The following is a 109,654-nucleotide window of genomic DNA, read 5'->3' as shown; positions in this document are numbered from 1 at the left end:
CTGCTGGCGGGCGGCGTCACGCGACTGCGCGAAACCGGCGCGGTAGACGACGTTGTCGAGACGGCTCTCCAGGATCTGGAGCAGCACCTCGCCCGACTTGCCCGTCCGGCCCGCGGCCTCCTCGTAGTAGTTGTGGAACTGCTTCTCGAGGACGCCGTAGATGCGGCGGGTCTTCTGCTTCTCGCGAAGCTGAAGCTGGTACTCGGACTCCTTGGGGCGTCCGCGGCCGTGCTCACCCGGCGGGTAAGGACGGATCTCGATGGGGCACTTGGCGGATTCGCACTTGCTGCCCTTGAGGAAGAGCTTGGTCTTCTCGCGACGGCAGAGCTTGCAGTCCGCGCCCGTGTAACGAGCCATTTCTCTCTATCTCCTGGGCTAAGTCAGACGCGGCGGCGCTTCGGCGGCCGGCAACCGTTGTGCGGGACCGGGGTGACGTCCTGGATCGAGCCCACCTCGAGGCCGGTGGCCTGCAGCGAGCGGATCGCGGTCTCACGGCCGGAGCCGGGGCCCTTGACGAAGACGTCGACCTTGCGCATGCCGTGCTCCATGGCGCGGCGGGCGGCGTTCTCGGCGGCCATCTGGGCGGCGAACGGGGTGGACTTGCGGGAGCCCTTGAAACCCACGTGGCCGGCGCTGGCCCAGGAGATCACGTTCCCGTTGGGGTCGGTGATCGAGACGATCGTGTTGTTGAACGTGCTCTTGATGTGGGCGTGCCCGTGAGCGACGTTCTTCTTCTCCTTGCGGCGCACCTTCTTAGGCGCACCCTGGCGGCTCTTAGGAGGCATTGCTTGCCTTCACTCCTGAGGTCTTCGGTCCGCGGCTGCGGGACTACTTCTTACCGGGCTTCTTCTTGCCGGCGACGGTCTTCTTCTTGCCCTTACGGGTGCGCGCGTTGGTCTGCGTGCGCTGACCGTGCACGGGCAGGCCCTTGCGGTGCCGGATGCCCTGGTAACAACCGATCTCGATCTTGCGACGAATGTCGGCCTGGACCTCGCGGCGCAGGTCACCCTCGATCTTGAAGTTCGCCTCGATGTAGTCACGCATCGGGACGAGCTCGGTGTCGGAGAGCTGGTGCACGCGGAGGTCACCGCTGACACCGGTCGCCTCGAGGATCTCCTTGGCGCGGGTGCGGCCGATTCCGTAAATGTAGGTGAGAGCGATCTCCAGCCGCTTTTCGCGGGGGAGGTCGACGCCAACCAGGCGAGCCATGGTCGGGCATTCTCCTTCTTTGTGGCGGAGGTCTTGCGCCGCACTACCCCTCCCCAATGCCCGGGGTGAGGGCCCCGGCCTCCGACCGGGGGTCTCCTGAACGGTTCAGCGTGCGCTGCCTGCTCAGGTGTGAGACGCGACTACGTGTGGGCGAGGCTCCTCATGGATCGAGCCCGCTCCCTGCTGGGGCGGACTCGGAGAAGCCTTGCGGCGACTAACCCTGGCGCTGCTTGTGGCGCAGGTTGTCGCAGATCACCATGACGCGACCGTGCCGGCGGATCACCTTGCACTTGTCGCAGATCTTCTTGACGCTCGGCTTTACCTTCATTGTCCTTCGTGTCCTCAGACGTCTTTACTTGTATCGGTAGACGATCCGCCCACGACTGAGGTCGTAGGGGCTCAGCTCAACAACCACCCGGTCGTCGGGCAGGATACGGATGTAGTGCATCCGCATGCGCCCGCTGATGTGGGCCAGGACTTTGTGGCCGTTGTCGAGCTGCACCCGGAACATGGCGTTCGGGAGCGATTCGACCACAGTGCCCTCGATCTCGATGGCGCCGTCTTTCTTGGCCAAAATTCCTCGCGTTTCACTGATCGGTCGTCTGAGGCTCCGGTTCACTAAGCAGCCGCGACCTTCACGCTTCGAAGAGAGCGGCGATCGGCAAAGATCGCCGACGCGTGAGAAGTCATAGTGAGCCGACTAAGGAGTGTACGACACCTGAGCCCAAAACGCGAAACGCGTGCCAGGTGTCCTGACACAACCATGTGAAGTCTACCCCACGCCCCGAACGCCCGGCACACATGGCGAAAGGCCCGCCGCGGGGAATCCCGGCGGGCCTCACCGTACCGGCTAGCCGTAGATGCGGTGGTGCGAGCCGCAGTACTTGTGCTTGCCGCCCCAGCAGGTCCAGGTGTCGATCTTCTTGATCCCCCTGCCCGACCAGGTCGCGTCGTACGAGCCGTTCCAGTGGCGGTAGAACTGGTGCCACTTGCCGCCGGAGTAGTACTTGAACCAGACGTAGCCGTGCTTCGGCGAGGACTCCTTGCCGTACCAGTGGGTGTAGACCTTGCCACCCGACTTGTACGTCTTGCCGTAGGTGTAGGCCTTGTTGTTGCTGGAGTAGTACTTGCCCCAGCCGCTCGAAGAAGCGGAGACGGTGGCGGTGGTCGCGGCCTGCGCGGCGGGGCTGACGGCCAGGGCGGCGACCGCCATCGAGCCGGCGAGAGCGGTGGCTGCAAGGACCTTGCGCATGTGGGTTCCTCCGTGAGTCGTGGTCGACACCGCTCACGTTAGGAAGCCGGCCGCCTGCGGACTGCGCACGAATGCACACAGTGCACTAGTGCACAAACCCCTAGCCCTGCTTCGGCTTGTTGTCCCCGAAGATCGTGCTGACCAGCAGGATCACGCCCCACGGGCCCATCACCCACAGCGGCCACGGATAGATGGTGTGGCCGGCGGTGATGCTCACGATTAACCAGATCACCCAGTTGATGCCGCTGGCCGCCGCCCAGGCGCTCCAGGCCGCCTTCATGCCGGTGTGCATGCCCTTGGGCTGCGGCTTGCCCGCGGGGGCCGCCTTGACCGGGAGGTGGCGCAGGTCGACGTCGGGCAGGTCGGCCGTCAGCTTGGCCAGCTCGCCGTAGGTCTTGCTCTTGTAGAGGCTCTCGAGCCGGTCGTTGAACTCGTCCATCGTGATCCGGCCCTGCGCGGTGTGCTCGCGGAGGATGGCGGCGACCCGGTCTCGGTCGGCGTCGGAGGCACGCATCTCGGGGCTGTTCGCCATCCCACCCACTCCCGGCTAGTTCTGCAGTTGGGCCAGGCGCGATTCGCCCCCGTCAAGAGCGGTCAGCACCCAAGGACCATTATGTGTCACGGCGACGCTGTGTTCGAAGTGCGCGGAGTGCTTCCCGTCGACGGTGACCACGGTCCAGTCGTCGGCCAGGACGCGGGTGCGCTCGGTGCCGAGGTTGACCATGGGCTCGATCGCCAGGCACATGCCCTCCTCCAGGGCGGGGCCCCGGCCGGGCTTGCCGTGGTTGGCGATCCACGGGTCCATGTGCATCTCGGTGCCGATGCCGTGGCCTCCGTACTCCGGAGGGATGCCGTAGCGGCCCTGAGAGCGCACGTAACGCTCGATCTCGTAGCCGATGTCGGACAGGTGCCGGCCGGGCTTCAGCGCGGCGATACCGCGCCACATGGCCTCTTCCGTGACCCGCATGAGCTCGGTCAGCTTCGGGTCCACCTCGCCGATCGGGACGGTGACGGCGGAGTCGCCGTGCCAGCCCTCCAGGATGGCGCCGCAGTCGATCGAGATGATGTCGCCCTCGCGCAGCTTGCGGGCGTTCGTCGGGATGCCGTGGACGACCTCGTCGTTCACCGACGCGCAGATCGTGGCGGGGAAGCCCTGGTAGCCCTTGAACGACGGGATGGCGCCGGCGTCCCTGATCGCCTTCTCGGCGATGACGTCGAGGTCGAGGGGCGTCATGCCGGGCTCGACCGAGCGCTTGAGCAGGTCGAGCGTCTGCCCCACCACCAGGCCCGCCGCCCGCATCTTCTCCAGCTGCTCAGGCGACTTGATCTGGATGCCGTGTCTGTTGCGTTTGAACATCTTCTGCCCCCCTGGGTCTCAACGGGCCGCAGTGGGGGCCCAATTCCCCCACAATAGCCGCGAGGTGGCACGGAAACCCGTGCCACCTCCGCAAATCGGTCGTAACTGGTTCAGCCCAGGAACGGCCGGATCGCGTCCATGGCCCGCTGAGTGACCTCCTCGACCGGCCCTGTCGCGTCGACGCCCACGAGGATGCCCTCGTCGGCGTAGTAGGAGACCAGCGGAGCCGTCTGCTCCTGGTAGACCTCCAGGCGGTGCCGGACGGTCTCTTCCTTGTCGTCGTCCCGCTGGAACAGCGCGCCCCCGCACGCGTCACACTTGTCGTCCTTCTTGTCGTCGAACTCGACGTGCCAGATGCGCCCGCACTGACTGCAGGTGCGCCGGCCGGCCAGCCGCCTGACCACCTCGTCGTCGTCCACCACAAGCTCGAGCACGAGATCGAGCGCCTGGCCCCAGTCCTTGAGCATGTCGCGCAGGATCTCCGCCTGCGCGACGTTCCTCGGGAAGCCGTCGAGCAGGAACCCGTCCTGCGCGTCGTCCTCGGACAGACGGTCACGGACCATGGCGATGGTGACCTCATCGGGCACCAGGTCACCACGGTCCATGTACGTCTTGGCCAGCTTGCCAAGATCCGTGCCGCCGGAGACGTTGGCACGGAAGATGTCACCTGTCGAAATCTTCGGGATGGACAGGTTCGATGCGATGTACTGGGCCTGTGTCCCCTTACCCGCTCCGGGGGGCCCCACCAGAACGAGACGCACTACCGCAGGAAACCTTCGTAGTTACGCTGCTGCAGCTGGCTCTCGATCTGCTTAACCGTGTCCAGGCCGACGCCTACCATGATCAGAATACTCGTCCCTCCGAACGGGAAGTTCTGGCTCGCACCGGACACCGCCAGCGCGACGATCGGGACCATGGAGATCAGACCCAGATAGAGCGAGCCCGGCGCGGTCAGACGAGTGAGCACGAAGTTCAGGTATTCAGCCGTCGGCCGGCCGGGGCGGATGCCCGGAATGAAACCACCGTACTTCTTCATGTTGTCGGCGACTTCAGTGGGGTTGAACGTAATCGACACGTAGAAGTACGTGAAGAAGATGATCAGCAGGAAGAACGTGGCCATGTAGATCGGGGTGTCGCCCGTGGCCAGGTTCTGGGAGATCCAGGTGACCACCACGTTGTCGCTCGTCTGGAACAGCGAGGTGATCAGCTGCGGCAGGTAGAGCAGGGACGACGCGAAGATCACCGGGATGATGCCGGCCTGGTTGACCTTCAGCGGGATGTAGGTGGAGGTGCCGCCGTACATCCGGCGCCCGACCATCCGCTTGGCGTACTGCACCGGGATGCGCCGCTGCGCCTGCTCGACGAAGACCACCGCGGCGATCATGAAGACGCCGACCACCATGACGACCGCGAAGGTGAACTTGTTGGCCGAGAAGATGTTGGACAGCTCGGAGGGGAAGACCGCGACGACCTGCGTGAAGATCAGGATGGACATGCCGTTGCCGACACCGCGGTCGGTGATGAGCTCACCGAGCCACATGATCACCGACGTACCGGCGGTCATGATGACCACCATCGTCACGATCTGGAAGATGTTGTCGGGGTCGAGCAGAACGTCCTGCTGGCAATTGGGGAAGAGCTGACCGGTACGGGCCAGCGCGATGAAAGCGGTGGACTGCAGAACCGCGAGCCCGATGGTCAGATAACGCGTATACTGCGTGATCTTGGTCTGCCCGGACTGGCCTTCCTTCTTCAACGCTTCGAGTCGCGGAATGACCACGACGAGCAGCTGAAGAATGATGCTCGCGGTGATGTACGGCATGATGCCCAGCGCGAACACGGAAAGCTTCAGCAGCGCACCGCCGCTGAACAGCTGGACCATCCCGTAGATGTTGCCGGTGTCGCCACTCCGTGCCTGGTCGAAACAGGCGCGGAGGTTCTGGACGTGGACTCCCGGGGTCGGAAGAACCGAGCCGAGACGGAAAAGCGCGATGATGCCCAGGGTGAAGAGCAACTTCTTGCGCAGGTCCGGTGTCCGGAACGCCCGGGTAAACGCGGTCAGCACGGTCCCTCCTGCGCGCCTTTACGGCGGTGTGAGTAAGCGATGGTGCGGGGATCTGCCATCTGAAGTCTCATTGTCAAACGAGCCGGACAGAAGCCTGCCGTCTCGCGAACTCTAACGCACTACGGGCGTGGGGGCCCATTGTCAGAGCCCCCACGCCTCGTCATAGCGTTACTACAGCTCGGTAACGGAACCACCGGCGGCGGCGATCTTCTCCTTCGCGGAGGACGAGAAGGCGTGCGCCGTCACGTTCACCGCGACCGAGATCTCGCCGGTGCCGAGCACCTTCACGAGCTGGTTCTTGCGAACAGCACCCTTGGCGACCAGGCCCTCGACGGTGACCTCGCCACCCTCGGGGAACAGCTCGCCGATCCTGTCGAGGTTGACGACCTGGTAGGTCGTCTTGAACAGGGCGTTGGAGAAGCCCTTGAGCTTCGGCAGACGCCTCTGCAGCGGCACCTGGCCACCCTCGAAACCGAGGGGCACCGTGGTACGGGCGTGCGAGCCCTTGGTGCCGCGACCGGCCGTCTTGCCCTTCGACGCCTCGCCGCGACCCTTGCGGATCTTCGGCTTGTTGGCGCCGGGGGCCGGACGCAGGTCGTGAATCTTGAGCGGAGCCTTGTCAGTCATGACTAGTCGACCTCTTCCACCTCGACGAGGTGCGTCACCACGGAGACCATCCCGCGAATCTCGGGGCGGTCCTCCTTGACGACGACGTCGCCGATTCGCTTCAGGCCAAGCGAACGCAGCGAGTCACGCTGGTTCTGCTTGCCACCGATCTTCGAGCGAACCTGAGTGATCTTCAGGCGTGCCATGACTAGCTCACCGCCTTCGCGGCCGCCGCCTCCGCCAGGCCCTCACGCTGGGCCTTGAGCATGGCAGGCGGGGCCACGTCCTCGATCGGCAGGCCACGGCGGGCGGCGATCTCTTCGGGGCGCGAAAGGCCCTTCAGCGCCGCCACGGTGGCGTGCACGATGTTGATCGGGTTGTCGGAGCCGAGCGACTTGGACAGCACGTCGTGGATGCCCGCGCACTCCAGCACCGCGCGCACCGGGCCACCGGCGATGACGCCGGTACCGGCCGAGGCCGGACGCAGGAAGACGACGCCGGCCGCCTCCTCGCCCTGCACGGTGTGCGGGATGGTGCCCTGGATCCTGGGCACCTTGAAGAAGTGCTTCTTCGCCTCTTCGACACCCTTGGCGATGGCCGCGGGGACTTCCTTGGCCTTGCCGTAGCCGACGCCGACCAGGCCGTTGCCGTCACCGACGACGACGAGGGCGGTGAAGCTGAAGCGACGACCACCCTTCACGACCTTGGCCACTCGGTTGATCTTCACTACGCGCTCGATGTACGAGACGCCCTTGTCGGCGGCGCCACCGCGGCGATCGTCACGACGGTCCCGCCGCTCGCCACCGGTGCCGCCACCGCGACGCGGAGCTGCAGCCATCAGTGGTTCCTCTTCTCAGCGTTGGTCATCAGAACTCGAGCCCACCTTCGCGGGCACTGTCCGCCAGGGCGGCGATCCGCCCGGCGTACCGGTTGCCACCGCGGTCGAAGACGACCTTGGTGATGCCGGCTTCCTTGGCCCGCTGAGCGAGGAGCTCGCCGACCTTCTTCGCCTTCTCGGTCTTGTCCGCCTCCACCGAGCGCAGCGAGGGGTCCATGGTGGACGCGCTCACCAGCGTGTGACCGACGGAGTCGTCCACGATCTGGACGAACATGTGACGGGTCGACCGGTTGACGACCAGGCGCGGACGCTCGGCCGTACCGACGACGAACTTGCGGACGCGGCGGTGACGGCGGGCCCGCGAGACGGTGCGGGCAGCCGTGTGCTTGCTGAACGCAACCTTCGGAGCCATGCCTACTTACCAGCCTTTCCGACCTTGCGGCGGATCTGTTCGCCCTGGTAGCGCACGCCCTTGCCCTTGTACGGGTCAGGCTTGCGCAACTTGCGGATGTTGGCCGCGACCTCGCCGACCTTCTGCTTGTCGATGCCGTCCACGTGGAACAGGGTCGGCTTCTCGACGCGGAAGCTGACGCCCTCGGGGGCGTCGACGATGACCGGGTGGCTGAAGCCCAGAGAGAACTCCAGCTGCGTCGGGCCCTTGGCCTGGACGCGGTAACCGACGCCGACGATCTCAAGGCTCTTGGAGTAGCCCTGAGTGACACCCTGCACCATGTTGGCGATCAGCGTCCTGGACAGGCCGTGCAGCGCACGGACCTTGTTCTCGTCGTTCGGCCGGGTGACGGCGATGGCGCCGTCGTCGTCGCGCGCCACCTTGATGGGCTCGGCGACCGTGTGAGTGAGCGTGCCCTTCGGGCCCTTGACCTGGACATCCTGGCCGTCGATCGTGATGTCGACGCCACTCGGCACAGGGATGGGCAGCCGTCCGATTCGCGACATGCTGTGTTCCTCCCCTCTACCAGACGTAGGCGAGGACTTCGCCGCCCACGCCACGCTTGCCGGCCTGCTTGTCGGTCATGAGGCCGTGGGACGTCGAGATGATCGCGACGCCCAGTCCGCCCAGGACTCGAGGCAGGTTGTCCTTCTTCGCATAAACCCGCAGACCGGGCTTGGAAACCCGGCGCAGGCCCGAGAGCGACCGCTCACGGGTGGGCCCGAACTTGAGCTCCACCACGAGGTTCTTCCCAACCTTGGCGTCCTCGACGGTCCAAGCCTGGATGTAACCCTCCTGCTGGAGGATCTCGGCGATGTGCGCCTTGATCTTCGAGTACGGCATCGACACGCTGTCGTGGTACGCCGAATTCGCGTTGCGCAGACGCGTGAGCATGTCTGCGATCGGGTCGGTCATCGTCATGGCCAGTGGCCTTCCTCACCACGGTTTCCAGTCGGCCAAGCAGCGCTCTGCCGGTGGACCTGTGGCGTGGTCATGGGCGCTCAGCGCCCTGTCTTCTACGAACATGAGGGGCGGCCCTGCGAGAGAGCCGCCCTTCAGGGTATCTACCAGCTCGACTTGGTGATGCCGGGCAGCTCGCCCCGGTGCGCCATCTCGCGGAAGCACACGCGGCACAGGCCGAACTTCCTGTACACGGCGCGCGGACGCCCGCAGCGCGAGCACCGCGTGTAGGCCCGGACCTCGAACTTCTGCTTGCGCCCCGCCTTGGCGATCAGCGACTTCTTCGCCATTGGATCAGGCCTCCTTGAACGGGAAGCCGAGGAGCTTCAGCAGCGCCCGGCCCTGGTCGTCGTTCTTCGCGGTGGTCACGATCGTGATGTCCATGCCCCGCGGCCGGTCCACCTTGTCCTGGTCGACCTCGTGGAACATGACCTGCTCGGTCAGGCCGAACGTGTAGTTGCCGTTGCCGTCGAACTGCTTCGGCGACAGGCCGCGGAAGTCCCTGATGCGGGGCAGGGCCAGCGACAGCAGCCGGTCGAGGAACTCCCACATGCGGTCGCCGCGCAGCGTGACGTGCGCGCCGATCGGCATGCCCTCGCGCAGCTTGAACTGGGCGATGGACTTGCGGGCCCGGACGACGGCCGGCTTCTGGCCGGTGATCGCGGTGAGGTCGCGGACGGCGCCTTCGATGAGCTTGGAGTCGCGAGCCGCCTCACCCACACCCATGTTGACCTTGATCTTGGTCAGGGCCGGGATCTGCATGACGTTCTCGATGCCGAACTGCTCACGAAGCTGGGCCGCGATCTCCTCGCGGTACTTCGTCTTGAGTCGCGGCGTCGGGCGCTCGGTCGCGGTCTCGTTCTCGGTGGTCGTGGCAGTCATCAGCTGTCCTCACCCGTCTCGTCGGCCTTCTTGTCGTCGGCCTTGTCGGCGGGCTTGTCGTCCTTGAGCTTCTTCACGTTGGACACGTGGATCGGAGCCTCCATGGTCTGCACGCCGCCGGTCTTGGCGCCGCGCGGGCCCTGGTGGGTCTCCTTGGTGTGCTTCTTGATCATGTTGACGCCCTCGACCACCACGCGGTCCTCGCGCGGGAGAGTGGCGATCACACGGCCCTTGGCACCCTTGTCCTTGCCGGCGATGACCTGGACCAGGTCACCCTTCCTGACATGCAGCGACTTCGGCATTACAACACCTCCGGGGCGAGCGAGATGATGCGCATGAACTTCTTGTCGCGCAGCTCGCGGCCGACCGGACCGAAGATACGAGTGCCACGAGGGTCACCGCTGTCCTTGATGATGACGGCGGCGTTCTCGTCGAAGCGGATGTAGGAGCCGTCGGGCCGGCGCCGCTCCTTGACCGTGCGGACGACGACGGCCTTGACCACGTCGCCCTTCTTGACGCCCGTGCTGCCCGGCAGCGCGTCCTTGACAGTGGCGACGATGACGTCGCCGATACCGGCGTAGCGTCGGCCCGAGCCGCCGAGAACGCGGATGCAAAGGATCTCCTTCGCGCCCGTGTTGTCGGCGACCTTGAGCCGCGACTCCTGCTGGATCACGTCTACTCCTGTTAGTCGCGCCGGTTCTCAGATGCTGAGCCTGGCGGAACCTGTCATTGTCTTGTTCCCACGGCCACAGCGCCCGTAGGGCGCCGCACCGCAGGCGACGCGGGGTGGTGAGGCCCCGGCGTCCTTGGACGCCGTCATGGGGGCTCTGAGAGCCCCCACGAGGCGCGGTCTATCCGAGAAGGACTACTTGGCCTTCTCGAGGATCTCCACGACCCTCCACCGCTTGGTGGCGGAGAGGGGGCGGGTCTCCATCAGCAGCACGCGGTCGCCGACGCCGCAGGCGTTGGCCTCGTCGTGCGCCTTGTACTTGGTCGTACGGCGGATGACCTTGCCGTACAGACGGTGCTTCACGCGGTCCTCGACGGCGACGACGACGGTCTTGTCCATCTTGTCGCTGACGACGAGGCCCTCGCGGACCTTGCGGAAGTTCCGGGACTCGCCGTTCTCGGCGGTCTCGGGGGTCTCGGTGGTCTCAGCCATCGCTCGTCTCCTTCTCGACCGTGACGATGCCCAGCTCGCGCTCGCGCATCACGGTGTAGATACGGGCGATCTCGCGGCGGACGGCGCGCAGCCGCCCGTGGCTCTCCAACTGACCGGTCGCCGCCTGGAAGCGGAGGTTGAACAGCTCCTCCTTGGCCTCCTTGAGCTTCTGCACCAGGGTGTCCTGGTCCTCCACTCGCAGCTCGCCGGCGGTCAGGCCCTTAGCCATCACGCCTCACCCACTTCACGCTTAACGATCTTGCACTTCATCGGCAGCTTGTGGATCGCGCGCTGAAGCGCCTCACGCGCGATCGGCTCCGCCACGCCGGACAGCTCGAACATCACGCGTCCGGGCTTGACGTTGGCGATCCACCACTCGGGCGAACCCTTACCGGAACCCATGCGGGTCTCGGCCGGCTTCTTGGTGAGCGGACGGTCGGGGTAGATGTTGATCCACACCTTGCCGCCACGGCGGATGTGACGGGTCATCGCGATACGAGCCGACTCGATCTGGCGGTTGGTCACGTAGGAGTGCTCAACAGCCTGGATGCCGAACTCGCCGAACACGACCCTGGTGCCGCCCTTGGCGGCTCCGCTGCGGTCAGGCCGGTGCTGCTTGCGGTGCTTGACCCTGCGCGGGATCAGCATGGTCAGCTCCCTTCAGCACCCGGCTGCGCAGCCGGGCCGGTCTCGGGGGCGGCCTGCGAAGCCGCCTCGTTACGGGGGGCGCGGTCGCCGCGGCCACCACCGCGACGGGGGCGGTCACCGCCACCACGACGCGGACGGTCGCCACCGCCACCACGACGGTCGTCACGCTCGCGACGCTGGCCGGCACGAGCGCCGGCGGCGGCCGCCTCACGCTCGGCGCGGCTCGTCGGAGCCTCGCCCTTGTAGATCCAGACCTTCACGCCGATGCGGCCGAAGGTCGTGCGGGCCTCGTAGAAGCCGTAGTCGATGTCCGCGCGGAGGGTGTGCAGCGGCACGCGGCCCTCGCGGTAGAACTCCGACCGGGACATCTCGGCGCCGCCCAGACGACCGGAGCACTGGACACGGATGCCCTTGGCGCCGGACTTCATGGCCGACTGCATCGCCTTGCGCATGGCGCGGCGGAACGAGACGCGGCTCGACAGCTGCTCGGCGACGCCCTGCGCGACGAGCTGGGCGTCGATCTCCGGGTTCTTGACCTCGAGGATGTTGAGCTGGACCTGCTTCTTGGTCAGCTTCTCCAGGTCACCGCGGATGCGGTCGGCCTCGGCGCCGCGGCGGCCGATCACGATGCCGGGACGCGCGGTGTGGATGTCCACCTGCACGCGGTCCGTGGTGCGCTCGATCTCGACCTTGGAGATGCCGGCCCGCTCCATGCCCTTCTGCAGCATGCGGCGGATCGCCACGTCCTCGGCGACGTACGACTTGTACAGCTTGTCGGCGTACCACCGGCTCTTGAAGTCGGTCGTGATGCCGAGGCGGAACCCGTGCGGGTTAACCTTCTGGCCCACTATCGGGTCCTTCCCTTCGGCTCGCGGGACTCCACGATCACGGTGATGTGGCTCGTCCGCTTGTTGATCCGATAGGCGCGACCCTGTGCACGCGGGCGGAACCGCTTCAGCGTCGGGCCCTCGTCGACCCACGCGCGGCTCACGACGAGCGTGCTGGGGTCGAGATTGAAGTTGTGCTCGGCGTTCGCCATGGCGGAGCTGAGCACCTTGTAGATCGGCTCGCTCGCCGACTGGGGAGCGAACTGCAGCACGGCCTGCGCCTCCGAAGCGGGCAGCCCGCGAATAAGGTCCACCACGCGGCGGGCCTTGAGGGGCGTGACACGGACGAACCGCGCCTGAGCCCTGGCTTCCATCGCTTTCTCCTACTTCTGGGACGCTTACCGCCGGCTGCGGCGGTCTTCCTTGACGTGGCTGCGGAACGTCCGCGTGGGAGCGAACTCTCCGAGCTTGTGACCGATCATCGACTCGGTGACGAACACCGGGACGTGCTTGCGGCCGTCGTGCACAGCGATCGTGTGACCGAGCATGTCGGGGACGATCATGGAACGCCGCGACCACGTCTTGATGACGTTCTTGGTGCCCTTCTCGTTCTGGGCGTCCACCTTCTTCTGAAGGTGCTCGTCCACGAAGGGACCCTTCTTAAGGCTACGTGGCATTTCGGCTGCTCCTACCGCTTCTTCCTCTTGGACCGACGGCGGATGATCAGCCTGTCGCTGGCCTTGTTCGCCTGACGGGTACGGCCCTCGGGCTTGCCCTTGGGGTTCACCGGGTGACGACCACCGGAGGTCTTGCCCTCACCACCACCGTGCGGGTGGTCGACGGGGTTCATCGCGACACCACGGACGGTCGGGCGCTTGCCCTTCCACCGCATACGGCCGGCCTTGCCCCAGTTGATGTTGGCCTGCTCGGCGTTGCCGACCTGGCCGACCGTGGCGCGGCAGCGCACGTCCACCATGCGCATCTCACCGGACGGCATACGCAGCGTGGCGTACTGGCCCTCCTTGGCGAGGAGCTGGATCTGAGCGCCCGCGGAGCGGCCGAGCTTGGCGCCCCCGCCCGGACGGAGCTCCACCGCGTGGATGAAGGTACCGGTCGGGATGTTGCGCAGCGGCAGGCAGTTGCCCGGCTTGATGTCGGCGGCGGGACCGTTCTCGATCCGGTCACCCTGCTTGAGGCCGGTCGGCGCGATGATGTAGCGCTTCTCGCCGTCGGCGTAGTGGAGCAGCGCGATGTTGGCGGTGCGGTTGGGGTCGTACTCGATGTGAGCGACCTTGGCCGGGATACCGTCCTTGTCGTGCCTGCGGAAGTCGATGATCCGGTAGGCGCGCTTGTGACCGCCGCCCTGGTGGCGCGCGGTGACCCGGCCGTGTACGTTGCGGCCGCCCTTGCTGTGAAGGGGCGCAAGCAGCGACTTCTCAGGGGTGCTGCGGGTGATCTCGGAGAAGTCCGAGACACTCGATCCGCGGCGACCCGGAGTCGTCGGCTTGTATTTACGGATGCCCATCTTTTTCGTTCATCCTTCGTCGGTTACATGGGTGAGCCCGCCGCACCGGAGTGCGACGGTCTCAGCCCCGCGGGCCCTAGGGGAGCCCGCTCACTATCTATGGCTGCTAGCCGATCTGACCGAAGATGTCGATCCGATCGCCCTCGACCAGGCTCACGATCGCGCGCTTGGTGTCGGGACGCTTGCCGTAACCGGTACGGGTGCGCTTGCGCTTGCCCTGCCGGTTGATCGTGTTCACGCTGGTGACCTTGACCCCGAAGATCTGCTCGACGGCGATCTTGACCTGGGTCTTGTTCGCGGTCTTCTTCACCAGGAACGTGTACTTGTTGTTCTCATCGATCAGGCCGTAGCTCTTCTCAGAGACGACCGGCTTGATGATGATGTCGCGCGGGTCGGCGATCTTCTCCATCAGGCGTCTTCCTTCCCGCCACTCAGCCGCGCCACGACCTGGTCGTACGCCTCCTGGGTGAAGACCACGTCGTCGTGCACGAGCACGTCGTAGGTGTTGAGCTGCCCGGCGTCCAGCAGGTGGACCTCGGGAGCGTTGCGCAGGCTCAGCCAGGTCAGCTCGTCGTCGGCGTCGACCACGACGAGGACGCGGGCGGACTGGGTGACCTTGCGCAGGGCCTCCAGCGCGGCCTTGGTCTTGGGCGTCTCGCCCGAGACCAGGGAGCTCACCACGTGCACGCGGCCGCCGCTCGCCCGGTCCGACAGGGCGCCGCGCAGGGCGGCGGCCTTCATCTTCTTGGGCGTGCGCTGCGAGTAGTCGCGCGGCACGGGGCCGTGGACGGTGCCACCGCCGGTGAACTGCGGCGCACGGGTCGAGCCCTGACGGGCGCGGCCGGTGCCCTTCTGGCGGTACGGCTTCTTGCCGCCGCCGGAGACCTCACCGCGGGTCTTGGCCTTGTGGGTGCCCTGCCGGCGAGCGGCGAGCTGGGCCACGACCACCTGGTGGATCAGCGGAACGTTGACCTTCGCGCCGAAGACGTCTTCGGGCAGGTCAACCGTGCCGGTCTTCGCGCCGCTGGCGTCGAGGACGTCAATAGTGGTGCTCACTTGGCAGCCCCCTTCTTGGCAGCGGAACGGACGAGGACCAGGCTGCCGTTGGCGCCGGGGATCGCACCCTTGATCAGGATGAGGCCCTTCTCGGCGTCCACGGCGTGAACCTTGAGGCTCTGCACAGTGGTGCGGACGTTACCCATCCGACCGGCCATGCGCAGACCCTTGAAAACGCGGCCCGGGGTGGCGCAGCCACCGATGGAACCCGGCGAGCGGTGCTTGCGCTGCGTACCGTGCGACGCGCCCAGACCACCGAAGCCGTGCCGCTTCATGACACCGGCGAAGCCCTTGCCCTTGCTCTTGCCCGTCACGTCGACGAACTGGCCCGCCTCGAAGGTGTCGGCCAGCAGCTCCTGGCCCAGGGTGTAGTCGCTCGCGTCGTCGGTGCGGATCTCCGCGAAGTAACGGCGCGGGGTGATGTCGTGCTTACGCAGGTAGTCGCCGAGCGGCTTGTTGACCTTCCGGGGGTCGACCTGCCCGAAGCCGAGCTGGATGGCGGAGTAGCCGTCCTTCTCTGCGGTGCGGACGCGGGTCACCACACACGGACCGGCCTCGACCACGGTCACCGGGACGAGCCGGTTGTCCGCGTCGAAGACCTGGGTCATGCCGAGCTTCTTGCCCAGGACGCCCTTGATCGTCTTAGCCATGTCAGTGCGTTCCCTCAGAGCTTGATCGAAATGTCGACACCCGCGGGGAGGTCGAGCCGCATGAGCGAGTCAACCGTCTTGGGGGTCGGGTCGATGATGTCAATCAGCCGCTTGTGCGTGCGCATCTCGAAGTGCTCGCGGCTGTCCTTGTACTTGTGCGGCGAGCGGATGACGCAGTACACGTTCTTCTCGGTCGGCAGCGGCACCGGGCCCGCGACCTTCGCGCCAGTCCGCGTCACCGTCTCGACGATCTTCTTGGCCGAGCTGTCGATGACCTCGTGGTCATAGGCCTTGAGCCGAATGCGGATCTTCTGTCCCGCCATAGTGGCCTCGGTGTCCTTCGCTGTCGTCTGAAAAAGTATCGTGCGGCCTGTGCCGCTGTGTGTTCACGCAGGTCGAACCTGCATTAACCCCACGAGGCAGACGCAATGGATCTGCCTTTTCTTCCGTGATCCGGCAGTGACTTCGGTCACTCGCCTTGGCTCGCCGGCCGAAGCTACTGCTGGATCACGGCGCCTTGCATGGGGTCCTTCACGCGGTGCGGCGGCCGGCCCGAAGGTTCGGGGCCGACCGCCGCCCCGACGGTCTAGCTACTTGATGATCTTCGTGACCCGACCGGCGCCGACGGTGCGGCCACCCTCACGGATCGCGAACTTGAGGCCTTCCTCCATGGCGATGGGCTGGATCAGCTCAACGCGCATCTCGGTGTTGTCGCCCGGCATGACCATCTCGGTGCCCTCGGGGAGGTTCACAACACCGGTCACGTCAGTCGTACGGAAGTAGAACTGAGGACGGTAGTTGTTGAAGAACGGCGTGTGGCGGCCGCCCTCGTCCTTGGACAGGATGTAGACCTGGCCGGTGAACTCGGTGTGCGGGGTCGTGGTGCCCGGCTTGATGATGCACTGGCCGCGCTCGACCTCGTCGCGCTTGATGCCGCGCAGCAGCAGAGCGGCGTTGTCACCGGCGTGACCCTCGTCGAGCATCTTGTTGAACATCTCGATGCTGGTGACGGTGGTCGTGGTCTTCTCCGGCTTGATGCCGATGATGTCGACCTGCTCGTTGACCTTGACGACACCGCGCTCGATACGGCCGGTGACGACCGTGCCGCGACCGGTGATCGAGAAGACGTCCTCGACCGGCATGAGGAACGGCTTGTCCGTCTCACGCGGCGGCTCGGGGACGTTCTCGTCCACGGCGTTCATGAGCTCGATGATGCTGTCGGCCCACTTCTCGTCACCCTCGAGAGCCTTGAGGGCGGAGACGCGGACGACGGGCAGGTCGTCGCCGGGGAACTCCTGCGCGGACAGGAGCTCACGGACCTCCAGCTCGACGAGCTCGAGGATCTCCTCGTCGTCGACCATGTCGGCCTTGTTGAGGGCCACGACGATGTAGGGGACGCCGACCTGGCGGGCCAGGAGGACGTGCTCCTTCGTCTGCGGCATCGGGCCGTCGGTGGCGGCGACCACGAGGATGGCGCCGTCCATCTGGGCGGCACCGGTGATCATGTTCTTGACGTAGTCGGCGTGACCCGGGCAGTCAACGTGCGCGTAGTGACGCTTCTCCGTCTGGTACTCGACGTGCGCGATGGAGATCGTGATACCACGAGCCTTCTCCTCCGGCGCCTTGTCGATCTTGTCGAACGGGGTCGCCTTGTTCAGCTCGGGGTAACGGTCGTGGAGCACCTTGGTGATCGCCGCGGTCAGCGTGGTCTTGCCGTGGTCGATGTGCCCAATGGTGCCGATGTTCATGTGCGGCTTGGTCCGCTCGAACTTGGCCTTAGCCACTGGTTCTCTCCTTGAGAATCTGACTGACTTTCGTCTACACACTCGGGCCCGGGAACTCCCGAACCCCTTGGCGGCGGGGTGGCTCTCACCACCCCACCAGGGACCAGGACAAGAGTCCCGGCCCGGCCCCTCGCGGGACCGGACTGGAAACTACTCGCCCCGGGCCTTCGCGACGATCTCCTTGGCGATGCCCGGGGGCACCTCCGCGTAGGAGTCGAAAAGCATGCTGTAGCTAGCGCGCCCCTGCGTCTTGCTGCGCAGGTCACCCACGTAGCCGAACATCTCGGACAGCGGGACGAGCGCCCGGATGACCTTGGCGCCGGCCCGGTCCTCCATCGCCTGGATCTGCCCGCGGCGACCGTTGAGGTCACCGATGACGTCACCCATGTAGTCCTCGGGCGTGGTCACCTCGACGGCCATCATCGGCTCGAGGAGCACGGCGTCCGCCTTGCGCGCGGCCTCCTTGAAGGCCATCGATCCGGCGATCTTGAACGCCATTTCCGAGGAGTCGACGTCGTGGGCCGCACCGTCGGTCAGCGTCACCTTCACGCCGACCATCGGGTAACCGGCCAGCACGCCGAACTCGGCGGCCTCCTGGGCGCCGGCGTCGACCGACGGGATGTACTCCCTCGGCACGCGGCCACCGGTGACCTTGTTCTCGAACTCGTAGCCGTCGTTGCCCTCGCCCAGCGGCTCGAGGTCGATGATGACCCGCGCGAACTGACCGGAACCACCGGTCTGCTTCTTGTGGGTGTAGTCGACCTTCTCCACCTTGCGGCGGATGGTCTCGCGGTAGGCGACCTGCGGGCGGCCGACGTTCGCCTCGACCTTGAACTCGCGACGCATGCGGTCGACGAGGATCTCGAGGTGAAGCTCGCCCATGCCCCAGATGACCGTCTGACCGGTCTCCTCGTCACGGCGGACCTGGAAGGACGGGTCCTCCTCGGCCAGCCGCTGGATGGCGGTGGACAGCTTCTCCTGGTCACCCTTGGTCTTGGGCTCGATGGCGACGTTGATGACCGGAGCCGGGAACGTCATCGACTCGAGCACGACCTGGTTGGCCGGGTCGGAGAGGGTGTCACCGGTGGTGGTGTCCTTCAGACCCATGACGGCCACGATCTGACCGGCGATCGCCGACGGGCGCTCCTCGCGCTTGTTGGCGTGCATCTGGTAGATCTTGCCGATCCGCTCCTTCTTGCCCTTCACAGAGTTGATGACCTGTGAACCGGCCTCGAGCGTGCCCGAGTAGATGCGGATGTAGGTGATCTTGCCCAGGTGCGGGTCGCTGGCGATCTTGAACGCCAGAGCGGAGAACGGCTCGCTCGGGTCCGCGTGGCGCTCGATGACCTTCTCCTCGTTGCCGACCGCGTGGCCCTTGAAGGCCGGGATGTCGGTCGGCGCGGGGAGGTAGGCGACGATCGCGTCGAGCAGGGGCTGCACACCCTTGTTCTTGAACGCGGTGCCGCACAGGACCGGGTTGATGGCGCTGGCCAGCGTCGCGCGGCGGATGGCCGCGATCAGCTGCTCCTCGGTGGGCTCGGTGCCCTCGAGGAAGAGCTCCATCAGCTCGTCGTCGTTCTCGGCGACGGTCTCGACCAGCTTGTCGCGCCACTCACGAGCGGCGTCGGCGTGGTCGGCCGGGATGTCGACGGTGTCGTACATCTCGCCCTTGGCCGCCTCGGCGCTCCAGATGAGGGCCTTCATCTTGATGAGGTCGATGACGCCCTTGAAGTCGGCCTCAACGCCCCACGGAAGCTGGATGACCGCCGGGGTCGCGCCCAGGCGGCTGACCATCATGTCGACGCAGCGGTGGAACTCCGCGCCGACCCGGTCCATCTTGTTCACGAAGCAGATGCGCGGGACGTTGTAGCGGTCAGCCTGGCGCCACACCGTCTCCGACTGCGGCTCGACACCCGCCACACCGTCGAACACGGCGACGGCGCCGTCGAGGACGCGAAGCGAACGCTCCACCTCGATGGTGAAGTCCACGTGCCCCGGAGTGTCGATGATGTTGATGGTGTGACCAAGCCACTCACAGGTCGTCGCGGCAGACGTGATCGTGATGCCGCGCTCCTGCTCCTGCTCCATCCAGTCCATCGTGGCAGCGCCCTCGTGGACCTCACCGATCTTGTAGTTGATACCGGTGTAGAACAGGATGCGCTCGGTCGTGGTGGTCTTGCCCGCGTCGATATGGGCCATGATCCCGATGTTTCGGACCTTGGCCAGGTCAAGAGCGGTCTGGGTGGCCACTTCTCTCGCGTCCTCGTCGTCTCGTCGAACTCACTACCAGCGGTAGTGAGCGAAGGCCTTGTTGGACTCGGCCATCTTGTGGGTGTCCTCGCGCTTCTTCACGCTCGCCCCGAGGCCGTTGCTGGCGTCGAGGAGCTCGTTCATGAGGCGCTCGGTCATGGTCTTCTCGCGGCGGGCGCGGGAGTACTGCACCAGCCAGCGCAGAGCCAGGGTGGTGCTGCGCGCGGCGCGCACCTCGACCGGCACCTGGTAGGTCGCGCCACCGACGCGGCGGCTGCGGACCTCGAGGGTCGGCTTCACGTTGTCGAGCGCGCGCTTCAGGGTGACGACCGGGTCGTTGCCCGTCTTCTCCCTGCAGCCCTCGAGGGCGCCGTACACGATCGACTGGGCGATCGAGCGCTTGCCGTCGAGAAGCACCTTGTTGATAAGGGCGGTGACCAGCGGCGAGCTGTAAACCGGGTCAGACATGAGCTGACGACGGCCAGGAGAACCCTTACGAGGCATTGTTAGCTCTTCTCCTTCTTCGCGCCGTAGCGGCTACGGGCCTGCTTGCGGTTGCGGACACCCTGGGTGTCGAGCGAACCGCGGATGATCTTGTAGCGAACACCAGGCAGGTCCTTCACACGACCGCCACGCACGAGCACGATGGAGTGCTCCTGGAGGTTGTGACCCACACCGGGAATGTAGGCCGTGACCTCGATGCCGTTCGTGAGCCGAACGCGGGCCACCTTACGCAGTGCCGAGTTGGGCTTCTTCGGAGTCGTGGTGTAAACGCGCTGGCACACGCCGCGCCGCTGCGGACTCCCCTTGAGGGCAGGAGTCTTGGTCTTGGAGACCTTGTCCTGCCGGCCCTTGCGGACCAACTGCTGAATAGTGGGCACTGCCACTCCGTTTCGTGCCTTGGCCGGTGTTACGTCATGAGGTCTTGCATTTCGCAGGTACTGCCGGTGTCATGACCTGCTGGTTTTTCTTGTCTCGGCGCCCCCGCGCTCGGGCGTGTCGCGCTATTCACACAGACACGTCCGCGAGGATTACGAGCCAGGAAGCCGTCCCGCGCCCGCAATGAGCGCACGGTCGAGAGCCCGCTAGAAGACGGGCACGATGCTCAAGACTACCCAGGCCCTGGCGACACGTCAAAACGGCGCGACAAGGCGGGCAAGCCTTGCCACTCCGGATCGCCTGGGCCTTCTCATCCAGCCCATCTACAGCTCCGGGGGTCATGATATCCGGCCCGGCGACCATCTCGCGAGCTGTTCGCCGAAGCTCCGGCATCGGTCCGGTTAAGACTGGGCGAGCATCCTAGGGTAATCCCTAGGTCACTCCCCGAAGCGAACCCCTCACCGCGCGGCTAGCGTCACCTGGCGAATCGTCGAGAGGGATGACACGCATGCACCAGCATCTCCCAGGGCGCCGCCCGGACGGAGGCCGCATTGTCTGAGGCGGCCGGCGGGCCGTGGCCCGGCTCCCACACCTCCCCCTTCGAGCTCGTCCTCGTGCGCCCCCGCGAGCTGCGCGGCGTGCGCCTGCCGGTCTCCGAGACCCCCGCCGAGATCGGCCGCACCGCCCCCTTACGCATCGCCTCCGAGGAGATCAGCCGCAGGCACGCCCGCGTCTGGCTGGCCGGCGGCTCCGCCTGGATCAGCGACTGCGGCTCCACCAACGGCACCTGGGTCGACGACGCCCGCATCCTGCAGCCCGTACGCCTGGCGCTCGGCCAGCGCGTCCGTATGGGCGGCGTGGAGGCGGTGCTGCAGATCCAGGGCGGCGGCGTGCCGGACGAGCACCACACCACCTCCGCGCCCCTCCAGCGCCCGACCAACACCACCCGCTACCTCTGCGCGGCCGGCTACATCAAGGCGTCCTTCGCCGACCAGGTCATCCGCGAGACCCTCGGCCACCCCTACCGCGCCACCGCCCCCTCCTACGGCGTGGACCTGCCGGCCGTCGCCAAGCACGCGCTGGCCGCCGAGCGCCACCGCTCGGTCCGCGACGTGCTGCTCCTGCTCATCGCCGCCGCCACGCTCGCCCTCCTCGCAGCGGGCGCCACCGGCGCCCTCCCCAGCGTGGACGCCCTGGACGACCTGCGCGACCTGGACGTCACCCGCCTGCCGCGGCTGGCCCTGCTCCTGCTGCTCCCGCTGGCCCTGGCCTGGCTGGTGGTGGCCGCCCACCTCTTCCACACCAGGGTCGTCGTCCTCGGCCGACGCCTGTCCAGCCGCCGCTTCACCGCCGGCGCCGCCCCCGCCCCGCTCGGCCCGCACGCCCGCCGCCAGGTCGGCCGCCTCGTGCAGGCCCAGCACGGCAACGTCATGGTCTTCTCCGGCTACCGGCCCTTCGTCGGCAGCGGCGTGGAGTACCACGGCTGGTCCTTCGCCCTCGACATCACCAAGGCCGCCCACAAGGACCGGCCGCCCCGCCCCTTCCACTCCGACGACGTGCACGCCCACCTGGCCCGCGAGGTGGCCGCCACGGGCCTGCCCAACCTCCGCCTGGCCGAGCGCCTGTTCATCAACGGCGTCGACATCAACCACGCCCCCGAGCTGCTGCCCGACCCCCTCGCCCCGCCGCTGGTCACCGCCGACGCCGAGCTGCTGCAGGCGGTCTCCCGCACGCCGGAGTCCTCGGCCCGCGTCTACCTGTGCGTGGAGGTGCTCGGCTGGGGCGGCCAGCTCATCGTGACCATCTTCTTCAGGGCCGTCCGGCTGCGCGGCTCCCTCTTCCTTGAAGGCGGCACGTTCATGCTCTACCCGCTCGCGCCGGAGTTCTCCGAGGTGGACCGGGTCTCCTCCGACCCGCTCACCGGCCTCGCCGTCGCCCTCGGCGCCGGCGCAGCCGCGACGATCCCGCTGCTGCTCAGCGCGCCCTACCGGATCGCCAGGCGCTGGGGCAGGAGCGCCGCCCTGCGCCGCCAGGAGCGCGACGACCGCACGGTCATCGAGCACCGCGGCCTGTACGACTACGGCGCGATCATCAGCGTACGGGAGCTCGCCATGGGCGACGACCTGCGCCGCTTCTTCATCGAGCGGGACGTCGAGATGTTCGACCAGGTCGTCCACGAGGCCGTGTTCAAGGCCGTCAGCCGCTTCCTCACCGAGCACGGCATCGACACCGGCGAGGCGGCCGCGCGCATCACCCAGATCACCAACAACAAGATCGACGCCCGCGGCTCCAACTTCGGCAACGCACCGGGCTCCAACTTCGGCAACGCGCCGGGCTCCAGCTTCCGCGGCAGCACCGGCCCGGCCCAGAAAGGCGACACCCCATGACCCAGTACGAAGGCGACTTCCGCGGCTCCAACTTCGGCAACGCGCCCGGCTCCAACTTCGGCCACGCCCCCGGCTCCACCTTCCACGGCGTCGTCAACACGGGCGGACCCCAGCAGGAGGAGCTTCGCCGGCTCCTCGACCAGCTGGTGGCCGTGGTCGCCCGCCACCAGAACGAGCTGGCCGACCCCCAGGGCACCAGCACGGCGGTGGAAATGCTGCGGGAGGAGGTGGCGGGCGAGCAACGCCCGAACCGCCTCACGAGCTTCCTGGCGATGCTGACGGCCTCGGCGGGCGGCGTGAGCGCGATCACGGAGGCGGCCGCGAAACTGAAGGACCTCGTCACGGGGATGCTCTGACGAGACGCCGTAACGGCGGCCCGCCACTGACGGGCTCAGCAGCCGTCTCCCTGGAAGGCCCTCAGCCCCGTGCGGCGTGTGGGTTGCCCACGGCTTGCCGTAAAGACCCGAAAAGCAACGCGCCCGGGCTCTCCTGACGGAGAGACCCGGGCGCGCTACCCAGAACAGTTACCGGTTGTACTGGCCGAAGTCGTACTCCTCCAGCGGGACGGCCTCGCCGCTGCCGGTGCCGAAGGTGTAGTCGGCCGCGGAGCCGTCGTAGCCGCCCACGGTGTACATGGCGGCCTTGGCCTCCTCGGTCGGCTCGACCCGGATGTTGCGGTACTGGGGCATGCCCGTACCGGCCGGGATGAGCTTACCGATGATGACGTTCTCCTTCAGGCCCAGCAGCGAGTCGGACTTGGCGTGGATCGCCGCGTCCGTCAGCACCCTGGTCGTCTCCTGGAAGGAGGCCGCCGACAGCCACGACTCGGTGGCCAGCGACGCCTTCGTGATGCCCATGAGCACCGGACGGCCGGCGGCGGGCGAGCCGCCCTCGGCCACGGTCTCGCGGTTCATCTGCTCGAAGCGCGGGCGCTCCACGAGCTCGCCGGGCAGCAGGTCGGTGTCACCGGACTCCAGCACGTTCACGCGCTTGAGCATCTGCCGCACGATGATCTCGATGTGCTTGTCGTGGATCGACACACCCTGCGAGCGGTAGACCTGCTGGACCTCCGCCACCAGGTGCAGCTGCACGGCCCGCGGGCCGAGGATGCGCAGCACCTCGTTGGGGTTGACGGCGCCGGCGACGAGCTGCTGACCGACCGAGACGCGCTGCCCCTCCTGCACGAGCAGGCGCGAGCGCATCGAGACCGGGTAGGCGATCTCCTCGGACCCGTCGTCCGGGGTGATGACGATCTTCCTGGTCTTGTCGGTCTCGTCGATCCGGACCCGGCCCTCGGCCTCGGAGATCGGGGCGACACCCTTGGGGATGCGCGCCTCGAACAGCTCCGTGACACGGGGCAGACCGTGGGTGATGTCGGCACCGGCCACACCACCGGTGTGGAAGGTACGCATCGTCAGCTGCGTGCCGGGCTCACCGATCGACTGGGCGGCGATGATGCCGACCGCCTCGCCGACGTCCACGAGCTTGCCGGTGGCCAGCGAGCGGCCGTAGCAGGTGGCGCAGACACCGATCTTGGCCTCGCAGACGAGCGCGCTGCGGGTGCGGACGGTCTCGACGCCGGCCTCGACCAGCTTCGTCACGTGGGTGTCGTTGATGTCGACGCCCGCCGGGACGATGATCTTGCCGTCGACCTCGACGTCCTCGGCCAGGATGCGGCCGTGCACGTTCGATTCGGCGTTCTCGGCCTTGACGAGGTTGCCCGACGCGTCGCGGTCGGCCACGTGCAGCGGGACCGCGCGGTCGGTGCCGCAGTCGATCTCGCGGACGATGACGTCCTGGGCGACGTCCACCAGACGACGGGTCAGGTAACCCGAGTCGGCGGTACGCAGGGCGGTGTCGGCCAGACCCTTCCGCTGACCGTGGGTGGAGATGAAGTACTCCAGCACCGACAGGCCCTCGCGGAACGAGGCCTTGATCGGCCGCGGGATCGTCTCACCCTTGGTGTTGGACACCAGGCCGCGGATACCGGCGATCTGCCGGACCTGCATCTTGTTACCACGGGCACCGGAGTTGACCATCATCCAGACCGGGTTGGTCGCCGGGAAGGCGTTGACCATGTCGGTCTCGACGTCGGCCGTCGCGTGCGTCCAGATCTCGATGAGCTCCTGACGGCGCTCCTCGTCGGTGATCAGACCGCGCTCGTACTCGCGCTGGACCTTGTCGGCCCGGCGCTCGTAGTTCTCCATGATGTCCTGCTTGTTCGGGGGCGCGACGACGTCCTCGATGGAGATCGTCACCCCGGAACGGGTCGCCCAGCGGAAGCCGGCGTCCTTGAGCGCGTCGAGCGAGTTCGCGACCTCGATCTTGGGGTAGGTCTCGGCCAGCTCGTTCACGATCGTCGACAGCTGCTTCTTGCCGACCTGGAAGTCGACGAAGGGGTAGCTGTCGGGCAGCGTCTGGTTGAACAGGCACCGCCCGAACGTGGTCTCCAGGCGGATCGGGTCGCCCGGCTCCCAGCCCTCGGGGGCCACCCAGTCGCGCGGCGGCAGGACGTCCTTGAGCCGGATCTGGATCTTCGCCTGGATCTCCAGCTCGCGGCGGTCGAAGGCCATCTGCGCCTCGGCGATGGAGCCGAACACGCGGCCCTCGCCCAGCGCGCCGTCCTTCTGGGTGGTCAGCCAGTAGAGGCCGATGACCATGTCCTGGGTGGGCATGGTGACGGGCTTGCCGTCGGCCGGCTTGAGGATGTTGTTGGTCGAGAGCATCAGGATGCGTGCCTCGGCCTGGGCCTCAGCCGACAGCGGCAGGTGCACGGCCATCTGGTCGCCGTCGAAGTCCGCGTTGAAGGCGGTGCAGACGAGCGGGTGGATCTGGATGGCCTTGCCCTCGACGAGCTGCGGCTCGAACGCCTGGATGCCCAGACGGTGGAGCGTGGGCGCGCGGTTGAGCAGCACCGGGTGCTCGGTGATGACCTCTTCGAGCACGTCCCACACCACGGGGCGGGCGCGCTCGACCATCCGCTTGGCCGACTTGATGTTCTGGGCGTGGTTGAGGTCGACCAGCCTCTTCATCACGAACGGCTTGAACAGCTCCAGCGCCATCTGCTTGGGCAGACCGCACTGGTGCAGCTTGAGCTGCGGGCCGACGACGATGACCGAACGGCCGGAGTAGTCGACTCGCTTGCCCAGCAGGTTCTGGCGGAAGCGGCCCTGCTTGCCCTTCAGCATGTCGCTGAGGGACTTCAGCGGCCGGTTGCCGGGGCCGGTGACCGGGCGACCGCGACGGCCGTTGTCGAACAGCGCGTCGACGGCCTCCTGCAGCATCCGCTTCTCGTTGTTCACGATGATCTCGGGCGCGCCGAGGTCGAGCAGACGCTTGAGGCGGTTGTTGCGGTTGATGACCCGGCGGTACAGGTCGTTGAGGTCGGACGTGGCGAACCGGCCACCGTCGAGCTGCACCATGGGGCGCAGGTCCGGCGGGATGACCGGGATGCAGTCGAGCACCATGCCGCGCGGCGAGTTGGTGGTGTTCAGGAACGCCGAGACGACCTTGAGCCGCTTGAGGGCGCGGGCCTTCTTCTGGCCCTTGCCGCTGCGGATCGTCTCGCGCAGGTTCTCGGCCTCGGCGTCGAGGTCGAAGCTGATCAGGCGGTCCTGGATCGCCTGCGCGCCCATGCCGCCCTTGAAGTAGCGGCCGAAGCGGTCGCGCATCTCGCGGTAGAGCAGCTCGTCGCCCTCGAGGTCCTGGACCTTGAGGTTCTTGAAGCGGCTCCACACCTCGTCGAGGCGGTCGAGCTCGCGCTGGGCGCGGTCGCGCAGCTGGCGCATCTCGCGCTCGGCGCCCTCACGCACCTTGCGGCGCTGGTCACCCTTGGCGCCGGCGGCCTCCAGCTCGGCCAGGTCGGCCTCGAGCTTCTTCTGCCGGGCCTCGACGTCGGCGTCGCGGCGCTGCTCGATGTGCTGCCGCTCGACGGAGATCTTCGCCTCCAGCGAGGGCAGGTCACGCTCACGCATCTCGGTGTCGACATGCGTGATCATGTACGCCGCGAAGTAGATGACCTTCTCCAGGTCCTTCGGGGCGAGGTCGAGCAGGTAGCCGAGGCGCGACGGGACGCCCTTGAAGTACCAGATGTGCGTGACCGGCGCGGCCAGCTCGATGTGGCCCATCCGCTCACGACGCACCTTGGCGCGGGTCACCTCGACGCCGCAGCGCTCACAGATGATGCCCTTGAACCGGACGCGCTTGTACTTGCCGCAGTAGCACTCCCAGTCGCGGGTCGGGCCGAAGATCTTCTCGCAGAAGAGCCCGTCCTTCTCCGGCTTGAGGGTGCGGTAGTTGATGGTCTCGGGCTTCTTGACCTCGCCGTGCGACCACTGACGAATGTCGTCGGCCGTCGCCAGCCCGATCCGAAGCTCGTCGAAGAAGTTGACGTCTAGCATTGTGTGCGATCTCCCCCTCAGACTTCTTCCACGCTGCTCGGCTCACGCCGGGACAGGTCGATACCGAGCTCCTCCGCGGCGCGGAAGACGTCCTCGTCGGTGTCACGCATCTCGATGGACATGCCGTCGCTGGAGAGCACCTCGACGTTGAGGCACAGCGACTGCATCTCCTTGATGAGGACCTTGAAGGACTCGGGGATGCCCGGCTCGGGGATGTTCTCGCCCTTGACGATGGCCTCGTAGACCTTCACGCGGCCGAGGACGTCGTCGGACTTGATGGTCAGCAGCTCCTGCAGCGCGTACGCGGCGCCGTACGCCTCCAGCGCCCACACCTCCATCTCACCGAAGCGCTGGCCACCGAACTGGGCCTTACCGCCGAGCGGCTGCTGGGTGATCATGGAGTAGGGGCCGGTCGACCGGGCGTGGATCTTGTCGTCGACCAGGTGCAGCAGCTTGAGGATGTAGATGTAGCCGACCGCGATCGGGTACGGGAACGGCTCGCCGGAGCGCCCGTCGAACAGCTTCGCCTTACCGGTGGGCTGGACCATGCGGTCGCCGTCGCGGTTGGGGATGGTGTTGCCGAGCAGGCCGACGATCTCCTCCTCGTGGGCGCCGTCGAAGACGGGGGTGGCCATGTTGGTGCGCGGGGCGACCTTCTCGAAGCCCTTGTCACGCAGCCGCTCGGCCCACGCCTCCTGGACGCCGGAGATGTCCCAGCCGCGGGCGGCGATCCACCCGAGGTGGGTCTCCAGCACCTGGCCGACGTTCATTCGACCGGGCACGCCGAGGGGGTTGAGGATGATGTCGACCGGGGTGCCGTCCTCCAGGAACGGCATGTCCTCGACCGGCAGGATCTTGGAGATGACGCCCTTGTTGCCGTGCCGGCCGGCCAGCTTGTCACCGTCGGTGATCTTACGCTTCTGGGCCACGTAGACGCGGACCAGCTCGTTGACGCCGGGAGGAAGCTCGTCGCCCTCCTCGCGGCTGAACACGCGGACGGCGATGACCTTGCCCTGCTCACCGTGCGGCACCTTCAGCGAGGTGTCGCGCACCTCGCGGGCCTTCTCACCGAAGATCGCGCGCAGCAGCCGCTCCTCCGGCGTCAGCTCGGTCTCACCCTTGGGCGTGACCTTGCCGACCAGGATGTCGCCGGGCACGACCTCGGCGCCGATCCGGATGATGCCGCGCTCGTCGAGGTCGGCCAGGACCTCCTCCGACACGTTGGGGATGTCGCGGGTGATCTCCTCCGGGCCCAGCTTGGTGTCGCGGGCGTCGACCTCGTGCTCCTCGATGTGGATCGAGGAGAGCACGTCGTCCTGCACCAGCCGCTGGGACAGGATGATCGCGTCCTCGTAGTTGTGGCCCTCCCACGGCATGAACGCCACCAGCAGGTTCTTGCCCAGCGCCATCTCACCGTTGTCGGTGCACGGGCCGTCGGCGATGACCTGGTTGACCTCGACGCGGTCGCCCTCGGCCACGATCGGCTTCTGGTTGAAGCTGGTGCCCTGGTTGGAGCGCTTGAACTTGGCGACCCGGTAGGTGGTGCGGGTGCCGTCGTCGTTCATGACCGTGATGTAGTCGGCGGAGACCTCCTCCACCACACCGGCCTTCTCGGCGCTGATGACGTCGCCGGCGTCGGTCGCGGCACGGTACTCCATGCCGGTGCCGACCAGCGGCGCCTCGCTCTTGAGCAGCGGCACCGACTGGCGCTGCATGTTGGAGCCCATGAGCGCGCGGTTGGCGTCGTCGTGCTCGAGGAAGGGGATCATCGCGGTGGCCACCGACACCATCTGGCGCGGCGACACGTCGATGTAGTCGACCTCCTCGGCACGGGCGAGCTCGGTCTCGCCGCCCTTGGTGCGGACCAGGACGCGGGCCTCGGCGAACGAGCCGTCGGGGTTGAGCGCCGTGTTGGCCTGCGCCTTGACGTACCTGTCCTCCTCGTCGGCGGTCAGGTAGTCGATCTGGTCGGTCACCTTGCCGTCGACGACCTTGCGGTAGGGCGTCTCGACGAAGCCGAAGGCGTTGATCCGGCCGTAGGAGGCCAGCGAGCCGATCAGACCGATGTTGGGACCTTCAGGGGTCTCGATCGGGCACATCCGGCCATAGTGGGACGGGTGCACGTCTCGCACCTCGAAGCCGGCCCGCTCACGGGACAGACCACCGGGGCCCAGCGCGGACAGACGCCGCTTGTGCGTCAGGCCGGCCAGCGGGTTGGTCTGGTCCATGAACTGGGAGAGCTGGGAGGTGCCGAAGAACTCCTTGATCGACGCCACGACCGGGCGGATGTTGATCAGGGTCTGCGGCGTGATCGCCTCGACGTCCTGCGTGGTCATGCGCTCGCGCACGACGCGCTCCATGCGGGCCAGGCCCAGGCGGACCTGGTTCTGGATGAGCTCGCCGACGCTGCGCAGGCGGCGGTTGCCGAAGTGGTCGATGTCGTCGACCTCGACGATGACCTCGCGGTCACCGGCGCCCGGCATCGACTCCTCGCCCGCGTGCAGGCGGACGATGTACTCGATGGTGGCGACGATGTCCTCTTCGGTGAGGGTGCCCTGGGTGATCTCCGCGTCGACGCCCAGCTTCTTGTTGATCTTGTAGCGACCCACCTTGGCGAGGTCGTACCGCTTGGGGTTGAAGTAGAGGTTCTCCAGGAGGGTCTGCGCCGACTCCTTGGTCGGCGGCTCACCCGGCCGCAGCTTGCGGTAGATGTCGAGCAGGGCGTCATCCTGGCCTGCGGTGTGGTCCTTCTCCAGCGTGGCCCGCATCGACTCGTACTGGCCGAAGCGCTCGAGGATCTGCTCGCTGGTCCACCCCAGTGCCTTGAGAAGCACGGTGACGGCCTGCTTGCGCTTGCGGTCGATGCGCACACCGACGCTGTCGCGCTTGTCGATCTCGAACTCCAGCCACGCACCCCGGGACGGGATGACCTTGCAGCCGTACAGGTCCTTGTCGGACGTCTTGTCGACGTTCCGCTCGAAGTAGACGCCCGGAGACCGGACGAGCTGGGAGACCACGACACGCTCGGTGCCGTTGATGATGAAGGTGCCCTTCGGGGTCATGAGCGGGAAGTCGCCCATGAACACCGTCTGGCTCTTGATCTCACCGGTGGTGTTATTGATGAACTCCGCCGTCACGAACATCGGGGCGGAGAAGGTCATGTCCTTCTCTTTGCACTCATCTACGGAGTACTTCGGCGGCTCGAACCGGTGGTCGCGGAACGACAAGGACATGGTCCCCGAGAAGTCCTCGATCGGACTGATCTCTTCGAAGATCTCTTCGAGGCCCGACTGGGTCGGGACGTCCCTGCGCCCGGCCTGGCGAGCCGCCTCGACCCGGGCCTTCCACTTCTCGTTTCCGAGCAGCCAGTCGAAAGACTCGGTCTGCAGAGCGAGAAGGTCAGGAACTTCCAGAGGCTCCTGGATACGCGCGAAAGAGACGCGACGGGGACCAGCGGGTACGGCGGAGGCGTTGCGCGAGGCTGCCAACAGATGTCCTTCCGAGGGCTCGCGGCGGACTGACTACACGCACGCCAGACAACCTCGCAACGTGAGCAAGCATCGCGGGTCGTCAAAGGGCAGCGCAAAGGGGCAGTGTAGCCGAACGGCACACGCCTGTCCACTTCGCCCTCGCTGCATGCTCCACGTTGGTCGCAGCATCGCCCGTTCAGGCGGAAACGTCAAGCCCGTGAGCCCGACTTTTAGCCGACTCAGGGCCCCGACGCTGGGTTTTCTCCCCTGTGTGACTGATCGCCTACCGCCAGGCCCAAGACGATACCCGCGAACGGGGGCGGTTAACGCTCTGTCACCCCGGGGGGCGAACCCATGCCGACAACCGGTGTTGCGATGACTGAGTTACCCCTATCAAAGGCTTCGCTAAACCTGATTTTTGGTAACAATTGAAGGTAGCGACGCGCCCGCGATCACCTGGGGCCTCAGGCCGTCCCCAGCAGGGTGGACAGCACCGCCACGAGCCAGCGAGAGCCTTGCCGCACCATGACGAACCTGGCGCGGTTCTGGGTGAACTCTTGCTGGACCCCTTCTTTGCCGGGGATCTCCTTGACCGTACCAGTGTTCACGAAGAGCAGAACCTCTACCCGGTCCGGCTCCGCGCGCTCCACCCCGGCGCCCGCCACGGCCACGTTCTGGACGATCTTCTGCTCCTTCGCCTTCGGCACCAGGGTCTTCGCCAGCTCCTTGTAGTGCCCGGCCAGCTCGCCCGTCGTGAACGTCCCGGCCCGGGCCAGATCCTCCTCCACCGTCCGATAGTCGTAGGACAGCAACTCGGGCGCGGCCTTCCTGGCCGCCGCCACGGCCGCCACGCCGGCCGCGTCGCTGTCGCGCAGCTCCCGCAGGTCGAACCACATCCGCGGCACCAGCACCCCGCCCGCGGCCACGAGGACGCCGAGCAGGACGATCACGAAGGTCCTCACTGGACCCGCACCACCTTGACGATCGCGATGCTCTTCACCGGACCTGCACCACCTTGACGATCGCGAAGGTCCTCACTGGACCTGCACCACCTTCGAGACCAGCCACGCGCCGCCGGCCTTGCTCAGATCCATCTGCCAGCGGTAGAAGCGCTCCTGCGGCGCGCTGCGGGAGCCGTCCCAGCGGATCTCCACGTCGGCCACCACCAGCACCCTGGCCGTCGTGGCGCTCATCGAGACCAGGCCGGTCGCGCGCAGCACGCCCTGCTGGACGACCTTGTTCTCGACCGTGGTGGCCCTCAGCTTGGCGGCGTTGGCCTCGTACTCGGCCCTGGCGGCGCCGGTGGAGGTGGTGAGGATGCGCCGCACGTCGGCGTCGGCGCTCTTGTAGTCCAGCGAGACGAGGTTCTTGGCGTGCGTGCCCGCCGCCTGGAGCACGGCCTGCCTGTCGTCCGCTCTGCCCTGCTCCTCGCGCGCCTGCGCCGCGATCCACCCGCCCGTGCCGACCAGCACCGCCAGCGCCCCGCTGAGCGCGGCGATCAGGAGGCGAGCGGGCCGGGCGGCGAGTCCTGCCACGTCTGCTCACCCCTTTCCGGCCGGTCGCTGCCGGATCATAACGCGACATCCGCTCGTGAAGCCCTCTTATCGACAGAGCCGGTCCGGAGCGAATCGGCCAGACGCGAAAGATCTCCGCAAATGCCCCCAGATGGCCCTCAGGGGCACGCTGAGCGCCCAGCGCGCCTTCCCCTTGCGATGGCAGCCCCTTCGACCTTGCGGGGCGCCACGGGGAGACTCAGGCGATCCCGTGCAGGTGGGCGTTGATCAGGCGAGGGTACTCCTCCAGCCAGTTGCGCCCGCGCTCGTCCACGAACGAGCCCTGCGGCGGGATCACCCCGTTGGCCGCCAGCCACGTGCCGGGCGGCCTCTGCGTGCGGCGGATCTTGTTCCCGGACGGCATGAGCTGCGGCGGGATCGGCGGCAGCGGTCCCGGATCGTGCCCCATCTGCGCCTCGGCCTCCAGCTCCGACAGGTCCTTCTCCTCGGACATGCCGATCGGGCCGTGCTTCCTGGCGTTCAGGAACTGCCGCACCACCGGCTCGTCGCTCGACAGCAGCATCTCCCGCGAGCCGAACATCACCAGCTCCCGCCGGAACATCAGCCCGATGTTGTCGGGCACCGTACGGGCGGTGTTGATGTCGTGCGTCACGATCAGGAACGTCGCCTCGATCTCGGCGTTGATGTCCACGATGAGCTGGTTGAGTATCGCGGTGCGGACCGGGTCGAGACCCGAGTCGGGCTCGTCGAACAGGATGATCTCCGGGTCCAGCACCAGCGCCCTGGCCAGCCCGGCCCGCTTGCGCATGCCGCCGGAGATCTCGCCGGGCAGCTTCGTCTCGGCGCCCAGGAGGCCGACCAGCTCCACCTTCTCCATGACGATCTGGCGGATCTGGGTCTCGCTCTTCTTCGTGTGCTCGCGCAGCGGGAAGGCGATGTTGTCGTAGAGGTTGAGCGAGCCGAACAGGGCGCCGTCCTGGAACAGCACGCCGAACAGGCGGCGCAGCTCGTACAGCTTGGCCTCGGCGCAGTGGGCCAGGTCGAAGCCGTCGATCCAGATGTGCCCGCGGTCCGGCCGCAGCAGGCCGACCATGGTCTTGAGGAAGACCGACTTGCCGGTGCCCGAGGGGCCGAGCAGCACCGAGATCTCGCCCGCGGGCAGCGTGAGCGAGACGTCCTCCCAGATGACCTGCCGGCCGAACGACTTCGTCAGCCCGTCGACCACGACTTCCACGCCCACGGTCACCTTCCCTGTCGCCGGGGGTCATCAGGGGACAACGCTCTCCTGCACCGTAACGGCGTCGCGCGGAATGGGGACCGGATCCCGGAGCCTTGTTACCGGGCAGTTATGAGACTTCTTGTCCAGTAAGCGCGCGCAGGCTCGGCCGCAGCAGCCGGGCCAGCTCCTCCTGGGGCACGCCGCGCAGCTCGTCGATCTCCAGCAACTGGTGGCCCACGGTGATGCCGAGCATGGTGAGCGTCATCAGCGCCGCCCGCAGCCGCGCGTCGTCGCCGGGCATCGCCTCGGCCAGGCGGTCGATCTGCCGGCTGAGCACCTGCCGCGCGGACGCGGCGGCCTCGGGATGGGTGAGCATGGAGCGCATCATGGCGAGGGAGCCCTGCGGCAGCTCGCCGAGCTTCATGGTCAGCGAGCCCAGCACGTGCTCGACCGCGCCCTCGGCGTCCAGCTCGCCGTCGGCGGGCGGCGTCATGCGTACGGCCTGCTGGAACAGCTCCTGCTTGCTGCCGAAGTACTGCATCACGAGGGCCGGGTCGACCTCGGCCCGCCTGGCGACGCCCCTGATCGTGGCCCGCTCGTAACCCAGCTCGGCGAAAAGCACCCGGGCCGCGTCGAGGATCCGCGCCTCGGTTCGCCGCCGCCTCTCCGCCCTCGGAACGCCCACGCCCCCGACTCTACACACGTTGACCGACCGCTCCGATTCGCTCTACGCTCGTTGAGTCAACGACTGTTGAGCGAAATCCGGGTGAGTCATGTCCATCGAAGAGATCGTCGCCGGCTTCCACGCGGCCATGCTGCACAAGTCCGCCGACGAGCTGGCCGACCTGTACGCCGAGGACGCCCTCCACGAGTTCCCCTTCGGCGGCCTGGCGCCGTACGAGGGCAGGGAGGCGGTGCGCGAGAACTACCGCGCCACGTGGGGTGCCACGCCGTTCGAGGTCGAGGAGGTGCGCCAGGTCGCCCTGCACCGCACGCAGGACCCGGAGGTCGTGGTGGTGGAGCAGACCGTGCACGGCACGGCGGGCGGCCACCGCCTCACCGTGCCCGGCCTGCTCGTGCTGCGGATCAGGGACGGCAAGATCGTGCACACCAGGGACTACATGGACACCAGTGCCATCGCCCAGGTACGAGCGGCCGGCTGACCGTCGTGTGAGGCGGGCGGCGCACCGCTGCGCGAGGCGGGCGGCTCACTGCTCGGCGAGGCGGGCGGCGCACCGCTGCGGGATGCTGCCGGCTGGTGCTCAGCTCTGCGTGAGGTCGAACACCGTCGTACCGCCGACCGTGGTCGCGGTGAACGTCTCCCGCACCCAGGCCGCGATCCGCGCCGCGTCGTCGCTGCCGCCGGTGCTGCGCCCTGCACCCCCCATGCCGGTGCCGACGAAGTAGTGGATCTTCCCCTCGGCGACGTACTGCTGGAATCGCTCCAGCGTCGGCGCCGGATCCGTGCCGTTGAACCCGCCCACCGCCATCACCGGCAGCTCCGTGGCGAGCTGATAGCCGGCCGCGTTGTTGGACCCGACCGTCGCCGCCACCCACGTGTAGCCGGCGGCGCCGGACTTCAGCAGCGCGGTCAGCTCGGCGCTCGGCGTGCCCGCGTTGAGCAGCCCGCCCATGCCGCCACGGCTCTGTGGCCCACCCGGTCTCCTCTGCGTGAACGCCTGGTTGTTGCCGCCCCGCCGGCCACCTCCAGGCCGCTGGAACCCGCCGTCGGACGATCTCGTGGCGGGCCCGGCGGTCGGGATGGCGCCCGTGTGCGGGGACGCCGCCGTGTCCACCGCGTACGCCGCCGGCCCCGCCAGGCACGCCACCACCGCGACCGCGACCACGGCGGCCACCCGCCGGGTGAACAGCATCACCAGCGCCGCCCCGAGCCCCGCCACCAGCACGACCACGCCCAGCCAAGGGTTCCAGCCGGAGCTGCGCGACAGCAGCACGTACGACCACACCGCCGTCCCCGCCGCGACCACGGCAAGCAGGCGGTGCGCGCCCCGCTCCCACGCCACGGCCGCCCCGATGCCGACGAGCGCGGCGATGGCCGGCGCGAGGGCCACGGTGTAGTAGGCGTGGAAGATGCCCTGCATCAGGCTGAAGATCAGCCCGGTGACGAGAAGCCAGCTTCCCCACACCCACAGCGCCGCCCGTACAGGATCGGCCCGGGACGCGCGGCGGGTCAGCCACGTGGCGGCGGCCAGCAGCACGAGCGCGGCCGGCAGCAGCCACGAGATCTGCCCGCCCGCCTCGGTGTCGAACAGCCGCAGCCAGCCCGCCTGCTGGTTGAGGTTGCCGAGCCCGCCGTAGTCGGCGCCGTTGAGCCGCCCGATGCCGTTGTAGCCGAGCGCCAGCTCCAGCACGCTGTTGGTCTGCGAGCCCCCGATGTACGGCCGCTCCGAGGCGGGCACGAGCGCCACGGCGAGCAGCCACCACCCGGCGGCGACCACCATGGCCGCGCCTGCCAGCAGCAGTTGCCGCACCCGGCGCCAGAACGCCACCGGCGCCGCCAGCAGGTACACCAGCGCGAACCCGGGCAGCACGAGGAACGCCTGCAACATCTTCGCCAGGAACGCGAACCCGATCGCCACCCCGGCCAGCACCAGCCACCGCGTGGCACCGTGCTCCTGCGCCCTGATCACGCAGTACGCCGCCACGGTCAGCAGCAGCACCAGCAACGCGTCGGGGTTGTTGAAGCGGAACATGAGCACGGCCACCGGCGTCAGCGCCATCGCCGCACCCGCCAGCAACGCGGCCCAGGCCGGGAACAGCCGGCGCACCGAGGCGTACACCATCGCCACCGTGCCGACGCCCATCAGCGCCTGCGGCACGAGGATCGCCCAGGAGCTCAGCCCGAACAGGCGCACGCTGAGCACCATCGGCCACAGCGACGCGGGCGTCTTGTCCACGGTGATCGCGCCCGCCGCGTCGGAGGCCCCGAAGAAGAACGCCTTCCAGCTCTGGCTGCCGGCCTGCACCGCCGCCGAGTAGAACGAGTTGGCCCACCCGGAGGCGCCGAGCCCCCAGAGGTAGAGCGCGGCGGTGCCGGCGAGCAGCGCGGCCAGCGCCCAACGAGACTTCGCTTCGGTAACCACGCCAAGGACGCTAGGCGGGCCGGTTGGCCGGGCGATGAGACGTCCATGAGAATCCTCTGAGGCACGCCCCGGAAACGCGAAAAGAGGCGGGCACACCCGGCACCAGGGTGTATCCGCCTCTTTCCGAACAGCTTGTCGTGAATTACTTCACGGTGACGGTGGCGCCGGCGCCCTCAAGGGCAGCCTTGGCCTTCTCCGCCTGCTCCTTGTTGACCTTGCCGTCGAAGACCGGCTTCGGAGCGCCGTCGACCAGGTCCTTGGCCTCCTTGAGGCCCAGGGACGTCAGGGCGCGGATCTCCTTGATGACCTGGATCTTCTTGTCGCCGGCGGCCTCGAGGATGACGTCGAACTCGTCCTGCTCCTCGACGGCGGCGGCCTCGCCACCACCGGAGGCGGCGGGGGCGGCGGCAACCGCGACGGGGGCGGCGGCCTTGACGTCGAAGGTCTCCTCGAAGACCTTCACGAACTCGGACAGCTCGAGGAGGGTCATCTCCTTGAACGCGTCGAGCAGCTCGTCGGTGCTGAGCTTCGCCATGATCGTTTCCTTACGTTAGGTCTTGCTGAAAACTAGGAACGGGACCGCGGTACGTGCGGCAACCCCCGTGTTACTCGCCAGCCTCATCGCGCTTGGCGCGCAAGGCGTCGGCCAGCTGAGCCATCTGCGTGGGCAGAGCGGCGAACATCGCGGCCGCGGCGCTCTGCTTGGCCTTCAGGGCACCGGCAAGCTTCGCGAGGAGAACCTCGCGGGACTCGAGGTCGGCGAGCTTGGTGATCTCGGAAGCGTCGAGCGTCTTACCGTCGAGGACGCCGCCCTTGATCACCAGAAGGGGATTGGCCTTGGCGAAGTCACGCAGACCCTTGGCCGCCTCGACAACGTCACCGTTGACGAAGGCGATCGCGGTCGGACCGGTGAGCAGGCCGTCGAGGCCCGTCAGACCGGCCTCGTTGGCCGCGATCTTGGTCAGGGTGTTCTTCGCCACGGCGAACTTCGCATTCCCACCGAGAGAGACACGCAGCTCCTTGAGCTGCGCGACGGTGAGACCGCGGTACTCGGTCAGAACGGCGGCCTGGCTGCCTTCGAACTCACTCTTGAGCTCGGCAACCGCTGTCGCCTTATCCGCCCTCGCCATGGGCCTCCTTCCAGATGTGCCGCCGGAGAAGGCCCAGAAAATGAGAACAGCCCCGGCGCAGGGCGCACGGGGCTCACGCACACGGAAACCACCATGTGGGAAACTCGTATCACACCTGCGCAGGTCGCCCACTCACGTGGATCCTTCGGTCGCCAGGCTCAGAGCACCCGACGACGACCGGCGGTCTTCGGCAACGACCAGAGTACGTGCTGGCCGCCGAGTTTCCAAATCGCTCTCAGTTGGTCGTGCCCTTGGGCAGCTCACCGACCTGGTCGGCGGGCGGGGCCTGGATGTTGACGGCCTCGTTGAACCCCTTGAAGAACAGGGTCGCGTCGAGGGTGGCGCCCTCCTTGGAGCCGTTCAGGGCGAGCTTGCGGGGCAGCTCGTCGGCCGCCACCCACATGTCGAACTTGACGTCCTTCAGCTCGGCCAGGTTCTGGCGGGCCTGCTCCTGCTTGTCGGCGGGAAGCTGTTGCACGGCCACGTCCACCGGGAACGTGCCGCTGTAGTGGGTGGTGTCCTCGCCGTTGACGCTCTCGGTGCCGACCGACTTCACGTCCTTGGACGCGGTGACGAGCTTGGTCACGTTGCCCAGGTCGAACTGCTGGATCTGGCCGAGATACTGGTTCACCTCACCGGCGTGACCGGTCTCGTTCAGCGAGACCTTGATCCACGGCTTGGTGTTGCCCAGGAAGTCGTTGAGAGCCTGGACCTTCACGTAGACGGTGTCGCCCTGGAGCACCGCGCGGACCCCACCGGGGACGTTGCGGCCCCCCATGTCCACGGTGTCCAGCGTCAGGTCGGCGGCGAGCTGCGGCTTGCTCTGGTAGAGCATGCGGCCCTGCACCTTGCCATTGCCCTGCTGCGGGTGCGAGACGTTCACCACCGCGTCGACCGTGTAGCTGGTGACCTCGGCGGTCTTCTGCGCGGCCTGCGCGAGCACCTCCGAAGCGGCCAGGTTGACCTGGATGGGCTGGGCGTTCGATCCACAACCGGCGACCGCGGCCACGACGAGCGCGGCGCCTGCCGCGGTCATACTTATCGTGCGCTTCAGCATGTCTTGACCCTACTTTTAAGTTTCCGGGTCATGGCGCCTTCCCCGCACAATTCGGGGAAAACCCAGGGTTCTCCCCCACAGGCTCTGCACAATCCCCACACAACTCGCTGATCGCCCGGCTGATCCGGTCCACGTCGAAGCGTTCCGCCGGGGCAGCGGAGCCTGCGCGCGCTCGCGCAGCTCGCCCGCCGCCCGCAACAGCTCCGCCGCCTCACGCACCGCCCCCTCCAGAAGCCGCGCGCCCGCCAATCCCTCCAGGGCGAGGGCCTCGGCACGGGCGTCGCCGTCCGCGCGGGCCACGTCGAGGCTGCGCGCGTGCAGGTCGGCCGCCGTTCCGGCGTCCCCGCGCCGCTCCGCGACGAAGCCCAGCTCCGCCAGCAGCAACGCCACGGGAGCGCCACCGCCGCCGATCCGGCGCAACCACTCCAGTCCGGTACGGAAGTAGCGCTCGGCCGCGTCCAGGTCACCCCGGCGCCGCGCGGCCAGACCGAGACCGATCCTCGCGAACTCCTCCATCGACTTGTCCGACTGCTCCACCGCCAGCCGCCGGGCCCGCTCGTGCAGCTCGTCGGCCCGTTCGAGGTCGCCGGCGAGCAGGGCGATCCGGCCCAGGCGCGAGGTCAGCAACGACTCCTCCGACCGCAGCCCCAGCCGCTCGGCGACCCGCAGCCCCGCCGCCAAGTGCTCGGCGGCCTCCTCATAGGCCCCGGCGATCTCGGCCAGCACCCCCAGCGGCTCGGCCGTCTGCAACAACCCCCACTGGTCCCCCAGCTCGCCGAACAGCTCCGCCGCCCGCTCGCCGTCCCGCCGGACCGTCTCGAAGTCGCCGCGCAGCGCGGCGTAGCGCGCCAGCCCGGCCAGCGCCGCCGCCGTCCCCCATCGATCACCCACCGCTTCGAACGTCCGCAACGCCCCCTCGATGTACCGGACCCCGTCCCCCTGCTCTCCCACCCCGCACAACGCAAACCCCACGAACCACCGCAACCGCGCCCGCGTCCCCGGCTCGACGACACCGTCCAGCACCGCCTCGAACCTGTCCCCCAGAGCCACCCCGGCACCCTCCGGGGCCCTGCCGCCGCCCTCCGCGGCCACGCCGTCGCCCTCACGCGCCGGGTCGGCGTCCCTCTCCTGTGCCGGCCAGGCAGGGCTTTCTCCGGCGCGCAGCCCGATGACGGCGGCCCAGACCCGCGCCTGCGCCCGCGCCGACGGCTCGCCGCCGCCCAGCGACAGCGCCCGGGTGAGCGCCTGCCGGGCCTCGCTCAGGCGGCCGGTCATGAACCAGTACCAGGACAGCGCGTCGACCAGCCGCAGAGCATGATCGGCCGCCCCCTGCCCGGCCGCGTGATCCAGCGCGGCCCGCAGGTTGGCGCCCTCGGCCCGCAACCGGGTCAGCCACATGTCCTGCTCGGCGCCGCGCAACCCGGCCTCGGCCCGCTCGGCGAGCGCGACGCAGTAGCGGAGGTGCCGCTCCCGCATCATCCCCAGCTCGCCCGCCGCGCCGAGCCGTTCCAGGCAGTACTCCGCGACCGGCTCCAGCAACCGGTACCGCCCGTCGCTCCGCACCACCATCGACCGCTCGACGAGCCGCCCGAGGACGCCCATGACCTCGGAGACCTCCACCTCGCCCCCGGCACAGGTCCGCTCGGCCGCCTCCAGCGTGCACCCGCCGGCGTGCACCGCGAGCCGGGCCAGCACCACCCGCTCCGGCGGGCTCAGCAGCTCCCAGCTCCAGTCGATCACGGCGGCGAGCGTCCGCTGGCGGGCCGGCGCGTCCCTGGGCCCGTCGTCCAGCAGCCGCAGGCTCAGCCGCTCGGCCAGCTCCCGCACGCCCAGCCCGCGCACCCGGGCGGCGGCCAGCTCCAGGGCCAGCGGGATCCCGCCGAGCCGACGGCAGATCTCCGCCACCGCCTCCCCGTCGTCCACCACCCCGCCGGCCGCGGCGACCCGCTCGCCGAACAGCCGCGCCGCCTCCTCTGCCTCCAGCGGCGGCACCGGGATCACCGTCTCCCCGGCCAGGCGCAACGGCTCCCGGCTGGTGGCCAGCACCCGCAGCCCCGGCACGCGGCGCAGCGCCGGCCCCACGACCTCGGCGACCTGGTCGAGCAGGTGCTCGCAGTTGTCGAGGACCAGCAGCAACCGCCTGCCGTGCAGCACCTCGTGCAGCGCACGCCCGTCGTCCCGCACGCCCAGCGCCTCCAGCACCACCTCCGCCCCGAACCGCCGCACCTCGCCCAGCTCCACGAGGTACACAGCGTCCTCGGCCCAGGTGGCGGCCACCTCCAGCGAGAGCCGCGTCTTTCCGACGCCGCCCGGCCCGGTCAGCGTGACCAGCCGCGCCCCCTCCAGGGCCGACCGGACCCGGCGCGTCTCCGAATCGCGCCCGACGAGCGGCGTGGCCGGCGCCGGCAGGACGGAACCCGCCAAGCCGCCGGGCACCAGGGCCCCGCCCTGGCCGGACGTCAGCGGCGCGCCCTCGCCGGACGTCAGCCGCGCGTCCTGGCGGGATGCCCGGCGCGCGTCCCGCCCGAGCGTCAACGGCGGGTCCTCGTGGGGCGTCAGGGACGCGTCCTGGCGGAGCATGGCCGTGTGCAGGGCCGTCAGCAGCGGCCCCGGGTCGGTGCCGAGTTCGTCGGCCAGCAGGCGGCGTACCCGCTCGTAAGCCTCCAGCGCCTCCGCCTGCCGCCCCGCCCCGTACAGAGCCCGCAGGTAGGCGGCCTGGAGGCGCTCGCGCAGCGGGTGGCGGGCGGCCAGGGCGCCCAGCTCTCCGGCGAGCCCGCGGTGCTCGCCCAGCTCCAGGCGGGCCTCGGCGCGTTCCTCCAGCGCGTCCAGCCGGGCCGCCTCCAGCCGGGCGATGGCGGGGGCGGCGAAGGCGGCGTCGGCGAAGTCCGCCAGCGCCGGCCCCCGCCACAGCGTGAGGGCGTCGGCGAGCAGGTCCGCCCGGGTACGGGGGTCCGTCGCGGCGCGCGCCCGGGAGACCAGGACGTCGAACCGCCCCTGGTCCACCGCGTCGGCCTCGACGGCGAGCCGGTACCCGGCCGGCCCGGAGGCGACGAGGCCGCGCGCGCCGGGCTCGGCGTCGTCCAGCACCCGGCGCAGCTGGGAGACCTTCTGCTGCAGCGCGTTGGCGGGATGCCGGGGCAGGTCCCCTTCCCAGAGGTCGTCGATGAGCCGGTCGGCGGAGACCGGCCGCCCTTCCTGGACGAGCAGGTCGGCCAGGAGGGCGCGGACCTTCGCCTCGGGGACGCGGACCGGCTCGCCGGCCTCCGTCAGGACCACGAGCGGCCCCAGCACCCCGAAACGCACCCGTCACACGTTAGGTGAACTCCTTCCCGAAATCGAACGTCCGCCACCGTTCTGGGCGGATCCGGAAGGTCACCCAGCCGCCCAGGTCGTCCTGGACGGCGGCGAAGAACCGTTCGCCCTGTTCCGGGCCGAGGTACCGGATCGACCATTCCCGGTACTCGGCGGGATCGACCGGCTCGTGGCCGGCGACGGGGCCGTCCACGGAGACGTACCGGTAGGGCATCGCCTCCTGCTGCACCGCGAACCCGACGGCGGGGGCCGTGCGGATCAGGTCGTACTTGCGGGTGCCGGACGACGTGCTGATCCGGACGTCGCCGCCGGGCGTGTAGGCGTACCAGATGGGGATCAGCAGCGGCGCGCGCCCGTCGGGGACGCTCAGCACGCCGATGTGCGTGCCGGCCAGGAACTCCTCGCGCTCGCGGACGCTCATGCGGGTGGACACGTTCCTGCCTCCCTCAGCCGAGCCGGACGAGCATCTTGCCGGTGTTGGCGCCGCGCAGCACCCCGAGGAACGCCTCCGGGGCCCGTTCGAGACCCTCCACGACCGTCTGCTCGTAACGCAGGGACCCGTCGGCGATCCAGGCGGCGCCGCGCTCGATCCATTCGGGGAACAGGTCGAGGTGCCCGGGGATGTAGATGCCGCCCAGCGTGGCGTTCTTGGAGGCGAGCCGGAACAGGTTGTCCGGGCCGGGCACCGGCTCGGTCGCGTTGTAGCCGGAGATCGCGCCGACCATCCCGATGCGGCCGCGCTCGCGCAGCGCCGCGATCGCGGCCCTGAGGTGGTCGCCGCCGACGTTGTCCACGTAGACGTCGATGCCGCCGGGCGCGGCCTCGGACAGTTGCTTGGCGATCGGCCCGGCCCGGTGGTCCAGCCCGGCGTCGAAGCCGAACGTGGTGACCAGCTTCTCCGCCTTCTCCGGCCCGCCGGCCGAGCCGATCACCCGCGCGGCGCCCAGCTTGCGGGCGACCTGCCCGGCGATGCTGCCGACCGCGCCCGCGGCGGCCGACACCCACACGACGTCGCCCTCCCGGACGGGGGCCACCCGGGTCAACGTCGCGTACGCGGTCAATCCGGTCGTGCCCAGCGGCCCCAGGTAGACCTCGGCGGGCGCCAGGCTCGTGTCCACGACGGTCGCCTCCGCCGCGTCCAGCAGCGCGTACTCGCGCCAGCCGAGGAAATGCGTCACGGTGCTGCCCACGGGGACGGCCGCGGACCGCGAGGCGACCACCTCGCCGACCGCGCTGCCCAGCAGCGGCGCGCCGAGCTCGTACGGCCGCGCGTACTCGACGTCCTCCCGCATCCACTCCCGCATGTACGGGTCCACCGACATCCACGTGTTGCGGACCACGATCTGCCCCTCGGCGGGCTCGGGGACGCGGGTCTCGGCCAGTTCGAAGATCTCGGCGGTCGGCTCGCCCACGGGGCGGGCGGCCAGCCGGATCTCACGGTTCATCAGTTCGTCGCTCATGCCCCCACAGTGCCGCCCGCCGCTTTGGGTTTCCTTTGGGTCAGCGAGCGGAAGGCAAAAGGCTCTTTGAGCGGAAAGCACATGGGTCTTCGGGCGGAAAGCAAAACGCCCCCGCCCGGACGAACCGGGCAGGGGCGAAGAGGCTTGCTGAGGGCTCAGGCGTCGAGCTCGGCCGTCAGCCCACGCGTCAGGTTGGGGTCGACCGGAACGCCCGGCCCCATCGTCGTGGAGAAGGTGACCTTCTTCAGGTAACGGCCCTTGGCCGCCGACGGCTTGAGACGCAGCACCTCGTCGAGGGCGGCGGCGTAGTTCTCGATGAGCTGGCGCTCGCCGAACGACGTCTTGCCGATGATGAAGTGCAGGTTGGCCTGCCGGTCGGTGCGGAACTCGATCTTGCCGCCCTTGATCTCCGTCACGGCCTTGGCGACGTCGGGCGTCACCGTGCCGGTCTTCGGGTTGGGCATGAGGCCACGCGGGCCGAGCACGCGGCCCAGGCGGCCGACCTTGCCCATCAGGTCGGGCGTGGCCACCACGGCGTCGAACTCGTTGAGCCGGTTCCCCTTGGCGATCTCGTCGATCAGCTCGTCGGCGCCGACGATGTCGGCGCCCGCCTCGCGGGCCGCCTCGGCACGGTCACCGGTCGCGAAGACCAGGACCCGGGCGGTCTTGCCGGTGCCGTGCGGGAGGTTGACCGTGCCGCGCACGATCTGGTCGGCCTTGCGAGGGTCGACGCCCAGCCGGAGGGCGACCTCGACGGTGGCGTCGAACTTGGTGGTCGACGTCTCCTTGGCCAGCCTCGCGGCCTCGACGGGCGAGTAGAGCTTGTCGCGGTCGACCTTGGCGGCCGCGTCTTTGTGCGCCTTGCTGCGCTGCATTCTTGACTCCTAGTGGTGTCCGGGCCGCATGCGGCGGCCCTCCCACGAACTGCTGGGAAAGGTCTTACTCGGCGATGGTGATGCCCATCGACCGGGCGGTGCCGGCGATGATCTTCTCGGCCGCCTCGATGTCGTTGGCGTTGAGGTCGGGCATCTTCGTCTCGGCGATGCTGCGCAGCTGCTCGCGGCTGAGCTTGCCCACCTTGTCGCGGTGCGGGACCGCGCTGCCCTTGTCGAGACCCAGGGCCTTCTTGATCAGCTCGGGCGCCGGGGGCGTCTTCGTGACGAAGGTGAAGCTGCGGTCTTCGAAAATGGTGATCTCAACGGGGATGATGTTGCCCCGCTGGGCCTCCGTCGCAGCGTTGTACTGCTTGACGAAGTCCATGATGTTGACGCCGTGGGGACCGAGGGCGGTACCCACCGGCGGAGCCGGCGTGGCCTGGCCGGCCGGCAGCTGCACCTTGACGAGTGCGGCGATCTTCTTCTTCGGAGGCATTAGTCCTTCTCCGGGTCCTGATTGCGATGCGCCCGGCCCGTGGGATTGCGGCCCGGACATGTCGGAGGCCGCCCCTCGCGATGAGGCGGCCAGCCGAACGTCTAAGTGTATGTGATCGTCTTAGATCTTCGAGACCTGGTTGAACGAGAGCTCCACCGGAGTCTCGCGGCCGAAGATCGACACGAGCACCTTGAGCTTCTGCGACTCGGGGCTGATCTCGCTCACCGAGGCGGGCAGCGTGGCGAACGGGCCGTCCATGACCGTGACCGACTCGCCGATCTCGAACTCGACGGTGGGGCCGCTGGCGGCCTTCGTCGTGGTCTTCTTGGCCTCTTCGGTCGGCTCGGGCGCCAGCAGCTTGGCGACCTCGTCGAGGCTGAGCGGGCTCGGCTTGTTGGACAGGCCGACGAAGCCGGTCACGCCGGGCGTGTTGCGCACGGCGGCCCACGACTCGTCGGTCAGCTCCATGCGCACCAGCACGTAGCCGGGCAGCACGCGCTCCTTGACCGGGACCTTCTTGCCGCTCTTGAACTCCTGGACGGTGTGCGTCGGCACCTCGACCTGGTAGATGTAGTCCTCCATGTTGAGCGACACGTTGCGGCTCTCGATGTTGGACTTCACGCGGTTCTCGTAGCCGGCGTAGGAGTGGATGACGTACCACTCACCGGGCAGACCCCGCAGCGAGCTCTTGAACTCCTCGACGGGATCGACGTCGGGAAGCACTTCACCGTCCTCGACGGTGGCCGCCTCTTCCTCGGCGGCCTCGTCGCTCTCCTCGACCTCGGCCTCCTCGAGAGCCGCCTCGGCGGACTCCTCAGTGGCCTCTTCCAGCTCGTCGCCCCACTCGTCGCGGGACTCGTCCGCCGGAATTGAAGACTCGGACACGGTGACTCTTCCTCTTTCGTGGTTTCGAATGGCGACTCCGTCAGGCGACCCACCCGGCGGCGTCTCGGTCAGGATCCGCCGAAGACGCGGAGGACCGCCCATCCCAGGGCGCTGTCGAGCCCGTACACGATCGCAACCATGATCAGAACGAATACCAGAACGACCGTGGTGTAGGTGATGAGATCCTTGCGTGTCGGCCAGATGACCTTGCGGAGCTCGTTGACGACCTGCCGGTAGAAGAGGGCAGGAGAAGTGCGGGTCTTCTTCTCGCCACTAGGCTTGTCTGCGGTCTCGCCGCGCGTGTCGATCGCCACAGTCCTCACCTGATCCGTCGTATCCAACGCAGTCTTGCGGCGCGCTTACACGCCAATTGTTGCGCGGACCGCACTCGCAGGGCACGAGGGACTCGAACCCCCAACCGCCGGTTTTGGAGACCGGTGCGCTACCAATTGCGCCAGTGCCCTATGTCGTAGACCAGACTACCCTGATCGACTCACTGCCTGGACCGAACCGCTCGCCGACATGCGGCGGAAGGACCAGGCGAAAGCATACGGGTGATTGCCCGCCACGTCGAACCAAAACCTGATCGCCCAGGTCACGCGCACGCGAAGGCCGCGTGGGAGCATGGAGTCATGTCCACCCGATCCCGCATCTCCGCGAGAATTTCCGCGATTTCCGAGTCCGCCACGCTCGCCGTGGACGCCAAGGCGAAGGCGATGAAGGCGGCCGGGCGCCCCGTCATCGGCTTCGGCGCGGGCGAGCCCGACTTCCCGACGCCCGGGTACATCGTCGAGGCGGCGATCGAGGCGGCCCGCGACCCGCGCTTCCACAAGTACACGCCGGCGGGCGGCCTGCCCGAGCTGAAGCAGGCGATCGCCGCCAAGACGCTGCGCGACTCCGGCTACGCGGCCGAGGCCGCGCAGGTGCTGGTCACCAACGGCGGCAAGCAGGCGGTGTACGAGGCGTTCGCGACGCTGCTCGACCCGGGTGACGAGGTGCTGGTCGTCGCCCCCTACTGGACGACCTACCCCGAGGCGATCAAGCTGGCCGGCGGCGTGCAGGTGGACGTCGTGACCGACGAGTCCACCGGCTACCTGGCGAGCGTCGACCAGCTGGAGGCGGCGCGCACCGAGCGGACGAAGGTGCTGCTGTTCGTCTCGCCGTCCAACCCGACGGGCGCCGTCTACTCGCGCGAGGAGACGGTCGCGATCGGCCGCTGGGCGGCCGAGCACGGCCTGTGGGTGGTCACCGACGAGATCTACGAGCACCTCGTGTACGGCGGGGCCGAGTTCACCAGCATCGCCACGGCCGTGCCGGAGCTGGGCGACCGCGTGGTGATCCTCAACGGCGTGGCCAAGACGTACGCGATGACGGGCTGGCGCGTGGGCTGGATGATCGGCCCGTCCGACGTGGTGAAGGCCGCCACGAACCTGCAGTCGCACGCCACCTCCAACGTCTCGAACGTGGCGCAGATGGCGGCACTGGCGGCGGTGTCGGGCGACCTGTCGGCGGTGGCCGAGATGCGCACGGCGTTCGACCGGCGCCGCCAGACGATGGTCAGGATGCTGAACGAGATCCCGGGCGTGTTCTGCCCGGAGCCGAAGGGGGCGTTCTACGCGTACCCGTCGGTGAAGGAGCTGATCGGCAAGGAGCTGCGCGGCCGGCGGCCCCAGTCGTCCGGCGAGCTGGCGGAGCTGATCCTGGAGGAGGCCGAGGTCGCCGTGGTGCCCGGTGAGGCTTTCGGCACCCCGGGCTACTTCAGGCTGTCCTACGCGCTGGGTGACAACGACCTGGCCGAGGGCGTCAGCCGGATGGGCAAGCTGCTCGCCGAGGCCCGCTAAGTGGTGATGTCGGCGGCGATGGGCCTGATGTCGTCGGCGAGGCCGGGGGTCGCGCCGACGTAGACGGCGGTGCCGGGCCGCTCCAGCCACATGAAGCTGCGCACGCCCGTGCGGGTGGTCCAGCGCAGCGCGGGCTTGCCCTTGTACGCCGTCAGCGTCGACCGGGCGACCAGCGTGGCGAACTGCTCGGCGGTGCGCACCCCGCAGACGACGCCGACGTACATGCGCTCGTCGTTGTCGCTCCAGATGCGGCCCTCCACCTTGAGCGGCCGGGTGAGCGAGTCGAGGCGGCCGAACGCGCCCGCCGGGGCGAGCCCGGCGGGCGAGGCCGGCACGCGCACGTCGGTGCCGTCGCAGGACAGCGAGATCGAGTCGCTGCCCGCCCCGGTGGGGTCGTGGGACCGCGAGGGAGAGGGGGACGGCGGGGTGGTCGAGCTGCCCTGCACCTCGCCGCCGTCACCGCCGTCACCGCCGGCGCCGCCGCATCCCGTGAGCGTGAGCATGAGGAGAACCGCCGCCAACCGCCGCATCGACCCCCCATGAGGTGTGTGGAACCAGGGAAAAGGCTCCTAGTCTCCTACAGGAGCCTTGACCGAGGCGGCAATTGCGGCGAGTTCGCGGCCGAACGAGTCGCTGACGCGGACCAGCGCGCCCGTTCCCGGCCGTTCGAGCCAGGCGAGCACGCGGCCGCCGCCGGGGTACCTGCCGGCCACGGCGGGCCTGCCGCGCACGGTGGTGGCCCGGGCGTCCAGCACGGTGAGCCGGTGGCGGTAGCCGTCCCAGTCGGCGGCTACCGTACCGTGCTCCACCTGCACCTCGGCGAATCCGCCCGCGGAGCCGAACCGGGCGCGGGCGCCGGTCGCGGTGACCTCGCCGCCGCTGCGCGCCAGCCCGTCCGGCAGGTACGACAGCCAGAAGTCGGCGGCGACGACGGCGAGAACGGGGGCGCGGGGCGGGGCGGGCTGCCCGACCCCCGCGCCCGCGGGCCGCTCAGGCTCGGGCTCGGGCCCAGATTCGGGCTCGGGTTCGGGTTCGGCCAGGACGGGCTCCGGCGTCGGTACGGCGGCCCGCGGCAGGCGCCCGAAGCCCGAGGAGAACAGGGCGTAGATGATGAAGGCCGTGGCTCCGAGCGCCAGCACGGCGAGCGCCGCGCGCCATCCCTGGCCGGTGTGGTGCCCCTCGGGGATCATGGTGACTTGATCCCCCATCGGGCCCCTTCCGTACCGTGGAGCCCAGCGGCCGCGTGAGGTCGGGTGGCAAGATATGCAGATGCTCCGGCCCCTGCACGCGCTTCCCAAGGCTCACCTGCACCTGCACTTCACCGGCTCGATGCGGCACTCGACCCTGATCGAGCTGGCCAGGGAGCAGGGGCTGACCCTGCCCGACGCGCTGGAGCAGGACTGGCCGCCCAAGCTGCGGGCGACGGACGAGCGGGGCTGGTTCCGCTTCCAGCGGCTGTACGACATCGCGAGGTCCGTGCTCACCCGCCCGGAACACGTCTACCGGCTGATGCGGGAGACCGCCGAGGACGAGGTGGCGGCCGGGTCGCGGTGGCTGGAGATCCAGGTGGACCCGTCGGGGTACGCGCAGCGCTTCGGCGGCCTGACGGCGACGCTGGAGCTGATGCTGGACGCGGTGGAGCAGGCGTCGCGGCACGCGGGCGTCGGGATGGCGGTGGTCGTCGCGGCCAACCGCACCCGCCACCCGCTCGACGCCAACACCCTGGCCAGGCTCGCCACCCAGTACGCCGGCAAGGGCGTGATCGGCTTCGGCCTGTCCAACGACGAGCGGCGCGCCCAGGCGAGAGACTTCGAGCGGGCGTTCCGGATCGCCAAGCGGGGCGGGCTGCTGGCGGTGCCGCACGGGGGCGAGCTGCTCGGGCCGCGCAGCGTCGCCCAGTGCGTGGACGACCTGGGCGCCGACCGGGTGGGGCACGGGGTGCGGGCGGCCGAGGACGAGTGGCTGATGCAGCGGCTGGCCGACCGGCAGATCTGCTGCGAGGTGTGCCCCACGTCGAACGTGGGCCTGGGCGTGGTGGAGGAGGCGGCGGACGTGCCGGTGCGGCGGCTGTTCGACGCGGGGGTGCCGATCGCGCTGGGCGCCGACGACCCGCTGCTGTTCGGCACGCGGCTGCTGCGCCAGTACGAGCTGGCCAGGGAGGTGTACGGGTTCGGTGATGCGGAGGTGGCGGAGCTGGCCCGGCAGTCCGTACGGTCGTCGGCGGCGCCGGAGTCGGTGCGCAAGGAGCTGCTGAAGGGCGTGGACGACTGGCTCACCGGGGCCCTCCACTGAGCCGGTCTACTTGATCGACGAGGCGATGCGGACGGCCTCCTTGAGGCTGCCCGCGCCCTCCAGGCGGAGGTTGACGCCGTCCTGCTGCCAGATGAGCGTGGCGGCGGCCTGCCGGAGCGGGACCTGCGTGCCGTCCTCGCGCGGGATGTAGCCGAGGGGGTGCTCGCCGGGGATCCACCAGGCCTCACGGCCGTTCACGCGGGTGTACTCGGGGGCGGGCGGGCCGAGCTTCTTGAAGAAGTACGGGGCCATGGTGCCGTCGAACTGGTCGAGCCTGATCCCTCCTGGCCAGAACATCGAGGCGACCCGGCCGTTCTCGGACACGGTGACGCGTTGCGGCTCGCCCAGCGCCGCCGGGGTCCGTACCGGGAACCTGACCTGGGCGGGGAGGTCCGCCCTTGCGACCTCGTGCTCGCCCGGCAGGCCAGCGGTGGTGGTGACGGGCGGCGGCGTGGTGTCGCCGACCTCGATCTCGATGCCGGCGAAGCGCAGGATCTGCGCCACGGCGGCGCGGCCCTGGGGGGTGGCGGCCGTGACGGTGATCACGGCGACGACCACGGCGGCCACGACCGCCCACCGCCTCCGCCGGCGCCGCCGCGCCGGCCGTACAGGCTCGTCCTCGCGGGAGGCGGGTCCGGGGCGGGCACGGACGGCGGGGGACGCGCCGGGTTCGGGGCGGTCACGGGCAGCGGCGGGCGCGTCGGCTTCGAGGCGGGCGCGGACGGCGGCGGCCACGTCGGCCGGCGGTGGCGCGGCGGGGACGTCGAGAAGGTCGCCGAGCGCCGTCAGCTCGGACTCGAAGGCGTCGAGCGCGTCGGAGGGCTCATTTGAGCTCATCCCCCACCTCCTCCCTGAGCCGGGCCAGCCCCCGGTGCGTGCTGGACTTGACGGTGCCGACGGGCCAGCCGAGCACCTGCGCGGTCTCGGCCTCGCTCAGTTGTAAGAAGTACCGGCACACGACGGCCTGGCGTTCCCGTTCGGGCAGGGCGCGGACGGCGGCGAGCAGGCGGGTGCGGCGGTCGGTGGCGACGGCGGTGTCCTGCGGGTCGTCGGGGACGCGGGTCTCGGCGGTGCCGCCGAGCCGCAGTTCGAGGGAGGAGCGCCGGCCGCGCGAGCGGGTGAGGTTGTGGGTCTCGTTGGCGACGATGCGCAGCAGCCACGGCCGGAACGGCGCGCCCGCGCGGAAGCCGGACAGGTGCCGGTAGGCCTTGACGAACGCCTCCTGCACCACGTCCTCCGCCTCGTTGCCCGCCCCGAGCAGGAACGCGGTACGGTGGGCGAGCGCGCTGTAGCGGGCGACCAGCACCTCGTAGGCCGTCAGGTCGCCTCGGGCCGAGCGGGCGATCGCCTCGTCGTCGTCCATGGCGAGTCAGATTCCACCGCATACGGGTCGCGCGGGGAAGGGCGATCCGCGGATCGTGTCATCCTGGTGACTGTCCAGGGCACTAGACTCTGGCAATCCATGAGCCCCTCGAAGGAACGGGATTATGTCTTCTGGGTATGACCGTGTAGTTCAACCGGCGGCCGGTGACGAGGCCCTGGAGAACCACCTGGGTGGGGACGAGGCCAAGAACTATCGGCAGTACGAGTTCGACATGGTCGCCCCGCACGTGGGCCGGTCGATGCTGGAGATCGGCTCGGGGCTGGGTCACTTCGCCGAGCAGTTCCTGCCGCGTCTCGACCGGCTCGTGGTGAGCGACTTCGACCCTTACTGCGTGGAGCAGCTGGAGAAGCGCTTCGCCGACCGCGACGAGATCGACGTCCTGCAGTTCGGGCTGCCGACGGACATCCCGCTGGAGGACAAGGTCGACACGGTCGTGCTGATGAACGTCCTGGAGCACATCGAGGACGACGCGGAGGCGCTGCGGTCGCTGGCGCGGGTGACGCTGCCGGGCGGGCGCATCATCATCTGGGTGCCCGGCTACATGCAGCTTTATGGAGACTTCGACCGCAAGGTGGGGCACGTCCAGCGCTACACGCCGAAGACGCTGGGCACGACGGTCGCCAAGGCGGGGCTCGACGTCGAGGTGCTCAAGCCGATCAACTTCCTGGGCGGCATCGCCTGGTGGGCGGCGGTGCGCCGGGGCGGCGTGGGCTATCCCGACCCGCGGCTGGTGAAGATCTACGACCGCACGGTGGTGCCGCTGACCAGGCTCATCGAGCGGTTCGTGCGCCCGCCGTTCGGCCAGACGGTGTTCTGCGTGGCGCGCGTGCCGCAGGAGAAGCAGCGGTGAGCCGCCCGGGCCGCCCCAAGGGTTGCGGGGTGGCCCGGGCGGTCACTTGATGGAGCCGGCGGTCAGGCCGCCGACCACCTTCCGCTCGATCAGGGCGAACAGGATGATCACCGGGATGGTGGCGATCACCGAGCCGGCGAACAGGTTCTGCCAGTCCACCTGGTACTGCCCGATGAACGAGTTGAGTGCCACGGGGAGCGGCTGGTTCGCGGTCGTGGTGGTGAGCGTCAGCGCGACCACGAACTCGTTCCACGCGGCGATGAACGTGAAGATCAGCGCGGTGATGACGCCGGGCATGGCCAGCGGCAGCGTGATCCTGAACAGCGCGCCGAAGCGCCCGTTCCCGTCGATGAAGGCGGCCTCCTCCAGCTCGCGCGGGATGGAGGAGAAGTACGCGTTGAGGATCCACACGGCGAAGGCCAGGTTGAAGCCGCCGTTGACGAGGATCAGCGACCAGATCGAGTCGACCAGCCCGAACTGGAAGAACTCGCGGTAGATGCCGACCACCATGGCGGTCGGCTGGAACATCTGGGTGATCAGCACGAGGATCAGGAACGCGGTGCGGCCGCGGAACTGGTGCCGGGCCGAGTAGTACGCGGCGGGCAGCGCCACCAGCAGCACGAGCAGCGTCGAGCCGGCCGCCGCCTTGATCGTCACCCACAGGTTGCCGGCCAGGCCGCTGCCCCAGAAGTCGACGAGGTTCGACCACACCCACTCGTCGGGCCAGAACGTCACGTCACGCAGCGACTCCTGAGAGCGCAGCGAGGTCAGCAGCATGACCACGTACGGGAACAGGAACAGCAGCGCGACGACGTAGGCGGTGGCCGCGACGAGCACGGTCTTGACCTTGGGCATGGCGCGGCGCGCGCCGCCGCCGCCCGCGCGGGCGTGGTGGTGATGGGGCTGGGCCGGCGCCGGCACGGTCTTGACGGCCATCAGGCCACCTCCTTGTTCCACCGGGACACCTTGAGGAAGACCACGGTGAGCACGATCACCATGCCGAAGTTGACGACGGACATGGCGGCCGATTCGCCGATGTCGGAGCCCTTGAGGATGTACATGAGGATGGTCGAGGTGGCGGTCGAGTAGCCGGGCTGGCCGTGGGTCATGGCCCAGATGATCGGGAAGCTGTTGAAGACGTTCATGACGTTGATCAGGGCCGCCACGGTGAGCGCGGGGCGCAGCAGCGGCAGCGTGATCGACCAGTACGTCCGCAGGCGTCCCGCGCCGTCCATCCTGGCGGCCTCGTACACGTCGGCGGGGATCGTGGCGAGCCCGGCGAGCAGCGCGTACGTGGTGAACGGCACCGAGACGAACACGGCGACGAACACCAGCCACGGCATGGCGGTGGCGGCGTCGCCGAGCTGGTCGGCGGCGGCTCCGCCCATGGCGTCGATGAGCCCGAGCTTGAGGCGGATCTGGTTGATCACGCCGACCTCGGGGTCGAGCATCCACTTGAAGATGATCGCGGTCATCAGCACCGACGCGGCCCACGGCGCGATGAGCGCCCAGCGGGCCAGCTTGCGCAGCGGGAAGCGCTGGTTGAAGAGCTGGGCCAGGGCGAGCGAGATCAGCACGGTGAGCGCGACGACGGCGACCACCCAGATCACGCTGCGCAGCATGACGTCGGCGAAGTCCTTCTCGGCGAAGAGCTTCTCGTAGTTCGCGAATCCGGCCGAGCCGCGCACCACGCCCAGCCGGCTGATCTCCAGGAACGACGACCTGATCATCTCGACCACGGGCCAGAGCACGACCAGGGCGATCAGCACGATGGCGGGCCCGACCCAGGCGAGGGGTTCGAGGGCGCGCAGGCCCCGCCGCCGCCGCACGCGCGGCTCTTTCACGTCCAGCGTTGTCACTCAAGCACCTTTCGACAGGCCGGTACGGCCGGCGTGGGGCCGGCCGTACCGAGGTCCTGCTGGATCAGCCGGCCGCTTCCGCGGTCTTCTGCAGCTCACCGAGGACCTTGGCGGGGTCGTCCTTGACGGCGCCGCCGATGGTCTGCTTGATCGCCGGGTTCAGGGTGGCCCACTTGGGGTCCTGGAAGGGGTAGAAGCTGGCGTTGGGCAGGGCGTCGAGGAACGGCTTGAGCTTCTCGTCGCCGGACAGCTTCTGGATGCCGCCGTTGGTGACGGGCAGCAGCTTGTACGTGTCGGAGATCTTCTGGGCGGCGGTGCCGGTGTAGAAGAAGTCGAAGAACTTCTTGATCTCGGCGGCGTGGCCGTTCTTGTTGAACGCCATGATCCAGTCCATGACGCCGAGCGTGGTGTCGAGCGGGCCGGTCTTGCCGGGGATGGGCGCGACGCCGTAGTTCTTCAGCCCGGCCGCGTCGAAGATCGGGATGGACATGGGGCCGCCGTTGACCATGCCGACCTTGCCGGCGCCGAAGTCCTCCCAGACCGTCTTGCGGTCCTTGGTGCCCGGGTTCGGGGTGGTGAGGCCGGCGTCGACGAGGCCCTTCATGTACGTGAAGGTCTCGATGTTCTGCGGCGAGTTGATCGCCCACTTGCCGGAGGCGTCCTTGTAGCCGCCGCCGTTGCCGAGCATCCACAGGAACGACTCGGCCTGGGCCTCCTCCTGGCCGAGCGGCAGGCCGAACGGCTGCGTCACGCCGGCCGCCTTGAGCTTCTCGGCGGCGGCCTTGAGCTCGTCCCACGTCTTGGGCGGCTCGGCGATCTTCGCCTTCTCGAACAGGTCCTTGTTGTAGAACAGGGCGCGGGCGGAGGAGACGAACGGGATGCCGTACGCGGTGCCGTTCACCTTGCCGAACTCGGCGAACTTCTGCAGCATGTCGCCGGAGACGTTCGGGGACAGGACCTCGTCCACCTTGTAGAGCAGGCCGTCCTCGACGAAGCCGGAGTAGTCGCCGGTCTGCAGAATGTCGGGGATCTGCCCGTTCTGCACCATGGTGGCGACTTGCTTGTCGATGTCGTTCCAGTTGATGACCTGGACGTCGACCTTGATGTTCGGGTTGGCCTTGGTGAACTCGTCGGTGACGCCCTTCCAGAACGTCTCGCCGGAGTTGGGCTTGCCGGGGCCGTCGCCGTAGTCGGCGGCGACCATCTTCAGGGTGACCTGCCCGCCGCCGGACGCCTGGGTGTCACCCCCACCGCCTGAGCCGCCCGACCCGCAGCTGGACAGGACCAGCATGGTGGCAAGGCCGAGAGCGGCGCCGCCCACAAGCTTCATGTTCACTGGAGATACCGCCTTCTCGTCGGACGGGCCCCGCTGGTCCGTACCAGCCGGCGGAGCCCCGCCCAGGGGGATGTGCGCGCGAGCCGACACGCGACCGCGTTTGCGCAAGCGTAAGCCGGAGTTCAGCAGCCGGTCTATACCGGCCTGTCTCGGTTTGGCAACATCCGGGCCGCGAGAAGCGCACAACCGGTCTAGACCGGATGTCAGAGAATCTTGCGGCGGACGTTCTCCCCGCCCTCCGGCGTGCCGATCCACGGGCCGTCGATGGACGGGTCGAGAATGCCCTCCTCGACGAAGGTGTAGCGGCCGTCGAGCACGTAGCCGGCCACCCGTACGTCGTGGCCGTCGCTGTTGTCCCACAGGCGGTCGAACAGCGCGTCCACCCGGTTCCTGGACTGGCGGCAGAAGGTGTCGGCCAGCTCGTACGGCCGGCGCCCCAGGTCCTTGGAGTCCTCCTCGGCCTTGAGGCAGGCGGCGGTCATCGCGTACAGCTCGGCCCCGATGTCGACGATCCGGCCGAGGAACGACTGCTTGTGCTCCAGCCCGCCCTGCCAGCGGGACATGCCGTAGAAGGTGGACCTGGCCAGCTTCCTGCTGGTCCGCTCCACGAAGCGCAGGTGCCCGGCCAGGGGGCCGAAGGCGGCGTACGCGGTGGGCAGGTTGCCGGTGCCGGCCACCAGCGTGGGCAGCCACTTGGCGTAGAAGCCGCTCGCCCGGCGCAGGGCCTGGGCGCGCTCCTGGCGGCTGGCGTCCGGGTTGATCAGCTCGCCGGCGACGGACAGGTGCGCGTCCACCGCCTCGCGGGTGATCGCCAGCCGCATGATCTCGGAGGAGCCCTCGAAGATGCGGTTGATGCGGGAGTCGCGCAGCATCTGCTCCGCGGGCACCCCGCGCTCGCCCCTGGCGGCCAGCGACTCGGCGGTCTCGTAGCCGCGCCCACCGCGCACCTGGACCAGCTCGTCGAGCACCTTGTACGACAGCTCGGAGGCGAACAGCTTGGCCAGCGCGGCCTCGATCCTGATGTCGTTGCGCCGGTCGTCGGCCAGGCGGGCGGTCAGCTCGCAGACGGCCTCGACGGCGTACGCGGTGGCCACGATGAAGGCGATCTTGGTGGCCACGGCCTCGTGCTGCCCGACCTTGCGCCCCCACTGCACGCGCTCGTTGCCCCACTCGCGGGCGATCTTGACGGCCCACTTGGAGCTGCCGGCGCAGGTGGCGGGCAGCGAGAGGCGGCCGGTGTTGAGCGTGGTGAGCGCGATCCGCAGCCCCTCGCCCTCCTTGCCGATGAGGTTCCTGGCGGGCACCCTGACCTGGGAGAACTCGGTCACGCCGTTCTCGATGCCGCGCAGCCCCATGAACGTGTTGCGCCGCTTGACCGTGATGCCCGGGGTGTCGGCCTCGACGACGAACGCGCTGATCTTCTTGCCGGTCCTGGCCATGACGACGAGGAGGTCGGCGATGACGCCGTTCGTGGTCCACAGCTTGACGCCGTCGAGCACGTACTCGTCGCCGTCGCGCACGGCAGTGGTGGCCAGCCGCGCCGGGTCGGAGCCGACGTCCGGCTCGGTCAGCAGGAACGCCGAGATCTCCCCGGCCGCGCACCTGGGCAGGAACTCCCGCTTCTGCTCCTCGGTGCCGAACAGCTTGAGCGGCTGCGGCACCCCGATCGACTGGTGTGCCGACAGCAGCGTGGCCAGCGCCGGGCAGTACGAGCCGACGAGCGTCAGGGCGCGGCAGTAGTACAGGTACGGCAGGCCGAGCCCGCCGTACTCCTCCTTGATCGTGATTCCGAACGCGCCCAGCTCCGCCAGGCCCTTGACCACGTCGTCCGGGATCTGCGCGGTCCGCTCGATGAGCGCCGGGTCCACCCGCGCGTCGAGGAAGCGGCGCACCGACCTGACGAACTCCTCGCCCTTCTTGGCCGCCTCGGCGGGCGGCGCGGGCGCCGGATGCACCAGGTCCATCCGGAAGTCGCCGAGGAAGAGCTGCTTGGCGAAGCTCGGGCGGGCCCACTCCTTCTCCCGCGCCTGCTCGCCGACCTGCCGGGACTCCGCGTACTTGGCGTGCTGGGTCATGGCACCTCCGGACGTCGCGCCGCCTGTGCTCATGGGTACTGCCCGCCTGACGGCGCCCTGTCGCCGTTTATAGCCCGATTTTGTATGAACGGCGAGGCTTGACGTGGAGCGCGGCGATCGCCACCGCGCCCAGCACGGCCGGGACCAGCAGGTAAACGCCGCAGAACGCCAGCCCCAGCAGCGACATCCCGGTGCCCACGACGGCCACGGTCCGGTGGCGGCCACGCGGCAACATCCGCACCGCCGCCGCCACCCCCGCCGACGTGACCGCCGCCAGGCACGCCGAGGTCGCCCGCATCAGCACGTCCAGGTCCATCGCCGCCACCAGGACGGGCACGCTCAGCACCAGCACCAGCCCGAGACTCCGGTACGGCGTGCGCCCCGGCGCCCCGCCCCTGGCGAACCAGCGCGGCAGCGCCCCGTCCGCCGCCAGCGCCGCACCGAGCCTGGAAGCCCCCGCGATGTAGGTGTTGACCGCGCCGAACGTCAGCAGCACCGCCACCACCCCGGTCACCGGGCGGGCCGCCGGGCCGAGGCCGAGCTGCAGCATGTCGGTGAGGGGCACGGCCGACATGTCCGCGCCGAGCACGGCGACCGAGGTGACGGAGACGCCCGCGTACAGCACGCCGATCACGGCGAGCGTGACCACGGTGGCGCGCAGCAGGCCCCGCCGGTCGGCGAACTCGGCCGACAGGTGGCTGGCCGCCTCCCAGCCCACGAAGGCGAACATGAGCACCCCGGCCGCGCCGGCCACGCCCGCCGGGCCGTACGGGGCGAAGGGGGTGAAGTTGGCCGGGTCGGCGTGCGGCGCGGCGGTGATCACGGCGGTGGCCAGCAGCGCGACGAGCAGGGCGACGAAGCCGATCTGCAGCCCGCCGGACGTGCGCAGCCCGGCGGCGTTCGCGGCGAAGGCGGCGGCCAGGATCAGGCACGCGGCCACGGTGGCGTTCACACCCAGGCAGGCTTCGACGTACTGGCCGCCGACCAGCGCGCCGGCGACGGTGCCGATCGGCACGGCGCCGTAGAACCACCAGCCGGTCACGGCGGCGGCGTGCCGGCCGAACGCCAGGCCGACGACCGCGGCCACGCCCCCGCCGCCCGGGTAACGCGCGCCGAGCGCGGCGAACGTCAGCGCCACCGGCACGCTCAGCGCCAGCATCCCCGCCCACGCCAGCACCGACGCGGGCCCGGCTGCGGCGGCGGCCAGGTGCGGCAGCACCAGCATGCCCGGCCCGAGCACCGCGCCGACGAGCAACGCCGTGCCGTGCCATACCCCCATATGTCCATTCATGGGGCCGAAAGTAGTCCGTCCATTCGGTGTTCCTGGGTGCTGGCCGAACGTTCGGCCGGAAAGCATGGAAACCTGAGGTCATGGACGAACTTGATTCGGCGATCATACGGCTGCTCCAAACGGATGCTCGGCAGTCCAACCGCGAGCTGGCCAGACAGCTCGGCATCGCGCCCTCCACCTGCCTGGAGCGGGTCAGGTCGCTGACCCGGCGCGGCGTGATCCGCGGCTACCACGCCGACATCGACCCGGCCGCGCTCAACCGCGGCGTGCAGGCCATGGTGTCGGTGCAGGTACGGCCGCTCAGCCGGGCGGTGATCAACGCGTTCAAGGCGTCGGCGGCCGAGATGCCCGAGGTGATGAGCGTGTTCGTGCTCGCGGGAGGTGACGACTTCCTCCTGCACGTCGGGGTGCAGGACCTCGACCATCTGCACGCGTTCCTGCTCGACCACCTGAGCAAGCGCAAGGAGATCGTCGGGTTCCGCACGTCGGTGGTGTTCCAGCAGGTGCAGAAGGCGGTGCCGACCCGGCTGGAGGACGCCTGACTTTCGTCAGGGGTGATCCCTGACGGTCGGCGGATCCGCGGAGGGGGCCCGCTTTCCTAGGTTCTTCCTCGTGAAACTCCTTCTGGCCCTCGCCCTCGCCGTCTCCCCCACCTCGGCCCCCTCCCTCTCGCCTGCCGCCATCGACGCCTACCTCCAGGACGCCATGGAGGCCACCGGGGTGCCGGGCCTGTCCGTGGTCGTGACGCACGACGGCAAGGTGGTGCACGCGGCCGGATACGGGCACGACTCCGAAGGACGCCCCGTCACCGAGGACACCCCCATGCGGGTGGCCTCGGTGAGCAAGTCGTTCACCGCCATGGCCGTCATGACGCTGGTGGAGCGGGGCAAGATCGAGCTGGACTCCCCCGTGGCCGCGCAGCTGCCCGGCTTCGCGATGGCCGACCCGCGCGCGGCCCGGATCACCGTACGGCAACTGCTCAACCAGACCTCCGGCCTGTCCGACACCACCGTGGACATCGCCGCCACCGAGGAGGCCACCTCCCTGGCCGACTACACCGCCCGCCTGGCCGATTCCCGGCTGGCCGCCGACCCCGGCACCCGCTACGAGTACTGCAACGTCAACTACGACCTGGCGGCGCGACTGGTGGAGGTGGCGAGCGGCCGGCCGTTCGGCGACTACATGAGGGACAAGGTGTTCGGGCCGCTCGGCATGACCACCAGCGCCGTCTCCGCGCAGGTCGTGCGGCCCGCCGACGGCTACAACTCCCTCTTCGGGGCCTGGCTGCCCCGCCCCGAGCTGGACGGCTTCCTCGACGGCGGCGGCTCAGGCGGGGTCGTCACCACCGCCGCCGACATGGGCAAATGGCTCATCACGCAGTCGGGCGACGGCCCGCCGCTGGTCAAGCGGCAGAGCCTGGAGACCATGCACCAGCCGTCGAAGATCCGCCCGTACGGGATGGGGTGGGGCATCGAGGACGGCGGGCAGCTCGTGCACTCCGGGAACCTGTTCACCTACAACGCCGTCGAAGCCGTCTCGCCCAAGACCGGCTACGGGTTCGCGGTGATGGCCAACAGCGCCAGCCTGTACGACCCGACGTACGACATCATGCGCGGGCTCACGGCGCTCAGCGAGGGCCGGCAGCCGGAAGCGCTGGGCAGCGACCGGCAGCTCTTCGAGGCGGTGCTGGCCGCGCTCGCCCTGCTCGCGGCCGGGCTGGGCGTCCTGGGCGGGGTGCGGGCACGACGCTGGGCCGCCCGCCGCTCGGGGCGCCCGTGGTGGCGGATCGCCCTGCGCACGATCCCCGCGCTGGTGCCGGTCGCGGTGCTGGCCTGCTACCCGGACCTGGTGTCCGTGCTGATGAACGGCCGCACGGTCACCTGGGCACAGCTCACCTACTTCCCGGCGCCGCTGTCCGTCACGGTGCTGGCCGCGGCGCTCGCCGGCTTGGGGGTGACGATCGCCCGGCTTGGTGCCCTGCGTAAGCTCACAAGGCACGCGAACCGCCGCCATCGTCGTCAGGCTGAACGCCGTACCGACGCCCTCCGTCGGCAACCGGTGTGACCACTGCTTCGTGGCTTTGTAAGCCTTCGGCCCGTTCTCACCAAGTACGGGTGTAGATCGACGAAGGGAGCAAGGCCGGTGCGTCTCAAACGGGGGAAGCTCGCCACCGACCCCGTGGCGTTCGAAGCCTTCTACCGGCGGCACATCGACGCTGTCACGCGGTTCCTGTCCCGCCGGGTCGACGACCCGCACACGGTCGCCGACCTGGCGGCCGACGTGTTCCTCGCGGTGTTCGACTCGGCGCACACGTACCGCCCCGGCAAGGGAAGCGAGATCGCCTGGCTGTACGGCGTCGCACGCAACACGCTGTCGTCGGAGCGGCGGCGGGCGCTGCGGGAGTCCCAGCTCACGTACCGCGTGAGCGGGCGGCGTCCGCTGGACAGCGACGACGTGTCCCGGCTGGAGGAACAGATAGACGCGGAGCAGCCCGCCAGAGCGGCCTTCGAGGCCATGGCCGGATTACCCGACGGGGAACGCGCCGTCCTGGAGCTGGTCGTCCTGGAGCAGCTCACGCCGTCGGAGGCGGCGATGGCGCTCGGGATCCGGCCGGGGACCGCCATGGTGCGGCTGCACCGCGCCCGGAAAGCGCTGCGCGACCTGCCCTTCGTCATGGAAGGAAATCCACGATGAGATTCGAGGAGCAGTTGCTGATGGACCTCAAAGCCGAGATGACCGCGCGGAACGAGCGCAGCCGCCGCATCGGCCGCCGCCTGCTCGCGGGGGCGGCGGTGGCCGGGCTCGCGGCCGTGGCGGCGGTCGCGGTGCCGCTGCTGAGCGGGCCGGAGCCGGCGTACGCGGTGAGCAAGAACCCCAACGGCACCCTCACGGTGGAGCTCAAGGAGTTCAGGGATTCCGACCAGTTGGAGCAGGACCTCAAGAACCTCGGGGTGACCGCCGACGTCACCTACCTCAAGCCGTACACCAAGTGCCAGGACGGCCGGGGCGCGCTCGTCGGCGGCGGGTACGACACCCCGGAGGAGTGGCGCGAGTCCGTGCACTACAAGGTCGCCCGGCCGGCGAACAAGGCGTTCGTCATCGACCCCCGGCAGGTCGGCAAGGGGCAGACGGTGCTGCTGGAGTTCACCGAGAACCCGGACGGGCCTTACAAGTCGCAGCTCAAGGCGGAGGTGATCGAGGGCTCCGTCAAGCCGTGCGTGCCTGAGCACGACCCGACGCAGGTCGGCTGACGGTTCCGGCCCGTCCGGGGCCCGCATCGAGACCCCGGACGGGCCGCTTCACGCGGGGACGCTCGTCAAGGAATCCCGGCTCCTCGGAACGGCGGCATAACTGATCACCAGGGCACCGAGGCTCAGCGCCGCCCCGACCAGCCCGAGCCACCGCAGCCCGCCGTCCACCGCGACCAGCCCGCCCCCGAGGGCCGACCCGGCCGCGATCCCGATGTTGAACGCGCACACGTTCACCGACACCGCCAGGGTGGGCGCCCGCCCGGCGTGCCGCAAAACCAGGCTCTGCAACACCGGCGTGGTCGCCGACGTCAGCACTCCGAGCACGAGCACGGCGGGGACCGCGGACCAGCCCCACGGCAGCGCGAACGGAAAGATCGCCAGCACGACGGCGAGCCCGGCGAACGTCCCCCGCACGGTGGCCCCCAGCGACCGGTCCGCCAGCCGCCCCGCCACCAGCCCACCGGCCAGGCTGCCCACCCCGTAGACGAGCAGCAGCGTCGACACCGCCGTGGCCCCGAACCCGGTGATCTCGGTCAGCGCCGGCGCCAGGTAGGTGAACACGGTCGAGGTCGCCGCCAGCCCGACGGCCGTAGTGGCGATCACCACCAGCACCCGCCGCCCCAGCACGGCGGCCACCTCGTCCCGCACGCTCGTCACGGGCGCCTCCTGCCGCGGCAGCACGGCGGCCAGCACTCCCGTCACGGCCAGCGCCAGCCCCGCCAGCACCGCGAACGGCGTCCGCCACCCCGCATCCTCCCCCAGCAGCACGCCGAGGGGCACGCCGAGCAGCGTCGCCACGGAAAACCCGGCACCGACGGCCGCGATGGCCGTCCCGACCCGCCGCGCCTCCACGACCCGCGTCGTCACCATCAACGCCAGCGTCAGAAACGCCGCATGACTCAACGAGGCGACCACCCGTCCGACGATCAGCACCTCGTACGACCCGGCCACCGCACACAGGACATTCCCCGCGGCGAACACCACCAGCAACGCCAGCGCCAGCCCTTTGCGCGGCACCCGCACGGTCGCGACCGTCACCACCGGCCCCCCGACCACCACCCCCAGCGCATACGCCGTGACCGCCTGCCCCGCCGTAGCCACCGAAACGTGCAGATCAGCGGCCACCTGGGGCAGCAACCCGGCGATCAGATACTCCGACGTGCCGACCACGAACACGCTCACCATGAGCACGACCGGCACCAGCCAGCTCTTCTTCACGGGGAAACTCTTCATGGGGGAACGCTAAAGTCTCACATGCATGTGAGAGTCAAGCCGTGGAGGTGACTGGGATGCGCATCGGCGAATTGGTCCGGCGCACGGGCGTGAGCGAACGACTCCTGCGCTACTACGAGGAACAGGGCCTGCTCCACCCGTCCCGCCTGCCGAGCGGCTACCGCTCGTACACGGAGGCCCACGTCGAAACCGTCCGCCGCATCCGCTGCCTTCTGGCGGCCGGCCTGAGCACCTCGACGATCGCCATCGTCCTGCCCTGTTTGGAGGCGGACGGCGAACGCCTCGCCCCCACCTGCCCCGACGTGGTGGGCCGCCTTCGCGCGGAACGCGACCGCATCGACCAGGCGATGCGCGACCTCCACGAGTCCCGCCAAGCCCTGGACCTGGTCATCTCAGCAGCCCGCGTGTAATCACCGAGCCTTGTCTTTCATCAGCCACTACCTCCTGGGAGGGCGCGCCAGGTGAGCACTTGGCATCCGAGACGAGTCACGTGCGAGTCTGTGCGCATGTGTCCTTCACGGAGGCGCGGGCTGCCTCCGCCCGTCCCTCTTCGCGAACTGCTGGGCACCATCGTCTCGGGAACGGTCGTGCCGGACGGGCCGCGGATACGGCTGGACGGGGAGCTTGCCTCGACGCCCGCGTACATCAGGGACTTCCCTTGGAGCGGCAGCCGGGCCGATGCGGTCAGGGCCGGGCGGCGCGTCACCGCTGAGGTCGTCTCCGTCGATGAGACGGAAGGGCGGATCTGGCTGTCCCTGGCGGCGACGGAGCACCCCGAGCTCTGGGCGTTCCTGAAGGGACTGAGGGCGGGGGACGTGCTCACCGGACGGGTCGCTGACGTGCAGCGGTTCGGGGTGTTCGTCGCCCTGGACGAGGGGCCGCCGCATCCCACCTACCCCGGCGTCGGTTTCGTGTCGGTCCCCGAGCTTTCATGGATCCCTTTCGAGCAGGTCACCGACGTCGTCCGGGTCGGGCAGCGGGTCCGTGGCGAAGTGCTCGCCTTCGACACCTACAACGGTGAAGCGAGGCTTTCCCTGCGTGCCTTGCAGCCGGATCCTTTCCAGGTGTTCGCTGAGCGGGCCGAGGTCGGGCAAAGGCTGTCGGGCACGGTCACCATGGTCGTCCCGTTCGGGGTGTTCGTCAGGGTCGCGGACGGCGTGGAGGGGCTGATCCAGGATGCCGCCGGCCAGCCTGGTGACATCGTCCAGGTCGTCATCGTCGGCCTGGAGCGGGAGCGGCACCGGCTGTTGCTCGCACCTCGCGAATAATTCGGTTGCACCGCCACCGGGCGCCCCATAGCCTCTTGGACATGCGCCTTTACCTGTAATTCGCGAACGCGAAGCCCTGTCCCCCGTCCAGACATGTGACGCGGCACGCAGCCGAGCTCGCCGAGCGGCCCCCCCTGTACGGAGCCGCGTCCCGAATTACGTAGAGGAGCGTTGTATGTTCATCCGTGCCAGCAACAAGAAGAGCCGCCCCGGCATGCCTGTCGTGCGGCCGATGCCCAAGATGCCGCAGCGGCCGATCGCGCCGCCGCGCCGCATCCCGTCCAAGGGCAGATGAAGCAACTACCGGGATGGTAGTTAGGCGAGCGCCGCCCCCCTGTTACGCCCGGGGCGGCGCTCGCGCATGCCTTAGAGCCGTTCGATGATGGTGACGTTGGCCTGGCCGCCGCCCTCGCACATCGTCTGGAGGCCGTACCGGCCGCCGGTGCGCTCCAGCTCGTGCAGGAGCTTGGTCATCAGGATGGCGCCCGTGCCGCCCAGCGGGTGGCCGAGGGCGATGGCGCCGCCGTTGGGGTTGACCTTGGCGGGGTCGGCGTCGAGCTCGTGCATCCAGGCGAGCGGCACCGGCGCGAACGCCTCGTTGATCTCGACCACGTCGATGTCGCCGATCGACATGCCGGCCTTCTTCAGTGCCCGCTGCGTGGCGGGGATCGGCGCGGTCAGCATGTAGACGGGGTCGTCGCCCATGAGCGCGAGCTGGTGGATGCGGGCCCGCGGGGTGAGGCCGTGGTCGCGTACGGCCTGCTCGGAGGCGATCAGCACGGCGCCGGAGCCGTCGGAGATCTGCGAGGAGGTGGCGGCGGTGATCTGGCCGCCCTCCTTGAGGGTCTTGAGGCCGGCCATCTTCTCCAGCGTCGTGTCGGCGCGCGGGCCCTCGTCGTCCTCGACACCGTTGACGGGAGCGATCTGGTCCTTGAAGTAGCCGTTCGCGACGGCCTTGGCGGCGCGCTGGTGCGACTCGAACGCGTACTGCTCCAGCACCTCGCGCGTGTAGCCCCATTTCTCGCACATCAGCTCCGCGCCGCGGAACTGCGAGATCTCCTGCTTGCCGTACCGTTCCACCCACTTGTCGCCGAACGGGAACGGCATGCCCTTCTCCAGGGCGGCCGTGATCGAGGAGCCCATGGGCACGATGCTCATCGACTCGACGCCGGCGGCCACCACGAGGTCCTGGGTGCCGGACATGACGCCCTGGGCGGCGAAGTGGATCGACTGCTGCGAGGAGCCGCACTGCCGGTCGATCGTGACGCCGGCGGTGGTCTCGGGCAGACCCGCCGACAGCCAGGCATTTCTCGCGATGTCCATGCTCTGGGGGCCGAACTGCATGACGCACCCCATGATGACGTCCTCGACCGCCTCGGGGTCGACGCCGGTGCGGTCGATCAGCGCCTTCAGCGTGTGAGCGGCCAGGTCAGTGGGGTGGACGGTGGACAGGCCGCCCTTCTTCTTGCCGACCGGGGTGCGGACCGCCCCGACGATGTACGCCTCTGCCACAGTGCCTCCTGGAAACCGAGCATTATTCGGTTACTAGGGGCAGCGTACAACAGAACGTCATTCGGGCGCAGGTTCCGTGGGGGCTACGAGCTCCTCCTCGGCCTCCTCCTTGGCCGGGGCCACCAGATCCTCCGGCGCGTCGATACGGAAACGCCACCGATCCACGGGGATCCCGTTCAGCGCCTCCGACAGCTCCAGCGCCAGCGCGCCCAGCTTCAGCGGGTCGTCGCCGCGCAGCTCGACCGCGGTCAGCTCGGTCGCGAAAGGCAGCAGCTCCTGTACGGCCGGCGGCTGCCCCTTCTGCGGCACCAGCGCCGCCTTCACCTCCCCGGCCGTGAACAGGAACTCGTCCTCCTCGTCCTGCTGCAGCAGGGGGGCCAGCTCCTCGGCGGACGGGCGTACCGGCAGGATCACCGCGGGCCCGCTCTCAGCCCCGTCGTCAGCCGGATCGCTCACCTCGCCCCGGCACACCGCGAGCCCGCCCAGCCGGAACGCCAGCCCCTCCGCCAGGTAACGGTCGAAGAAGTCGAGCGGCAGCGGCCCCTCGGCGGCCACCCGGACCGCCCACACCCGCTCCAGCTCGCCGCCCGTCAGATCCTTGTCCGCCTCCACCGGGGCGCACACCCGGACGTCCACAGCCACGATGTCGTCGCCGTCCCGCCTGGCGTTCGGGTCGGCGAGCTGCACCAGCCGCAGCAACTCGCCGGGGTCCGGTTTGGCGGGCAGCGCCGCCGTGGGGCCAGTACGCAGTCTCCGCTTCGCCAACCAGCCCATGCCCGCCTCCGCGCTCAGCTTCTGTAAGAGCTCGTCATCGTCGCGTACACGATGACGTTGTCGGTGTAGTGCCCGGTGGTCCGATCGTAGGTGCCACCGCAGGTGATGAGGTGCAGTTGGGCGTTCTGCTGCTCCCCGTACACGCGCTGCGTCGGGAAGGTCTTCTTGTCCGCCTGCTCCACCCCGCCGACGGTGAACACCGCGGTCGTCTTGTCCTGGCGCTTGACCTCGATGGTGTCGCCGTTCTTCAGCTCCGGCAAGCGGGCGAAGACGGCGGCCGTCGTCCGGGTGTCCTTGTGGCCGAGCAGCACCGCCGGGCCTGCCTCACCCGGGGTGGACATGTTCCGGTACCAGCCGACCAGGTTCGCGTTGTTCGACGGCGGCACCTCGATCGTGCCGTCCTTCCGCAAACCCACCGACTTGATCGGCGCGTTGATCCCCAGCCGCTTCACGACCAGCCTGATCGGTGTCGAAGGCAGCATGGGGGGCGCCGGGGTGATCTGCGGCAGCGGCGGCGGCACGTTCGCCGGCGCCTGGAACCACGCTTGCTCCGGCTGACCGCTCTGCTTCGGCTGCGCCTGCAGATTCAGCGTGTCCCTGCTGCTGCTCTGCAGGCCGTACTCCTCGGGGGACTTCAGCACGATCAGCAGACCCGCCACCACCGTCACCACGCCCGCTATCGCGGCCGTGATCAGCACCGCCCTCAGTGCCGTGCTGCCTTTGTCCTGGGGCGGTTGCGGGGTGGGCGCTTGGCCGCCGTACGGGTAGTAGCCCGACACGTCGCCTCAGCCCTTGATCGAACGGCGTCGCATGACCAGACCCCCGACCGCTGCTGCTCCCACCAGGGCCGTGCCCGTCAGGATGAACAGCCGCCCGTCCGGCCCCATCGTGCCACCGGCACCGGTGTCCGCACCCGCCTTCGGGGTCGTGGACTTCCTGGTGGTGGTGCTCCTGGACGGGGTGATCGTCACCGTCGAGGTGCGGGTGGTGGTGGGGCGGGGGCTGGTGGTCGTCGGGCTGGGGCTGTTGCTGCTGGTCGACGTGCTCGTGGCGCTGGCCACCGTGAAGCTGTACGTCTTGAGCCCGGTCGTCGGAGCGGCGCACTTCAGCAAAAGCGAGCCGGTGGTGCCGAAGGCGAGATCGCCTGCGGTCAGCGACACAGTGCCCGTCGTGGTGGGCTTGACCTTGAGCGTGACGTTGGGCAGCGCTGCGAGAGTCGCACCGACCGTTACGTTGCTGAGGGTCGCCTCGCCGCTCGGCGCGGTGGGGACACCGGCGCCGGTCGCCTTGACCGTGACGAAGACCTTGGCGCCCGTCGTCGGGAAGCCGCTGGGGATGACCAGCGGGTCGCCGGTGCTCTGGATGGTGCCTGTCCAGGTGAGCGTGGCGTCGGTGTTGACCGTGGCGGTGGGGGTCGACAGGGCGACCTTCACGTAGATGTCAGCGGGGTAGTTGGTGTCGGTGTTGGCGGGGTCGGTGACGTCGCAGTCGTAGAGGACGACATCGTCTCCGTCGGTGCCGCCGCCATTGCCACCACCTGTCTGCACCGGAATCGTGATGCCGCCGGTGGCGGGCACTGCCGACACGTAGGTGCAGTTGGTCGTCGCGCTACCGATCTTGATCGACAGCAGCGGCGTGCTGGGGGTCGTCACCGGTGTCAGGTTCAGGTTGCCGCCCGTGGTGGCGGTCACATTGACCATCGCCGTCATCTCCGGAGGGGTGAAGTTCTGCCCGGATGTGACCCCAGTAGTGACAGAACCACTGCCATTGCCCCTGAGCGGGCTTGGCGTCCCTCCTTGAACCGTCAGGTCGCCTCCGGTCGTGGTAACCGCAGTTTGAGCAGTCAAAGCCGCCGTGGTCCGGATGGCCGGGAAAGTCCACTTGACGGAAGCAGTGCCATTCGGCGCGACGGTCTCAGGCGCCGCGACTGTGACAATGACGTTGCCAGGCTGAAGCGAACCTCCTGTGCAGGCGTAGGTGACCTGCATCGTCTTGTCGGCAGCCTGCGCCGGCGACGACAGAGCGAACACCGAGCAAACAAGGAGGACAAGCGCACTTGCGAGCCCCAACGCAGACGCCATGTGGGCAAGGCGAAGCCTCACCTGGGACATAAGCACGGGTCCTTCTCCGTTTCGAAGCCAGTGTCAACAGTCGTGCCAGAATTCCAGCCGTTGGTCACGGTTAGGTTGAGATCCTACGAACTGTCCCTGTCAACTTCCCGTAAACCGCCAAATCCACCCCAACTTTCCCCCTCAGCCCTTCTTCTTCGACAACGTTGCGTACACGACGATGTTGTCCGTGTAGTGATGGGTCGTCTTGTTATAGACCCCGCCGCAAGTGATGAGCCTGAGCTGGGAGTTGCTGGTGTTGCCGTACACCCGCTTCGTCGGGAACGAGTTCTTGCTCGCCTGCTCGATCCCGCTGACGGTGAACCGGGTGACCTTCCCGTCTGACCGATACACGTAGATCTGGTCGCCCTTGGCCAGCTCCCGCAGCCGATCGAAGACGGCGGGGCCGGAGCGGGTGCTCACGTGGCCGTTGATGACGGCCGGACCGAGCTCCCCGGGCACCGGTGAGAGCTTGTACCAGCCGGTCTGGTTCGGCTTGCTCAGCGGGGGCGTGCCGAGCACACCCTTCTTGTTGACGGTGACCGAGCCGATGGGCGCGTTCACCTTGATCTTGGGGATCTTGATCCGGGTCGGCCGGGGCGCCGGCTTGCCGGCCTTGGGCTTGGCCTTGGGGATCGCGGGCACCACCGGCACGGCCGCCAGCGGGGGCGGGGCGTCCAGGCGGGCCGGGGTCAGGGGCACGTCCTTGCCGCCCGGGCCGACGGTCGGAGGCAGGACGAACGCGCCCGCGTTCGCCATCTCCACCGTGGACGGCCCGTTCTGCGGCGCGGCGAGCGGCACCCCCGCGCCCGAGCCGTCGTCCACCGGGGGCGCCAGCGAGAGCAGGCTCACCATGACCAGCCCGACGCCGCCGAGCGAGCCGGCGATGAGCAGCCCGGGCAGCGCCCGCTGCATCGGCGTCTTCTGCTGCGGCTCCTCCATCACTGCGCTCCTCCCGCATGCTCGGCCCTGCGCCGCCGTAGCAGCAACCCGCCGCCCGCGGTCCCCATCACCAACGCCATCCCGCCGGCCATCAGGCTGTACGGCGGCCTGTCCGCGTCGGGGGCGACACCGGTCTCCACGCCGCCACTGGGGGTGTTGGCCACCTGGGCGCGGTAGTACTTGGTCGCGGTGGGGCCGGTGCTTCTCGGGGTGACGGTCGTCGTGGCGGTGGTCGTGGTGGTCGGCGTCACCACCCTGACGAAGTCACCGCCTACGGTGGCGTGCGAATCGACGTCGTCGTCGTCGTCCGGATCCGGGTTGTTCGGGTTCGGGTTGTTCGGGTCGGGGTCGTCGGTAGGCGGGTCGGTGTCAGGGTCGTCCGTCGGACTCGGCGAGTTGGTGCCGCCGACGGTGACGTCGATGGTGCCCGGGTTGTTGGTCATGGTGCACGTGGCCTGGTCGTGGATCGGCGGTTCGGCAATGCTGCCGATGGTCACCTTGAACGCGTCCAGGTAGGCGGTCTTTCCGGCCTCGACGTTGATGATCTCAAGCGTGTGCTGCTTGTATTCGAGGGTGTCCGAGGTCCAGAGGGTCTCCTGGGTCGTGGTGCCCGTCACGTCGTTACCGGCCGTGTCCTTACCCGGCTCGACCAGCCCCTTGGTGACTTCCTTGCCGTTGAGCAGCACGCGGACCTGCCCGAGCCCCGGTTCACGGCGACCGATGTACTCGACCTTCGTGCCCTTGAACGTCAGCTTGGCGACCGCGTTGGCCTCGCTGACCTTGTGCACGTCGTGGTGATGGTCCTCATACGGCTCCGGCGGGTGCTCCAGCGTCCAGGGCCCGGTGTAGTCGACAGCCCCGTTCGTGTCGTTGACCATCCACTCGCCGGCCGACGGTGTGAACCTGATGGCCAGCGCGCCCGGCTTCAGCCTGACCTTGCCCGTCTCCGTGACGGCCGCGCCGTGGGACAGCCCCTCCGGGAGCGTCAAGAAGCTGCCCGGCACCAGCTCTTCCTGGTCCTTGCCGCCCTTGGGCCGGATCTGCCCCTCCCAGGCGCCGTCGATGTCCACGACGCCTTCCATGCTGAGCCGGGAGCCGGCGGCGAAGTAGCCGGGCGAGCCGAACCGCGCATCGCCTATGTACGACATGTCCCACTTGACGTTCAGCACACCCGACGTCAGTTGCGGTGTCATCCGGGCTTCGAGGTCGACGCCGTCACCGGCGATGCCGCCCGTACAGTGATAGTTGATCACCAGCGAAGTCTCAGCCTGGCTGGGGATGGACGACATCGCCACGAACCCACCAGATGCAGCCACGCCCAAGGATGCAGCGAATAACGCTCTGTGCCACCGTCTCACGGAGACTCCGATCCCCCACATACCAGACCGAGGGTAGATCTTAGAGTCGAAACACCCACAACACATGCCGAAAGTCGCTTCTCCCGGCACTTGTGATGAACCCGTGTCCCCAGCCTCCCCCACCGGGTATACCTACCGGTAACAGAATTGCATTCTGCAAGCGGAGGCGACTGATGCAGCGAGACCTCTTCGACGACGAGCACCTCCTCTTCCAGGAGACCGTGCGCGACTTCATGACCCGCGAGGTCGTCCCGCACCACGCCCAGTGGGAGAAGGACGGGATCGTCCCGCGCGAGGTCTGGAAGAAGGCCGGTGAGCTGGGCATGTTCGGCTTCTCGGTGCCGGAGGAGTACGGCGGCGCGGGGGTGAAGGACTTCCGGTTCAACGCCGTGATCGTCGAGGAGATCATCAGGCACGGCGCCACCGGCCTCGGCTTCTCGTTGCACAACGACGTCATGGCCCCGTACATAGTGGATCTCACGAACGACGAGCAGAAGCAGCGCTGGCTGCCCGGGTTCGCGGCCGGTGAGCTGATCACGGCGATCGCCATGAGCGAGCCCGGCGCCGGCAGCGACCTCCAGGGCATCAGGACGACCGCGATCCGCGACGGCGACCATTACGTGCTCAACGGCCAGAAGACGTTCATCACGAACGGCATCAACGCCGACCTCGTGGTCGTCGTCGCCAAGACCGACCCCGAGGCGGGCGCCAGGGGCACCACGCTGGTCGTGGTGGAGCGGGGCATGGAAGGCTTCGCGCGCGGCCGGAACCTGGACAAGGTCGGCATGAAGGCGCAGGACACGGCCGAGCTCTTCTTCGACCACGTACGCGTCCCCGTCGCCAACCGCCTCGGCCCGAAGGACGGCGAGGGCTTCTTCCAGCTCATGCACAACCTCCCCCAGGAGCGCCTGTCGATCGCCGTGGCGGCCGTGGCGGCGGCGGAGACGGTGCTGGAGCAGACCATCGAGTACTGCAGAACCCGGCAGGCGTTCGGCCGGAACATCGGCTCGTTCCAGAACACCCGCTTCGTCCTGGCGGAGCTGGCCACCGAGACCGACATCGCCCGCCACTACGTCGACAAGTGCATCCGCGCGCTCAACGCCGGCGAGCTCACCGCCGTGGACGCCGCCAAGGCGAAATGGTGGACGACCGAGCTGCAGACCAGGGTGATCGACCGCTGCCTGCAACTGCACGGCGGGTACGGCTACATGACCGAGTACCCCGTGGCCAAGGCGTGGCTCGACAGCCGCGTCCAGACGATCTACGGCGGCACCACCGAGATCATGAAGGAGATCATCGGCAGGTCGTTCGGTTTCTGACAACCCGCCCGCGGGGCCGGATCGGGCCGCATACTGGACGATATGGACGGCGGCCTGATCCTCCTGATTTTCCTGGCGTTGCTGTTCGCCTGGCTGCTCAACCGCGTCCGCCGGGCGATCCGCCTCGGGCCGGTGGGGTACGCCGGTGTGGTGATCGTCTTCGTCATCGTCATGCTGCTGCTCTGGGGCCAGACCAAGATCTAGGCACGGTGGATCGCCGATGAACGCCCTGCCGATCGTGCTCGCACTCGCCGCTCTCATCCTGATCGTCCTGGGCTGGCTCGGCCGGGCCGAACGCCTGCCGCGCAACGGCCTCGCCGGCGTGCGCACGCCTTCCACGATGCGCAGCGACGCCGCCTGGCGCGCCGCGAACAAGGCGGCGGGCATCCCCATCATGGCGGCCGGCGTCGTCGCCCTGGCGGGAGCGGCGGCGACGTGGCTGATGCCGCCGGGCGAGGACGTGACGACCGTGGTCTACGTGGTGATCGGTTGCCTGCTCGTGCTGGTGGTCGTGGGTGGTGTCATGGGCGTGCGTGCCGCGGGGAGAGTGCCCGGCTAGATCCCCCCGCAGTCGCTCCCCAGGCGGTCCGGAGGTCGTCAGCTGGCGACGGCCTCGGTGTGGTCGAAGGGTGGGTAGGTGTCGCGGCCCGAGCGTTCCGCGGCGGAGATGTAGTCGGCGAGGGCGGTGCGGGACTGGGCGAGGCGGGTCATCTGGTCGTCCAGGCGGCGCAGGCGGGAGCGCATCGCCGAGATGAGCTCGGGGCAGCCGAGCAGGTCCGGGGTTTCTCCTGTCGCGCAGGGCAGCAGGTACGCGATGTCCTCCGACGACAGGCCGGCGGCGAGCAGGTGGCGGATCTGCTTGACCCGCAGCACCGCGCTCTCGTCGTAGTCGCGGTAGCCGTTGGTGCCGCGGTCGGCCTCCAGCAGGCCCTGGGCCTCGTAGTAGCGCAGTTGGTGGGCGTTGACGCCCGTCCGGCGGCTCAGTTCCCCGATTCGCATCGCACCCTCACTTGACCTTCAGACCGGTCTCAACGTTGACGATGCTGCCATGAACGACAAAAGCACCGCACCTGTGACGGTCATCGGGCTCGGGCTGATGGGGCAGGCGCTCGCGGGCGCCTTCCTGAAGGCCGGGCATCCCACGACCGTGTGGAACCGTACGGCGGCCAAGGCCGACCGGCTGGTGGCCGAAGGCGCGCGACTGGCGCCGACGGCCCGCGAGGCGCTCCGGGCGAGCCCCTTGACGATCATCTGTGTCACCGACTACGAGGTCGTGCGCGAGCTGCTGAGCGAAGGTGATGGCGAGCTGACAGGCACGACGGTGATCAATCTGACCTCCGGCACCTCGGCCCAGGCACGGCAGGCCGCGCAGTGGGCCGGGCGGCGGGGAGCCCGCTATCTGGACGGCGCGATCATGGCCGTTCCGCCGGCGATCGGGACCTCCGAGGCGGTGATCCTGCACAGCGGGCCGCGCGCCGACTTCGAGGCGCACGAGGGGACGCTCGGCGTGCTGGGCACCCTCGCCTACCTGGGCGAGGATCTGGGGCTGGCGTCCCTGTACGACGCGGCCGGGCTGGTCATGATGTGGAGCGTCCTGAACGCCTGGCTCCAGGGCACCGCGATGGTGCGGACGGCGGGTGTGGACGCCGCGACGTTCGCACCGTTCGCGCAGCAGCTCGCCACCGAGGTGGCGGGGTGGCTGCCGGGTTATGCCGGGCAGGTCGACAAGGGGTCCTTCCCGGCCGAGGTGTCGGCTCTGGAGACGGATGTGCGGGCGATGGCGCATCTCGTCGAGGAGAGTGAGGCGGTCGGGGTCAACGCCGAGTGGCCGAGGCTGATCAAGGCGATCGCCGATCGGGCGATCGCGGCGGGGCACGGAAAGGAGCAGTATCCGGTGCTGATCGAGGAGTTCGGCACGTCTCAAGCAGGCGACTGACCCCCAGGGGCCCTGAAGGGGTATCAGGCCGCTTCGAGGATGACCCGGGCCACCAGCTCCGGGTCGTCGCTCATCGGCACGTGACCGCACCCCTTCAGCAGCTTGACCCGCTGCCCGGACCATCGTGCCGCCCGCACGGCCTGCCGTCGCGGCAGTAGCCGATCATGCTCGCCCCACGCGACCGTGATCGGCGTCTTCGGCGGCGCGGGCGGCATCAGCCCGGCGAACGACTCCAGCGTCTCGTCGAAGCCGGGCGCGCTGCCGAGCGCCTGCGTGGCGGCCGTCAGGGCGGCCGGGTCGAGCCGGGAGGGGTGGGCGACGAGCAGGCCGGCCGCGACCGTACGGACGTAGCGGTTGTCGAGTCGCTCCAGGGGGAGGGAGCGGGCGGAGGCGCGCATGGCGCGCAGCAGCGCCTGGCAGTAGAGCAGCTCGGCGCGGGACCAGAAGCTGATCGGGGAGAGCGCGACGGCGGAGCGGACGACGCCGCGCGAGGCCAGCTCCAGCGCGACGTAACCGCCCAGGGAGTTGCCGGCGACGGCGGGCTCGCGGATGCCGAGCCGGGCGCAGAACGACTCGACGGCGTCGGCCAGCGACTCGGCGGTGTACGGGATGTCGGGCGGCAGCTCGGGCGAGACGCCGAAGCCGGGCAGGTCGACCGCGATCACCGTGCGGGCCGCGGCGAGCCGGTCGAGCACCGGCAGCCAGCCCTGCCAGTGGTGGCCGATGCCGTGGACGAGGATCAGCGGCGCGCCGGAGCCCCGGCGCTCGAAGGCCAGCTCCATGGCCGCCAGTGAATCACTCACCTGCCACGGGTGGGAATCTCGAACCAGACGGCTTTGCCTTCCCTGGTGGGGCGCGAGCCCCAGCGGCGGGCGAGCTGGTCGACGAGGTAGAGGCCGCGCCCGCCCTCGTCGTTCTCGCCGGCGCTGCGGATGCGGGGCAGCCGCAGGTCCTGGTCGAACACCTCGACCCAGACGGCTTCCTCGCCTCTGCGCAGCCGCAGCGTGAACTCCTTGTCGCCGATCACTTCGTCCTCGAAGCCCGGCATGTCCCAGGACTCCTCGAACGGCAGCGGCGGCCCCTCCACGACCAGCTCCCGGCGCGGGACCCCGGCGGTGGCGGCGTGCAGCACCACGTTGGTGACGACCTCGGAGACGAGCAGGCAGGCCAGCTCGGCGCGTTCCTCGGGCACGTTCCAGCTCGCGAACGCCTCGGCGGCCATGCGGCGCGCCTCACCGACCATGATCGGCTGGGCGGGGAACGTGCGGGACTCCACGTCGAGGTCGACGTCGCTGGAGCGGACGACGAGGATGGCCATGTCGTCGTCGATCTCGCCGGGCACCGCCACGGTGGCGGCGTCGGCGATGCGCTCGACCTCGGCGCCCGACATCTTGGCCAGCTTCTCGCAGAGCACGCCCAGCGTCTCGGCCTCGGTCGGCATCCGGCCGTCGCGGCCGGGGCGGCGGTCGACCAGGCCGTCGGTGTAGAGGAGCAGCGCCGCGCCCGGCGGCAGCGTGCGGGTCTCTTCCTTGTAGACCAGGTCGGCGTGCAGGCCCTTGGCGCGCACCCCGAGCGGCTGGCCGACCTCCTCGATGTCGAGCTCGACGCACTGCCCGTCGACCAGCAGCAGCGGCGCGGCGTGCCCGGCGTTGGCGAAGGACAGCTGCCGCGACCAGGCGTCGTAGACGAGGTACTGGCAGGTCACGATGGGCGGGACGCTGACGTCGGTGCCGTTGTCGTCCTGCTCGGGGGTGGCGATGATGCGGGTCCACTCGTCGAGCCTGGCCAGGATGTCGGCGGGCGACTTGTCGTCTTGGGCGAAGGCCCGCAGGGCCGCCCGCAGCTGGCCCATGATGGCGGCCGCCTTGGCGCCCCTGCCCTCGACGTCGCCGATCACGATGCCGACGCGGCCGGCCGACAGCGGGATGACGTCGTACCAGTCGCCGCCGACCTGGGTCTGGATGCCCTGCCCGTGGGAGGCGAGCGGGGCGGCCGGGTAGTAGCGCACGGCGATGTCGAGGCCGTCGAGCTGCGGCAGCGCCCGGGGCAGCAGGTATTTCTGGAACGACTCGGCCGTGTGCCGCTCCTCCTCGAACAGCAGCGCGTTGTCGATGGCCAGCGCGACCCGGGTGGCGATGGCGCCGACGAAGTCGCGGTCGAAGGCGTCGTAGTGGGGGCTGCGGCGGTCGGTGAGGTTGGACAGGCCGAGGTACATCAGCCCCAGCGTCTCGCCCCGCACCAGCAGCGGCGCCACGATGGCGGAGGTCATGCCGATCTCGCCGCACAGGCGCGCGCTGCCGTCGTGGGGGCTCGGGCTGCGGTTGGTGGCGAAGTCCTCGACGAGGATGGTCTCCTGGCGGCGCAGCGCGGTGTCGGCGTAGTGGCCGGAGGGGTAGCGGATCTCCGCGCCCACCGGCTTCCATGTGCCCGACGGGGGCGTCCACCCCTGCACGTGCTGCGAGACCCGGCGGACGAGCCGGTCACCCTCCATCAGCTCGATGAAGCAGTGGTCGGCGAACTGGGGGACGAGCATCTCGGCGACCCGCTTGAGCGTCTCCTCGACGTACAGGGAGCCGGCCAGCCGCTCGCCGATGCGCTCCAGCAGGCCGAAGCGGTCTTTCTCCCGCTCGTTGCTGCGCAGCGCCTCGCGGGCCATGATGACGATGCCCGTCACCGCGCCCGACGTGGGGCGCAGCGGCACCGCCTGGGCGCGCACGTAGACGATCGTGCCGTCGCCGCGCCTGACGTCGAACGTGCCTTCCCACACGCCGCCCTTGAGCACGTGCTTGGCCAGCTCGATCGCCAGCGGGTGGTCCTTCTCCATGATCCCGAGGGACAGGACGGACGTGTCACGCGAAGGCGACTTCCCCTGCCGGCCGAAAAGTTTCTCGGCGAAAGGGTTCCAATAGAGGAGATTGCTGAAACGGTCGGTGACGACCACGGCCATTTCGGCGTGGTCGAGCACGGACCCGGCAGCAAGGTGATCAGCCGCTTCTTGTGACAGATCCCCCCATCGCTTCATCCGGAGACCACTCCTCGGGGTGGCGTGTATGCAAAGCGGACCACGGGCGCTCCTGCAACAGTCTTGGCCAGGGGAGAGTGGAGGGCCTCCCAGGAGGGATTCAACCAAGTAGCTGGGCGCGCGTCAGCGCTTGGAGACAAAAACGTGCGCGGCCACGTCGCGCGGAAGCTCCGCGGGAGTATCCTTCGCGTCACCGTCACCTGTCACCCGTACACCGTCGTCGCTCGCCGCGAGCGTCACCTCGCGTCCGGGTTGTATCCCAACTTGCTTGAGTTTAAGCATCACAGCGGGATCGCTTTGCACTTGTTCGCTAATTCGACGCACGACTACTGGTGTGTCGCGTGTGCCGGCGAGGTCGCTCATCGTGGTCAGCGTGTCGTCGCCGCTCTCGGCCGGCTCCTGCGCCCCCAGCTCGGCCAGCCCCGGGATGGGGTTGCCGTGCGGGCACACCGTCGGGTTGTCCAGCAGCGTCACCAAGCGCGACTCGACCGACTCCGACATGACGTGCTCCCAGCGGCACGCCTCGATGTGCACCTCTTCCCACGGCAGGCCGATGACCTGCGTGAGGAGGCACTCGGCGAGGCGGTGCTTGCGCATGACGCGCGTGGCCAGCGTGCGGCCCAGCTCCGTCATCGACAGGTGGCGGTCACCCTCGACCCGGACGAGCCCGTCACGCTCCATGCGCGCGACGGTCTGGCTCACGGTGGGGCCGCTCTGCTGAAGGCGCTCCGCGATGCGGGCCCGCAGCGGGACGATGCCCTCTTCTTCGAGCTCATAGATGGTACGGAGATACATCTCCGTAGTGTCGATCAAGCCGTGTGCGGTCAAGGCTCCTCCCAAGTGAATGGTATACGCCGGTCGTGGGACTGAGCCCGTCCGCTGCGGGCACAGGAGTCACAGGGAACCCTATTGGGAGAACGACCGGCGATGGTTAAGGACGGCAACAATGGGGCGGCCGAGTTCCTTCCCGACCGTCTCGATCTGAACGCGCTGCGTGACGCGGCTGCCAGTTGTGAAGGATGTGACCTCTACCGGAACGCCACCCGCACGGTGTTCGGGGAGGGCCCGAAGCAGGCCAGGTTCATGCTGGTGGGCGAGCAGCCCGGTGACCAGGAGGACCGCCAGGGGCATCCGTTCGTCGGCCCGGCGGGGCGCGTCCTCGACAGAGGGCTGGAGGAGGCGGGCATCGAGCGCGACGACGTCTATCTCACGAACGCCGTCAAGCACTTCTCCTTCACCCCGCGCGGCAAGCGGCGCATCCACCAGAAGCCCACGGCGGCGGAGATCGACGCCTGCCATCCGTGGCTGGACGCCGAGCTGGCCGTGGTGAAACCCGAGGTGATCGTGGTGCTCGGGGCGACGGCGGCGCGCTCGCTGCTGGGGCGCTCGTTCCGGGTGACGCAGCACCGGGGCGAGCCGGTGCCGCTCGGCGAGGCGGTCGCGGTGGCGACCATCCACCCGTCGGCGGTGCTGCGCGCGCCCGACAGGGACGAGGCGTACGCGGGCTTCCTCGCCGACCTCCAGGCGGCGGCCCGGATCCGGTGAGGTGTCAGGCGGGCTCTTCCTTGACCTGGGCGGACGCGCCGGCCCGGTAGTTGCGGAAGCCGGCCACCGACAGCCCGACGACCAGCACCGTGACGGCGCAAGCCAGGCCGCCGCCCACCCAGGCCCCGGTGAGCCCGAACGCGGTCGCGGTCGCGCCCGCCCGCAGGTCGCCCAGGCGCGGCCCGCCCGCCACGACCACCATGAACGCCCCCTGCAGCCGCCCCCGCATCTCGTCGGGCGCGTAGAGCTGTAGGATCGACTGCCGCCACACCGACGAGATCACGTCCGCGACCCCGCCGACGGCCATGAACAGCACCAGCAGCCGCAGGTCGTGCACGAGCCCGGCGGCGGCCACGGCCAGCCCCCAGACCGCGATGACGACCGACAGCGCCACCCCCTGCCGCCTGACCCGCCCCACCCAGCCGGAGAACAGCGCGCCCGCGACGGAGCCGATGGCCATGGCGGAGTTCATCCAGCCGAGGGCGAGCAGGTCGCCGCCGAAGCGCTCGGCGGTCAGCTCGGGGAACAGCGCCCGCGGCATGGCGAACACCATCGCGATGATGTCCACGACGAACGACATCATCAGCACGGGGCTCCTGACGATGAAGCTGAGCCCGTCCAGCACCGCCCTGGCCCCCGGACGTGTCACCTCGCCCAGCGGGGGCAGTGAGGGCAGCCTGAGGGCCGCGTAGAGGTTGGCGGTGAACAGGACGGCGTCCACCGCGTACGCCTGCGCGTACCCGCCGTGCGACATCGCGACGCCGCCGACCATCGGCCCGAGCACCGCGCCCATGCTGTAGACGAGCGAGTTGAGCGCGTTCGCGGCCGGCACCAGCTCCCTGTCGAGGATCCTGGGGATGATGGCGCCCCTGGTGGGCCCGGTGATGGCGAAGCCGGTGGAGTTCAGCGCGACCGCGAGGAAGATCAGGTAGACGTTGTTCAGGCCGAGCAGCGCCTGCACCAGGATGAACAGCGTGGCGAGCCAGGCCACCACCGAGCCGGCGAGGAGCAGCTTGCGCCGGTCGACCGCGTCGGCGACCGCGCCGCCCCACAGGCCGAAGACGATCAGTGGGATGAGGTTGGCGATGCCGATCAGGCCGACGTAGAACGACGAGTGCGTGATCTCGTACACCTGCTGCCCGACGGCCACGACGGTCACGCCGACGCCGATGTGCGAGACGGCCTGGCCCAGCCAGATCCGGCGGTACGCGGGCACGCCGAGCGGCCGGGTGTCCACGAGATGACGCTTGATCAGCTCCCCAAATGCCACTTAACGAACATTAAGGGGCAAGTCTCTCCAGAACCCACCCGGGTCGCGTCCGCCGGTAACGCAGCCGATCGTGCATCCGGTCGAGCTGCCCCTGCCAGAACTCGACCTCGACCGGGGCGACACGGAACCCGCCCCAGAAGTCGGGCACCGGCGGATCCTCCGGCCAGCGGGCCGCCAGCTCCTCGTAACGGGCGTCCAGCTCTTCACGGGAGCGCACGACCGCCGACTGCCGCGAGGCCCACGCGCCGATGCGCGACCCGTACGGGCGCGAGGCGAAGTACTCGGCCGACTCCGCGTGGGAGATCCTCGTCACAGTGCCCTCGACGCGCACCTGGCGGCGCACCGGGTGCCAGGGGAACAGGAGGGAGGCGCGCGGGTTCTCCGCCAGGTCGCGGCCCTTGCGCGACTCGTAGTTGGTGTAGAAGACGAAGCCGCGTTCGTCGTAGCCCTTGAGCAGGACCGTCCTGGCGCTCGGGCGACCGCCGGCGGAGGCGGTGGCCAGGATCATGGCGTTGGGTTCGGGCAGGCCGGCGTCGAGCGCGTCCTGGAACCAGGTGGTGAACTGCGCGATGGGGTCGGACGCGAGGTCGGATTCGAGCAACGGCTCGCCCTCGTACGTACGGCGAAGCCCCGCCAGCGTGGGCGGGCGCGGGGTGGCATCCACGAGACGATATTCTTGCGCGCTTGCGTGGTAGATCCCATGCACCGCTCCCGACCAGCGGGTTTGCGTGAACGGCGGGTCCCGACACCGAGCATGAGCTGGGAGGGGGTTAAATTGACCCGCCGGTATCTCGACATCAACATAGCGGAGGAGCTCGGGGGGAGAGAGCGAGTGCAGCAATGCCAACGACCCCCGAAGCGGCCGCGCACAGGCACAGCATCGCAGTTGCCGAAACATGGCAAGAAAGGGAGGCGGCCGAGTATGTCCGACTTCAAACCCGGGCTCGAAGGCGTCGTAGCTTTCGAGACCGAGATCGCGGAACCGGACAAAGAAGGGGGCGCCCTTCGATACCGGGGCGTCGACATCGAAGAGCTGGTCGGCCGTGTCCCGTTCGGGCACGTATGGGGCCTGCTGGTCGACAACAAGTTCCAGCCGGGCCTGCCCCCGGCGGAGCCGTACCCCATTCCTGTCCACTCCGGTGACATCCGTGTAGACGTGCAGAGCGCGCTGGCGATGCTGGCCCCTGCCTACGGCTTCAAGCCCCTGCTCGACATCAGCGACGAGGAGGCCCGCGACCAGCTCGCCCGCGCCTCCGTCATGGCCCTGTCGTTCGTGGCGCAGTCCGCGCGCGGCCTCGGCCTGCCGATGGTCCCGCAGAGCAAGGTCGACGAGGCCAAGACCATCGTCGAGCGCTTCATGATCCGCTGGCGCGGTGAGCCTGATCCCAAGCATGTCAAGGCCATCGACGCCTACTGGACCTCCGCGGCCGAGCACGGCATGAACGCCTCGACGTTCACCGCCCGCGTCATCGCCTCCACCGGCGCCGACGTGGCCGCCGCGCTCTCCGGCGCCGTCGGCGCCATGTCCGGCCCGCTGCACGGCGGCGCCCCCGCGCGCGTCCTGCACATGATCGAGGGCGTCGAGCAGCTCGGCGACGCCAAGAAGTACGTCCAGAGCGAGCTCGACAAGGGCAACCGCCTCATGGGCTTCGGCCACCGCGTCTACCGCGCCGAGGACCCGCGCGCCCGCGTGCTGCGGCGCACGGCCAAGGAGCTCGGCGCGCCCCGCTACGAGGTCGCCGCGGCGCTGGAGCAGGCCGCCCTGGAGGAGCTGCACGCCCGCAAGCCCGACCGCGTGCTGGCCACGAACGTGGAGTACTGGGCCGCCGTGGTGCTGGACTTCGCCGAGGTGCCCTCCCACATGTTCACCTCGATGTTCACCTGCGCCCGCACGGCCGGCTGGGCCGCGCACATCCTGGAGCAGAAGCGCACCGGCAGGCTGGTCCGCCCGAGCGCCACCTACACCGGCCCCACCTCGCGCCCACTGAGCGAGCTCGAGGGCGCCGACGAGGTCGTCGGCAAGTACTGATTCTCGTGTCGCGGCTACCGCGCGGCCCCCGTCCGTCTGGGCGAGCCGCCGCGGTAGCCGTTTCGCGTTCCCCGCATACGTGAAGGTGGCGCGGGTCTCAAAGTCCGGACCGGGTACGAGCCACGACGCGCAGGTCGGTAGGCTCCGTTACGTGGCTGACATCGTGATTCCCGCTGACATCAAGCCCGCCGACGGCCGCTTCGGCTGCGGGCCCTCGAAGGTTCGCACCGAGCAACTGGCCGCGCTCGCTGCCTCCGGCGCGAGCCTCATGGGCACCTCGCACCGCCAGAAGCCGGTCAAGAACCTGGTCGGCCGCGTGCGCTCCGGTCTCGCCGACCTGTTCTCGCTGCCGGAGGGCTACCAGGTGGTGCTGGGCAACGGCGGCACCACCGCGTTCTGGGACATCGCCGCCTTCGGGCTCATCCGCGAGAAGTCCCAGCACCTGTCGTTCGGCGAGTTCTCCTCGAAGTTCGCCGCGGTCACCAAGAAGGCGCCCTGGCTGGGCGAGCCGAGCGTCATCAAGTCCGAGGTGGGCACCCACCCCGAGGCGGTCGCCGAGGACGGCGTCGACGCCTACGCGCTCACCCACAACGAGACCTCGACCGGCGTCGCCATGCCGATCAAGCGGGTCGGCTCCGACGACTCGCTGGTGCTCGTCGACGCCACCTCCGGCGCCGGCGGCCTGCCCGTCGACCTCAACGAGACCGACGTCTACTACTTCGCGCCGCAGAAGAGCTTCGCCTCCGACGGCGGCCTGTGGATCGCGATCATGTCGCCGCGCGCCCTGGCCAGGGTCGAGGAGATCGCCGCGAGCGGCCGGTTCGTGCCCGAGTTCTTCAGCCTGCCGGTCGCGATCGACAACTCCGCGAAGGACCAGACCTACAACACCCCGGCCGTGGCCACCCTGTTCCTGCTGGCCGACCAGCTCGACTGGATGAACGGCAACGGCGGCCTGGCCTGGACCACCGCCCGCACCGCCGAGTCCAGCCAGCGCCTCTACACCTGGGCGGAGAAGTCGGCCTACGCCACGCCGTTCGCCGCGCCCGAGTTCCGCTCCCAGGTGGTCGGCACGATCGACTTCAGCGACTCCGTCGACGCCGCCGCCGTGGCCAAGGTGCTACGCGCCAACGGCATCGTCGACACCGAGCCCTACCGCAAGCTGGGCCGCAACCAGCTGCGCATCGCGATGTTCCCGGCCATCGACCCAGCCGACATCGAGGCCCTGACCACCTGCGTCGACTACGTGGTCGAGCGCCTCTAGTCAGCCCCGCGCACATCACACGTCGAGGAGGAGGGCGAGCGGCGCCCTCCTCCTTCGCCGTGCTCCCCCTCCTTGAGTAGGAAGTCTTTCTTGCCCGCTACGCCCCCATTCGGCCAGGGGACCGCCCGGTCGAAGAGCCTCGGCTACCTGATGTTCGCCAGCCGATGGCTCCAGGTCCCGCTCTACCTGGGCCTCATCGTGGCCCAGGCCGTGTACGTGTACCAGTTCGCGCTGGAGCTGTGGCACCTCATCGAGACCGTGTTCCTGCACGGCGGGCCACCGGCCGGCGAGAGCGCCCCCTCGCCCGAGGTCGTGGTCATGCTCACGGTGCTGGCGCTCATCGACGTGGTGATGATCTCCAACCTGCTCATCATGGTGATCATCGGGGGCTACGAGACGTTCGTCTCGCGCATCGACCTCAACGACCACCCCGACGAGCCGGAATGGCTCTCCCACGTCAACGCGAACGTGCTCAAGGTCAAGCTGGCCACGGCCATCATCGGGATCTCGTCGGTGCACCTGCTACAGACATTCATCCGGGCGCAGTCCACGCCCAACGACAAGATCATGTGGCAGACCGTGATGCACCTGGCCTTCGTGGTGTCGGCCATCGGGCTGGCCTACATCGACCGGCTGCTGTCCACCTCACCGGCCGAGCACACGCGCTCCCACCTCTAACGGGCCCGGGGCCGGGCACCGCCCCGCGCGGGCGCGGGCTCCTCGGGCTCTTCCTCCTCTTCCTCGGGCTCTTCCTCCTCCTCGTACTCGTCCTCCTCCCCTTCCTCCGGCTCCTCTTCCTCCTCGTACTCGTCCTCGGGCTCCTCGGACTCAGGCTCCTCGGACTCGGGCTCCTCGCCCTCTTCTTCTTCGAGGTCTTCGAGGTCCTCGTAGCCCTCCTGCTCCTCCTCGGGCTCCTGCTCGTCCTCGTCCTGCCGGGCGCGCTCCTCCTCCATCGCCGTGTCGTGGTCCTTGACGACCTTGCCGTCGCGGATCTCACCGCGCCAGCCGTCGCCCACGTCGTCGGGATGCAGGAGCAGGTGCGCCATCACGTGCCGCCTGAAGTGCTTGAGCTCCAGCCGGGCGCGCCGCCCCTGAGCCCGCCACAGGTTGCCGGTACGCTCGAACAGCCCTTGCGGGTGGTACTCCAGCACGACCAGGATCCGGGTGAGGTCATCGGTGATCTCGTGGAAGGTCACCGCCCCGTCGACGAACCCCTTCGGGCCCTCCGACCGCCAGATGATGCGCTGGTCGGGGATCTGCTCGACGATGTGCGCCTTCCAGTTCCTGTGGGACCAGAAGACCTGGGCCTTCCACGTGGAGTCCGCGTCCGACTCCCGCTGGACGTTCTCCACCTTCTTCATGAACGTCGGGAAGTCCCCGAACTGGGTCCACTGGTTGTAGACCAGGCGGCGCGGGGCCCCGACGTCGATCGACTCGATGATGTTGGTGATCTTCCGGTTGCCCTTGTCGCCCTTGCCGCCGGTGAGCTTCTGCATGATGCTCTTGAGGCCGCCTTTGAGACCGCCCTTCAGCCCGCCGGCGAGGCCCCCGGTGAGGCCGCCCTTGATGGCTCCGCCCACCACACCGCCGCCTCCGCCCGGGTTGTCCCCGCCGGAGCCGGTGACCGCGCCGAGGAGGCTGGACCCCTTGCCCTCGGCGTAGTCGGACAGGCGGCCGGTCAGCCCTTCGAGCTTGTGCTCGGCGCTGGACAGCGCCCGCAGGGCGGCGGCGTGCAGCAGGTTCTGTGCCTCCTGCTTGAGCCGGTCCGTGGGCAGGTTCCTGACGATCTCCTGGCCTGCCTCCTTCGCCGCTCCGGCCACCGCCTTCGTGGTGCCCTTCGCGGCGCCGGCCAGCCCTCCGGCGACCCCCTTCACCGCACCTGACGCCCCGGAGTGTTCGCGGGGCTCAGAAGTCGTTTCCTCGCCGGTGCCCTTGGCCGCCGCCGCGAGGCGCCGCCCGGCGCCCGCCGCCTTGCCCGCCGTTCCCGCTCCCGCGCGACCGGCCGCACGGGCCACTCTCCTGGCCCGGCCCGCTTCTGCCTCAGTCATCGGTGCTCCCCCTCCGGGTGCGGCGCGTCCGCCGCAGGATGCGGGGCCGCCGCTGCACGCCCTCGGACGCTTCCGCCCCCTTTTCCTCGTCCTCAGGCTCTTCCTCAGGCTCTTCCTCGGGCCCGTCCTGAGCATCGCCCTGAGCCTCGTCCTCGGCCTGGTCCTCGGCCTGGTCCTCGGTGGCGTCCCGCTCGCCCGGCGAGCGCAGCGCCTCGGCCCGCTCGTGCAGCTTGTCGCTCAAGGAGTCGATCTGCCTGCCGGCCGCGGCCACCGCCGCCGCCTTGCCGACCTGGAGCAGATCCCCGCGCAGCCGGTCGGCCACCTGGCCGACCTCGGCCGAGGAGGTCAGTGCCTTGATCCCCTGCGACAGCAGGCCGCCGCCGCCCCCGCCGGCCCGGGCCCGGCCGGCCAGCCCCGCCGCCGCCAGCGCCGCGGCCATGCGCAGCTTGCGGCGCCGCCCGAGGAAGTACCCGGCGAGCAGGGCAAAGGCAATGCGCAACTTGTTCGACATGGTCAGCGCTCCCGTCCTTCAGCAGCTCTGACCTGACGCATGCCCGAGATCAGACTAAGGATCCGATGTGCTCACATTTATGGACATACCTTTAGAACGAGTACGGGTTCGCCGGCGCCACCTCGCGCTTCCTGCGCCGCAGCACCCAGGCGGCCACCACACCGCCGATGAGCCCGAACAGGTGCCCCTGCCAGGAGATGCCCTGCTGGTTCGGCAGCAGCCCCGCGAGGATCCCCCAGTACGCGACGCCCACGCCGATGCCGATCACGATGTCGAGCAGCCGCCGGTCGAACAGGCCACGGGCCAGGATGTAGCCGAAGTAGCCGAACACCAGCCCGCTGGCCCCGATCGTCAGGACGTTGGGGCTGGTCGCCCAGGTGCCCAATCCGCCGATGAGAATGATCAGTACGGTCGCCCACAGGAACTTGCGCACGTCACGCAGCCCGGCCAGGAAGCCCAGCACCAGCAGCGGCACGGAGTTGGCCATCAGGTGGCCGAACCCGCCGTGCAGGAACGGCGCGAACAGGATGCCGACCAGCCCCTCGCCGTCCCAGCCGACGATGCCGAACTGGTAGTCGAGCGCGCCGCCGAGGAAGTAGTCGACGCCCTCGACCACCCACATGACGGTGACCATGCCGACCACGATGATCAGCGCACTGAGCGCGCCGGACAGGAGCGCGCCAGCGCCACGCCTGGCCGACTCGAACCTGGAACCCGAATAGTCGCTCATGCGCTCTCCCGGCAACTCGGTCTACTCCCTCTTTACCGTATCCAGGCAGAGCTATGCGCGCGCTAAGGCGAGCCCCTCCCGTTCCTTGGGGGGAACAGGAGGGGGACGGTCATTCGCCCTTCCACTGGGGCGCGCGCTTCTCGGCGAAAGCGGCGGCGCCCTCCATGGCGTCCTTGGAGCCGAAGACCGGGTTGATGATCGCGGCCTGCTTCTCGAACATCTCCTCCAGCGACCAGTCCTGCGACTCGATGACCACCTTCTTGGTGGCGGCGAGCGCCAGCGGCGCGTTGGCGGCGATCTTCTTGGCCAGCTCCAGCGCGCCCTCCAGGGCCGCGCCGGGCTCGGTGATCCGGTTGACCAGGCCCAGCTCGTACAGGCGGGCGGCGTCGTAGTGGTCGCCGGTCAGCGCCATCTCCATGGCCACGTGGTACGGGATCCGCCGCGGCAGCCGCATGATCCCGCCCGCGCCCGCCACGAGGCCGCGCTTGGGCTCCGGCAGGCCGAACTTCGACTCGGACGAGGCCACGATGACGTCGCAGGCCAGCGCCAGTTCGAACCCGCCCGCCAGCGCGTAGCCCTCGACGGCGGCCACCAGCGGCTTCTTCGGCGGCGCCTCGGTCAGCCCGCCGAACCCGCGGCCCTTGACCACGGGGAAGTCCCCCGACAGGAACCCCTTCAGGTCCATGCCCGCGGAGAACGTGCCGCCCGCGCCGGTCAGGACGTAAGCGGAGATGTCGGGACGGGCGTCGAGCGTGTCCAGCGCCTCGGCGACGCCCCGCGCCACCGCCCCGTTGATGGCGTTGCGCGCCTTGGGGCGGTTGATGGTGAGGATCGCCACGTTGCCGGACTCCTCGACGAGCACTTCGTCAGACACGGGACCTCACTTACTTGGGCTGGAAACGGATGCCGCCGTCGAAGCGGATGACCTCGGCGTTCATGTAGTCGTTCTCGATGAGCGACTTCACCAGGTGGGCGAACTCGTCGGCGCGGCCCATGCGCTTGGGGAAGACCACCGGCGCCACCAGCTTGGCCTTGAACTCCTCGGAGTTCGGGGAGAAGCCGTAGATGGGGGTGTCGATGATGCCGGGGCAGATCGTGTTCACCCGTACGCCGATGGCGGACAGGTCGCGGGCGGCGGGCACGGTCATGCCCACGATGCCGCCCTTGGAGGCCGAGTAGGCGAGCTGGCCCGTCTGCCCCTCCAGCGCGGCCACGGACGCGGTGTTGATCACCACGCCGCGCTGCCCGTCGGCGTCGGCCGGCTCGGTCTTGGCGATGGCGGCCGCGGCGATGCGCATGAGGTTGAACGTGCCGATCAGGTTGACCTCGATGACCTTGCGGTAGGTCGCCGGGTTGTGCGGGTTGCCCTCGCGGTTGACCGTGCGCTCGGCCCAGCCGATGCCGGCGCTGTTGACCACCACGCGCAGCGGCTTGCCGGTGGCCACGGCGGCGTCGACGGCGGCCTGCACCTGCTCGTCGTCGGAGACGTCCGTCTTGGCGAAGACGCCGCCGATCTCGTCGGCGACGGCCTTGCCGCGCTCCTCGTTGAGGTCGGCCACGACCACGGTGGCGCCTGCCTGGGCCAGCAGGCGGGCGGTGGCCTCGCCGAGGCCGCTGGCACCGCCGGAGATGATTGCTGCAGATCCGTTCACGTCCATAGCCGGACCCTAACCCGCAGACCGAATGAAGTTCTACTCGGGGGCGGTTAAAACTCGCCTACGGCGGTGTCGACGTCGGAGTACACCTTGATCCGGCGGTCGAGCCCGGTGGTGCGCAGGATGCGGGCCACCGGCGCCTGCGGCGCCGCGAGGGACACGCCGCCGCCCTCCCCCGTCGCCAGCCGCCACGCCTCGATCAGCACCGACAGGCCGCTGGAGTCCATGAACGAGAGCTGCTGCAGGTCGAGCACGAGCCGCGCGCTGTCCTGCTTGATGGCGTCACGCACCTCGTCACGCAGGAACGGCGCGGTGAACAGGTCAAGCTCTCCCTCGACGGCCACCACCACGGCGTCGCCCAGGGCGTGTCGCGCAAGCCGCAGCTTCATGGGCCCCTCCTCGATGAGCCACTGTACTTCGACATCCCCGGATACCGGGCATGCACAAACTACGAAAAGTCGGATGCAGGAGGACAAGGCGGGCCTAAACGCGTACCAAACGCCCCGTCAAGAACCATGCTCCGGGTTTCTACCCATCTCGCCGTCAATGCCCTGCCTGGGAGGCCAGGTTGCTCGGGTTGTTCACACGGCGGGGATCGCGAAGCCGTACGGCAGCTCCAGGCGGTGCCGGGCCAGCAGCTCGGAGTCGGCCAGCAGCTCGCGCGTGGGGCCGTCGGCGGCGATCACGCCGCCGGACAGGATGAGCGAGCGCTCACACAGCTCCAGCGCGTACGGCAGATCGTGCGTCACCATGAGCACCGTCACGTCGAGGGAGCGCAGGATCTCCGCCAGCTCCCTGCGCGCGGCCGGGTCGAGGTTGGAGGAGGGCTCGTCCAGCACCAGGATCTCGGGCGCCATGGCCAGCACCGTCGCCACCGCCACCCGGCGCCGCTGCCCGAACGACAGGTGGTGCGGCGGCCGGTCGGCGGCCTCCAGCATGCCGACCCGCTCCAGCGCCTCGGTGACCACCCGGTCGAGCTCCGCGCCGCGCAGGCCCGCGTTGGCCGGGCCGAAGGCCACGTCGTCGCGGACGGTGGGCATGAACAGCTGGTCGTCGGGGTCCTGGAAGACCAGGCCGACGCGCTGCCTGACCTCCTTGAGCGTGTCCTTGCGCACGGGCGTGCCGGCCACGGTGACACTCCCGTGCCCGGCGGTCAGGATGCCGTTGAGATGCATCACGAGCGTGGTCTTGCCGGCGCCGTTGGGGCCGAGCAGGGCCACGCGCTCGCCGCGCGCGATCGTCAGGTCCACCCCGAACAGCGCCTGGGTGCCGTCGGGATAGGCGTAGGCGAGCTGACGGACTTCGAGAGAGTTCACCACGTTAGTCCCCAGATGGCGAGGGCGACGGCGGGCAGGGCGAGGGCGGTGCCCCAGTGGGCCACGGTCGCGGGCAGCTCCTGGATGACGGGGAGCTGGCCCGTGTAGCCCCGGCTGAGCATGGCGAGGTGCACGCGTTCGCCCCGTTCGTACGAGCGGATGAACAGCGCCCCCGCCGACCGCGCGATCACCGGCACGTGCCGAAGGTTACGCGCCTCGAACCCGCGCGACTCCCTGGCCACCCGCATCCGCCGCATCTCCGCCACGATCACGTCCATGTACCTGAGCATGAACATGGCGATCTGCACCAGCAGGCTCGGCACCCGCAGCCGCTGCGCCCCCAGCAGGACGGCCCGCGGCTCCGTGGTGGCGGCCAGCAGGACGGAGGCGACCACCCCCAGCGTGGCCTTGGCCAGGATGTTCCAGGCCGCCCACAGGCCGGGCACGCTCAGCGAGAGCCCCAGCACCTCGGTGCGCTCCCCCAGCCCCACGACGGGGATGAGGAAGGCGAACAGCACGAACGGCACCTCGATCACCATGCGCCGCAGAACGTACGTGACCGGCACCCGGGCCGACACCGCGACGCCGGCCAGCAGGACGGCGTAGGCGGCGAACGCCCAGAAGTGCTCGCGCGGCGTGGCCACCACCACGAGCGCGAACGCGAAGACCGCCAGCAGCTTGCACTGCGGCGGCAGCCGGTGCACGACCGAGTCGACCGGCAGGTAGAGCCGGTGGTGGTGCCCAGCGCCCACGAATCACACCTTGATCTTGTCACGGCTGCGCGCGAGCCAGGCCACGACTCCGGCGATGAGCAACACCAGACCGACGCCGATGATCCCGGCCACGCCGACGGGAATCCCGCCCACCTCACCGTAGTCGGCCAGCGCCCATCCGCCGAACAGGTGGTCGGCCGCCTGGTCGATGAAGCCCTTGTTCTCGGCCACGGCCTCCAGCCCGTCGGGCGAGGAGGAGGCGAAGAAGGAGACGATCCCGGCCAGCAGCAGCGTCACGCCGACGCCGCCGAGCAGGAACGGCTTGAGCGTCCCGCGGGCGGTCGCCGGCCGCTCCTGCGTGCCCACGGTCGTGGTGGTGCCGCCGGCGCCGCGCAGCTCCAGCGGCTTGGTCAGGCCGCGGGCGCCGTACACGAGGTCGGGCCGCACGGCCAGCACGGCGCCGACGGTCACGGCCGTGATCAGGCCCTCGCCGATGCCGATCAGCAGGTGCACGCCGCCCATGGCGGCGGCCACGGTGCCGACCTCGATCGGCGCGGTGCCGCCGATCCAGAACAGCAGCGTGAAGACGAGCGCGGCGGCCGGCACCGAGATCAGCGCGGCCAGGAACGCCGCGATCACGACCTTCCCCCTGGTCATCGTGGTGACCAGCCGGAAGACGCCCCAGCCGACGAGCACGGTGACGATGCCCATGATCGTGACGTTGACGCCGAGCGCCGTCAGCCCGCCGTCGGCGAAGAACACGCCCTGCACCAGCAGGACCACGGCCATGCACAACACTCCTGTGTACGGCCCGGCGAGTATCGCGGCCAGCGCGCCGCCCAGCAGGTGGCCGCTGGTGCCGGCGGCGACGGGGAAGTTGAGCATCTGCACGGCGAAGATGAACGCGGCGACCAGCCCCGCCATGGGTGCGGTGCGGTCGTCGAGCTCGCGCCGCGCCCCCGCAGACAGACGGCGACGCCGGCGGCCGCGACGACGCCGGCCGAGATGGATGTCGCTGCGTTGAAGAAGCCATCGGGTACGTGCACGGCTGCCTCCAGGAAGAGGTGCTCCGAGTAGGAGGAAGGACAAACGGTCCTACTTTAGGACATCGTCTTGCACCTGCACATAGATGGCAATTACCGCAAGATTCTTTTGACCAGGCTCTCCGCCGTCAGCCGCCGCACCACCGCGCTCAGCCGTCCCTTCCCCGAGGTCGTGTACGGCCGCACGCTGCGCAGCAGGGCCGACCCCCACCAGCGGCGCGCCCCGGCCACCGTCTCGGTCTCGATCCTGAACCGCGCGGGCGGCCCGCCCAGGTCGAGCTCCAGATAGGCGTCCCAGGTGCCGACCGTCAGCCTTCCCACGGCGGGCCTGGCCGCGAAGCCGCCGCCGGGCAGCGCCATCACGCGGTCGGCGCGCTCGCGCCCGCTGCGCCGCTCCCGCCACACGATCTGCTTGACCGCCGTGGCGGCGGGGGTGGTGCCGGCGACGGTGACCTCGCCGTCCATCACCAGCCGGTGGCCGAGCGCCCAGCGCATCCTGATCAGCCGCACCGTGCCGGGCACCGCGACCACGTGGCCGCCCATGTCAATGCTCAGGTTCCCGTTGTCCCTGGTGAAGTAGGGCAGGGCGACGACGCCGCCGACGATGCGGGGCCGCGGCCGGCCGATGTCGCCGTCGCGTTCGGCGCCCAGCCGGCCGAGCCGGATCACGCCCTCGACCTCGACCGCCACTCGCAGGTCCCAGACGCCGGACTCCAGCGCGCCCACGTCGATCCGCGCGGTGAACTCGCCGCCCTTGCGCTCGGCCGGCACGATCACCTCCTTGGCCGGGTCGTGCCGGGCGCGCAGCACCACGGCCAGGCCGTCGTCCCTGGTAATGCCGTCGAGCCGGGCGGCGCCCGTCACCACCAGGCGCTCGCCCTCCCAGCGCAGCCCGGTCAGCCGGCGCCGGACGGTGGCGCTCTCGATGCGGGCCAGGCGCACCAGGCGCTCGATGTCGTCGAGGGCGCCGGCCCGCTGCCGGTCGATGGTGTTGAGCCGCTCGTGGACGCCCGGCGTGTACCACTCCTCGCACAAAGCGGCGACCTCGCGCGCGATGTCCTTGCGCCGCACGTCGTCGCTGTCCAGGAACGGCACTCCGAGCTGCGTGAAGATGTCGAGCCTGAAGTGCCGGCGCAGCAGGTGGTCACGCAGCGGCCCCGGCTCGACGTGCCGGGCCATGAGCCGGATGGGCTCGCGGATCATGGCCAGCCAGGCCAGCGGGTCCCTGCTGCCGGGCTGCTGCATGATGCTGGTGCCGTCGGGCCTGGAGACGAGGTGGTAGCAGTCGTAGTCGGCCACCACGGAGACCGCCCGGGCGTGGCAGTAGGCGTGCACGGTGAACAGGATGTCCTCGCCGACCAGCACGCCCTCGCCGAACCTGATGCCGTGGCGCACGAGCAGCTCGCGCCTGAACAGCTTGTAGCAGCTCAGGCTGTTGTAGACGGTGCTGTCGGCGAGGGTGACCCGGTCGGCGCCGTGCGCGAACATCGACACGGCCGCCCGCCTGCCGTGGCCCACGACCTTGCCGAGGACGATGTCGGTGTCGTTGCGGTCGGCAACGGCCACCATGCGTTCGAGCGCCTCGGGGCCGAGGTGGTCGTCGGCGTCGCAGAAGAAGACGTAGCGGCCGGTGGCGTGCTCGATGCCGACGTTGCGCGGCCGGCCGGCGCCGCCGCTGGCCTCGATGTGCACGACCTTGACGCTGCCGGGGTGATAGGCGGCGTAGAGGTCGAGGAGCTCGCCGCTGCCGTCGGTGGAGCCGTCGTCCACGACGACGATCTCCTTCTTGACCCGCTGGACGAGTGCCGAGGTCAGGCACCGGTCGAGGAAGGCCCGGCAGTTGTGTACGGGGATGACGACGCTGACGTCGACCGCGTCGTCATGCTCCGCTGCCCCCTGCATCGCCACCACTCCACAGTCACGTTACGACGTCGTCCGGTCTCAGTATGTGACGAGCACAGGGGGTCGCGGGGGTGGATCCGCGGTCTTCCTCTTACTCATTTGGGAACTTCGGAGATTCACGGGCAATCCCCTGGATAAGCTGCGAGATCTCCGCCGAATACCGCATTCGACCGGCACCGAACGGGTTTCAGGGAGGCGTATTTCCGCCGCGGGAGAAGAATTATCCCCGCCGGGTTCATTCCGCCACCACCGCCCGCCTCCGGTGATCCCGGCGCGAGAGCCGCGCGTCTACAGTTAGGCAACCTTGACCAGGAGGTGGCGGGAAATGGGATCGGATCTCCGCAGCGGCATAGCCGGCGGCTTGGCCGTGCACACTGCTGAGTTCATCGTCTCCTCGGCGCGCCTGACGGAGCTGCACGAGTGCTCCGCGGTGCTGCGCCGCACGAGGAAGCGGGCCGAAGAGATCGTGGACGAGGCTCGCACGCTGCTGGCCGAGGCGGAGCGACACGGCGACCTGGAGCGTGCCTACCTCCTGCGCGACCAGCTCGAACAGGCCCGCGACAGGTACGGGCACGTGCTGACCGCCTACCTGTCGCTGAGCCGCAAGATCAACGAAGAGCGGCAGGAGATCCTGCGGGCCCAGATGCTCCGGGATCGAAACCTGGGCTTGTCAGGAGTCGCCTGACGGGCTAGTGTCAGGCCATGCCTGACTGGAAAGAGAACCTCCGATGCTCCTTCTGTCACAAGAAGAGCGGGGACGTGAGCAAGCTCATTGCCGGGCCCGGCGTACACATTTGTGACGAATGCGTCGGGTTGTGCGTCGAAATCCTCGAACAAGAACGGCTGGCCTCCTCCACCGAACCGCGACTTCCCGCCTGGGAATCCATGACCGTCGAGCAAATACTCGAACACCTCCCGAAAATCGCCGCCGTACAAGCACAAGTGGACGACAACCTGCGCGACTGGGTGGCACACCTGCGCACCCGCGACACGAGCTGGGAGCGGATCGGCGCCGCCCTCGGCATGACTCGGCAGTCCGCCTGGGAACGGTTCAGAAGCGAGACCTGACAACGCGTTCAGAAGCCGGGACCCTGAGGGCCTGCAGAGAAATAACTCGTAGCATTCCGGGTTCGCGGTCGATGGTCTGGTATGAGCGTGTCGGCGGAGACCGTAGAGATGCTGGCTGCGAAACTTGAGGTGATCTTGCCGCATCTGGACGAGCGGCAACGCCGGCTGCTGCTCGGTGCCGAGGCGCGCGCACTGGGGCACGGCGGGATCCGGGCGGTGGCCCAGGCGGCGAGTGTCCGCGAGGCCACGGTGTCACGGGGCGTGGATGAGCTGGAGGCGGGCGCCGAGCCGTTGGGACGGGTCCGTCGGCCAGGCGGAGGACGGAAGCGACTGGTCGACATCGACCCCCAGTTACGGGCCATGCTGCTGGCGCTGGTGGAGCCGGATGAGCGTGGGGATCCGACCTCGCCGCTGCGCTGGACCACCAAGTCCACCCGCAAGCTGGCCGGTGAGCTCACCGGCCAGGGGCACCGGGTGTCGGCCGACACCGTCGCCGACATCCTGCGCACTGAGGGGTTCAGCCTGCAGGGCAACGCCAAGACGCTGGAGGGCGGCCGGCACCCGGATCGCGATGCGCAGTTCCGCCACCTCAATGAGCAGGTCCGCGCGTATCGCGATGCCGGACAGCCGGTGATCAGCGTGGACACCAAGAAGAAGGAACTGCTCGGGCCGTTCAAGAACGCCGGACGGGAGTGGCGGCCGGCCGGTGAGCCGGTGCTGGTCAACGTCCACGACTTCGCCGAGTCCGCATCCGGGAAGGCGATCCCGTACGGCATCTACGACATCGCGGCCAACACCGGCTGGGTGAACGTCGGCACCGACCACGACACCGCCGCGTTCGCGGTCGCCTCCATCCGCCGCTGGTGGCATGCCCAGGGCAGCGCCGCTTACCCGCAGGCCACCCGGCTGCTGATCACCGCCGATGCCGGCGGCGCGAACGGCTACCGCACCCGCGCTTGGAAGAGCGAACTGGCCGCTCTGGCCGCCGAGACCGGCCTGACCATCACCGTCTGCCACCTGCCGCCCGGAACCTCGAAATGGAACAAGGTGGAGCACCGGCTGTTCGCCCACATCACGATGAACTGGCGCGGCAGACCGCTGACCAGCCACGAAGTGGTGGTCAACAGCATCGCCGCCACCACCACGAGCACCGGATTGCAAGTGCAGGCCGCACTTGACACCGGCGTCTACCCGCTCGGCGCCCGCGTCAGCGACGCCGAGCTGGCCGCCCTGCCCCTGACCCGGCACCTCTTCCACGGCGACTGGAACTACACCCTGCACCCCACCCTGGACACCGACCCCGACGCCACCGGTCACGACCAACCGGCCGAACGGTGGGACCCGCAGGTCCTGTCCGATCCCACCCTGACCGGCATGCCCCGCCCGGAACTGGACCGCCTGACCATCAACCTGCAAGCCCGCGATCAGCAACGCCCGCGAATCAAAGCGGGCCGGCCGCCCACTGTGGCGTTCACCGACCAGGTCCTGCTCACGGTGCTGCACCAGCGGCTGGGCCTTGCCATCGAACCCCTGGCGGTTCTGTTCGGCACCAGCCGGACCACCGCCTACCGCACCACCCGAAGCATCGGCCTACTCCTCGATCAGCACGGCACCCACATCCCACCCGCACCCACCCCGCCTGGGCTGCTGCGCGTCCTGCACGCACGCGTCCTCGCCGAAGACACCAAGGCCGCCAACAAGATCAAACCCGCGTGTTAATAATCTGCAGGTCCTGAGATCGCGTTCAGAAGCGAGATTTGAGATCGCGCTCAGAAGCAACCCCTCAGATCGCGTGAACCTCTGTGGCAGATGGGGCGTCCAATCTTTCGAGGAGGCCCGATCATGCACGTCCTGGACGATGCCGCCCTCGATCTCGACCGGCTCCGGCTGGAGCTGCTCCTGATCAGGGTGCTGCACGAAGAGGCGGAGCGGCTGGCCTCCGGCCGAACGGGCTCCAGCTCCCCGGGCCACCCCGGGGAGCTGGAGCAGGGGGCCGCCCGCATAAGATCCGGAACCATGCTGCGATGCGCCGTGCTCGACGACTATCAGGACGTGGCACTCGGCCTGGCCGACTGGTCCCGGGTGCGGGCCGAGAGCTTCCGCGAGCACTTCAGCCGCCAGGACGACCTCGTCGCCGCCATCCACGACTGCGAGATCGTCGTCGCCATGCGGGAGCGCACGCCGTTCCCCGCCGAGCTGTTCGACCGGCTCCCCCACCTGCGGCTGCTCGTCACCACCGGCATGCGCAACGCCTCCATCGACCTCGCGGCGGCGCGCGAGCACGGCGTCACCGTCTGCGGTACCGGCAGCGTCTCCACCCCGCCGGTCGAGCTGACCTGGGCGCTCATCCTCGGCCTGGCCCGCCACCTGGTGCCCGAATCGGCCGCCATGCGCGCCGGCGGCCCCTGGCAGCACACGATCGGCACCGACCTGCACGGCCGCACGCTCGGCCTGGTCGGCCTGGGCAAGATCGGCTCGCGGGTCGCGGAGGTCGGGCGGGCGTTCGGCATGGACGTCGTCGCCTGGAGCGCCAACCTCACCGAGGAGCGGGCCGCCGCCTGCGGCGCGCGCCTCGCCCCCGACCTCGACGCGCTGCTGACCGGCTCCGACGTCGTCTCCGTCCACCTCGTGCTCAGCGAGCGGACGCGGGGGCTCATCGGCGCGCGGGAACTGGCGCTGATGAAACCGACCGCCCACCTCATCAACACGGCCCGCGCGGCCATCGTCGACCAGGACGCGCTGGCCTCGGCGCTGCGCGCGCGGCGGATCGCGGGGGCCGGGCTCGACGTGTTCGACCTCGAGCCGCTGCCTGAGGGGCACGAGTTCCGTACGCTGCCGAACGTGCTGGCCACGCCGCACCTCGGCTACGTGACGGAGCTGAACTACCGCACGTACTTCCGCGAGGCCGTCGAGGACATCGACGCCTTCATCGACGGCACGCCGATCCGCGTCCTGTCATGACTTACTCCTGGCTCTGAACGCGGCCGTCTTCACCCGTCCCTGGCAGGCCGTGGAGCAGAACCGGCGGGTGCCGTTGCGTGAGACGTCCACGTAGACGCGGTCGCAGTGCGGCGCCGTGCACACCCCGAGGCGGTCGCTGAACTCGCTGCCCAGCACGATCGCCAGCCCCGTCGCGCAACTGGCCGCCCAGTCGCCCGCCATGGTGCCGCCGCGCCCGTGGAAGTGCAGATGCCAGGGCTCGCCGTCGTGCCGTTCGAGCATCGGCCGGGCGTGCGTCTCCTCCAGCAACGCGTTCACCTGCGTGGCCGCGCTGTCGATGTCGCCGTCCGCGACCGCCTCGAAGACCGTGCGCAGGCGGGCGGCGACCTGCGCCAGCTCGGCCCCCTCCGCCTCGGTGACCTCGCGCTGGGAGGAGTAGACGGCGCGCAGGCCGGCCGTGGCGGCGGCGCCCGCGTCCGCCGGGACAGGGAAGGGCCGCCCGCGCCGCTCCCCCGGCGTCAGCTCGTTGACGAGCGACACCGCCACTCTGATCACGGCATCTGTGTGACTGTTGTAGTCCAATTGACCGGTTACACCCTCATGCTCTACGTTGTGACTGTCCAAATCTTAGATGACGGTTACAGGGGGCGTTACATGCTTACTCACGAAGCCGCGACGAAGTGGATCGAGCGCTGGGACCGCCAGCAGGAGGGCTACCTGCCCGACCGTGAGGAGCGCTTCACGGCCCTGATCGACGCCGTGCAGGCCCTCGGCCGGCCCGACCCCGTGGTGGTGGACCTCGGCTGCGGCCCCGGATCGTTGTCCGCGCGGCTGCTGGAGCGGCTGCCGGAGGCCACGGTCGTGTCGGTGGACGCCGACCCGCTCCTGCTCGGGCTGGGGCGCGCGGCCTATCCGCAGCTCACATTCATCTCGGCCGATCTGCGTACGAGCGGATGGACCGGCCTGCTCGGCCTCGACGGCCGGCCCGTCGACGCGGCCGTCAGCACCACGGCCCTGCACTGGATCTCCGGCCCCGAGCTGAAGGGTGTCTACGCCGAGCTGGCCACCGTGCTGCGCCCCGGCGGCGTGCTGCTCAACGGCGACCACATGGACACCGAGGACACCACGCCCGCCCTGTCCCGCCTGGAGCAGGAGGTGCACCGCCTGGAGACCGAGCGGGTGTTCGGCGCGAACCGGCCGGAGGACTGGCGGTCCTGGTGGGACGCCGTCGAGGCCGACCCCGACCTCGCCGCCCTCAACGCCGAAAGGACCACGGCCGGCGCCTCCCACCACGGCTCCGAGTCGCACCTGCTGTCGCACCACGTCGAGGCGCTGCGCGAGGCCGGCTTCACGGAGATCGGCACGCTGTGGCAGCGCGGCAACAACCGCCTGCTCTGCGCCGTACGCGGCTGAGCCCCGGCGCGGGTTCTGGCCCCGCTCTTCCCGCCACCCGCGGCGGGGAGCCACAATGACGTCATGCCGAGCTTCAAGCGGCTGACGATAGCGGAGGCCAGAACCCTGACCCGCGCCGAGCTCCTGCCCCGCATCGAGGAGGAGCAGAAATACTGGTACGACCGCATCCATATGTGCTCGATGCGGCCCGGCGACGACAAGGCGTTCCGCACCTTCAACGACATCGTGCACATCGCCGCGAACCCCCACCGCGCCATCCACGACACCGATGCCATCGCCGAGGGGCGGCCCTTCGACCGCGACTACTGGACGAAGCCGCTCGGGGAGCTGGGCGAGTTGTAGGCAGGTGCTTCCCGCCGTTCACCGGACGGGCGGCGCAGCCAGGTGGCGTAACGCCACAACCACTCGACCGGCCCGTACCGGAAGTGCCGCAACCACAGGCCGGACAGCACGCGCTGCGCGGCGAGAATGCCCGCGGCGATCAGCAGCACCGTCCCCTCGGACCACGTGTCCGGCCTCCCGCCGAGCACCGCGGAGATCAGCAGGACCAGCACGGTGGCGCTCAGGTAATTGGTCAGGGCCATCCTGCCCAGCGGCGCGAAGATCGCCTGCAGCGCGGGGCGGAGCGGCGTCCTGAACAGCGCCAGCATCCCGCACACGTACACCCCCGCGGTGAGCAGCCCCGCGACCGCGAACGCGCTGTAGACCTGGTTGCTCTGCGCCCACGCCGCCGGCACCGCCAGCACCGCGAAGACCAGCGTCGCCGGCCACCACGTCATCCGCTCCAGCCGCTGCGTCACCCCGTACCTGGTCAGCAGCGAGCCCAGCAGGAACAGGCCCGGCACCAGCACCACCCCGTTCGTGCCCAGCGCCAGCGGCACCACCAGCAGGACGCCCGCCAGCACCGCCACCGCCCAGCGGGGCAGCCACGTGGACGGCAGCAGCACCACCAGCCCGACGACGGCGTAGATCGTCAGGATGTCGCCGCGCCACAGCACGAACATGTGCAGCAGACCGATGGCGAGCAGCGCCAGCAGGCGGCGCAGCAGCACCAGGCGGGGCCGGTCGGTACGGTTCGCGGCGGTCTTCAGCATCAGCGAGAAACCGACGCCGAAGAGCAGCGAGAAGATCGGGAAGAAGCGCTGGTCCGCGAGATAGCCGGGCCAGTCGGCCCCTACGGCGTGGCTCAGCACGTCGGCGTCCACGTTGGCGATCGGCCTGACGTTGACCACGAGGATGCCGCAGAGCGCGAAACCACGCAGGACGTCCAGGGCGGTGATGCGGGGTTGCGGGGACATGCGGGGTTGCTGGGACATAGGGGGTTGTTGCTGGGACATACCGCCCATCCTCGGGATCCGGCGCGCGCCGGGGATGAGCCGTCAGCAGGGTTTACGGCAGTACTTTCGGCTGATTCGGGACGGCGGCATGTGACGGCTGCGCGAGCCTGCTCAGGCTGCTTTGACCAGCAGGAGATCGCTCACCCGGCCTTGACCAGCACCTCCGAGACCGCTCAGCCTGCCTTGACCAGCAACCTCCGGGGGCGGAAGACGAAGCCGTCGTCGCTCCACCGCACCGCCGCCAGATCCTCCTGAGCCCGCAGCCCCGGCAGCCGGGTCACCAGCGCGCGGAACGCCTCCTGGAGCTCCATCCTGGCCAGGTTCGCGCCGAGGCAGTAGTGCGGGCCTTGCCCGAAGGTCAGGTGCGGGCTCGGCGCAGCGTCGGCGAACCGGTGGATGTCGAACCGCATCGGCTCCTCGTACACCACGGGATCGTGGTTGGCGGCGGCCAGGTTCGGCAGCACGACCGTGCCGGCCGGGATGGTGCCGCCGGACACCTCGACGTCCTCGGTGACCCGCCGCAGCATGCCGGTGCCGCCCGGCCCCTCGTGCCGCAGGATCTCCTCCACCGCCGCCGCCACCAGCTCCGGGCGCGCAGCGAGCTCGGCGTACTGATCGGGATGGCAGAGCAGCCGGAACGTGCCCCTGATCACCATCGAGGCGGTGGTCTCATGCCCGGCGAGGATCAGCGTGAAGACCATGTTGGTCAGCTCGTCCTCGGTGAGCCGGTCGTCCTCGTCCCGGGCCTCGATGAGCAGGTCGATGAGGTCGTCGCCGGGCTCGGCGCGATGCCGGGCGATCAGCTCGGCCGCGTACGCCATGAACGCGCCGAACGCCTCCCCGCGCGCCTCGGCGCCCGCCGTCGAGGTGGACAGGAACAGGTCCGTCCACCCGCGGAACTGCTCGAACCGGTCCATCGGCACGCCGAGCAGCTCGCAGATCACCCGCGCGGGCAGCGGCAGCGCGAACGCCGCGGCCAGGTCGAACTCCTCACCGGCCGCGTCGAGCAGCTCCCCGGCGATGGCCGCGACGCGGGGCCGCCAGCGTTCGATCTGCCTGGGGGTGAACGTGCCGTGCAGGATGCGGCGGTAGCGGGTGTGCTCCGGCGGGTCCTGGTTGTTCAGCGCCGCCGGGTCGTCGTCGAGGAACGTGCCGCTGACCATCCTGGGCAGGCCGGGCTCGCGCAGGTTGCGGCTGCTGGCGGGCGAGGTCAGCAGGTTCCGGACGTCGGCGTACCGGACGATCATCGGGATCCGGTCACCGCTCGGCATCGTGGCCGCCTCCATGGGGGCCTCGGCGTGCCGGCGGATCAGGTCGGGTGAGGGGGTGCCGTACGGCCCTGGGGGAAGATCGGGCCAGGCTCCCTTACCGCTGCTGGGCTGCTCGGTCATGGCCGCCTCCTCGCACGGACCGTACGAGAGCGCCCGCGCCCGGTCAACCCCTCGGCTCCGGCCGGAAACATGACACCCGTTGTCGGCTTTTCCTCCTACCGTCCTTCCTCATGAGCAGCAACCTGAAGGGCAAGGTCGCCCTGGTGGCCGGCGGAACGCGCGGCGCCGGCCGCGGCATCGCCGTCGAGCTGGGCGCGGCCGGCGCGACCGTCTACGTGACCGGCCGCACCACCCGCGAGACCCGTTCCGAGTACGACCGCCCCGAGACCATCGAGGAGACGGCGGAGCTGGTGACGGCGGCGGGCGGCCACGGCATCGCCGTCCAGGTCGACCACCTCGAACGCGAGCAGGTCAAGGCCCTCGTGGATCGCGTCTCCCGCGACCACGGCCGCCTCGACGTCCTGGTCAACGACATCTGGGGCGGCGAGCTGCTGGCCCAGTGGGAGACACCATTGTGGCGCCACGACCTCGACGCCGGCCTGCGCCTGCTCCGCCTCGCCATCGACACCCACATCATCACCAGTCACTACGCGCTGCCACTCCTGTTCGAACGCCCCGGCGGCCTCGTCGTGGAGATGACCGACGGCACCAAGGACTACAACGACGCCAACTACCGCGTCTCGTTCTTCTACGACCACGCCAAGAGCGCCGTCATCCGCCTCGGCTTCGCCCAGGCGCACGAGCTGCGCCCGTACGGATGCGCGGCGGTCACGCTCACGCCCGGCTGGCTGAGATCGGAGATGATGCTGGAGCACTACGGCGTGACGGAGGCGACCTGGCGGGACGCCACCGCCCGCGAGCCCCACTTCGTCATCTCCGAAACCCCCCGCTACGTCGGCCGCGCCGTCACCGCCCTCGCCACCGACCCGAACGTCCTGCGCTGGACCGGCCAGTCATTGTCCAGCGGCCAGCTGGCCCGCGAGTACGGCTTCACGGACGTGGACGGCTCCCAACCGGACTGCTGGCGCTACCTGGTGGAGGTCCAGGACCCGGGCAAGCCCGCCGACGCGACCGGCTACCGCTGAGGCTTCGCCGTTGGGCGGCCGCCCGCCGACCGCCCAACGCTCCGGCCTGATCACACCTCGATCACGACCGCCCGCTCCAGCGCGCCGATCAGCCAAGCTCGAAAGAGCCATCACGATTCGCCGGGGGGCAGCAATGGTCTTTCGCACCGCACTCGCCGTGACGGCGTTCCTCCTGCTCTCGGCCACCGCCTGCTCAGCGCCACCCACCGACCCCCTGCTGAAGGACCCCGCCCAGTGGCCGCTGGCCAAGCTGAACGGCCTGATCGACCGCCCGCCGGTGCCCGAGGAGGCGGAGCGGGCGCTGGCCCAGATCAGGGTGGGCCCGTACGACCTGCTCGCGTGGATCCACTCCTCCGGCCTGTGCGGGCTGGCCGGCTCCGGCTGGAGCATGTACGTCGACCTGACCAGGTCGGAGGGGCAGCCGCAGCGCGAGGACGGCTTCTCCGGCCCGATGGAGCCGGCAACGAGCACCACCCACGAGAGCAAGGTCACCCTGACCTGCACCCCGACCCGCATGCTGATCAGAGTCGAGGGCGAGACGCAGAACCCGTTCGTCTCCGGCGACGCGGTCGCGAAGCCCGTCAACGGCGGCCTCAACGCCGTCGTCGGCACCGCGGAGGCCCAGTCCGAGTCGCTACCCGGCGCCACCGTCACCCGAGGCGGCTGACCCCTCAGGCGCGGGACGCGTTGAACCAGCGCCCCGCCTGCGGCAGAAGCAACAGGACGATGACGGCCCAGCCGAGCATACGACTCCCGAACACCGCCCCCCACGTCACCGTGGAGTGCAGGACCAGGTCCAGCATGGTCACGCCGATGACCAGCACCTGCACAGCGATGATCGCCCACCGTAGGAATGCCCGCCTGCTCGACCACCTGCTCAGCAGCCACCCGAGCAGGGCGGGCACCAGCGCGGCGTAAACCAGGACGGGCAGCAGCCGCCAGTCAAAGGTGGAGAAGAAGCCGACCAGCACGAGCGCCAAGCCCACCAGTCCGAAGGCGACTTGGAGCGTGATGATGAACTGAGCCACTTTGAGGGTGCGGGGCATGGCCTGCGCCCTGGAGGTGTCCGCCACACCTCCATTCTGACCGCCTCTCGAGGCCAGTGATCGAAAAGAAATATCGGCCCGCGACGATCGTAGCTGTCCCTGACTGAGGAGAGCTCACATGACCCGCTGGACCACCACCTTGACCATCGCCACCATGATCACCCTCTCCACAGCGACAACCACCGGAGCCCTCGGCACCGCGCACGCCGAAGCGTCCTTACCCACCCTGGCACCCACCCCGCCCGACGCCCTCAGACACCAACTGGTCGAGCACCGGGGCGTCACCATGTCACAGCTGTTCACCTCACGGGAGCCCGGCGAGACGACGAGCTACCGCAAGAAGACCCGCGCAGAGTTCGGCAAGGGCACGGTACTCGCCACCGACGTCCGGGAACGAGGCCCGTCCGACCCTCTCCGCTACCTCACCTTCAAGGGCCGCCTGTACTGCCAGGGCTGGATCTGCCCCGCCCCTGAGGGCAAGACCTGGGTCCTCATCTCGGAGAACGCCCGAACCCGCCCGTTCCTCCAATCCGACGGCATCGACCTCGCCTCCCCCGAAACCCTGAGGGCCATCCTCTCCACCGCCACCACCAAACAGCCCGGCGGCGTCTACGACCACACCCGCACCACCCTCTACCAGGGCACCCTCACCTTCGGCCGGCTCTACGCCATCTCCCCCGCCTTCCGCGACCAGCACCACACCGCGAAGCCCACCGGAAAGTACGCCAAGGCCAAGCTGTCGTGGCAGCTGTGGCTGGGCGCGGACCGACTGCCCCGCAGACTCAAGACCTCCTGGTCGGAAAAACTCGGCGAACGCCTGATCACCCACACCGTGGACGCCCGCCTGATCGGCTGGGGCACCAAGACCACCATCCCCCTCCCCTCCCCGGAGGACACGGCAGGCCCGAACGACTGGCGAGACTCCTGACGGCACATAACCGCTTGCCGGCGCCCGCACCCGTTACGGATACTCACCATGCTGATCCGGCGGCAAGCCCGCCCCCGCACCTGCAAGGTGCGCCTCACGGCAGCGCGTCAGGGCACTGACGCGGCGACGGTGTCTTGGAAGCCGCCGGATCACCACTCGACCCATCGCTGCCCCTGAGAAGGTCCTGGGCCACCGACCACCAGCTCGGGTCACCGATGACTTCCCGTCGGCAGCGCCGTCCAAGCATCTGCAACAGGTCACAGCCGCCGCGCCTCAAGCCCCACGGAGTTCAGCTCATGCGCAAGCTGGTAGCGACAGTCTTCAACTACTCCCTCGACGGCCTGCTCGCCGACGAGGGCACCGACTTCTGGAAGTTCTGCTTCGACCTACCGGAGAACCGCGAGCCCGAAGCCCCGGCCCACCTCGACTTCCTCCGCAACGCGTACGCCCACATCATGGGCCGCACCGCCTACGAGAGCATCTCCGAGGGCATGAGAACGTCCCCCGACCACCCCTTCGCCGACATCCTGAACACGGGCCGCAAGGTCGTCTTCTCCCGAACCCTGAAGACAGCCGACTGGCCCAACACCACGATCGCCGCCGGCGACACAACGCAAGAGATCGACAAGCTGAGGACGGGCGGCGACGGCCACATCGTGGTCTGGGGCGGCGTCCGCCTCTGGCGCTCACTCATGCGTCTCGACCTGATCGACGAGCTGGAGCTGAGCATGTTCCCGTACGTCGCCGGCGAGGGCACCCGCCTGTTCGACGGCACCCCCAACTCCTACCGACTCGACCTGATCTCCAGCACCCCCTCCGACAACGGGATCATCTACCTGCACTACCGACGACGCCGCTGACCCACCGCCCGGTCGCACACAGCAAGCGGCACCACCCGTCCAAGGGATCCACGACCCGCTCCACTATTCAATGAGCATCCAGCCTTGGGCCTCAGCTCTGCTCAGCTTCAGCGTGCGACTCGAATCCAGGCTCAGGCTGGAAGCACCCCGGCCCTGGAATCGACGCCCAATCCACGGCCTGCGCATTCATGATGGCTCAGATCTCACCGATCGCGGCGAGCTCTTCCGCCGTGGTGCGGCGAAGCGTCGGCAGGATGAGAAGAAGGTCGGCCTCGGACACACGGTCACTGGCCACCTGTACCAGGGCGTTCTCATGCTTGGCGAACACTCTCGTGCCGGCGCTTTCCGTACGCACCCAGACATCAGTTGACACTTGCCGGCAGCTCCCGGATACGTCGCGTCTATTGGCCACGTCTGGAAGGGGCTCGGAACATGCGGTCTGCGGAACGCCAACCGTCCCAGGCATGACGTAAAGCTGGATCTCCGCTCGGTCACGTAGCCGCGCATAGGAGAGCTCGATGGACGGCGGCCCCGCCTCCCATTCTCCGAACCACTCCGCGAGGTGAACCGGCCGGTACTGCTGAGAGCCAAGACCGATCAGCGGAATGCCGGAGTGAGCCAACCTTTGTGCCCTCGCCGCCTCCCTGATCGCGTCGGTGTTCCATGACATGCCGGCGAACCCGACCACGAGTGCGCCGATCACTGAGAGGCGGAGTGTTCGATCCACCTGCCCGAGCATGGCCGTCGCAGCGATGTGGCCGCCGGCTCCGATGGCGGCGAACATGAGACTGCCGGGCAGCGAGCCGAGCTCCATGAGTTCGGGCACCGTCAGGCCGCGCAGCCCGAGCACGATGATGGCCATGTTCACGAACGGCGCCGCCACTGCGATCAGCCACCAGCGCGGCAGCCCTACCACCCAGCCGAGAATCATGCCTGCGGGGAAAGGCGCGAGAAACATCGCACCTGCGCCTGAGAAGTCGTCCTCCGGCCCGTAGAGGTGGATGAACACCTCCATCAACCCGATGACGCCTCCTATGAGCGCAGCCTTGCATAAGGCGTTCATGTGCGGATTGTAGATCTTGGGTGCCTGCCCTGCCCTGGCGACCAGGAAAGCAAATGGCCTATCGCGTCAAGGCTCTGTATCGCTTGAGCAGCGCGGTGGTTTGATCGTGGTTCAGCTCATTGAGCAGCTCGTCGGGACAGAACTCATAAAGCTCGCCCCACCAACAGCGCGCCTTGTCGTCCCAGACCCGATAGCCGCCGGGCACGCCTCTGACAACGTAGCGCCTCCCACCCACGATCCAACGCCAGGAACACAAACCGGATTTTCCTCATCGTCGTGAATCAGCCGCTGATCATCCGCAGGTCGCCACCCCAGCTGTCTGCGACCACACTCCCCGAGTCGAACACGAACTCCGCTCCCACCCGCTCGCTGCCGTCCACTCCGCCGCCGAATCGCTCGACCACGCGAACGAGTCGCTCGCCGATGTGCCGTACGAAGGGAACGTCATCCAGGGCGGCGACCACATCGACGCGGCTGCCCCACTCCTCCATCACATAGCTCGGCCCTGGTTCGCCTGGCTTGATCTGAAACGACCAATCGGCGGCTACGCGGACGTTGACAATCACTGAGGCTTTTCCAACCTGATCACGCTGGTCAGCAGGGGCAGCGGCGGGACCGGTTGGCATGAGAAGAGGCTCCCGGTAAGACAGCAGTCGACCAAGATCCGATGCCTCTACCGGAGAGCCTCGTTGCTGTCTTACCCTGCTGCGATTCCGCTGTCCAATCACACCCTGATCCGCCTGGCCGAGTTGCTCCGTGCCCGGCGTGCCGAGCGGCGCTGCCGCTGGCGGCGCCTGGATGCGTCCCGGCAAGCCCTGCTGGTCCTGGCCCATCTGCGCAACGGCGACACCTATGCGCGACTGGCCGCGGGCTTCGCCATCGGCGCCAGCACCGCCTGGCGCTACGTCCGTGAAGCGACCGACCTGCTCGCCCTGCTCGCCGACGACGTCCACGCCGCCGTCTTACGCGCCGGCCGGCTGGCCTACGCCATCTTGGACGGCACCCTGATCCCGATCGACCGGCTGGCCGACGAACGGCCGTACTACTCCGGCAAACACCGACGTCACGGTGTGAACGTGCAGGTCCTGGCCGATCCGGCCGGCCGACTCGTCTGGGCCTCACCCGCGCTGCCCGGTGCCACGCATGACCTGACCGCGGCGCGTACCACCGGCCTGATCGACGCCCTGATGGTCGCAGGGGTCAAGACTCTCGCCGACAAGGGATATCAGGGCGCGGGAGGCAGCATCCGCACGCCGTTCAAAGGCCATCGACTGCGGCCGCCGCTGTCGCACCATCAGCGCTCGGTCAACCGGGCACACGCCCGCATCCGTGCTTGCGGGGAACGTGCCGTTGCCACCCTGAAGACCTGGAAGTTACTGACCCGGCTGCGATGCTGCCCGCACCGCGCCACCACGATCGTGCAGGCCATCCTGGTCCTGCAGCTCATCGAGGAGGGCCGTTACTCAGGATGAAAAGGGCTCACTGACTCGAAGGAGAGCCAGACCTCAATGACCTCAGGGGTGCCTGTTCCCGGCACGAATCGGGCGGCGACCACTCCGATCAGACGCTTGCCTGTCAGACCTGCGAGATCCATGAAATCGGCTGCCTTGCTCACGCAGTCAGTCCGCGACGTGATCGTCACGGTTGTCACTCAGCTCACTCCCACGCCTCCACGATTCCGCCGGCCGTCATTCCACTTTCTCCAAGAAGAGCGCGGCAAGCCGGGGAGCACGGCGTTGAATCTCCTCCCGGTTCGGGAGGTCCCACGATTCACCCCGGCTCACCATCCGGCCTGCAAATGATCAGACGAACCGGTCAGAGCTGGTCTGGCGTAGTGGGCGCGAGACAGGTGTACGCCCGTCACTCGGGAGGCGAGAGCCAGGGCGCCGGCGACGTGGTTCTCGCAGTATCCGTCGCCACAGAGGTTCAGGTCACGGGCATCCGCGAGGAGCCGATCGGAATCGTCACCCTCCCGGTAGCGGTACCCGTACAAGCCGAACGTGGTGATCAGCCGCTCGTTCGACCAGAAGCTGAACTCCGAGTCCTCGACATTGGCGAACACCGTGGCCACGGCCGTCCCCAATGACAGCGGCTCGGCCACGTTGGTGACGTACCTGGTCCCCCATCCAGTGTCGGCCAGGACGGTTCCGCCCTGCGCGGCATACGCGGCGACGCTGACCTTGCCGGAAGTGCCCGGGGTGACCGTGATCCGCCGCATGGCGTCCGCGGGGGACAGATCACGGACGAAATTGATGCACAACTCGGTGGTACCGACACCATCGGTCCAACGGTCGCTCAGCCAGGCGTAGTCTGCCGCCGCCGCCCCACCCATGCGCACTCCTATGCCGTCCAGATCGCCGTCAGCCTAGACGATCACTGGCGACGCATGAGCCGCTCCGACTCCGTCTGCGGTCGGCCCGCCCCAAAGGGATAGCGGGCCTGCTCAACGTGTCCGGGGGCGATGGCAGACGGAGAAGATCAGCTTGTCTCTCTCAACCACCCCCAAGCGTGACGTGACGCATGGCGATCATCCCGAGCCGGATGCCTCCGCCGGAGGGCATGGATCTCCTCGGCGCAGGGTGCTTAGACGACACGCCCCCGCATGCGATCATCATGGTCATGTCATTGACCGGAAAGGACCATGCCGCGTAGGCGCCCTTCGGAGGTCCGTACGCGGGGATCAGCGTGTGGGACCCACAGAGCTGTGATCCATCACGTTCCCGGGCTCGGCCGTCGTCCGATGACCGCCGTGATCACCCTCGAACACACTCACATGTGGCCGGGCGCCGTGGCGGCAGCCCTGGCGGCTTGGCAGGAGGCGGCCCTGACAGGGACCGCCGACCACGTCTTCTTCAGATGCGCGTGCCATGAGTGCACCGGCGACGCACCCCGCCGACGCCTGCAACAGGCTCTCACCGGCTTACCCCCATGGGCCAGGCCCCATCTGTACGCCCTGATCCTGCCCATCGACGTGTACTACCTCCGCAGAACCTCACCGATGCCGCCTACATCTCCCGACTCGGATTGGGCGTGGTGGCAACGACGTCGTCGGCGTGCGGATCAGGGCGCGTAGAGGCGGGCGTGACCGACGTGGTCAGGCCGCACGACAACGACGGCCGGCGCCTACGGCGGCTCGCATGCGGTGGCCGACCCGGTGTCCCATCGCCGTCCGAACGGGTCCCGAGGCCGCTCGCCCAGA

122 protein-coding genes and 1 tRNA gene (1 of these 123 cut by a window edge) are annotated in these 109,654 nt (G+C 69.1%); 31 read left to right on the top strand and 92 right to left on the bottom strand.

Annotated features, from left to right (window positions below; translation table 11 throughout):
- The 35 genes from rpsD to rpsL form a co-directional block, all read right to left on the bottom strand.
- Positions 1 to 357, bottom strand: the 5' portion of a protein-coding gene (gene rpsD, locus KIS93_RS37630) for a 30S ribosomal protein S4 (protein WP_080043218.1). Its footprint begins 270 nt before the window's first position; the window shows 357 of its 627 coding nt (coding positions 1-357); it begins with the start codon at positions 355 to 357; its stop codon lies beyond the left edge, outside the window.
- A gap of 23 nt (positions 358 to 380) precedes the next feature.
- Positions 381 to 785 carry a 30S ribosomal protein S11 gene (rpsK, locus tag KIS93_RS37625; RefSeq protein ID WP_020542285.1) on the bottom strand — a complete coding sequence of 135 codons (405 nt, stop codon included), beginning with the start codon at positions 783 to 785 and terminating at the stop codon, positions 381 to 383.
- Between the two features lie 43 nt (positions 786 to 828).
- On the bottom strand, positions 829 to 1,209 hold the full coding sequence (gene rpsM, locus KIS93_RS37620) for a 30S ribosomal protein S13 (RefSeq protein ID WP_080043219.1): 381 nt from the start codon (positions 1,207 to 1,209) through the stop codon (positions 829 to 831).
- Positions 1,210 to 1,423: 214 nt separating this feature from the next.
- Positions 1,424 to 1,537 (bottom strand): 50S ribosomal protein L36, encoded by a 114-nt coding sequence (rpmJ, locus tag KIS93_RS37615; RefSeq protein WP_003956441.1) that lies wholly within the window; start codon positions 1,535 to 1,537, stop codon positions 1,424 to 1,426.
- 24 nt (positions 1,538 to 1,561) lie between these two features.
- Positions 1,562 to 1,783: a translation initiation factor IF-1 gene (gene infA / locus KIS93_RS37610; protein ID WP_012887858.1), complete on the bottom strand. Its 222-nt coding sequence runs from the start codon at positions 1,781 to 1,783 to the stop codon at positions 1,562 to 1,564.
- A 276-nt stretch (positions 1,784 to 2,059) separates the two neighbouring features.
- The gene (locus KIS93_RS37605) at positions 2,060 to 2,461 is read right to left on the bottom strand and encodes a hypothetical protein (protein ID WP_080043220.1); all 402 of its coding nucleotides are present in this window, start codon (positions 2,459 to 2,461) and stop codon (positions 2,060 to 2,062) included.
- 100 nt (positions 2,462 to 2,561) lie between these two features.
- Complete coding sequence (locus KIS93_RS37600) at positions 2,562 to 2,993, bottom strand: DUF1707 SHOCT-like domain-containing protein (RefSeq protein ID WP_080043221.1); 432 nt, start codon at positions 2,991 to 2,993, stop codon at positions 2,562 to 2,564.
- Between the two features lie 15 nt (positions 2,994 to 3,008).
- Positions 3,009 to 3,818, bottom strand: coding sequence for a type I methionyl aminopeptidase (map, locus tag KIS93_RS37595; protein WP_080043222.1), 810 nt, complete (start codon positions 3,816 to 3,818; stop codon positions 3,009 to 3,011).
- Between the two features lie 110 nt (positions 3,819 to 3,928).
- Positions 3,929 to 4,579, bottom strand: a complete 651-nt coding sequence (locus KIS93_RS37590) for an adenylate kinase (RefSeq protein ID WP_080043223.1) — start codon at positions 4,577 to 4,579, stop codon at positions 3,929 to 3,931.
- Positions 4,579 to 5,883: a preprotein translocase subunit SecY gene (gene secY / locus KIS93_RS37585; RefSeq protein WP_080043224.1), complete on the bottom strand. Its 1,305-nt coding sequence runs from the start codon at positions 5,881 to 5,883 to the stop codon at positions 4,579 to 4,581. Before secY ends, KIS93_RS37590 begins: the two co-directional genes overlap by 1 nt.
- A 171-nt stretch (positions 5,884 to 6,054) precedes the next feature.
- Positions 6,055 to 6,510, bottom strand: a complete 456-nt coding sequence (rplO, locus tag KIS93_RS37580; protein WP_080043225.1) for a 50S ribosomal protein L15 — start codon at positions 6,508 to 6,510, stop codon at positions 6,055 to 6,057.
- Positions 6,511 to 6,512: 2 nt separating this feature from the next.
- Positions 6,513 to 6,695, bottom strand: coding sequence for a 50S ribosomal protein L30 (gene rpmD, locus KIS93_RS37575; RefSeq protein ID WP_080043226.1), 183 nt, complete (start codon positions 6,693 to 6,695; stop codon positions 6,513 to 6,515).
- A gap of 2 nt (positions 6,696 to 6,697) precedes the next feature.
- Complete coding sequence (gene rpsE / locus KIS93_RS37570; RefSeq protein ID WP_043623468.1) at positions 6,698 to 7,327, bottom strand: 30S ribosomal protein S5; 630 nt, start codon at positions 7,325 to 7,327, stop codon at positions 6,698 to 6,700.
- Between the two features lie 28 nt (positions 7,328 to 7,355).
- A complete protein-coding gene (gene rplR, locus KIS93_RS37565) occupies positions 7,356 to 7,739 on the bottom strand; it encodes a 50S ribosomal protein L18 (protein ID WP_080043227.1) in 384 nt (127 codons plus the stop codon).
- Between the two features lie 2 nt (positions 7,740 to 7,741).
- A complete protein-coding gene (gene rplF, locus KIS93_RS37560) occupies positions 7,742 to 8,284 on the bottom strand; it encodes a 50S ribosomal protein L6 (RefSeq protein ID WP_080043228.1) in 543 nt (180 codons plus the stop codon).
- A 16-nt stretch (positions 8,285 to 8,300) separates the two neighbouring features.
- Positions 8,301 to 8,699, bottom strand: a complete 399-nt coding sequence (gene rpsH, locus KIS93_RS37555; protein WP_080043229.1) for a 30S ribosomal protein S8 — start codon at positions 8,697 to 8,699, stop codon at positions 8,301 to 8,303.
- Positions 8,700 to 8,842: 143 nt separating this feature from the next.
- Positions 8,843 to 9,028, bottom strand: a complete 186-nt coding sequence (locus KIS93_RS37550) for a type Z 30S ribosomal protein S14 (RefSeq protein ID WP_020542298.1) — start codon at positions 9,026 to 9,028, stop codon at positions 8,843 to 8,845.
- Between the two features lie 4 nt (positions 9,029 to 9,032).
- Positions 9,033 to 9,620 carry a 50S ribosomal protein L5 gene (gene rplE, locus KIS93_RS37545; RefSeq protein WP_080043230.1) on the bottom strand — a complete coding sequence of 196 codons (588 nt, stop codon included), beginning with the start codon at positions 9,618 to 9,620 and terminating at the stop codon, positions 9,033 to 9,035.
- Positions 9,620 to 9,910, bottom strand: coding sequence for a 50S ribosomal protein L24 (gene rplX, locus KIS93_RS37540; protein WP_230466570.1), 291 nt, complete (start codon positions 9,908 to 9,910; stop codon positions 9,620 to 9,622). Before rplX ends, rplE begins: the two co-directional genes overlap by 1 nt.
- A gap of 11 nt (positions 9,911 to 9,921) precedes the next feature.
- Positions 9,922 to 10,293 (bottom strand): 50S ribosomal protein L14, encoded by a 372-nt coding sequence (gene rplN, locus KIS93_RS37535; protein ID WP_043623452.1) that lies wholly within the window; start codon positions 10,291 to 10,293, stop codon positions 9,922 to 9,924.
- A gap of 192 nt (positions 10,294 to 10,485) precedes the next feature.
- Positions 10,486 to 10,782 (bottom strand): 30S ribosomal protein S17, encoded by a 297-nt coding sequence (gene rpsQ / locus KIS93_RS37530; protein ID WP_080043232.1) that lies wholly within the window; start codon positions 10,780 to 10,782, stop codon positions 10,486 to 10,488.
- The gene (gene rpmC, locus KIS93_RS37525; RefSeq protein WP_080047279.1) at positions 10,775 to 11,011 is read right to left on the bottom strand and encodes a 50S ribosomal protein L29; all 237 of its coding nucleotides are present in this window, start codon (positions 11,009 to 11,011) and stop codon (positions 10,775 to 10,777) included. The genes rpsQ and rpmC overlap by 8 nt, the downstream gene beginning before the upstream one ends.
- The gene (rplP, locus tag KIS93_RS37520) at positions 11,011 to 11,430 is read right to left on the bottom strand and encodes a 50S ribosomal protein L16 (protein ID WP_080043233.1); all 420 of its coding nucleotides are present in this window, start codon (positions 11,428 to 11,430) and stop codon (positions 11,011 to 11,013) included. The genes rpmC and rplP overlap by 1 nt, the downstream gene beginning before the upstream one ends.
- Before the next feature lie 2 nt (positions 11,431 to 11,432).
- Positions 11,433 to 12,278: a 30S ribosomal protein S3 gene (gene rpsC, locus KIS93_RS37515; RefSeq protein WP_080043234.1), complete on the bottom strand. Its 846-nt coding sequence runs from the start codon at positions 12,276 to 12,278 to the stop codon at positions 11,433 to 11,435.
- The gene (gene rplV, locus KIS93_RS37510) at positions 12,278 to 12,631 is read right to left on the bottom strand and encodes a 50S ribosomal protein L22 (protein ID WP_080043235.1); all 354 of its coding nucleotides are present in this window, start codon (positions 12,629 to 12,631) and stop codon (positions 12,278 to 12,280) included. The genes rpsC and rplV overlap by 1 nt, the downstream gene beginning before the upstream one ends.
- A gap of 24 nt (positions 12,632 to 12,655) precedes the next feature.
- Positions 12,656 to 12,934 carry a 30S ribosomal protein S19 gene (gene rpsS / locus KIS93_RS37505; protein WP_080043236.1) on the bottom strand — a complete coding sequence of 93 codons (279 nt, stop codon included), beginning with the start codon at positions 12,932 to 12,934 and terminating at the stop codon, positions 12,656 to 12,658.
- An 11-nt stretch (positions 12,935 to 12,945) separates the two neighbouring features.
- Entirely contained in the window at positions 12,946 to 13,782 is an 837-nt protein-coding gene (gene rplB, locus KIS93_RS37500; protein WP_080043237.1) for a 50S ribosomal protein L2, read from the bottom strand.
- A gap of 106 nt (positions 13,783 to 13,888) precedes the next feature.
- On the bottom strand, positions 13,889 to 14,191 hold the full coding sequence (gene rplW / locus KIS93_RS37495; protein ID WP_080043238.1) for a 50S ribosomal protein L23: 303 nt from the start codon (positions 14,189 to 14,191) through the stop codon (positions 13,889 to 13,891).
- Positions 14,191 to 14,838 (bottom strand): 50S ribosomal protein L4, encoded by a 648-nt coding sequence (rplD, locus tag KIS93_RS37490; RefSeq protein ID WP_080043239.1) that lies wholly within the window; start codon positions 14,836 to 14,838, stop codon positions 14,191 to 14,193. The genes rplW and rplD overlap by 1 nt, the downstream gene beginning before the upstream one ends.
- Positions 14,835 to 15,488: a 50S ribosomal protein L3 gene (gene rplC, locus KIS93_RS37485; protein WP_080043240.1), complete on the bottom strand. Its 654-nt coding sequence runs from the start codon at positions 15,486 to 15,488 to the stop codon at positions 14,835 to 14,837. Before rplC ends, rplD begins: the two co-directional genes overlap by 4 nt.
- A gap of 14 nt (positions 15,489 to 15,502) precedes the next feature.
- Positions 15,503 to 15,811, bottom strand: coding sequence for a 30S ribosomal protein S10 (gene rpsJ / locus KIS93_RS37480; protein ID WP_012887830.1), 309 nt, complete (start codon positions 15,809 to 15,811; stop codon positions 15,503 to 15,505).
- 267 nt (positions 15,812 to 16,078) lie between these two features.
- Entirely contained in the window at positions 16,079 to 17,272 is a 1,194-nt protein-coding gene (tuf, locus tag KIS93_RS37475; RefSeq protein ID WP_080043241.1) for an elongation factor Tu, read from the bottom strand.
- A 150-nt stretch (positions 17,273 to 17,422) separates the two neighbouring features.
- On the bottom strand, positions 17,423 to 19,471 hold the full coding sequence (gene fusA / locus KIS93_RS37470) for an elongation factor G (protein ID WP_206068621.1): 2,049 nt from the start codon (positions 19,469 to 19,471) through the stop codon (positions 17,423 to 17,425).
- 84 nt (positions 19,472 to 19,555) lie between these two features.
- Positions 19,556 to 20,026 (bottom strand): 30S ribosomal protein S7, encoded by a 471-nt coding sequence (rpsG, locus tag KIS93_RS37465; protein ID WP_043623423.1) that lies wholly within the window; start codon positions 20,024 to 20,026, stop codon positions 19,556 to 19,558.
- Positions 20,027 to 20,028: 2 nt separating this feature from the next.
- On the bottom strand, positions 20,029 to 20,403 hold the full coding sequence (gene rpsL, locus KIS93_RS37460) for a 30S ribosomal protein S12 (RefSeq protein WP_020542315.1): 375 nt from the start codon (positions 20,401 to 20,403) through the stop codon (positions 20,029 to 20,031).
- Positions 20,404 to 20,952: 549 nt separating this feature from the next.
- Here rpsL and KIS93_RS37455 point away from each other — a divergent pair.
- Positions 20,953 to 22,788: an FHA domain-containing protein gene (locus tag KIS93_RS37455; RefSeq protein WP_186404621.1), complete on the top strand. Its 1,836-nt coding sequence runs from the start codon at positions 20,953 to 20,955 to the stop codon at positions 22,786 to 22,788.
- Positions 22,785 to 23,144 (top strand): DUF5955 family protein, encoded by a 360-nt coding sequence (locus KIS93_RS37450; RefSeq protein ID WP_080043244.1) that lies wholly within the window; start codon positions 22,785 to 22,787, stop codon positions 23,142 to 23,144. The genes KIS93_RS37455 and KIS93_RS37450 overlap by 4 nt, the downstream gene beginning before the upstream one ends.
- A gap of 168 nt (positions 23,145 to 23,312) precedes the next feature.
- On the opposite strand, the gene KIS93_RS37445 is transcribed toward KIS93_RS37450, so the two are convergent.
- From KIS93_RS37445 to KIS93_RS37420, 6 genes are all read right to left on the bottom strand, one after another.
- The gene (locus tag KIS93_RS37445) at positions 23,313 to 27,188 is read right to left on the bottom strand and encodes a DNA-directed RNA polymerase subunit beta' (RefSeq protein WP_080043245.1); all 3,876 of its coding nucleotides are present in this window, start codon (positions 27,186 to 27,188) and stop codon (positions 23,313 to 23,315) included.
- Between the two features lie 17 nt (positions 27,189 to 27,205).
- Positions 27,206 to 30,676 carry a DNA-directed RNA polymerase subunit beta gene (gene rpoB / locus KIS93_RS37440; RefSeq protein ID WP_080043246.1) on the bottom strand — a complete coding sequence of 1,157 codons (3,471 nt, stop codon included), beginning with the start codon at positions 30,674 to 30,676 and terminating at the stop codon, positions 27,206 to 27,208.
- A gap of 446 nt (positions 30,677 to 31,122) precedes the next feature.
- Entirely contained in the window at positions 31,123 to 31,620 is a 498-nt protein-coding gene (locus tag KIS93_RS37435; RefSeq protein ID WP_230465613.1) for a hypothetical protein, read from the bottom strand.
- Positions 31,621 to 31,692: 72 nt separating this feature from the next.
- Positions 31,693 to 32,193, bottom strand: coding sequence for a hypothetical protein (locus KIS93_RS37430; protein WP_080043247.1), 501 nt, complete (start codon positions 32,191 to 32,193; stop codon positions 31,693 to 31,695).
- 217 nt (positions 32,194 to 32,410) lie between these two features.
- Entirely contained in the window at positions 32,411 to 33,412 is a 1,002-nt protein-coding gene (locus tag KIS93_RS37425; protein WP_080047281.1) for an ABC transporter ATP-binding protein, read from the bottom strand.
- A 106-nt stretch (positions 33,413 to 33,518) separates the two neighbouring features.
- The gene (locus KIS93_RS37420; RefSeq protein WP_080043248.1) at positions 33,519 to 34,076 is read right to left on the bottom strand and encodes a TetR/AcrR family transcriptional regulator; all 558 of its coding nucleotides are present in this window, start codon (positions 34,074 to 34,076) and stop codon (positions 33,519 to 33,521) included.
- An 88-nt stretch (positions 34,077 to 34,164) separates the two neighbouring features.
- On the opposite strand from KIS93_RS37420, the gene KIS93_RS37415 reads away from it, so the two are divergent.
- Positions 34,165 to 34,554, top strand: a complete 390-nt coding sequence (locus KIS93_RS37415) for a nuclear transport factor 2 family protein (RefSeq protein ID WP_080043249.1) — start codon at positions 34,165 to 34,167, stop codon at positions 34,552 to 34,554.
- A gap of 99 nt (positions 34,555 to 34,653) precedes the next feature.
- Here the strand turns inward: KIS93_RS37415 and KIS93_RS37410 are convergent, their stop codons facing one another.
- The 12 genes from KIS93_RS37410 to KIS93_RS37355 all read right to left on the bottom strand — a co-directional run bounded on the left by KIS93_RS37410 (position 34,654) and on the right by KIS93_RS37355 (position 46,174).
- Positions 34,654 to 36,495, bottom strand: coding sequence for a mannosyltransferase YkcB-related protein (locus KIS93_RS37410; RefSeq protein WP_230465614.1), 1,842 nt, complete (start codon positions 36,493 to 36,495; stop codon positions 34,654 to 34,656).
- A 142-nt stretch (positions 36,496 to 36,637) separates the two neighbouring features.
- Positions 36,638 to 37,030, bottom strand: a complete 393-nt coding sequence (gene rplL, locus KIS93_RS37405) for a 50S ribosomal protein L7/L12 (protein ID WP_080043250.1) — start codon at positions 37,028 to 37,030, stop codon at positions 36,638 to 36,640.
- 70 nt (positions 37,031 to 37,100) lie between these two features.
- On the bottom strand, positions 37,101 to 37,625 hold the full coding sequence (gene rplJ, locus KIS93_RS37400) for a 50S ribosomal protein L10 (protein WP_080043251.1): 525 nt from the start codon (positions 37,623 to 37,625) through the stop codon (positions 37,101 to 37,103).
- 235 nt (positions 37,626 to 37,860) lie between these two features.
- Positions 37,861 to 38,682: an SCO4651 family lipoprotein gene (locus tag KIS93_RS37395; protein ID WP_246005402.1), complete on the bottom strand. Its 822-nt coding sequence runs from the start codon at positions 38,680 to 38,682 to the stop codon at positions 37,861 to 37,863.
- Positions 38,683 to 38,697: 15 nt separating this feature from the next.
- Positions 38,698 to 41,985, bottom strand: coding sequence for an AfsR/SARP family transcriptional regulator (locus KIS93_RS37390; protein WP_186404620.1), 3,288 nt, complete (start codon positions 41,983 to 41,985; stop codon positions 38,698 to 38,700).
- Between the two features lie 10 nt (positions 41,986 to 41,995).
- Entirely contained in the window at positions 41,996 to 42,427 is a 432-nt protein-coding gene (locus tag KIS93_RS37385) for a pyridoxamine 5'-phosphate oxidase family protein (RefSeq protein ID WP_222107714.1), read from the bottom strand.
- Positions 42,428 to 42,440: 13 nt separating this feature from the next.
- Positions 42,441 to 43,454: an NADP-dependent oxidoreductase gene (locus KIS93_RS37380; protein WP_080043254.1), complete on the bottom strand. Its 1,014-nt coding sequence runs from the start codon at positions 43,452 to 43,454 to the stop codon at positions 42,441 to 42,443.
- A 155-nt stretch (positions 43,455 to 43,609) separates the two neighbouring features.
- Positions 43,610 to 44,329 carry a 50S ribosomal protein L1 gene (rplA, locus tag KIS93_RS37375; protein ID WP_080043255.1) on the bottom strand — a complete coding sequence of 240 codons (720 nt, stop codon included), beginning with the start codon at positions 44,327 to 44,329 and terminating at the stop codon, positions 43,610 to 43,612.
- A 64-nt stretch (positions 44,330 to 44,393) separates the two neighbouring features.
- Positions 44,394 to 44,825 carry a 50S ribosomal protein L11 gene (gene rplK, locus KIS93_RS37370; protein WP_020544879.1) on the bottom strand — a complete coding sequence of 144 codons (432 nt, stop codon included), beginning with the start codon at positions 44,823 to 44,825 and terminating at the stop codon, positions 44,394 to 44,396.
- A 120-nt stretch (positions 44,826 to 44,945) separates the two neighbouring features.
- Positions 44,946 to 45,710 (bottom strand): transcription termination/antitermination protein NusG, encoded by a 765-nt coding sequence (nusG, locus tag KIS93_RS37365; protein ID WP_080043256.1) that lies wholly within the window; start codon positions 45,708 to 45,710, stop codon positions 44,946 to 44,948.
- A gap of 68 nt (positions 45,711 to 45,778) precedes the next feature.
- A complete protein-coding gene (gene secE, locus KIS93_RS37360) occupies positions 45,779 to 46,024 on the bottom strand; it encodes a preprotein translocase subunit SecE (protein WP_080043257.1) in 246 nt (81 codons plus the stop codon).
- 77 nt (positions 46,025 to 46,101) lie between these two features.
- Positions 46,102 to 46,174: transfer RNA gene (locus KIS93_RS37355), tRNA-Trp, on the bottom strand.
- A 168-nt stretch (positions 46,175 to 46,342) separates the two neighbouring features.
- On the opposite strand from KIS93_RS37355, the gene KIS93_RS37350 reads away from it, so the two are divergent.
- On the top strand, positions 46,343 to 47,551 hold the full coding sequence (locus tag KIS93_RS37350; protein ID WP_080043258.1) for a pyridoxal phosphate-dependent aminotransferase: 1,209 nt from the start codon (positions 46,343 to 46,345) through the stop codon (positions 47,549 to 47,551).
- On the opposite strand, the gene KIS93_RS37345 is transcribed toward KIS93_RS37350, so the two are convergent.
- Both KIS93_RS37345 and KIS93_RS37340 read right to left on the bottom strand, forming a co-directional pair.
- Positions 47,548 to 48,054, bottom strand: a complete 507-nt coding sequence (locus KIS93_RS37345; RefSeq protein WP_080043259.1) for a hypothetical protein — start codon at positions 48,052 to 48,054, stop codon at positions 47,548 to 47,550. The two genes, KIS93_RS37350 and KIS93_RS37345, sit on opposite strands and share 4 nt — an antisense overlap.
- A 66-nt stretch (positions 48,055 to 48,120) precedes the next feature.
- The gene (locus KIS93_RS37340; protein ID WP_155128623.1) at positions 48,121 to 48,759 is read right to left on the bottom strand and encodes a hypothetical protein; all 639 of its coding nucleotides are present in this window, start codon (positions 48,757 to 48,759) and stop codon (positions 48,121 to 48,123) included.
- Between the two features lie 61 nt (positions 48,760 to 48,820).
- Here KIS93_RS37340 and KIS93_RS37335 point away from each other — a divergent pair, with 61 nt between their 5' ends.
- Positions 48,821 to 49,843 carry an adenosine deaminase gene (locus tag KIS93_RS37335; RefSeq protein WP_080047284.1) on the top strand — a complete coding sequence of 341 codons (1,023 nt, stop codon included), beginning with the start codon at positions 48,821 to 48,823 and terminating at the stop codon, positions 49,841 to 49,843.
- 6 nt (positions 49,844 to 49,849) lie between these two features.
- Here the strand turns inward: KIS93_RS37335 and KIS93_RS37330 are convergent, their stop codons facing one another.
- Together KIS93_RS37330 and KIS93_RS37325 are read right to left on the bottom strand one after the other, a co-directional pair.
- Positions 49,850 to 50,680 carry a hypothetical protein gene (locus tag KIS93_RS37330; protein WP_080043261.1) on the bottom strand — a complete coding sequence of 277 codons (831 nt, stop codon included), beginning with the start codon at positions 50,678 to 50,680 and terminating at the stop codon, positions 49,850 to 49,852.
- On the bottom strand, positions 50,667 to 51,206 hold the full coding sequence (locus KIS93_RS37325) for an RNA polymerase sigma factor (RefSeq protein ID WP_080043262.1): 540 nt from the start codon (positions 51,204 to 51,206) through the stop codon (positions 50,667 to 50,669). Before KIS93_RS37325 ends, KIS93_RS37330 begins: the two co-directional genes overlap by 14 nt.
- A 124-nt stretch (positions 51,207 to 51,330) precedes the next feature.
- Between KIS93_RS37325 and KIS93_RS37320 the strand changes: the two genes are divergently transcribed.
- Complete coding sequence (locus KIS93_RS37320) at positions 51,331 to 52,077, top strand: class I SAM-dependent methyltransferase (protein WP_080043263.1); 747 nt, start codon at positions 51,331 to 51,333, stop codon at positions 52,075 to 52,077.
- A 42-nt stretch (positions 52,078 to 52,119) separates the two neighbouring features.
- On the opposite strand, the gene KIS93_RS37315 is transcribed toward KIS93_RS37320, so the two are convergent.
- The 5 genes from KIS93_RS37315 to KIS93_RS37295 all read right to left on the bottom strand — a co-directional run bounded on the left by KIS93_RS37315 (position 52,120) and on the right by KIS93_RS37295 (position 58,626).
- Positions 52,120 to 53,013, bottom strand: a complete 894-nt coding sequence (locus KIS93_RS37315; RefSeq protein WP_230465616.1) for a carbohydrate ABC transporter permease — start codon at positions 53,011 to 53,013, stop codon at positions 52,120 to 52,122.
- Complete coding sequence (locus tag KIS93_RS37310) at positions 53,013 to 53,936, bottom strand: carbohydrate ABC transporter permease (RefSeq protein WP_080043264.1); 924 nt, start codon at positions 53,934 to 53,936, stop codon at positions 53,013 to 53,015. The genes KIS93_RS37315 and KIS93_RS37310 overlap by 1 nt, the downstream gene beginning before the upstream one ends.
- Before the next feature lie 64 nt (positions 53,937 to 54,000).
- A complete protein-coding gene (locus KIS93_RS37305) occupies positions 54,001 to 55,266 on the bottom strand; it encodes an extracellular solute-binding protein (RefSeq protein WP_080043265.1) in 1,266 nt (421 codons plus the stop codon).
- A gap of 209 nt (positions 55,267 to 55,475) precedes the next feature.
- Positions 55,476 to 57,347, bottom strand: coding sequence for an acyl-CoA dehydrogenase family protein (locus tag KIS93_RS37300; protein ID WP_080043266.1), 1,872 nt, complete (start codon positions 57,345 to 57,347; stop codon positions 55,476 to 55,478).
- A gap of 67 nt (positions 57,348 to 57,414) precedes the next feature.
- Positions 57,415 to 58,626 (bottom strand): APC family permease, encoded by a 1,212-nt coding sequence (locus tag KIS93_RS37295; RefSeq protein ID WP_155128625.1) that lies wholly within the window; start codon positions 58,624 to 58,626, stop codon positions 57,415 to 57,417.
- 92 nt (positions 58,627 to 58,718) lie between these two features.
- Here KIS93_RS37295 and KIS93_RS37290 point away from each other — a divergent pair, with 92 nt between their 5' ends.
- The 4 genes from KIS93_RS37290 (at position 58,719) to KIS93_RS37275 (ending at position 61,889) form a co-directional block, all read left to right on the top strand.
- Positions 58,719 to 59,180 carry an Lrp/AsnC family transcriptional regulator gene (locus tag KIS93_RS37290; RefSeq protein ID WP_080043268.1) on the top strand — a complete coding sequence of 154 codons (462 nt, stop codon included), beginning with the start codon at positions 58,719 to 58,721 and terminating at the stop codon, positions 59,178 to 59,180.
- Positions 59,181 to 59,250: 70 nt separating this feature from the next.
- Positions 59,251 to 60,702, top strand: a complete 1,452-nt coding sequence (locus KIS93_RS37285; protein ID WP_230465617.1) for a serine hydrolase domain-containing protein — start codon at positions 59,251 to 59,253, stop codon at positions 60,700 to 60,702.
- A 78-nt stretch (positions 60,703 to 60,780) separates the two neighbouring features.
- Positions 60,781 to 61,332: an RNA polymerase sigma factor gene (locus KIS93_RS37280; protein ID WP_080043269.1), complete on the top strand. Its 552-nt coding sequence runs from the start codon at positions 60,781 to 60,783 to the stop codon at positions 61,330 to 61,332.
- Positions 61,329 to 61,889, top strand: coding sequence for a hypothetical protein (locus KIS93_RS37275; protein WP_080043270.1), 561 nt, complete (start codon positions 61,329 to 61,331; stop codon positions 61,887 to 61,889). The genes KIS93_RS37280 and KIS93_RS37275 overlap by 4 nt, the downstream gene beginning before the upstream one ends.
- A 48-nt stretch (positions 61,890 to 61,937) precedes the next feature.
- On the opposite strand, the gene KIS93_RS37270 is transcribed toward KIS93_RS37275, so the two are convergent.
- Entirely contained in the window at positions 61,938 to 63,122 is a 1,185-nt protein-coding gene (locus KIS93_RS37270) for an MFS transporter (protein ID WP_186404619.1), read from the bottom strand.
- Positions 63,123 to 63,178: 56 nt separating this feature from the next.
- Here KIS93_RS37270 and KIS93_RS37265 point away from each other — a divergent pair, with 56 nt between their 5' ends.
- Together KIS93_RS37265 and KIS93_RS37260 are read left to right on the top strand one after the other, a co-directional pair.
- Entirely contained in the window at positions 63,179 to 63,532 is a 354-nt protein-coding gene (locus KIS93_RS37265; RefSeq protein ID WP_080047288.1) for a MerR family transcriptional regulator, read from the top strand.
- 96 nt (positions 63,533 to 63,628) lie between these two features.
- Positions 63,629 to 64,390 carry a S1 RNA-binding domain-containing protein gene (locus KIS93_RS37260; RefSeq protein ID WP_080047289.1) on the top strand — a complete coding sequence of 254 codons (762 nt, stop codon included), beginning with the start codon at positions 63,629 to 63,631 and terminating at the stop codon, positions 64,388 to 64,390.
- A 366-nt stretch (positions 64,391 to 64,756) separates the two neighbouring features.
- Here the strand turns inward: KIS93_RS37260 and KIS93_RS37255 are convergent, their stop codons facing one another.
- From KIS93_RS37255 to KIS93_RS37230, 6 genes are all read right to left on the bottom strand, one after another.
- On the bottom strand, positions 64,757 to 65,902 hold the full coding sequence (locus tag KIS93_RS37255; RefSeq protein ID WP_080043271.1) for an acetyl-CoA C-acetyltransferase: 1,146 nt from the start codon (positions 65,900 to 65,902) through the stop codon (positions 64,757 to 64,759).
- 57 nt (positions 65,903 to 65,959) lie between these two features.
- Positions 65,960 to 66,676 carry a hypothetical protein gene (locus KIS93_RS37250; RefSeq protein WP_080043272.1) on the bottom strand — a complete coding sequence of 239 codons (717 nt, stop codon included), beginning with the start codon at positions 66,674 to 66,676 and terminating at the stop codon, positions 65,960 to 65,962.
- A 14-nt stretch (positions 66,677 to 66,690) separates the two neighbouring features.
- On the bottom strand, positions 66,691 to 67,455 hold the full coding sequence (locus KIS93_RS37245; RefSeq protein WP_080043273.1) for a class F sortase: 765 nt from the start codon (positions 67,453 to 67,455) through the stop codon (positions 66,691 to 66,693).
- Positions 67,456 to 67,461: 6 nt separating this feature from the next.
- Positions 67,462 to 68,757, bottom strand: coding sequence for a hypothetical protein (locus tag KIS93_RS37240; RefSeq protein ID WP_155128626.1), 1,296 nt, complete (start codon positions 68,755 to 68,757; stop codon positions 67,462 to 67,464).
- Positions 68,758 to 68,928: 171 nt separating this feature from the next.
- On the bottom strand, positions 68,929 to 69,726 hold the full coding sequence (locus KIS93_RS37235) for a class F sortase (RefSeq protein ID WP_080043275.1): 798 nt from the start codon (positions 69,724 to 69,726) through the stop codon (positions 68,929 to 68,931).
- Positions 69,726 to 70,979 carry a hypothetical protein gene (locus tag KIS93_RS37230; protein ID WP_080043276.1) on the bottom strand — a complete coding sequence of 418 codons (1,254 nt, stop codon included), beginning with the start codon at positions 70,977 to 70,979 and terminating at the stop codon, positions 69,726 to 69,728. The genes KIS93_RS37235 and KIS93_RS37230 overlap by 1 nt, the downstream gene beginning before the upstream one ends.
- Positions 70,980 to 71,257: 278 nt before the next feature.
- Here KIS93_RS37230 and KIS93_RS37225 point away from each other — a divergent pair, with 278 nt between their 5' ends.
- From KIS93_RS37225 to KIS93_RS37215, 3 genes are read left to right on the top strand one after another with little or no spacing between them, the layout of a single operon-like run.
- Positions 71,258 to 72,403: an acyl-CoA dehydrogenase family protein gene (locus KIS93_RS37225; RefSeq protein ID WP_080043277.1), complete on the top strand. Its 1,146-nt coding sequence runs from the start codon at positions 71,258 to 71,260 to the stop codon at positions 72,401 to 72,403.
- A gap of 42 nt (positions 72,404 to 72,445) precedes the next feature.
- The gene (locus KIS93_RS37220) at positions 72,446 to 72,607 is read left to right on the top strand and encodes a hypothetical protein (protein ID WP_168020656.1); all 162 of its coding nucleotides are present in this window, start codon (positions 72,446 to 72,448) and stop codon (positions 72,605 to 72,607) included.
- 16 nt (positions 72,608 to 72,623) lie between these two features.
- Positions 72,624 to 72,962, top strand: a complete 339-nt coding sequence (locus KIS93_RS37215; protein ID WP_080043278.1) for an SdpI family protein — start codon at positions 72,624 to 72,626, stop codon at positions 72,960 to 72,962.
- A 38-nt stretch (positions 72,963 to 73,000) separates the two neighbouring features.
- On the opposite strand, the gene KIS93_RS37210 is transcribed toward KIS93_RS37215, so the two are convergent.
- Entirely contained in the window at positions 73,001 to 73,402 is a 402-nt protein-coding gene (locus KIS93_RS37210) for a MerR family transcriptional regulator (protein ID WP_080043279.1), read from the bottom strand.
- A 49-nt stretch (positions 73,403 to 73,451) separates the two neighbouring features.
- Here KIS93_RS37210 and KIS93_RS37205 point away from each other — a divergent pair, with 49 nt between their 5' ends.
- Positions 73,452 to 74,339 carry an NAD(P)-dependent oxidoreductase gene (locus tag KIS93_RS37205; protein ID WP_080043280.1) on the top strand — a complete coding sequence of 296 codons (888 nt, stop codon included), beginning with the start codon at positions 73,452 to 73,454 and terminating at the stop codon, positions 74,337 to 74,339.
- 23 nt (positions 74,340 to 74,362) lie between these two features.
- Here the strand turns inward: KIS93_RS37205 and KIS93_RS37200 are convergent, their stop codons facing one another.
- The 3 genes from KIS93_RS37200 to KIS93_RS37190 all read right to left on the bottom strand — a co-directional run bounded on the left by KIS93_RS37200 (position 74,363) and on the right by KIS93_RS37190 (position 78,189).
- The gene (locus KIS93_RS37200) at positions 74,363 to 75,142 is read right to left on the bottom strand and encodes an alpha/beta fold hydrolase (protein WP_230465618.1); all 780 of its coding nucleotides are present in this window, start codon (positions 75,140 to 75,142) and stop codon (positions 74,363 to 74,365) included.
- Entirely contained in the window at positions 75,139 to 77,361 is a 2,223-nt protein-coding gene (locus KIS93_RS37195) for an ATP-binding SpoIIE family protein phosphatase (RefSeq protein ID WP_080043282.1), read from the bottom strand. Before KIS93_RS37195 ends, KIS93_RS37200 begins: the two co-directional genes overlap by 4 nt.
- A 123-nt stretch (positions 77,362 to 77,484) precedes the next feature.
- Positions 77,485 to 78,189 (bottom strand): iron-dependent transcriptional repressor DtxR, encoded by a 705-nt coding sequence (locus tag KIS93_RS37190; RefSeq protein WP_080043283.1) that lies wholly within the window; start codon positions 78,187 to 78,189, stop codon positions 77,485 to 77,487.
- Positions 78,190 to 78,288: 99 nt separating this feature from the next.
- Here KIS93_RS37190 and KIS93_RS37185 point away from each other — a divergent pair, with 99 nt between their 5' ends.
- Complete coding sequence (locus tag KIS93_RS37185; protein ID WP_080043284.1) at positions 78,289 to 78,906, top strand: UdgX family uracil-DNA binding protein; 618 nt, start codon at positions 78,289 to 78,291, stop codon at positions 78,904 to 78,906.
- 4 nt (positions 78,907 to 78,910) lie between these two features.
- Here the strand turns inward: KIS93_RS37185 and KIS93_RS37180 are convergent, their stop codons facing one another.
- Both KIS93_RS37180 and pdxH read right to left on the bottom strand, forming a co-directional pair.
- Complete coding sequence (locus tag KIS93_RS37180) at positions 78,911 to 80,176, bottom strand: MFS transporter (protein ID WP_230465620.1); 1,266 nt, start codon at positions 80,174 to 80,176, stop codon at positions 78,911 to 78,913.
- A 10-nt stretch (positions 80,177 to 80,186) separates the two neighbouring features.
- Complete coding sequence (gene pdxH, locus KIS93_RS37175; RefSeq protein WP_080043286.1) at positions 80,187 to 80,840, bottom strand: pyridoxamine 5'-phosphate oxidase; 654 nt, start codon at positions 80,838 to 80,840, stop codon at positions 80,187 to 80,189.
- Between the two features lie 258 nt (positions 80,841 to 81,098).
- Here pdxH and KIS93_RS37170 point away from each other — a divergent pair, with 258 nt between their 5' ends.
- The 3 genes from KIS93_RS37170 to KIS93_RS37160 all read left to right on the top strand — a co-directional run bounded on the left by KIS93_RS37170 (position 81,099) and on the right by KIS93_RS37160 (position 84,144).
- Positions 81,099 to 82,205: a citrate synthase 2 gene (locus KIS93_RS37170; RefSeq protein WP_080043287.1), complete on the top strand. Its 1,107-nt coding sequence runs from the start codon at positions 81,099 to 81,101 to the stop codon at positions 82,203 to 82,205.
- 151 nt (positions 82,206 to 82,356) lie between these two features.
- Positions 82,357 to 83,466, top strand: a complete 1,110-nt coding sequence (gene serC / locus KIS93_RS37165; protein ID WP_080043288.1) for a phosphoserine transaminase — start codon at positions 82,357 to 82,359, stop codon at positions 83,464 to 83,466.
- A 150-nt stretch (positions 83,467 to 83,616) separates the two neighbouring features.
- Positions 83,617 to 84,144 (top strand): TIGR00645 family protein, encoded by a 528-nt coding sequence (locus KIS93_RS37160; protein WP_080043289.1) that lies wholly within the window; start codon positions 83,617 to 83,619, stop codon positions 84,142 to 84,144.
- Here the strand turns inward: KIS93_RS37160 and KIS93_RS37155 are convergent.
- The 10 genes from KIS93_RS37155 to KIS93_RS37110 form a co-directional block, all read right to left on the bottom strand.
- The gene (locus tag KIS93_RS37155) at positions 84,141 to 85,514 is read right to left on the bottom strand and encodes an SRPBCC family protein (protein ID WP_080043290.1); all 1,374 of its coding nucleotides are present in this window, start codon (positions 85,512 to 85,514) and stop codon (positions 84,141 to 84,143) included. The two genes, KIS93_RS37160 and KIS93_RS37155, sit on opposite strands and share 4 nt — an antisense overlap.
- Positions 85,507 to 86,025, bottom strand: coding sequence for a hypothetical protein (locus KIS93_RS37150; protein ID WP_080043291.1), 519 nt, complete (start codon positions 86,023 to 86,025; stop codon positions 85,507 to 85,509). Before KIS93_RS37150 ends, KIS93_RS37155 begins: the two co-directional genes overlap by 8 nt.
- A gap of 91 nt (positions 86,026 to 86,116) precedes the next feature.
- Complete coding sequence (locus KIS93_RS37145; RefSeq protein ID WP_080043292.1) at positions 86,117 to 86,755, bottom strand: rhomboid family intramembrane serine protease; 639 nt, start codon at positions 86,753 to 86,755, stop codon at positions 86,117 to 86,119.
- A 109-nt stretch (positions 86,756 to 86,864) separates the two neighbouring features.
- The gene (locus KIS93_RS37140) at positions 86,865 to 87,629 is read right to left on the bottom strand and encodes a crotonase/enoyl-CoA hydratase family protein (RefSeq protein WP_080043293.1); all 765 of its coding nucleotides are present in this window, start codon (positions 87,627 to 87,629) and stop codon (positions 86,865 to 86,867) included.
- 10 nt (positions 87,630 to 87,639) lie between these two features.
- Complete coding sequence (locus tag KIS93_RS37135) at positions 87,640 to 88,413, bottom strand: SDR family NAD(P)-dependent oxidoreductase (RefSeq protein ID WP_080043294.1); 774 nt, start codon at positions 88,411 to 88,413, stop codon at positions 87,640 to 87,642.
- A 47-nt stretch (positions 88,414 to 88,460) separates the two neighbouring features.
- Positions 88,461 to 88,799, bottom strand: coding sequence for an STAS domain-containing protein (locus KIS93_RS37130; protein WP_080043295.1), 339 nt, complete (start codon positions 88,797 to 88,799; stop codon positions 88,461 to 88,463).
- A 192-nt stretch (positions 88,800 to 88,991) separates the two neighbouring features.
- Positions 88,992 to 89,729 carry an energy-coupling factor ABC transporter ATP-binding protein gene (locus KIS93_RS37125; RefSeq protein ID WP_418113134.1) on the bottom strand — a complete coding sequence of 246 codons (738 nt, stop codon included), beginning with the start codon at positions 89,727 to 89,729 and terminating at the stop codon, positions 88,992 to 88,994.
- Positions 89,723 to 90,478, bottom strand: a complete 756-nt coding sequence (gene cbiQ / locus KIS93_RS37120; RefSeq protein ID WP_080043296.1) for a cobalt ECF transporter T component CbiQ — start codon at positions 90,476 to 90,478, stop codon at positions 89,723 to 89,725. The genes KIS93_RS37125 and cbiQ overlap by 7 nt, the downstream gene beginning before the upstream one ends.
- A gap of 3 nt (positions 90,479 to 90,481) precedes the next feature.
- A complete protein-coding gene (locus tag KIS93_RS37115; protein WP_246005401.1) occupies positions 90,482 to 91,363 on the bottom strand; it encodes an energy-coupling factor ABC transporter permease in 882 nt (293 codons plus the stop codon).
- A 212-nt stretch (positions 91,364 to 91,575) separates the two neighbouring features.
- A complete protein-coding gene (locus KIS93_RS37110) occupies positions 91,576 to 93,384 on the bottom strand; it encodes a glycosyltransferase family 2 protein (RefSeq protein ID WP_155128628.1) in 1,809 nt (602 codons plus the stop codon).
- Between the two features lie 325 nt (positions 93,385 to 93,709).
- Between KIS93_RS37110 and KIS93_RS37105 the strand changes: the two genes are divergently transcribed.
- From KIS93_RS37105 to KIS93_RS37090, 4 genes are all read left to right on the top strand, one after another.
- Positions 93,710 to 94,069, top strand: coding sequence for a hypothetical protein (locus KIS93_RS37105; RefSeq protein ID WP_080043299.1), 360 nt, complete (start codon positions 93,710 to 93,712; stop codon positions 94,067 to 94,069).
- 17 nt (positions 94,070 to 94,086) lie between these two features.
- The gene (locus tag KIS93_RS69205) at positions 94,087 to 94,452 is read left to right on the top strand and encodes a ClpX C4-type zinc finger protein (protein ID WP_080043300.1); all 366 of its coding nucleotides are present in this window, start codon (positions 94,087 to 94,089) and stop codon (positions 94,450 to 94,452) included.
- 81 nt (positions 94,453 to 94,533) lie between these two features.
- Entirely contained in the window at positions 94,534 to 96,171 is a 1,638-nt protein-coding gene (locus KIS93_RS37095) for an ISAzo13 family transposase (RefSeq protein WP_080038912.1), read from the top strand.
- 123 nt (positions 96,172 to 96,294) lie between these two features.
- Entirely contained in the window at positions 96,295 to 97,413 is a 1,119-nt protein-coding gene (locus KIS93_RS37090) for a D-2-hydroxyacid dehydrogenase family protein (protein ID WP_246005400.1), read from the top strand.
- On the opposite strand, the gene KIS93_RS37085 is transcribed toward KIS93_RS37090, so the two are convergent.
- Entirely contained in the window at positions 97,408 to 97,947 is a 540-nt protein-coding gene (locus KIS93_RS37085) for a CGNR zinc finger domain-containing protein (RefSeq protein WP_230465622.1), read from the bottom strand. The genes KIS93_RS37090 and KIS93_RS37085 overlap by 6 nt on opposite strands.
- A 99-nt stretch (positions 97,948 to 98,046) precedes the next feature.
- Between KIS93_RS37085 and KIS93_RS37080 the strand changes: the two genes are divergently transcribed.
- Positions 98,047 to 98,805 carry a class I SAM-dependent methyltransferase gene (locus KIS93_RS37080; protein WP_080043302.1) on the top strand — a complete coding sequence of 253 codons (759 nt, stop codon included), beginning with the start codon at positions 98,047 to 98,049 and terminating at the stop codon, positions 98,803 to 98,805.
- A 63-nt stretch (positions 98,806 to 98,868) separates the two neighbouring features.
- The gene (locus KIS93_RS37075; RefSeq protein WP_080043303.1) at positions 98,869 to 99,147 is read left to right on the top strand and encodes a hypothetical protein; all 279 of its coding nucleotides are present in this window, start codon (positions 98,869 to 98,871) and stop codon (positions 99,145 to 99,147) included.
- On the opposite strand, the gene KIS93_RS37070 is transcribed toward KIS93_RS37075, so the two are convergent.
- Together KIS93_RS37070 and KIS93_RS37065 are read right to left on the bottom strand one after the other, a co-directional pair.
- On the bottom strand, positions 99,108 to 100,103 hold the full coding sequence (locus KIS93_RS37070; protein WP_230465623.1) for a DUF418 domain-containing protein: 996 nt from the start codon (positions 100,101 to 100,103) through the stop codon (positions 99,108 to 99,110). The two genes, KIS93_RS37075 and KIS93_RS37070, sit on opposite strands and share 40 nt — an antisense overlap.
- A gap of 212 nt (positions 100,104 to 100,315) precedes the next feature.
- Positions 100,316 to 101,533: a cytochrome P450 gene (locus KIS93_RS37065; RefSeq protein ID WP_080043305.1), complete on the bottom strand. Its 1,218-nt coding sequence runs from the start codon at positions 101,531 to 101,533 to the stop codon at positions 100,316 to 100,318.
- A gap of 110 nt (positions 101,534 to 101,643) precedes the next feature.
- On the opposite strand from KIS93_RS37065, the gene KIS93_RS37060 reads away from it, so the two are divergent.
- A complete protein-coding gene (locus KIS93_RS37060) occupies positions 101,644 to 102,558 on the top strand; it encodes an SDR family oxidoreductase (protein ID WP_080043306.1) in 915 nt (304 codons plus the stop codon).
- Between the two features lie 133 nt (positions 102,559 to 102,691).
- A complete protein-coding gene (locus KIS93_RS37055; protein ID WP_080043307.1) occupies positions 102,692 to 103,225 on the top strand; it encodes a hypothetical protein in 534 nt (177 codons plus the stop codon).
- A 4-nt stretch (positions 103,226 to 103,229) separates the two neighbouring features.
- Here KIS93_RS37055 and KIS93_RS37050 read toward each other — a convergent pair whose 3' ends face one another.
- Positions 103,230 to 103,631 (bottom strand): hypothetical protein, encoded by a 402-nt coding sequence (locus KIS93_RS37050; protein WP_080043308.1) that lies wholly within the window; start codon positions 103,629 to 103,631, stop codon positions 103,230 to 103,232.
- Between the two features lie 91 nt (positions 103,632 to 103,722).
- Between KIS93_RS37050 and KIS93_RS37045 the strand changes: the two genes are divergently transcribed.
- Together KIS93_RS37045 and KIS93_RS37040 are read left to right on the top strand one after the other, a co-directional pair.
- The gene (locus tag KIS93_RS37045) at positions 103,723 to 104,532 is read left to right on the top strand and encodes a hypothetical protein (protein ID WP_080043309.1); all 810 of its coding nucleotides are present in this window, start codon (positions 103,723 to 103,725) and stop codon (positions 104,530 to 104,532) included.
- A 296-nt stretch (positions 104,533 to 104,828) separates the two neighbouring features.
- Positions 104,829 to 105,392: a dihydrofolate reductase family protein gene (locus KIS93_RS37040; RefSeq protein WP_080043310.1), complete on the top strand. Its 564-nt coding sequence runs from the start codon at positions 104,829 to 104,831 to the stop codon at positions 105,390 to 105,392.
- 196 nt (positions 105,393 to 105,588) lie between these two features.
- Here the strand turns inward: KIS93_RS37040 and KIS93_RS37035 are convergent, their stop codons facing one another.
- A complete protein-coding gene (locus tag KIS93_RS37035; RefSeq protein WP_155128632.1) occupies positions 105,589 to 106,455 on the bottom strand; it encodes a hypothetical protein in 867 nt (288 codons plus the stop codon).
- 281 nt (positions 106,456 to 106,736) lie between these two features.
- On the bottom strand, positions 106,737 to 107,021 hold the full coding sequence (locus KIS93_RS37030) for a hypothetical protein (protein WP_186404618.1): 285 nt from the start codon (positions 107,019 to 107,021) through the stop codon (positions 106,737 to 106,739).
- A 123-nt stretch (positions 107,022 to 107,144) separates the two neighbouring features.
- Between KIS93_RS37030 and KIS93_RS37025 the strand changes: the two genes are divergently transcribed.
- A complete protein-coding gene (locus KIS93_RS37025; protein WP_080043313.1) occupies positions 107,145 to 107,927 on the top strand; it encodes a transposase family protein in 783 nt (260 codons plus the stop codon).
- 308 nt (positions 107,928 to 108,235) lie between these two features.
- Here KIS93_RS37025 and KIS93_RS37020 read toward each other — a convergent pair whose 3' ends face one another.
- Positions 108,236 to 108,787 carry a DUF6461 domain-containing protein gene (locus tag KIS93_RS37020; protein ID WP_080043314.1) on the bottom strand — a complete coding sequence of 184 codons (552 nt, stop codon included), beginning with the start codon at positions 108,785 to 108,787 and terminating at the stop codon, positions 108,236 to 108,238.
- Positions 108,788 to 109,654 lie beyond the last annotated feature (867 nt).

The organism is [Actinomadura] parvosata subsp. kistnae (genome assembly GCF_900323885.1).
GTDB lineage: Bacteria > Actinomycetota > Actinomycetes > Streptosporangiales > Streptosporangiaceae > Nonomuraea > Nonomuraea composti.
Note: the sequence above shows the minus strand (reverse complement) of the source record. Positions and strands in the feature narration are given on the sequence as shown.

Bases quoted from the DNA above. Each gene is read 5' to 3' on its own strand.
- fusA (WP_206068621.1), bottom strand. From the start codon at position 19,471: ATGGCCCATATCGACGCGGGCAAGACCACCACGACCGAGCGCATCCTG.
- rplC (WP_080043240.1), bottom strand. From the start codon at position 15,488: ATGGCTAAGACGATCAAGGGCGTCCTGGGCAAGAAGCTCGGCATGACC.
- KIS93_RS37055 (WP_080043307.1), top strand. From the start codon at position 102,692: ATGGTCTTTCGCACCGCACTCGCCGTGACGGCGTTCCTCCTGCTCTCG.
- rplJ (WP_080043251.1), bottom strand. From the start codon at position 37,625: ATGGCGAGGGCGGATAAGGCGACAGCGGTTGCCGAGCTCAAGAGTGAG.
- KIS93_RS37340 (WP_155128623.1), bottom strand. From the start codon at position 48,759: ATGGGGGATCAAGTCACCATGATCCCCGAGGGGCACCACACCGGCCAG.
- KIS93_RS37155 (WP_080043290.1), bottom strand. From the start codon at position 85,514: ATGACTGAGGCAGAAGCGGGCCGGGCCAGGAGAGTGGCCCGTGCGGCC.
- KIS93_RS37170 (WP_080043287.1), top strand. From the start codon at position 81,099: ATGTCCGACTTCAAACCCGGGCTCGAAGGCGTCGTAGCTTTCGAGACC.
- KIS93_RS37270 (WP_186404619.1), bottom strand. From the start codon at position 63,122: ATGAAGAGTTTCCCCGTGAAGAAGAGCTGGCTGGTGCCGGTCGTGCTC.
- KIS93_RS37235 (WP_080043275.1), bottom strand. From the start codon at position 69,726: ATGGAGGAGCCGCAGCAGAAGACGCCGATGCAGCGGGCGCTGCCCGGG.
- KIS93_RS37305 (WP_080043265.1), bottom strand. From the start codon at position 55,266: ATGAAGCTTGTGGGCGGCGCCGCTCTCGGCCTTGCCACCATGCTGGTC.
- rpsE (WP_043623468.1), bottom strand. From the start codon at position 7,327: ATGGCTGCAGCTCCGCGTCGCGGTGGCGGCACCGGTGGCGAGCGGCGG.
- rplF (WP_080043228.1), bottom strand. From the start codon at position 8,284: ATGTCGCGAATCGGACGGCTGCCCATCCCTGTGCCGAGTGGCGTCGAC.
- KIS93_RS37240 (WP_155128626.1), bottom strand. From the start codon at position 68,757: ATGGCGTCTGCGTTGGGGCTCGCAAGTGCGCTTGTCCTCCTTGTTTGC.
- map (WP_080043222.1), bottom strand. From the start codon at position 3,818: ATGTTCAAACGCAACAGACACGGCATCCAGATCAAGTCGCCTGAGCAG.
- KIS93_RS37115 (WP_246005401.1), bottom strand. From the start codon at position 91,363: ATGGCGGGGCTGGTCGCCGCGTTCATCTTCGCCGTGCAGATGCTCAAC.
- rplB (WP_080043237.1), bottom strand. From the start codon at position 13,782: ATGGGCATCCGTAAATACAAGCCGACGACTCCGGGTCGCCGCGGATCG.
- KIS93_RS37395 (WP_246005402.1), bottom strand. From the start codon at position 38,682: ATGCTGAAGCGCACGATAAGTATGACCGCGGCAGGCGCCGCGCTCGTC.
- rplV (WP_080043235.1), bottom strand. From the start codon at position 12,631: ATGGAAGCCAGGGCTCAGGCGCGGTTCGTCCGTGTCACGCCCCTCAAG.
- rpsQ (WP_080043232.1), bottom strand. From the start codon at position 10,782: ATGGCTGAGACCACCGAGACCCCCGAGACCGCCGAGAACGGCGAGTCC.
- rplO (WP_080043225.1), bottom strand. From the start codon at position 6,510: ATGACTGACAAGGCTCCGCTCAAGATTCACGACCTGCGTCCGGCCCCC.
- rplR (WP_080043227.1), bottom strand. From the start codon at position 7,739: ATGGCTCCGAAGGTTGCGTTCAGCAAGCACACGGCTGCCCGCACCGTC.
- KIS93_RS37345 (WP_080043259.1), bottom strand. From the start codon at position 48,054: ATGCTCACGCTCACGGGATGCGGCGGCGCCGGCGGTGACGGCGGTGAC.
- rpmJ (WP_003956441.1), bottom strand. From the start codon at position 1,537: ATGAAGGTAAAGCCGAGCGTCAAGAAGATCTGCGACAAGTGCAAGGTG.
- KIS93_RS37550 (WP_020542298.1), bottom strand. From the start codon at position 9,028: ATGGCGAAGAAGTCGCTGATCGCCAAGGCGGGGCGCAAGCAGAAGTTC.
- rplW (WP_080043238.1), bottom strand. From the start codon at position 14,191: ATGGAGAAGATCGCCGACCCGCGCGACATCATCATCAAGCCGGTCGTC.
- KIS93_RS37130 (WP_080043295.1), bottom strand. From the start codon at position 88,799: ATGAAGCTGCGGCTTGCGCGACACGCCCTGGGCGACGCCGTGGTGGTG.
- KIS93_RS37300 (WP_080043266.1), bottom strand. From the start codon at position 57,347: ATGACCCAGCACGCCAAGTACGCGGAGTCCCGGCAGGTCGGCGAGCAG.
- KIS93_RS37275 (WP_080043270.1), top strand. From the start codon at position 61,329: ATGAGATTCGAGGAGCAGTTGCTGATGGACCTCAAAGCCGAGATGACC.
- KIS93_RS37415 (WP_080043249.1), top strand. From the start codon at position 34,165: ATGTCCATCGAAGAGATCGTCGCCGGCTTCCACGCGGCCATGCTGCAC.
- KIS93_RS37205 (WP_080043280.1), top strand. From the start codon at position 73,452: ATGAACGACAAAAGCACCGCACCTGTGACGGTCATCGGGCTCGGGCTG.
- KIS93_RS37075 (WP_080043303.1), top strand. From the start codon at position 98,869: ATGCCGAGCTTCAAGCGGCTGACGATAGCGGAGGCCAGAACCCTGACC.
- rpsJ (WP_012887830.1), bottom strand. From the start codon at position 15,811: ATGGCGGGACAGAAGATCCGCATTCGGCTCAAGGCCTATGACCACGAG.
- rpsG (WP_043623423.1), bottom strand. From the start codon at position 20,026: ATGCCTCGTAAGGGTTCTCCTGGCCGTCGTCAGCTCATGTCTGACCCG.
- KIS93_RS37045 (WP_080043309.1), top strand. From the start codon at position 103,723: ATGACCCGCTGGACCACCACCTTGACCATCGCCACCATGATCACCCTC.
- KIS93_RS37065 (WP_080043305.1), bottom strand. From the start codon at position 101,533: ATGACCGAGCAGCCCAGCAGCGGTAAGGGAGCCTGGCCCGATCTTCCC.
- KIS93_RS37060 (WP_080043306.1), top strand. From the start codon at position 101,644: ATGAGCAGCAACCTGAAGGGCAAGGTCGCCCTGGTGGCCGGCGGAACG.
- KIS93_RS37290 (WP_080043268.1), top strand. From the start codon at position 58,719: ATGGACGAACTTGATTCGGCGATCATACGGCTGCTCCAAACGGATGCT.
- KIS93_RS37040 (WP_080043310.1), top strand. From the start codon at position 104,829: ATGCGCAAGCTGGTAGCGACAGTCTTCAACTACTCCCTCGACGGCCTG.
- KIS93_RS37320 (WP_080043263.1), top strand. From the start codon at position 51,331: ATGTCTTCTGGGTATGACCGTGTAGTTCAACCGGCGGCCGGTGACGAG.
- KIS93_RS37225 (WP_080043277.1), top strand. From the start codon at position 71,258: ATGCAGCGAGACCTCTTCGACGACGAGCACCTCCTCTTCCAGGAGACC.
- KIS93_RS37020 (WP_080043314.1), bottom strand. From the start codon at position 108,787: ATGGGTGGGGCGGCGGCGGCAGACTACGCCTGGCTGAGCGACCGTTGG.
- KIS93_RS37080 (WP_080043302.1), top strand. From the start codon at position 98,047: ATGCTTACTCACGAAGCCGCGACGAAGTGGATCGAGCGCTGGGACCGC.
- KIS93_RS37145 (WP_080043292.1), bottom strand. From the start codon at position 86,755: ATGAGCGACTATTCGGGTTCCAGGTTCGAGTCGGCCAGGCGTGGCGCT.
- rplE (WP_080043230.1), bottom strand. From the start codon at position 9,620: ATGACTGCCACGACCACCGAGAACGAGACCGCGACCGAGCGCCCGACG.
- KIS93_RS37090 (WP_246005400.1), top strand. From the start codon at position 96,295: ATGCACGTCCTGGACGATGCCGCCCTCGATCTCGACCGGCTCCGGCTG.
- rplP (WP_080043233.1), bottom strand. From the start codon at position 11,430: ATGCTGATCCCGCGCAGGGTCAAGCACCGCAAGCAGCACCGGCCTGAC.
- rplA (WP_080043255.1), bottom strand. From the start codon at position 44,329: ATGCAGCGCAGCAAGGCGCACAAAGACGCGGCCGCCAAGGTCGACCGC.
- KIS93_RS37035 (WP_155128632.1), bottom strand. From the start codon at position 106,455: ATGAACGCCTTATGCAAGGCTGCGCTCATAGGAGGCGTCATCGGGTTG.
- KIS93_RS37295 (WP_155128625.1), bottom strand. From the start codon at position 58,626: ATGGGGGTATGGCACGGCACGGCGTTGCTCGTCGGCGCGGTGCTCGGG.
- KIS93_RS37210 (WP_080043279.1), bottom strand. From the start codon at position 73,402: ATGCGAATCGGGGAACTGAGCCGCCGGACGGGCGTCAACGCCCACCAA.
- KIS93_RS37110 (WP_155128628.1), bottom strand. From the start codon at position 93,384: ATGCAGGGGGCAGCGGAGCATGACGACGCGGTCGACGTCAGCGTCGTC.
- rpmC (WP_080047279.1), bottom strand. From the start codon at position 11,011: ATGGCTAAGGGCCTGACCGCCGGCGAGCTGCGAGTGGAGGACCAGGAC.
- KIS93_RS37150 (WP_080043291.1), bottom strand. From the start codon at position 86,025: ATGTCGAACAAGTTGCGCATTGCCTTTGCCCTGCTCGCCGGGTACTTC.
- KIS93_RS37315 (WP_230465616.1), bottom strand. From the start codon at position 53,013: ATGGCCGTCAAGACCGTGCCGGCGCCGGCCCAGCCCCATCACCACCAC.
- KIS93_RS37445 (WP_080043245.1), bottom strand. From the start codon at position 27,188: ATGCTAGACGTCAACTTCTTCGACGAGCTTCGGATCGGGCTGGCGACG.
- KIS93_RS37350 (WP_080043258.1), top strand. From the start codon at position 46,343: ATGTCCACCCGATCCCGCATCTCCGCGAGAATTTCCGCGATTTCCGAG.
- KIS93_RS37195 (WP_080043282.1), bottom strand. From the start codon at position 77,361: ATGAAGCGATGGGGGGATCTGTCACAAGAAGCGGCTGATCACCTTGCT.
- KIS93_RS37265 (WP_080047288.1), top strand. From the start codon at position 63,179: ATGCGCATCGGCGAATTGGTCCGGCGCACGGGCGTGAGCGAACGACTC.
- KIS93_RS37215 (WP_080043278.1), top strand. From the start codon at position 72,624: ATGAACGCCCTGCCGATCGTGCTCGCACTCGCCGCTCTCATCCTGATC.
- KIS93_RS37160 (WP_080043289.1), top strand. From the start codon at position 83,617: ATGTTCGCCAGCCGATGGCTCCAGGTCCCGCTCTACCTGGGCCTCATC.
- KIS93_RS37250 (WP_080043272.1), bottom strand. From the start codon at position 66,676: ATGGGCTGGTTGGCGAAGCGGAGACTGCGTACTGGCCCCACGGCGGCG.
- KIS93_RS37260 (WP_080047289.1), top strand. From the start codon at position 63,629: ATGTGTCCTTCACGGAGGCGCGGGCTGCCTCCGCCCGTCCCTCTTCGC.
- KIS93_RS37380 (WP_080043254.1), bottom strand. From the start codon at position 43,454: ATGAGCGACGAACTGATGAACCGTGAGATCCGGCTGGCCGCCCGCCCC.
- KIS93_RS37335 (WP_080047284.1), top strand. From the start codon at position 48,821: ATGCTCCGGCCCCTGCACGCGCTTCCCAAGGCTCACCTGCACCTGCAC.
- rpsH (WP_080043229.1), bottom strand. From the start codon at position 8,699: ATGACGATGACCGACCCGATCGCAGACATGCTCACGCGTCTGCGCAAC.
- rpmD (WP_080043226.1), bottom strand. From the start codon at position 6,695: ATGGCACGCCTGAAGATCACTCAGGTTCGCTCGAAGATCGGTGGCAAG.
- KIS93_RS37330 (WP_080043261.1), bottom strand. From the start codon at position 50,680: ATGAGCTCAAATGAGCCCTCCGACGCGCTCGACGCCTTCGAGTCCGAG.
- KIS93_RS37095 (WP_080038912.1), top strand. From the start codon at position 94,534: ATGAGCGTGTCGGCGGAGACCGTAGAGATGCTGGCTGCGAAACTTGAG.
- KIS93_RS37605 (WP_080043220.1), bottom strand. From the start codon at position 2,461: ATGCGCAAGGTCCTTGCAGCCACCGCTCTCGCCGGCTCGATGGCGGTC.
- rpsK (WP_020542285.1), bottom strand. From the start codon at position 785: ATGCCTCCTAAGAGCCGCCAGGGTGCGCCTAAGAAGGTGCGCCGCAAG.
- KIS93_RS37185 (WP_080043284.1), top strand. From the start codon at position 78,289: ATGGTTAAGGACGGCAACAATGGGGCGGCCGAGTTCCTTCCCGACCGT.
- KIS93_RS69205 (WP_080043300.1), top strand. From the start codon at position 94,087: ATGCCTGACTGGAAAGAGAACCTCCGATGCTCCTTCTGTCACAAGAAG.
- rpsM (WP_080043219.1), bottom strand. From the start codon at position 1,209: ATGGCTCGCCTGGTTGGCGTCGACCTCCCCCGCGAAAAGCGGCTGGAG.
- rpsS (WP_080043236.1), bottom strand. From the start codon at position 12,934: ATGCCACGTAGCCTTAAGAAGGGTCCCTTCGTGGACGAGCACCTTCAG.
- rplL (WP_080043250.1), bottom strand. From the start codon at position 37,030: ATGGCGAAGCTCAGCACCGACGAGCTGCTCGACGCGTTCAAGGAGATG.
- rplK (WP_020544879.1), bottom strand. From the start codon at position 44,825: ATGCCTCCGAAGAAGAAGATCGCCGCACTCGTCAAGGTGCAGCTGCCG.
- KIS93_RS37135 (WP_080043294.1), bottom strand. From the start codon at position 88,413: ATGGACGTGAACGGATCTGCAGCAATCATCTCCGGCGGTGCCAGCGGC.
- KIS93_RS37070 (WP_230465623.1), bottom strand. From the start codon at position 100,103: ATGTCCCCGCAACCCCGCATCACCGCCCTGGACGTCCTGCGTGGTTTC.
- KIS93_RS37325 (WP_080043262.1), bottom strand. From the start codon at position 51,206: ATGGACGACGACGAGGCGATCGCCCGCTCGGCCCGAGGCGACCTGACG.
- KIS93_RS37600 (WP_080043221.1), bottom strand. From the start codon at position 2,993: ATGGCGAACAGCCCCGAGATGCGTGCCTCCGACGCCGACCGAGACCGG.
- KIS93_RS37105 (WP_080043299.1), top strand. From the start codon at position 93,710: ATGGGATCGGATCTCCGCAGCGGCATAGCCGGCGGCTTGGCCGTGCAC.
- KIS93_RS37450 (WP_080043244.1), top strand. From the start codon at position 22,785: ATGACCCAGTACGAAGGCGACTTCCGCGGCTCCAACTTCGGCAACGCG.
- KIS93_RS37220 (WP_168020656.1), top strand. From the start codon at position 72,446: ATGGACGGCGGCCTGATCCTCCTGATTTTCCTGGCGTTGCTGTTCGCC.